The 111436-nt window shown below is 71.4% G+C and carries 116 protein-coding genes, 4 tRNA genes and 1 pseudogene (2 of these 121 cut by a window edge); 58 read left to right on the top strand and 63 right to left on the bottom strand.

Features of this window, described 5'->3' with window-relative positions:
* On the bottom strand, positions 1–512 hold the beginning of the coding sequence (locus OQ02_RS03065; protein ID WP_197043200.1) for an amidase. 889 nt of this gene lie to the left of the window's left edge; the window shows 512 of its 1401 coding nt (coding positions 1–512); its start codon is at positions 510–512; its stop codon lies off the left edge, out of view.
* A gap of 16 nt (positions 513–528) precedes the next feature.
* Between OQ02_RS03065 and OQ02_RS03060 the strand changes: the two genes are divergently transcribed.
* Positions 529–1044 carry a TetR/AcrR family transcriptional regulator gene (locus OQ02_RS03060; protein WP_033436585.1) on the top strand — a complete coding sequence of 172 codons (516 nt, stop codon included), beginning with the start codon at positions 529–531 and terminating at the stop codon, positions 1042–1044.
* Between the two features lie 3 nt (positions 1045–1047).
* On the opposite strand, the gene OQ02_RS03055 is transcribed toward OQ02_RS03060, so the two are convergent.
* Complete coding sequence (locus OQ02_RS03055) at positions 1048–1596, bottom strand: YbaK/EbsC family protein (RefSeq protein ID WP_033436584.1); 549 nt, start codon at positions 1594–1596, stop codon at positions 1048–1050.
* A 71-nt stretch (positions 1597–1667) separates the two neighbouring features.
* Here OQ02_RS03055 and OQ02_RS03050 point away from each other — a divergent pair, with 71 nt between their 5' ends.
* Positions 1668–2426: a MerR family transcriptional regulator gene (locus tag OQ02_RS03050; RefSeq protein ID WP_033436583.1), complete on the top strand. Its 759-nt coding sequence runs from the start codon at positions 1668–1670 to the stop codon at positions 2424–2426.
* Between the two features lie 60 nt (positions 2427–2486).
* Here the strand turns inward: OQ02_RS03050 and OQ02_RS03045 are convergent, their stop codons facing one another.
* The 5 genes from OQ02_RS03045 to OQ02_RS03025 all read right to left on the bottom strand — a co-directional run bounded on the left by OQ02_RS03045 (position 2487) and on the right by OQ02_RS03025 (position 5201).
* Positions 2487–3041, bottom strand: coding sequence for a type 1 glutamine amidotransferase domain-containing protein (locus OQ02_RS03045; RefSeq protein WP_033436972.1), 555 nt, complete (start codon positions 3039–3041; stop codon positions 2487–2489).
* A 9-nt stretch (positions 3042–3050) separates the two neighbouring features.
* Positions 3051–3713, bottom strand: a complete 663-nt coding sequence (locus OQ02_RS03040) for an alpha/beta fold hydrolase (protein ID WP_033436582.1) — start codon at positions 3711–3713, stop codon at positions 3051–3053.
* Positions 3707–3991, bottom strand: a complete 285-nt coding sequence (locus OQ02_RS03035) for a DUF2516 family protein (protein WP_442973573.1) — start codon at positions 3989–3991, stop codon at positions 3707–3709. Before OQ02_RS03035 ends, OQ02_RS03040 begins: the two co-directional genes overlap by 7 nt.
* Positions 3992–4107: 116 nt before the next feature.
* Positions 4108–4809, bottom strand: coding sequence for a hypothetical protein (locus tag OQ02_RS03030; RefSeq protein WP_033436581.1), 702 nt, complete (start codon positions 4807–4809; stop codon positions 4108–4110).
* A 5-nt stretch (positions 4810–4814) separates the two neighbouring features.
* Complete coding sequence (locus OQ02_RS03025) at positions 4815–5201, bottom strand: helix-turn-helix domain-containing protein (protein WP_033436580.1); 387 nt, start codon at positions 5199–5201, stop codon at positions 4815–4817.
* A 112-nt stretch (positions 5202–5313) separates the two neighbouring features.
* On the opposite strand from OQ02_RS03025, the gene OQ02_RS03020 reads away from it, so the two are divergent.
* Positions 5314–6450: a methyltransferase domain-containing protein gene (locus OQ02_RS03020; protein ID WP_033436970.1), complete on the top strand. Its 1137-nt coding sequence runs from the start codon at positions 5314–5316 to the stop codon at positions 6448–6450.
* 10 nt (positions 6451–6460) lie between these two features.
* On the opposite strand, the gene OQ02_RS44690 is transcribed toward OQ02_RS03020, so the two are convergent.
* A complete protein-coding gene (locus OQ02_RS44690; protein WP_081915341.1) occupies positions 6461–7066 on the bottom strand; it encodes a TFIIB-type zinc ribbon-containing protein in 606 nt (201 codons plus the stop codon).
* A gap of 73 nt (positions 7067–7139) precedes the next feature.
* On the opposite strand from OQ02_RS44690, the gene OQ02_RS03010 reads away from it, so the two are divergent.
* Positions 7140–9086, top strand: a complete 1947-nt coding sequence (locus OQ02_RS03010) for an NACHT domain-containing protein (protein ID WP_231499846.1) — start codon at positions 7140–7142, stop codon at positions 9084–9086.
* Here OQ02_RS03010 and OQ02_RS03005 read toward each other — a convergent pair.
* A complete protein-coding gene (locus tag OQ02_RS03005; protein ID WP_033436578.1) occupies positions 9075–10247 on the bottom strand; it encodes a pyridoxal phosphate-dependent aminotransferase in 1173 nt (390 codons plus the stop codon). The genes OQ02_RS03010 and OQ02_RS03005 overlap by 12 nt on opposite strands.
* A gap of 29 nt (positions 10248–10276) precedes the next feature.
* Here OQ02_RS03005 and OQ02_RS03000 point away from each other — a divergent pair, with 29 nt between their 5' ends.
* Complete coding sequence (locus OQ02_RS03000; protein ID WP_051771584.1) at positions 10277–11533, top strand: DUF445 domain-containing protein; 1257 nt, start codon at positions 10277–10279, stop codon at positions 11531–11533.
* Positions 11534–11597: 64 nt separating this feature from the next.
* Here the strand turns inward: OQ02_RS03000 and OQ02_RS02995 are convergent, their stop codons facing one another.
* On the bottom strand, positions 11598–12134 hold the full coding sequence (locus OQ02_RS02995; protein WP_081915340.1) for a CGNR zinc finger domain-containing protein: 537 nt from the start codon (positions 12132–12134) through the stop codon (positions 11598–11600).
* A gap of 152 nt (positions 12135–12286) precedes the next feature.
* On the opposite strand from OQ02_RS02995, the gene OQ02_RS02990 reads away from it, so the two are divergent.
* From OQ02_RS02990 to OQ02_RS02955, 8 genes are all read left to right on the top strand, one after another.
* Positions 12287–12811 carry a PadR family transcriptional regulator gene (locus OQ02_RS02990; protein WP_033436575.1) on the top strand — a complete coding sequence of 175 codons (525 nt, stop codon included), beginning with the start codon at positions 12287–12289 and terminating at the stop codon, positions 12809–12811.
* Positions 12808–13614 (top strand): ABC transporter ATP-binding protein, encoded by an 807-nt coding sequence (locus OQ02_RS02985; protein WP_231499845.1) that lies wholly within the window; start codon positions 12808–12810, stop codon positions 13612–13614. The genes OQ02_RS02990 and OQ02_RS02985 overlap by 4 nt, the downstream gene beginning before the upstream one ends.
* On the top strand, positions 13611–15929 hold the full coding sequence (locus OQ02_RS02980; RefSeq protein ID WP_033436574.1) for an FtsX-like permease family protein: 2319 nt from the start codon (positions 13611–13613) through the stop codon (positions 15927–15929). The genes OQ02_RS02985 and OQ02_RS02980 overlap by 4 nt, the downstream gene beginning before the upstream one ends.
* Positions 15930–16053: 124 nt before the next feature.
* Positions 16054–18234, top strand: a complete 2181-nt coding sequence (locus OQ02_RS02975) for an FtsX-like permease family protein (protein WP_033436573.1) — start codon at positions 16054–16056, stop codon at positions 18232–18234.
* A gap of 88 nt (positions 18235–18322) precedes the next feature.
* Positions 18323–18868, top strand: coding sequence for an RNA polymerase sigma factor (locus tag OQ02_RS02970; RefSeq protein ID WP_033436572.1), 546 nt, complete (start codon positions 18323–18325; stop codon positions 18866–18868).
* The gene (locus tag OQ02_RS02965) at positions 18865–19287 is read left to right on the top strand and encodes a hypothetical protein (RefSeq protein ID WP_033436571.1); all 423 of its coding nucleotides are present in this window, start codon (positions 18865–18867) and stop codon (positions 19285–19287) included. Before OQ02_RS02970 ends, OQ02_RS02965 begins: the two co-directional genes overlap by 4 nt.
* Positions 19284–20840: a CHAT domain-containing protein gene (locus OQ02_RS02960; protein WP_033436570.1), complete on the top strand. Its 1557-nt coding sequence runs from the start codon at positions 19284–19286 to the stop codon at positions 20838–20840. Before OQ02_RS02965 ends, OQ02_RS02960 begins: the two co-directional genes overlap by 4 nt.
* Before the next feature lie 313 nt (positions 20841–21153).
* Positions 21154–22092, top strand: coding sequence for a hypothetical protein (locus tag OQ02_RS02955; protein WP_033436569.1), 939 nt, complete (start codon positions 21154–21156; stop codon positions 22090–22092).
* A gap of 808 nt (positions 22093–22900) precedes the next feature.
* On the opposite strand, the gene yczR is transcribed toward OQ02_RS02955, so the two are convergent.
* Positions 22901–24361, bottom strand: a complete 1461-nt coding sequence (yczR, locus tag OQ02_RS02950) for a MocR-like transcription factor YczR (RefSeq protein WP_033436568.1) — start codon at positions 24359–24361, stop codon at positions 22901–22903.
* Positions 24362–24422: 61 nt separating this feature from the next.
* Between yczR and yczE the strand changes: the two genes are divergently transcribed.
* On the top strand, positions 24423–25052 hold the full coding sequence (yczE, locus tag OQ02_RS02945; protein WP_033436567.1) for a membrane protein YczE: 630 nt from the start codon (positions 24423–24425) through the stop codon (positions 25050–25052).
* On the opposite strand, the gene OQ02_RS02940 is transcribed toward yczE, so the two are convergent.
* Together OQ02_RS02940 and OQ02_RS02935 are read right to left on the bottom strand one after the other, a co-directional pair.
* Complete coding sequence (locus OQ02_RS02940) at positions 25021–25554, bottom strand: Clp protease N-terminal domain-containing protein (protein ID WP_051771583.1); 534 nt, start codon at positions 25552–25554, stop codon at positions 25021–25023. The genes yczE and OQ02_RS02940 overlap by 32 nt on opposite strands.
* Positions 25551–25763, bottom strand: a complete 213-nt coding sequence (locus tag OQ02_RS02935) for a hypothetical protein (RefSeq protein ID WP_033436566.1) — start codon at positions 25761–25763, stop codon at positions 25551–25553. The genes OQ02_RS02940 and OQ02_RS02935 overlap by 4 nt, the downstream gene beginning before the upstream one ends.
* Positions 25764–25828: 65 nt before the next feature.
* Between OQ02_RS02935 and OQ02_RS02930 the strand changes: the two genes are divergently transcribed.
* Positions 25829–26632 (top strand): protein phosphatase 2C domain-containing protein, encoded by an 804-nt coding sequence (locus OQ02_RS02930; RefSeq protein ID WP_033436565.1) that lies wholly within the window; start codon positions 25829–25831, stop codon positions 26630–26632.
* A 42-nt stretch (positions 26633–26674) separates the two neighbouring features.
* On the opposite strand, the gene OQ02_RS02925 is transcribed toward OQ02_RS02930, so the two are convergent.
* The 4 genes from OQ02_RS02925 to OQ02_RS02910 all read right to left on the bottom strand — a co-directional run bounded on the left by OQ02_RS02925 (position 26675) and on the right by OQ02_RS02910 (position 27418).
* Positions 26675–26751 (bottom strand) — tRNA-Phe (locus OQ02_RS02925).
* A gap of 35 nt (positions 26752–26786) precedes the next feature.
* Positions 26787–26860: transfer RNA gene (locus OQ02_RS02920), tRNA-Asp, on the bottom strand.
* A gap of 41 nt (positions 26861–26901) precedes the next feature.
* Positions 26902–26974, bottom strand: a tRNA-Glu gene (locus OQ02_RS02915).
* 198 nt (positions 26975–27172) lie between these two features.
* Positions 27173–27418, bottom strand: coding sequence for a hypothetical protein (locus OQ02_RS02910; protein ID WP_033436564.1), 246 nt, complete (start codon positions 27416–27418; stop codon positions 27173–27175).
* A gap of 164 nt (positions 27419–27582) precedes the next feature.
* On the opposite strand from OQ02_RS02910, the gene OQ02_RS44685 reads away from it, so the two are divergent.
* A complete protein-coding gene (locus OQ02_RS44685) occupies positions 27583–28137 on the top strand; it encodes a hypothetical protein (protein ID WP_033436563.1) in 555 nt (184 codons plus the stop codon).
* A gap of 340 nt (positions 28138–28477) precedes the next feature.
* Positions 28478–28717: a hypothetical protein gene (locus tag OQ02_RS02900; RefSeq protein WP_231499844.1), complete on the top strand. Its 240-nt coding sequence runs from the start codon at positions 28478–28480 to the stop codon at positions 28715–28717.
* 183 nt (positions 28718–28900) lie between these two features.
* Here the strand turns inward: OQ02_RS02900 and OQ02_RS02895 are convergent, their stop codons facing one another.
* From OQ02_RS02895 to OQ02_RS02885, 3 genes are all read right to left on the bottom strand, one after another.
* Positions 28901–29104 carry a cold-shock protein gene (locus tag OQ02_RS02895; protein ID WP_015105489.1) on the bottom strand — a complete coding sequence of 68 codons (204 nt, stop codon included), beginning with the start codon at positions 29102–29104 and terminating at the stop codon, positions 28901–28903.
* A 214-nt stretch (positions 29105–29318) separates the two neighbouring features.
* Positions 29319–30131: a glutamate ABC transporter substrate-binding protein gene (locus OQ02_RS02890; protein WP_231499872.1), complete on the bottom strand. Its 813-nt coding sequence runs from the start codon at positions 30129–30131 to the stop codon at positions 29319–29321.
* Between the two features lie 196 nt (positions 30132–30327).
* Positions 30328–31164 carry an oxygenase MpaB family protein gene (locus OQ02_RS02885; protein ID WP_033436560.1) on the bottom strand — a complete coding sequence of 279 codons (837 nt, stop codon included), beginning with the start codon at positions 31162–31164 and terminating at the stop codon, positions 30328–30330.
* Positions 31165–31293: 129 nt separating this feature from the next.
* On the opposite strand from OQ02_RS02885, the gene OQ02_RS46605 reads away from it, so the two are divergent.
* Positions 31294–31827, top strand: a complete 534-nt coding sequence (locus OQ02_RS46605; protein WP_033436559.1) for a hypothetical protein — start codon at positions 31294–31296, stop codon at positions 31825–31827.
* A 137-nt stretch (positions 31828–31964) separates the two neighbouring features.
* On the opposite strand, the gene OQ02_RS02875 is transcribed toward OQ02_RS46605, so the two are convergent.
* The 5 genes from OQ02_RS02875 to OQ02_RS02855 all read right to left on the bottom strand — a co-directional run bounded on the left by OQ02_RS02875 (position 31965) and on the right by OQ02_RS02855 (position 41380).
* Positions 31965–36821 carry a DNA repair ATPase gene (locus tag OQ02_RS02875; RefSeq protein ID WP_231499843.1) on the bottom strand — a complete coding sequence of 1619 codons (4857 nt, stop codon included), beginning with the start codon at positions 36819–36821 and terminating at the stop codon, positions 31965–31967.
* Positions 36818–38815 (bottom strand): SPFH domain-containing protein, encoded by a 1998-nt coding sequence (locus OQ02_RS02870; RefSeq protein ID WP_033436557.1) that lies wholly within the window; start codon positions 38813–38815, stop codon positions 36818–36820. Before OQ02_RS02870 ends, OQ02_RS02875 begins: the two co-directional genes overlap by 4 nt.
* Positions 38816–39394, bottom strand: coding sequence for a hypothetical protein (locus OQ02_RS02865; RefSeq protein WP_033436556.1), 579 nt, complete (start codon positions 39392–39394; stop codon positions 38816–38818). It abuts the gene before it with no gap.
* A gap of 80 nt (positions 39395–39474) precedes the next feature.
* Entirely contained in the window at positions 39475–40695 is a 1221-nt protein-coding gene (locus OQ02_RS02860; RefSeq protein WP_033436555.1) for a hypothetical protein, read from the bottom strand.
* 55 nt (positions 40696–40750) lie between these two features.
* Positions 40751–41380, bottom strand: a complete 630-nt coding sequence (locus OQ02_RS02855) for a TetR/AcrR family transcriptional regulator (protein WP_033436966.1) — start codon at positions 41378–41380, stop codon at positions 40751–40753.
* A gap of 56 nt (positions 41381–41436) precedes the next feature.
* On the opposite strand from OQ02_RS02855, the gene OQ02_RS02850 reads away from it, so the two are divergent.
* Positions 41437–42465, top strand: a complete 1029-nt coding sequence (locus OQ02_RS02850; RefSeq protein WP_033436554.1) for an FAD-dependent monooxygenase — start codon at positions 41437–41439, stop codon at positions 42463–42465.
* On the opposite strand, the gene OQ02_RS02845 is transcribed toward OQ02_RS02850, so the two are convergent.
* Positions 42462–43328: an exodeoxyribonuclease III gene (locus OQ02_RS02845; protein ID WP_081915339.1), complete on the bottom strand. Its 867-nt coding sequence runs from the start codon at positions 43326–43328 to the stop codon at positions 42462–42464. The two genes, OQ02_RS02850 and OQ02_RS02845, sit on opposite strands and share 4 nt — an antisense overlap.
* Before the next feature lie 184 nt (positions 43329–43512).
* On the opposite strand from OQ02_RS02845, the gene OQ02_RS02840 reads away from it, so the two are divergent.
* Together OQ02_RS02840 and OQ02_RS02835 are read left to right on the top strand one after the other, a co-directional pair.
* A tRNA-Lys gene (locus OQ02_RS02840) sits at positions 43513–43588 on the top strand.
* 271 nt (positions 43589–43859) lie between these two features.
* Complete coding sequence (locus tag OQ02_RS02835) at positions 43860–44141, top strand: hypothetical protein (RefSeq protein WP_156076846.1); 282 nt, start codon at positions 43860–43862, stop codon at positions 44139–44141.
* 22 nt (positions 44142–44163) lie between these two features.
* On the opposite strand, the gene OQ02_RS02830 is transcribed toward OQ02_RS02835, so the two are convergent.
* Positions 44164–44811 (bottom strand): HAD family hydrolase, encoded by a 648-nt coding sequence (locus tag OQ02_RS02830; protein WP_033436551.1) that lies wholly within the window; start codon positions 44809–44811, stop codon positions 44164–44166.
* Between the two features lie 572 nt (positions 44812–45383).
* Between OQ02_RS02830 and OQ02_RS02825 the strand changes: the two genes are divergently transcribed.
* From OQ02_RS02825 to phoU, 8 genes are all read left to right on the top strand, one after another.
* The gene (locus tag OQ02_RS02825; protein ID WP_156076845.1) at positions 45384–45905 is read left to right on the top strand and encodes a DUF6232 family protein; all 522 of its coding nucleotides are present in this window, start codon (positions 45384–45386) and stop codon (positions 45903–45905) included.
* A gap of 17 nt (positions 45906–45922) precedes the next feature.
* Positions 45923–46270: a hypothetical protein gene (locus tag OQ02_RS02820; RefSeq protein ID WP_033436549.1), complete on the top strand. Its 348-nt coding sequence runs from the start codon at positions 45923–45925 to the stop codon at positions 46268–46270.
* Positions 46271–46861: 591 nt separating this feature from the next.
* Complete coding sequence (locus tag OQ02_RS02815; RefSeq protein WP_051771580.1) at positions 46862–47320, top strand: hypothetical protein; 459 nt, start codon at positions 46862–46864, stop codon at positions 47318–47320.
* A 187-nt stretch (positions 47321–47507) separates the two neighbouring features.
* Complete coding sequence (dusB, locus tag OQ02_RS02810; protein ID WP_033436547.1) at positions 47508–48656, top strand: tRNA dihydrouridine synthase DusB; 1149 nt, start codon at positions 47508–47510, stop codon at positions 48654–48656.
* A 1-nt stretch (position 48657) separates the two neighbouring features.
* Positions 48658–49107 carry a hypothetical protein gene (locus OQ02_RS02805; protein ID WP_033436965.1) on the top strand — a complete coding sequence of 150 codons (450 nt, stop codon included), beginning with the start codon at positions 48658–48660 and terminating at the stop codon, positions 49105–49107.
* A 188-nt stretch (positions 49108–49295) separates the two neighbouring features.
* A complete protein-coding gene (locus tag OQ02_RS02800; RefSeq protein ID WP_033436964.1) occupies positions 49296–50159 on the top strand; it encodes a GGDEF domain-containing protein in 864 nt (287 codons plus the stop codon).
* A gap of 405 nt (positions 50160–50564) precedes the next feature.
* Positions 50565–53846 carry an LCP family glycopolymer transferase gene (locus OQ02_RS43530; protein WP_156076844.1) on the top strand — a complete coding sequence of 1094 codons (3282 nt, stop codon included), beginning with the start codon at positions 50565–50567 and terminating at the stop codon, positions 53844–53846.
* A gap of 80 nt (positions 53847–53926) precedes the next feature.
* On the top strand, positions 53927–54598 hold the full coding sequence (gene phoU, locus OQ02_RS02785; RefSeq protein WP_033436545.1) for a phosphate signaling complex protein PhoU: 672 nt from the start codon (positions 53927–53929) through the stop codon (positions 54596–54598).
* Between the two features lie 6 nt (positions 54599–54604).
* On the opposite strand, the gene OQ02_RS02780 is transcribed toward phoU, so the two are convergent.
* The 10 genes from OQ02_RS02780 to OQ02_RS02735 form a co-directional block, all read right to left on the bottom strand.
* On the bottom strand, positions 54605–55402 hold the full coding sequence (locus tag OQ02_RS02780; protein ID WP_033436544.1) for an ESX secretion-associated protein EspG: 798 nt from the start codon (positions 55400–55402) through the stop codon (positions 54605–54607).
* Positions 55399–56952 carry a PPE domain-containing protein gene (locus OQ02_RS46600; protein ID WP_051771575.1) on the bottom strand — a complete coding sequence of 518 codons (1554 nt, stop codon included), beginning with the start codon at positions 56950–56952 and terminating at the stop codon, positions 55399–55401. The genes OQ02_RS02780 and OQ02_RS46600 overlap by 4 nt, the downstream gene beginning before the upstream one ends.
* A 19-nt stretch (positions 56953–56971) precedes the next feature.
* Positions 56972–57472: a DUF3558 family protein gene (locus OQ02_RS02770; protein ID WP_231499871.1), complete on the bottom strand. Its 501-nt coding sequence runs from the start codon at positions 57470–57472 to the stop codon at positions 56972–56974.
* A 54-nt stretch (positions 57473–57526) separates the two neighbouring features.
* Positions 57527–57922, bottom strand: coding sequence for a hypothetical protein (locus tag OQ02_RS02765; RefSeq protein WP_231499870.1), 396 nt, complete (start codon positions 57920–57922; stop codon positions 57527–57529).
* Between the two features lie 170 nt (positions 57923–58092).
* On the bottom strand, positions 58093–58869 hold the full coding sequence (gene pstB, locus OQ02_RS02760; RefSeq protein ID WP_033436541.1) for a phosphate ABC transporter ATP-binding protein PstB: 777 nt from the start codon (positions 58867–58869) through the stop codon (positions 58093–58095).
* Positions 58870–58879: 10 nt separating this feature from the next.
* Positions 58880–59794, bottom strand: coding sequence for a phosphate ABC transporter permease PstA (gene pstA, locus OQ02_RS02755; RefSeq protein WP_033436540.1), 915 nt, complete (start codon positions 59792–59794; stop codon positions 58880–58882).
* Complete coding sequence (gene pstC, locus OQ02_RS02750) at positions 59791–60846, bottom strand: phosphate ABC transporter permease subunit PstC (RefSeq protein WP_033436539.1); 1056 nt, start codon at positions 60844–60846, stop codon at positions 59791–59793. Before pstC ends, pstA begins: the two co-directional genes overlap by 4 nt.
* A 34-nt stretch (positions 60847–60880) precedes the next feature.
* Positions 60881–61999 carry a phosphate ABC transporter substrate-binding protein PstS gene (pstS, locus tag OQ02_RS02745; RefSeq protein WP_033436538.1) on the bottom strand — a complete coding sequence of 373 codons (1119 nt, stop codon included), beginning with the start codon at positions 61997–61999 and terminating at the stop codon, positions 60881–60883.
* 192 nt (positions 62000–62191) lie between these two features.
* On the bottom strand, positions 62192–63070 hold the full coding sequence (mshD, locus tag OQ02_RS02740; protein WP_081915337.1) for a mycothiol synthase: 879 nt from the start codon (positions 63068–63070) through the stop codon (positions 62192–62194).
* Positions 63071–63139: 69 nt separating this feature from the next.
* Positions 63140–63895: a response regulator transcription factor gene (locus tag OQ02_RS02735; protein WP_033436537.1), complete on the bottom strand. Its 756-nt coding sequence runs from the start codon at positions 63893–63895 to the stop codon at positions 63140–63142.
* 229 nt (positions 63896–64124) lie between these two features.
* Between OQ02_RS02735 and OQ02_RS02730 the strand changes: the two genes are divergently transcribed.
* From OQ02_RS02730 to OQ02_RS02690, 10 genes are all read left to right on the top strand, one after another.
* A complete protein-coding gene (locus OQ02_RS02730; protein ID WP_231499842.1) occupies positions 64125–64934 on the top strand; it encodes an alpha/beta hydrolase family protein in 810 nt (269 codons plus the stop codon).
* Positions 64931–65728 (top strand): LmeA family phospholipid-binding protein, encoded by a 798-nt coding sequence (locus tag OQ02_RS02725; protein WP_033436536.1) that lies wholly within the window; start codon positions 64931–64933, stop codon positions 65726–65728. The genes OQ02_RS02730 and OQ02_RS02725 overlap by 4 nt, the downstream gene beginning before the upstream one ends.
* 1 nt (position 65729) lies before the next feature.
* Positions 65730–66155, top strand: coding sequence for a TlpA family protein disulfide reductase (locus OQ02_RS02720; RefSeq protein ID WP_033436535.1), 426 nt, complete (start codon positions 65730–65732; stop codon positions 66153–66155).
* Positions 66156–66221: 66 nt separating this feature from the next.
* Entirely contained in the window at positions 66222–66299 is a 78-nt protein-coding gene (locus OQ02_RS47090) for a putative leader peptide (RefSeq protein WP_360462167.1), read from the top strand.
* Positions 66300–66404: 105 nt separating this feature from the next.
* The gene (locus OQ02_RS02715; RefSeq protein WP_033436534.1) at positions 66405–66857 is read left to right on the top strand and encodes a DUF4395 domain-containing protein; all 453 of its coding nucleotides are present in this window, start codon (positions 66405–66407) and stop codon (positions 66855–66857) included.
* Between the two features lie 26 nt (positions 66858–66883).
* Complete coding sequence (locus OQ02_RS02710; RefSeq protein WP_033436533.1) at positions 66884–67729, top strand: sulfurtransferase; 846 nt, start codon at positions 66884–66886, stop codon at positions 67727–67729.
* Between the two features lie 2 nt (positions 67730–67731).
* Positions 67732–68031 carry a DUF1416 domain-containing protein gene (locus OQ02_RS02705; protein WP_033436532.1) on the top strand — a complete coding sequence of 100 codons (300 nt, stop codon included), beginning with the start codon at positions 67732–67734 and terminating at the stop codon, positions 68029–68031.
* Positions 68032–68247: 216 nt separating this feature from the next.
* A complete protein-coding gene (locus tag OQ02_RS02700) occupies positions 68248–68883 on the top strand; it encodes an FABP family protein (RefSeq protein WP_033436531.1) in 636 nt (211 codons plus the stop codon).
* Positions 68884–68972: 89 nt separating this feature from the next.
* Complete coding sequence (locus tag OQ02_RS02695; RefSeq protein ID WP_033436530.1) at positions 68973–69578, top strand: 5-oxoprolinase subunit B family protein; 606 nt, start codon at positions 68973–68975, stop codon at positions 69576–69578.
* Positions 69579–69661: 83 nt separating this feature from the next.
* Positions 69662–70504, top strand: a complete 843-nt coding sequence (locus tag OQ02_RS02690; RefSeq protein ID WP_033436529.1) for a biotin-dependent carboxyltransferase family protein — start codon at positions 69662–69664, stop codon at positions 70502–70504.
* Between the two features lie 291 nt (positions 70505–70795).
* On the opposite strand, the gene OQ02_RS02685 is transcribed toward OQ02_RS02690, so the two are convergent.
* Complete coding sequence (locus OQ02_RS02685; protein ID WP_033436528.1) at positions 70796–71638, bottom strand: aminodeoxychorismate lyase; 843 nt, start codon at positions 71636–71638, stop codon at positions 70796–70798.
* 34 nt (positions 71639–71672) lie between these two features.
* Between OQ02_RS02685 and OQ02_RS02680 the strand changes: the two genes are divergently transcribed.
* The 5 genes from OQ02_RS02680 (at position 71673) to OQ02_RS02660 (ending at position 76045) form a co-directional block, all read left to right on the top strand.
* Positions 71673–72122 carry a Fur family transcriptional regulator gene (locus OQ02_RS02680; RefSeq protein WP_033436527.1) on the top strand — a complete coding sequence of 150 codons (450 nt, stop codon included), beginning with the start codon at positions 71673–71675 and terminating at the stop codon, positions 72120–72122.
* Positions 72119–73210 (top strand): CAF17-like 4Fe-4S cluster assembly/insertion protein YgfZ, encoded by a 1092-nt coding sequence (ygfZ, locus tag OQ02_RS02675; RefSeq protein WP_033436526.1) that lies wholly within the window; start codon positions 72119–72121, stop codon positions 73208–73210. The genes OQ02_RS02680 and ygfZ overlap by 4 nt, the downstream gene beginning before the upstream one ends.
* 102 nt (positions 73211–73312) lie before the next feature.
* Entirely contained in the window at positions 73313–74161 is an 849-nt protein-coding gene (locus OQ02_RS02670; protein ID WP_033436525.1) for a 3-keto-5-aminohexanoate cleavage protein, read from the top strand.
* Positions 74162–74221: 60 nt separating this feature from the next.
* Entirely contained in the window at positions 74222–74803 is a 582-nt protein-coding gene (locus OQ02_RS02665; protein ID WP_033436524.1) for an RsiG family protein, read from the top strand.
* A gap of 45 nt (positions 74804–74848) precedes the next feature.
* Positions 74849–76045: an MFS transporter gene (locus tag OQ02_RS02660; protein ID WP_231499841.1), complete on the top strand. Its 1197-nt coding sequence runs from the start codon at positions 74849–74851 to the stop codon at positions 76043–76045.
* Here the strand turns inward: OQ02_RS02660 and OQ02_RS02655 are convergent.
* Positions 75998–76879, bottom strand: coding sequence for a hypothetical protein (locus tag OQ02_RS02655; protein ID WP_033436523.1), 882 nt, complete (start codon positions 76877–76879; stop codon positions 75998–76000). The two genes, OQ02_RS02660 and OQ02_RS02655, sit on opposite strands and share 48 nt — an antisense overlap.
* A 162-nt stretch (positions 76880–77041) precedes the next feature.
* On the opposite strand from OQ02_RS02655, the gene OQ02_RS02650 reads away from it, so the two are divergent.
* Positions 77042–77227 carry a DUF3073 domain-containing protein gene (locus OQ02_RS02650; RefSeq protein ID WP_033436522.1) on the top strand — a complete coding sequence of 62 codons (186 nt, stop codon included), beginning with the start codon at positions 77042–77044 and terminating at the stop codon, positions 77225–77227.
* A 71-nt stretch (positions 77228–77298) separates the two neighbouring features.
* Here the strand turns inward: OQ02_RS02650 and OQ02_RS02645 are convergent, their stop codons facing one another.
* Positions 77299–78363: an NADH:flavin oxidoreductase/NADH oxidase gene (locus OQ02_RS02645; RefSeq protein ID WP_033436521.1), complete on the bottom strand. Its 1065-nt coding sequence runs from the start codon at positions 78361–78363 to the stop codon at positions 77299–77301.
* 345 nt (positions 78364–78708) lie between these two features.
* Here OQ02_RS02645 and OQ02_RS02640 point away from each other — a divergent pair, with 345 nt between their 5' ends.
* Positions 78709–79395 (top strand): Crp/Fnr family transcriptional regulator, encoded by a 687-nt coding sequence (locus OQ02_RS02640; RefSeq protein WP_231499840.1) that lies wholly within the window; start codon positions 78709–78711, stop codon positions 79393–79395.
* A gap of 74 nt (positions 79396–79469) precedes the next feature.
* Positions 79470–79844, top strand: coding sequence for a hypothetical protein (locus OQ02_RS02635; protein WP_051771563.1), 375 nt, complete (start codon positions 79470–79472; stop codon positions 79842–79844).
* A 29-nt stretch (positions 79845–79873) separates the two neighbouring features.
* Here OQ02_RS02635 and iolD read toward each other — a convergent pair whose 3' ends face one another.
* From iolD to OQ02_RS47085, 9 genes and pseudogenes are all read right to left on the bottom strand, one after another.
* Positions 79874–81757, bottom strand: coding sequence for a 3D-(3,5/4)-trihydroxycyclohexane-1,2-dione acylhydrolase (decyclizing) (iolD, locus tag OQ02_RS02630; RefSeq protein ID WP_033436519.1), 1884 nt, complete (start codon positions 81755–81757; stop codon positions 79874–79876).
* Positions 81754–82635 carry a 5-deoxy-glucuronate isomerase gene (gene iolB / locus OQ02_RS02625; RefSeq protein ID WP_033436518.1) on the bottom strand — a complete coding sequence of 294 codons (882 nt, stop codon included), beginning with the start codon at positions 82633–82635 and terminating at the stop codon, positions 81754–81756. The genes iolD and iolB overlap by 4 nt, the downstream gene beginning before the upstream one ends.
* Before the next feature lie 26 nt (positions 82636–82661).
* The gene (locus tag OQ02_RS02620; RefSeq protein WP_051771560.1) at positions 82662–83594 is read right to left on the bottom strand and encodes a Cgl0159 family (beta/alpha)8-fold protein; all 933 of its coding nucleotides are present in this window, start codon (positions 83592–83594) and stop codon (positions 82662–82664) included.
* Positions 83595–83676: 82 nt separating this feature from the next.
* A complete protein-coding gene (gene iolC / locus OQ02_RS02615) occupies positions 83677–84606 on the bottom strand; it encodes a 5-dehydro-2-deoxygluconokinase (protein ID WP_033436517.1) in 930 nt (309 codons plus the stop codon).
* Positions 84603–85403: an ATP-binding cassette domain-containing protein gene (locus OQ02_RS02610; protein ID WP_033436516.1), complete on the bottom strand. Its 801-nt coding sequence runs from the start codon at positions 85401–85403 to the stop codon at positions 84603–84605. The genes iolC and OQ02_RS02610 overlap by 4 nt, the downstream gene beginning before the upstream one ends.
* Positions 85400–86446, bottom strand: a complete 1047-nt coding sequence (locus OQ02_RS02605; protein ID WP_033436515.1) for an ABC transporter permease — start codon at positions 86444–86446, stop codon at positions 85400–85402. The genes OQ02_RS02610 and OQ02_RS02605 overlap by 4 nt, the downstream gene beginning before the upstream one ends.
* 2 nt (positions 86447–86448) lie before the next feature.
* Entirely contained in the window at positions 86449–87453 is a 1005-nt protein-coding gene (locus OQ02_RS02600) for a sugar ABC transporter substrate-binding protein (protein ID WP_033436514.1), read from the bottom strand.
* Between the two features lie 22 nt (positions 87454–87475).
* Complete coding sequence (locus OQ02_RS02595) at positions 87476–88339, bottom strand: TIM barrel protein (protein ID WP_033436513.1); 864 nt, start codon at positions 88337–88339, stop codon at positions 87476–87478.
* Positions 88336–89355, bottom strand: a pseudogene (locus tag OQ02_RS47085) (Gfo/Idh/MocA family protein); the annotation flags it as partial. The pseudogene OQ02_RS47085 and the gene OQ02_RS02595, both read right to left, overlap by 4 nt.
* Before the next feature lie 134 nt (positions 89356–89489).
* Here OQ02_RS47085 and OQ02_RS02585 point away from each other — a divergent pair.
* A complete protein-coding gene (locus OQ02_RS02585) occupies positions 89490–90485 on the top strand; it encodes a LacI family DNA-binding transcriptional regulator (RefSeq protein WP_033436511.1) in 996 nt (331 codons plus the stop codon).
* On the opposite strand, the gene OQ02_RS02580 is transcribed toward OQ02_RS02585, so the two are convergent.
* Complete coding sequence (locus OQ02_RS02580) at positions 90472–90780, bottom strand: DMT family transporter (protein WP_033436510.1); 309 nt, start codon at positions 90778–90780, stop codon at positions 90472–90474. The genes OQ02_RS02585 and OQ02_RS02580 overlap by 14 nt on opposite strands.
* Before the next feature lie 2 nt (positions 90781–90782).
* Entirely contained in the window at positions 90783–91523 is a 741-nt protein-coding gene (locus OQ02_RS02575) for an SDR family NAD(P)-dependent oxidoreductase (RefSeq protein ID WP_033436509.1), read from the bottom strand.
* Between the two features lie 83 nt (positions 91524–91606).
* Here OQ02_RS02575 and OQ02_RS02570 point away from each other — a divergent pair, with 83 nt between their 5' ends.
* Positions 91607–92167: a TetR/AcrR family transcriptional regulator gene (locus OQ02_RS02570; protein ID WP_033436508.1), complete on the top strand. Its 561-nt coding sequence runs from the start codon at positions 91607–91609 to the stop codon at positions 92165–92167.
* A 132-nt stretch (positions 92168–92299) separates the two neighbouring features.
* On the opposite strand, the gene OQ02_RS02565 is transcribed toward OQ02_RS02570, so the two are convergent.
* Genes OQ02_RS02565 through OQ02_RS02555 form a run of 3 tightly spaced genes read right to left on the bottom strand, consistent with a single transcriptional unit; the run spans position 92300 to position 95371 of the window.
* Positions 92300–93829: a tripartite tricarboxylate transporter permease gene (locus OQ02_RS02565; RefSeq protein WP_033436507.1), complete on the bottom strand. Its 1530-nt coding sequence runs from the start codon at positions 93827–93829 to the stop codon at positions 92300–92302.
* Position 93830: 1 nt separating this feature from the next.
* The gene (locus OQ02_RS02560) at positions 93831–94382 is read right to left on the bottom strand and encodes a tripartite tricarboxylate transporter TctB family protein (protein ID WP_081915335.1); all 552 of its coding nucleotides are present in this window, start codon (positions 94380–94382) and stop codon (positions 93831–93833) included.
* Positions 94379–95371, bottom strand: a complete 993-nt coding sequence (locus OQ02_RS02555) for a Bug family tripartite tricarboxylate transporter substrate binding protein (protein ID WP_231499839.1) — start codon at positions 95369–95371, stop codon at positions 94379–94381. Before OQ02_RS02555 ends, OQ02_RS02560 begins: the two co-directional genes overlap by 4 nt.
* A 139-nt stretch (positions 95372–95510) precedes the next feature.
* Here OQ02_RS02555 and OQ02_RS02550 point away from each other — a divergent pair, with 139 nt between their 5' ends.
* Both OQ02_RS02550 and OQ02_RS02545 read left to right on the top strand, forming a co-directional pair.
* Positions 95511–97058, top strand: coding sequence for a sensor histidine kinase (locus OQ02_RS02550; protein WP_033436506.1), 1548 nt, complete (start codon positions 95511–95513; stop codon positions 97056–97058).
* Entirely contained in the window at positions 97055–97717 is a 663-nt protein-coding gene (locus tag OQ02_RS02545) for a response regulator (protein ID WP_033436505.1), read from the top strand. The genes OQ02_RS02550 and OQ02_RS02545 overlap by 4 nt, the downstream gene beginning before the upstream one ends.
* 261 nt (positions 97718–97978) lie before the next feature.
* Here OQ02_RS02545 and OQ02_RS02540 read toward each other — a convergent pair whose 3' ends face one another.
* The 5 genes from OQ02_RS02540 to pdxR all read right to left on the bottom strand — a co-directional run bounded on the left by OQ02_RS02540 (position 97979) and on the right by pdxR (position 101905).
* Positions 97979–98635, bottom strand: coding sequence for a class I SAM-dependent DNA methyltransferase (locus OQ02_RS02540; RefSeq protein WP_033436504.1), 657 nt, complete (start codon positions 98633–98635; stop codon positions 97979–97981).
* An 11-nt stretch (positions 98636–98646) separates the two neighbouring features.
* Positions 98647–99075, bottom strand: coding sequence for an alternative ribosome rescue aminoacyl-tRNA hydrolase ArfB (arfB, locus tag OQ02_RS02535; protein ID WP_033436503.1), 429 nt, complete (start codon positions 99073–99075; stop codon positions 98647–98649).
* 9 nt (positions 99076–99084) lie between these two features.
* Entirely contained in the window at positions 99085–99915 is an 831-nt protein-coding gene (locus tag OQ02_RS02530; protein ID WP_033436502.1) for a hypothetical protein, read from the bottom strand.
* A complete protein-coding gene (locus OQ02_RS02525) occupies positions 99912–100403 on the bottom strand; it encodes a SigE family RNA polymerase sigma factor (RefSeq protein ID WP_033436501.1) in 492 nt (163 codons plus the stop codon). Before OQ02_RS02525 ends, OQ02_RS02530 begins: the two co-directional genes overlap by 4 nt.
* An 83-nt stretch (positions 100404–100486) precedes the next feature.
* On the bottom strand, positions 100487–101905 hold the full coding sequence (gene pdxR, locus OQ02_RS02520) for a MocR-like pyridoxine biosynthesis transcription factor PdxR (protein ID WP_231499838.1): 1419 nt from the start codon (positions 101903–101905) through the stop codon (positions 100487–100489).
* Positions 101906–101951: 46 nt separating this feature from the next.
* On the opposite strand from pdxR, the gene OQ02_RS02515 reads away from it, so the two are divergent.
* Positions 101952–102893, top strand: a complete 942-nt coding sequence (locus OQ02_RS02515; RefSeq protein WP_033436953.1) for an aldo/keto reductase — start codon at positions 101952–101954, stop codon at positions 102891–102893.
* A 100-nt stretch (positions 102894–102993) separates the two neighbouring features.
* Here OQ02_RS02515 and purM read toward each other — a convergent pair whose 3' ends face one another.
* The 3 genes from purM to OQ02_RS02500 all read right to left on the bottom strand — a co-directional run bounded on the left by purM (position 102994) and on the right by OQ02_RS02500 (position 106502).
* On the bottom strand, positions 102994–104055 hold the full coding sequence (purM, locus tag OQ02_RS02510) for a phosphoribosylformylglycinamidine cyclo-ligase (RefSeq protein WP_033436500.1): 1062 nt from the start codon (positions 104053–104055) through the stop codon (positions 102994–102996).
* Positions 104056–104133: 78 nt separating this feature from the next.
* Positions 104134–105666 carry an amidophosphoribosyltransferase gene (gene purF / locus OQ02_RS02505; RefSeq protein ID WP_033436499.1) on the bottom strand — a complete coding sequence of 511 codons (1533 nt, stop codon included), beginning with the start codon at positions 105664–105666 and terminating at the stop codon, positions 104134–104136.
* A 104-nt stretch (positions 105667–105770) separates the two neighbouring features.
* On the bottom strand, positions 105771–106502 hold the full coding sequence (locus OQ02_RS02500) for a maleylpyruvate isomerase N-terminal domain-containing protein (RefSeq protein ID WP_033436498.1): 732 nt from the start codon (positions 106500–106502) through the stop codon (positions 105771–105773).
* Between the two features lie 462 nt (positions 106503–106964).
* On the opposite strand from OQ02_RS02500, the gene OQ02_RS02495 reads away from it, so the two are divergent.
* From OQ02_RS02495 to OQ02_RS02475, 5 genes are all read left to right on the top strand, one after another.
* Positions 106965–107660 carry a hypothetical protein gene (locus OQ02_RS02495; RefSeq protein WP_033436952.1) on the top strand — a complete coding sequence of 232 codons (696 nt, stop codon included), beginning with the start codon at positions 106965–106967 and terminating at the stop codon, positions 107658–107660.
* Complete coding sequence (locus OQ02_RS02490) at positions 107657–108436, top strand: SDR family NAD(P)-dependent oxidoreductase (RefSeq protein ID WP_033436497.1); 780 nt, start codon at positions 107657–107659, stop codon at positions 108434–108436. The genes OQ02_RS02495 and OQ02_RS02490 overlap by 4 nt, the downstream gene beginning before the upstream one ends.
* Before the next feature lie 67 nt (positions 108437–108503).
* Positions 108504–108857, top strand: coding sequence for a hypothetical protein (locus OQ02_RS02485; protein WP_033436496.1), 354 nt, complete (start codon positions 108504–108506; stop codon positions 108855–108857).
* Positions 108854–109753: a WXG100 family type VII secretion target gene (locus OQ02_RS02480; RefSeq protein WP_033436495.1), complete on the top strand. Its 900-nt coding sequence runs from the start codon at positions 108854–108856 to the stop codon at positions 109751–109753. The genes OQ02_RS02485 and OQ02_RS02480 overlap by 4 nt, the downstream gene beginning before the upstream one ends.
* A complete protein-coding gene (locus OQ02_RS02475) occupies positions 109750–110181 on the top strand; it encodes a hypothetical protein (RefSeq protein ID WP_033436494.1) in 432 nt (143 codons plus the stop codon). Before OQ02_RS02480 ends, OQ02_RS02475 begins: the two co-directional genes overlap by 4 nt.
* 115 nt (positions 110182–110296) lie before the next feature.
* Here the strand turns inward: OQ02_RS02475 and OQ02_RS02470 are convergent, their stop codons facing one another.
* Positions 110297–110866 (bottom strand): hypothetical protein, encoded by a 570-nt coding sequence (locus tag OQ02_RS02470; RefSeq protein WP_033436493.1) that lies wholly within the window; start codon positions 110864–110866, stop codon positions 110297–110299.
* Between the two features lie 53 nt (positions 110867–110919).
* Here OQ02_RS02470 and pyrE point away from each other — a divergent pair, with 53 nt between their 5' ends.
* On the top strand, positions 110920–111436 hold the 5' portion of the coding sequence (gene pyrE, locus OQ02_RS02465; protein WP_033436492.1) for an orotate phosphoribosyltransferase. 38 nt of this gene lie beyond the right edge of the window; 517 of the gene's 555 nt are visible here — the first part of the coding sequence; it begins with the start codon at positions 110920–110922; its stop codon lies beyond the right edge, outside the window.

Genomic DNA, 111436 nt, shown 5'->3' with positions numbered 1-111436 from the left:
GCCATACCAGTCGCCACCGCCACCCCGTCACCCCCGCTGGACCCGCCGGGCGTGACGGCCGGGTCCCACGGGTTGACCGTGTCGCCGAACAGCTCGCTGCGCGTGTGCATGCCGGCCAACGTGAGGGTCGGCATGTTCGAGTGGCCGATCGGAATGGCGCCCGCCGCGCGCAGCCGCGCCACCGGCGGCGCGTCCAGCGGTGTCACGAAGTCCTTGAACCGCACCGCTCCGTGCGTCGTCGGCACGCCGCCGATGGCGATGCTCTCCTTCACCGTGAAGGGCACCCCGGCCAACGGCCCGCGCGCGCCGTCGCGGTCGACGTCCGCCGCCTCGGCGATCGCCTGCTCGGCCAACGACCGCGTGATCGCGTTGACCACCGGGTTCACCGCGGCGATCCGCTCCAGGTGGCTCTCCACCAGTTCGACCGCCGTGACCCGGCCCGATCGCACCGCGGCGGCCTGCTCCGCCGCCGTCCAGTCCCACATGACGCCCCCGTTTCGATGCAACTGCATCGGATACTATCCACGGGTGCCCAAGAAGGTCGAATACGAATCCCGACGCAGGCAGATCACCGACGCGGTGTTCCTGCTGGCCGACGAACGCGGCCTCGAAGGCGTGACCCTCAGGGACGTCGCGGCGCGCGCCGACGTGTCGATGGGCGCGGTGCAGCGCTGTTTCCGCACCAGGGACGAGATGCTGCGGTTCGCCCTCGAAGAAGTGGGCAAGCGCGTCCTGGGTCGGGCGGGCGACAGCGCCACCCAGGCCGCACGGGCGATCGCGCTGCCCGAACGCGCCGAAGCCAGGGTGTGGCTCGCGTTCGTCGCGCAGGCCGCCGTCAGCCCGGCGCTCGCGCCCGTCCTGCGCGCGAGCTACGCCGACCTCGAAGCCATGTTCACCCGGCTCCTGGGCGACCGGACCCGGGCACGCACGCTGCTGGCACTGGCCGACGGGCTCACCGCGCACGTGCTCATCGGGCACCTCACGCACGACCAGGCGCGCGAGGTGCTCGACGGTCACCTGACGAGCCGACACCCCACGAGCTGACGCCTAGCGGGCGAGACCTTCGACGACCTCGGCGCCGGGGAGCTTCGCCAGCACCTCGCCGGGCACCAGCAGCTTGCTGCCCCGGACGCCGCTGCCGATCACCAGCTCCGGCGCCGCCGCCACCTCGGGCGACACCAGCACCGGCCAGTCCGCGGGCAGGCCGACGGGCGTGATGCCGCCGTACTCTATGCCGCTGAGCGACACCGCGTCGTCCATCGGCGCGAACGACGCCTTGCGCGCGTCCAACCGACGCCGGACGACACCGTTCACGTCCGCCCGCGTGGTCGCGAGCACGACGCACGCCGCGTACCGGACGGTGTCCCCGCGCCGGCCCGCGACGACGACGCAGTTCGCCGACGCCGCCAGCGGCGAGCCGTAGTGCGCGCAGAACTCGGCCGTGTCCGCCAGCGCGGGATCGATCTCCGCGACCGCGAACCGCGCGCCGTCCGCCATCGCCCGGAGCGCGGCGGCGACCGGAGCGGCCACCAGGTCCGGCCGGTCGAGGGCGGGCACGGGGGTCAGGGTTCCTGCGATCGTCCACACGCCGACCATCCTGCCGGCTCGCCTTGACGTTGACGCTGCGTCAACCTCTAGCGTAATCGGCACAGGGAGGGAGCACGGGAATGGCCTGGTCCATCGCACAGGTGGCGCGGATGTCGAAGGTGACTTCGCGGACGCTGCGGCACTACGACGCGATCGGCCTGCTCGAACCGGCGTGGATCGGCGGCAACGGCTACCGGTACTACGAGCGCGAGCAGCTGCTCAAGCTCCAGCAGATCCTGCTGCTGCGCGACCTGGGTCTCGGCCTCGACACCGTCGGCGAGGTCCTGGACGGGCGGCACCCGGCGGTCGCCGTGCTGCGCAACCACGCGCGGCGGCTGGCCGAGGAGCAGGAGCGGCTGGCGCGGCTGGCCAGGACCGTGTCCCGGACGATCGAGGAACTGGAAGGGGGTTATCGCATGAAGATGGAAGAGTTGTTCGACGGTTTCGACGCCGACCGCCAGGCCCGCTACGAGGCGGAACTGGTGGAGCGCTACGGCGACCAGGCGCAGGAGCACATCGACGAGGGCAAGCGCCGGATGCAGGGCTGGAGCAAGTCCGACGCCGACGGGTTCATGGCGGAGTGGCGGGCGATCTACCAGGCCTACACCGAGCTGTTCGACGCCGGTGTCGCGGTGGACTCGCCGCAGGCGCTGGACGTGACCGACCGGCACTTCCGGTGGCTGAGCCTGAGCTGGACGCCGAACCGGGAGTCGTACACCGGACTGGGGCGGTTGTACGTCGACTCCCCCGAGTTCAAGGCGCAGTTCGACGCGCACGCCGAGGGTTTCGGCGAGTACGTCCGCGACGCCATCGCGGCCTACGCGCAGGCCAGGCTCTAGCGCGGTGTCCACGGGGAGGTGCACATCCCCGTGGACCGGGCGTCGGAACCTTCCAGGCCGTCAGAGACCCTGCAGTCCGAACGCCTTCAACGCCTCGCGGTTGAACGCCGGCAGGTCGTCCGGTTTGCGGCTGGTCACCAGCTTCCAACCGCCGGCGCCGGACACGCACACCTCGCTGTCCTCCCACTCGCCGCCGGCGTTGCGGATGTCCGTGGCGAGGCTCGGGAACGACGTGAGCTTCTTGCCCCGCACCACGTCCGCCTCCACCAGCAGCCACGGCCCGTGGCAGATCGAGGCGACCGGCTTGCCCGCGGCCACGTGCCGCTTCACGAACTGCACCGCGTCGCGGTCCATCCGCAGGAAGTCGGCGTTCGCCACCCCGCCGGGGATCACCACGCCGTCGTAGTCCATCGGGTCCGCGTGCGCGAACGGCACGTCCACGGTGAACGTGTCGGCGGGCGTCAGGTGGTCGAACGCCTGCACCTGCCCCAGTTTGGGCGCGAGCAGCCTCGGCAGCGCACCGGCCTTCTCCACGTGCTGCCAGGGATCGGTCAGCTCGACCTGCTCGATGCCCTCCGTGTCGACCAGGAATGCGATCTTCTTCTGTTCGGCCATGCGCATCGGCTACCCGCGCAGGAAGTCCAGCAACCACCCGCGGACCTCGGCCCGGTGGGTCGTCCAGGACGGCACCAGCTCCAGCCGGCCGTTCGGGAACGCCGCCGCCACCTGCTTGGCCACGTCCTCCGGGTGCAGCGGGTCACGGGTCGCTCCGACGACCAGCACCGGGGCCGTGACCTGGGCCAACGCCGCGCGGTCGGTGAGCGCCACCTGGCCGGGCAGCTCCGCCAGCGCACCGTCCAGGCGGTCGAACGCGAGACGCCGCTCGGCCTGGTAACCGGGCGGGCCGCCGACGGCGGTGATGGCGTCCTCGCGGTCGAGCACCGGCCTCGGCTCGTCCAGCACGGCGGGCAGCAGCAACGCCACCCGGTCGAACGCGGCGGGTTCACCGGCCAGCACGGCGAGCAGCGCGCCGGCGGTCAGCGACACGCCGATCGCTTGCGTCGCACCGGTTTCCCGGGCGACCCCGCGCAGGTCGGCGGCGATCCGCCGGTAGCTCCAGTACCCCTCGGGCGCGTCGGGGGCGTCGCCGTGCGAGGGGAGGGTGACCACGACTTTCGTGCCCGGCAGCCCGGACGTGGGCAGCCGGGCCTCACCGGGTGTCGCGCCGAGGCCGTGTCCGACGAGCGTGACCGGCGTTCCGGAGCCGAAGCTCCGGAACGTCACCACCGGGGGCCGCGCTGGACCTCGATCAGCCGCGGCCGGACGTCGACCACGTACACCGTGACCGCGACCAGCCCGGCCAGCCAGAACATGCCGCCGGCGGAGAACGGGTGGAACAGCAGCAGGGCGAACGTGCCACCGCCGGTGATGCCCAGCCAGGCGGGCTTCGTCATGCGCTCGGCCGCCGTGTACGCGTCTGCCCGCTGCGAGAGGGCGTGCGCGAACGCGAAGACGCCCAGGACCAAGGCGGCGTAGTACGCCACGAACATGACCCAGGCGTCCAGGTAGAGCGGGCTGAAGTCCGGGAATGAGGGCAGCACGAGTTCAGCCTACGTGCGTTCGAGGTCCCCGGTACAGCGGAACGGGGCGCCCCTGGTGGGACGCCCCGAGCCGGTACCGGTCACTTGGTGGTGTCGGTGGGCTTCTTCGCCGCGGCCGGGCGGGTGCCGGTGGCCTTGGGCGTCGTGGCCTTGGTGGTGACGGGCTTGGTCACCGCGGCCGGCTTGCGCGGCGTCGGCGCGGTGCGGTCGGCCGCCTTGCGGGTGGTGTCGCGCACCTCCGCGGCGACGTCACCGCCGACCTCGACGACCGCCTCGGCCAGCTTCTCGCTCGCGTCGTCCAGGTCGCCGGCGACCTTCTCGCCGACCTCGCGGGTGCGGCGGGTGACCTTGCCGAGCACGTCGTCGGCCAGCACGCGGGCGTCGGCGGCGGCGGCCTCGGTGCGCTTCTGCGCGTTCTCGACGGCTTCCTCGACCTGGTGCAGCGCCTTCTGGAACTGCGGCTGGGTGCGCAGCTTCTCCAGCGCCTCCTCGCCGTGCTGGGCGAGGTACTGGTAGAGGTTCAGGGCCGACTGCGTGTACGCGTCGACGACCTTGCGCAGCTCCGCCGGGTCCAGCTTCTCCAGCAGGTCCTTCTTCAGGTCGGCCGACTCGGCGGCGTTGCGCGCCTCCTCGGCGCGCTCGCGGGCCTTGGTCAGCGCCTCGATGACGGCCTTCGCGGCCAGGTCACCGGCGCCGAGGGCGGCGAGCAACGGGGTGCGGGCGGCGGCGACGGCCTGCTCGCCGGCCTTCCGCAGCTCCTCGGTGGTGGGCATGTTCGGCATGGGGATCACTCCTCCGGCTTGGTCTGGTTGGCGGCGGTGTTCTCCCGCCGGAACGACTCGTAGACGTCGAGCAGCACCTGCTTCTGCCGCTCGGTCAGGTCGGGGGCGGTGACGATGGCGTCCGTGAGAGCGCCGCCCTCGCGCTGCTCCAGGATCCCGGCCTCGACGTACAGCGCCTCCGCCGAGATCCGCAGCCCCTTGGCGATCTGCTGCAGGATCTCCGCGCTCGGCTTGCGCAGCCCGCGCTCGATCTGGCTCAGGTACGGGTTGGAGACCCCGGCGAGCTTGGCCAGCTGCCGCAACGAGATCTTCGCGGTGTTGCGCTGCTCGCGGATGTACTCGCCGATGTCGCGGCCGAGATCGGCCACCGCCTTGTCGATGGACTTGTCCAAATTTGCGGCACCTCCTCGATCCGTATTCGACGGTACGCGGGGGTGCTAGCAGTTGCAAGCGTCCTGCTAGCGATCCGGCCGTGTGCTCGACCACAGCGCTACGGTGGTGGGCGTGGACCTCGCGGCAAACCTGCGCGACCAGCTCGTCGACTCGATGGTGGCCGCCGCTGTCATCCGCGATCCGCGCTGGGTGGAGGCGTTTCGGCAGGTCCCGCGGCACGTGTTCCTGCCGGGGTTCTTCGTCCAGCGGCCGGACGGCGCGTGGGAGGCGGTGACGTCCGCGCGCCCGGACCACCTCGCCCTCGTGTACCGGAACGACGTCTGCGTGACCCAGCTCGACGGCGACGACCGGGCGTGGCAGCAAGCACTCGTGAACGACGCCGCCACCGGGGTACCCACCAGCTCGTCGAGCATGCCGACGATCATGGCGATCATGCTGGAGGCCCTGGCCGTCACGCCGGGCGCCCGCGTGCTGGAGATCGGCACCGGCACCGGCTACAACGCGGCACTGCTCTGCCACGTGCTCGGCGACGCCCTGGTGACGTCGATCGACGTGGACGCCGGCGTGCTGGCGCGGGCCGAGGCGAGGCTCGCCGCCGCCGGCTACCACCCGACCTGCGTGGCGGGCGACGGCGAGCAGGGGTACGCGCCCCGTGCGCCTTACGACCGCGTCCTCGGTACGTGCGCCGTGTCCCGGATCCCTCCGGCGTGGCTCGCGCAGACCGCGCCGGGCGGCTTGATCGTCACCACGTTGAACCGCGCCATCGGCGCCGGGCTGGTCCGGCTCACCGTCCACGACGGCCGGGCCACCGGCCGCGTGCTGCTGGAGGACGGCCGGTTCATGCCGCTCCGCGCCCACCGCCAGTCGTGGGCCGACGACGCCCTCCTGGACGCCCTGACCGCGCCGGCGGCCGAATCCCGCACGACCTTGCTGCCGTCACGTGCCGTCGTGGACCCCGCCAGCGGCTTCGAGTTCTTCGCGGGCCTGGCGCTGTCCGAGGTCGCGATCGCGGCCGACCCGATCCGCCTGGTGCACCCCGACGGCTCGTGGGTCCGGCACCGGGGCGCGGTCGTGGACCAGGGCGGACCGCGTGCGCTGTGGGACGAGGCCGAAGCCGCCTACCGCCAGTGGCGGGCCCTCGGCAAACCCCGCCGCCACCAGTTCACCTTCACCGCCACGCCCACCGAGCAGTACTTCGCCCTCGACAAGACCCCGCACACCTGGCCCCTGCCCAGCTCCGACGGGTGAGGCGGGCGGTTCAGTCGAGCAGTTCCTCCAGGAAGCTGCGTCGACGGCGCTGGGGGTGCTGGTAGTCGTAGTACCCGGGCGGGTACGCGGGCGGCGGGGCGGGCGCGGTGCCGGGTGGCGGTTGGTACGGGGGTGGCGCACCGCCGGGCAGGCCGCCGGGCAGCGGGGTGCCGGGCGGCGGCTGGTAGGGCGGCGGCGGACCGGCCGGCTCGACCATCGGCACGGGCATCGCCGGCGGGGGTGCTGGTGCGGCCGGCGCGGGTGTCGCCGGTGCGGGTGCGGCCGGAACGGCGGGCGGCTGCTCGCCGTCCACGGGCTCGGCGGCCTCGACCGGCACCTGACCCTCGACCGGCGCGTGCACGGTCTGGTCCTGCGCCACCGGGACCGCGACCGGAACGGCGGGCACCGGCACAAGGGGCACGGGAACGGGTGCGGGGAGCGGCAGGGGGACGCCTTCCGGCCGGTACGGCTGCGCGTAGTGCGCGCGCTCGGCGGCGATGATCTGTTCCAACTCGCCACCGTCCAAAAAAACGCCCTTGCAGTTCTCGCACTGCTCGATGTGCACGGAACCGCGGCTGATGGTCTGCATCAGGTCCTGGCATTTCGGACAGATCACATCTCCGAGGGTACGCACGACACAGGGGTGACCGTGTCACCACCATCAGTCACAGGTCAGTCATGATGCGTTGGTGTCCAGATTCCGCCAGCGGGCCGTGCTCACCGGGTGCGTGCTGGCCGCCGTGCTCGCCGCGGCCGGCCTGTTCGTCACCGACTACGGCATCGCACCCGAACTGTGGCTGACCGGCCTGGCCCTCGGTTTCCTGGTGCTGCTCGCCGCGCTGGACCCGTGGTTGCACCGCAAGCGCGCCGCGGGTCTGGCCACCGACGACAACCTCGACGCCGCCACGAACGCCCTCGCCAACGCCCTGCACGCGCAGTGGAACGAGGAGTGCCGCGCCCGCGGCCTGCACGACAACCTCCTCGACGTGCACTGGAGCGCCCTGCAAGGCGGTCACGGCGACGGCGGCCCCGGCCACAGCGACGCGGTCGTCCGCGCGTTCCAGCGCAGCCCCCGCCTGGTGTTCCTGGGCGAACCCGGCGCGGGCAAGAGCACCACGGCCATGCTCCTCACCATGGGCCTGCTGGACCGCCGGGCGGACGGGCCGGTGCCGTTCCTGCTCCCCCTGTCCACCTGGGACCCGAACGCGGAGGACGTCCGCACCTGGATGACCCGGCGGCTCTACGAGGACCACCCGGCCCTGCGCAACACCGAGCTGTACGGCAGCTACGCCGGTGACCTGCTGGTCGAGCAGCGCCGCGTGTTCCCGGTGCTGGACGGCCTCGACCAGATCCCGGCCGAGCGCCGCGCCGACGCGCTGGACCGCATCAACCGCGCGTTCCCCGGCGCGCACCCGCTGGTGCTCACCAGCCGCACGGACGAGTTCGCCGAGGCGGGCGTCCCGGTGCAGGGCGCGCAGGTCGTGCAGCTCCAGCCGCTGGACCACGAGGAGGTCGCGGGCTACCTGCGGGCGGTGTCGGACCCGGTGACCGCGGCCCGCTGGGAGCCGATCTTCCTGCACCTGCGCGACGAGCCGGACGGCCGGCTGGCCGAGGCGCTGTCCACGCCGCTCTCGCTGTGGCTGGCGGGCATCGTCTACGGCTACGGCGAGCCGAGCGAACTGCTGGACCGCGGCCGGTTCCCGGATCGCCGCGCGGTCGAGGACCACCTGGTGGACCGGCTGGTCAGCAGCGCGTTCGGCGACCGCGGCATCGCGCACCAGGCCCGTGCGAGCCAGGTCTGGCCGCGCGACAAGGCCACCCGCTGGCTCGCGTTCCTGGCGGTCGCGATGCGCCGGCGCGGTGTGCTCGAACTGGGCTGGTGGGAGCTGCGCCGGTCGGTCGGCGCGGTGTGGCTGGCACTGCTCGGCGCGGTCGTGCTCGGCGCCATCGGCGGGCTCGGCGTCGCCTGGCTGATGGCGTACGCGAGCACGCCGAAGCTGGCCCCGGTCACCGGTCTGGCCGCCGGGCTCGCGGTGGCCGTGGCCGCGCTGCACGCGTCGGGCAACAACCGCGTGCCGAAGCCCCGGCTGGGCGTGTGGCGCAGCCTCCTCGTGGTCAGCGGCGTGCTGGGCACGGCGGCAGGCCTGGTGTTCGGCGCGCTGTACGGGCTGTCCGCGGGCCTGGTCGTCGGGCTGGGCATCGCGGTGGCGGTGGCGCTGCGGTTCACGCTGGCCAGCACCGCCGAGCTGAGCCACCCGTCCAGTCCTCAGTGGACGATGACGCAGGACCGGATCGCGGTGTGGACCGGGTCGCTGGTGCTGGCCGTGGTGTTCGGCGCCGCCGCCGGACTGGTGTTCGGGCCGACCCAGTCGGGCATGGTCGGTCTCGGCCTGGCGTCCGGGCTGATGCTCGGCTTCACCCTGTCCGTGCTGCACCTGCGCTGGTGGTGGTTCACCGTGGCGCGGATCTGGCTGGCGCTGCGCGGCAAGCTGCCGTGGGAGCTGATGGTGTTCCTGGAGGACGCGCGCAAGCTCGGCGTGCTGCGCCAGGCGGGCGCCGCCTACCAGTTCCGGCACGCCTTGGTGCAGGACCGGCTCGCGGGCGCCCGCCCGTCGGAGGTCAAGTCAGACGCTTAGCTTCCGCAGCCTGCTGATCGCCTCGTCCAGCACCTCGTCCCGCTTGCAGAACGCGAACCGCACCAGGTGCCGCCACTCGTCGGGGTGATCGGTGAACACCTGCACCGGCACGCCCGCGACGCCGATCCGCTCGGGCAGCTCCCGGCACAGCTGCGCGCCGTCGGTGAAGCCGAGCGGGCGGACGTCCGCGGTGATGAAGTACGTGCCCTCGCTCGGCCGCACCGAGAACCCGGCCCGGGTCAGCCCGTCGGACAGCCGCGACCGCTTGTCCTGCAACGACGTGCGCAGGTCGTCCACCCAGTCCAGCTCGTTGCGCAACGCGTGCGCGACGGCGGGCTGGAACGGCGCCCCGCCCACGAAGGTCAGGAACTGCTTGGCCGCGCGCACCGCGCCGACCAGCTCCGCCGGGCCGCACACCCAGCCGATCTTCCAGCCCGTGCAGTTGAACGACTTGCCCGCGCCGGAGATGGTGACGGTCCGCTCCGCCATGCCCGGGAACGTCGCCAGCGGCACGTGCGTGAGGCCGTCGAACACCAGGTGCTCGTACACCTCGTCGGTGATCGCCACGATGTCGTGCTCGACGCACAGCGCGGCGACGGCGGCCAGTTCCACGTAGTTGAGCACGGTCCCGGTCGGGTTGTGCGGCGAGTTGAGCAGCAACGCCCTGGTCCGCGGCCCGATGGCGGCGCGCAGCGCGTCGACGTCCAGCCCGAGCCGCCCGGTGCCCGGCTCCTCGACCAGGCCGACGGTCCGCCGCGTCGCACCGGCGAGCGCCACGGACGCCGCGTACGAGTCGTAGTAGGGCTCGATGAGCACGACCTCGTCACCGGGCTCCACCAACGCGAGCAACGAGGCCGCGATGGCTTCGGTGGCGCCGACCGTGACGAGGATCTCGGTGTCCGGGTCGTAGTGCGTGCCGTAGCGCGCCCGGTGCTCGGAGATCGCGTGGCGCAGCTCCGGCATGCCCGGACCGGGCGGGTACTGGTTGAGCCCGGCGTCGATCGAAGCCTTGGCCACCTCCAGCATTCCCACCGGGCCGTCGGTGTCCGGGAAGCCCTGCCCGAGGTTCACCGCCCCGGTCCGGTTCGCCAACGCGGTCATCTCCGCGAAGATCGTCGAGGTGAACGGCCGCATCCTGGGGACTAGCGCTGGTACCCGCACAAGCCCGAATCTTCACGGACAATGGCGGCGTGGAGCAACTGACCGCCGCTGACCAGCTCAAGCGCCAGGGCTTGCGCCGGATGAAACTCGTGGCCACCGGCTTCTTCCTGGCCGCGACGGTGATCTTCGTCGTGGCACTGCTGTTCGAGGACGACGGCCCGGCGTGGGTCGGGTACGTCCGCGCCGCGGCCGAGGCGGGCATGGTCGGCGCACTGGCCGACTGGTTCGCCGTGACCGCCCTCTTCCGCAGGCCACTGGGCTTGCCGATCCCGCACACGGCGATCATCCCGACCCGCAAGGACACCTTCGGCGACGCGCTCGGGTCGTTCGTCGGGACGAACTTCCTGTCGGAGGCGGTGGTGCGGGACAAGCTCCGGCGGGTCGGCATCGGCCGGCGCCTCGGCGAGTGGGTCGCCGACCCTGATCACGCCGAACGGGTGACGTCCGAGCTGGCCAACGTCGTGCGGGGCGCGGTCACCGTCCTCCGGGACGACGACGTGCAGGCCGTGGTCGAGCACGCGCTCGTGCGGCGGTTGGTCGACCAGCCGTGGGGTCCGCCGCTGGGCAAGCTGCTCGGGCAGGTCCTCACCGACGGCGCGCACCACAAGCTGGTGGACCTGATCTGCGACCGGGCGTACGACTGGGTCCGGGACAACTACGACAAGGTCATGGGCGTGGTGTCGGACCGGGCGCCGTCGTGGTCGCCGAAGTTCGTGGACTCGCTGCTCGGCGACAAGGTGTACGGCGAGCTGATGGACTTCGCGTGGGCGGTGAAGACCGACCCCAACCACCCGATGCGACTGGCGGTGGACCAGTTCCTGATCGAGTTCGCGGGCGACCTGCGGACCGACCCGGCGACGATGCAGCGGGCCGAGCAGGTCAAGCAGCAGCTCGTGGAGCACCCGGACGTGCAGCGGCTCATCGGGTCGGCCTGGGGCACGGCGAAGAAGATGCTGCTCGACGCGGCCGAGGACCCGTCGTCGGAGCTGCGCAAGCGGGTCCGCGAGGGGCTGATGTCGTTCGGCCGCCGGATGGTGGAGGACGAGTCGATGCGCGCGAAGGTCGACGGGTGGCTCGAGGGCGCGGCGGGGTACGTGGTGACCAACTACCGGGACGAGATCACCACGCTGATCACCGACACGGTCGAGCGCTGGGACGCCGAGGAGACGTCGCGCAAGATCGAGCTCCAGGTGGGCCGCGACCTCCAGTTCATCCGCATCAACGGCACGGTCGTCGGCGCGCTCGCGGGCCTGGTGATCTACACCGTCGCCCAACTGGTCACCTGACCCCCGCGCGAGTCCTACGTCCAGAACACCCGTGTCCTACGTTCAGGACACCCGAATTCAACGCTCAGGACACGCTGAGGGCGCGCCGCTCCCGCCAGTTGCGCGCCTTCTCCCGGTTGCCGCACGTCTGCATCGAGCACCAGGTGCGCGAGCGGTTGCGCGAACGGTCGAAGAACGCCCACCGGCAGTCGTCCGCCTGACAGATCTTGAACCGCTCCCACGACCCGAGGACCGCCAGCCGCGCCGCCGCGCCGAGCACCGCGCCGAGGGCGTCGGTGCTGGACATCGTCGGCACGCCGTGGCTGAGGTCGACGCGGACGAGGCCCGCGGCGGGAGTGGGATCGGGTCCGTCGTGGCGTTCACCCAGCGAGGCTCGCAGCGACGCGCGGGCGGCTCGGACTTCGACCGGATCACCCGCGCGGCCGAGGCCGCGTTCGGTGACCCAGGCGCGCCAGGCGGCGGCGCTGTCCAGGACGTCCGTGCCGAGTTCGAGATCCCGGGTGTTCAGGAAAGCGAGCAGCAGCTCCACATCGTGTTCCGCATCGCCGGCTCGACCCTGCGTGAAAGCCGCGTGGTCCCAGCCGGCCGCCAGACCAGTCACCCCTCCACTGTAGGCGTCGAAAGGTCGCGATGTGGCGAAGTAACCGTCGAACGATTATCACCGGTTAGCCCAATTGTCGGACCGGACGACCACCCGCACTGCGCCGTTCGAGCTATGAATGCTGTGTATACCCGGTGTGTATAGTCCCCCGCATGTCGATCGGACACACCCTGCTGGGCCTGCTCGAAAAGGGCCCGAGCCACGGTTACGACCTGAAGAGGGCCTACGACGAGCGCTTCGGCCATGACCGGCCGCTGCACTACGGGCAGGTCTACACCACGCTCTCGCGCCTGCTCCGCAACGGCCTCGTCGAGGAGGCGGGAGTCGAGTCGGGCGACGGTCCGGAACGCAAGCGGTACGCGATCACGGACGCCGGCGTGACGGACGTGGAGCACTGGCTGGGCACGCCGGAGAAACCGGAGCCCTACCTCCAGAACACGCTCTACGCGAAGGTCGTGCTGGCCCTGCTGTCCGGCCGCAGCGCGGACGAGGTGCTCGACGTCCAGCGCGCCGCCCACCTGGTCTCGATGCGCGAGCTGACCAAGCGCAAGGCCAACGGCGACCTCGCCGACCAGCTGATCTGCGACCACGCCCTGTTCCACCTCGAGGCGGACCTGCGCTGGCTGGAACTCACCGCCGCACGCCTCGGCCGGTTGAAGCGGGCGGTGACCCGATGAGCGACACGGCACCCGACACGACTCCCGACTCGGCACCCGACGTGGCGGCCGACATCACACCGACGGAACCGCACACGACACCCGTCTTGACACCTCACCCCGCACCCGCACCCGCACCCGCACCCGCGAGAACGCTGCTGGAGGCCGTAGGCCTGCACAAGTCGTTCGGCCCGACGCCCGCGCTGGACGGCGCCGGCCTGAGCGTGCGACCGGGCGAAGTGGTGGCCGTGATGGGCCCGTCCGGCTCGGGCAAGTCGACCCTGCTGCACTGCCTGGCCGGCATCCTCACCCCCGACAAGGGCACGGTCCGCTACCGCGACGTCGAGCTGAGCGCGATGGGCGACGGCCCGCGCAGCGAGTTGCGGCGCACCGACTTCGGCTTCGTGTTCCAGTTCGGCCAGCTGGTGCCCGAGCTGACCTGCCTGGAGAACGTCGCCCTCCCGCTCCGGCTCGGTTCGGTGAAGCGCAAGGAGGCCGAGTCGCGGGCCCGCGAGTGGCTGGAACGGCTGGAGGTCGCCGATGTCGCGGACAAGCGCCCCGGCGAGACGTCCGGCGGCCAGGGCCAGCGGGTCGCGGTCGCACGCGCCCTCGTGACCGGACCGCGCGTGGTGTTCGCCGACGAGCCGACGGGCGCGCTGGACTCGCTCAACGGCGAGCGCGTGATGCAGCTGCTGGTGACCGCCGCGCGGGAGACGAACGCCGCGGTCGTCCTCGTGACGCACGAACCGCGCGTGGCCGCGTACTCCGACCGCGAGGTCGTCGTGCGCGACGGCCGTTCCCGCGAGATGGAGCCGATCACGTGAGGCAGTGGGTTTCCGACCTCGCGCTCGGCGTCCGGCTGGCCCTCGGCGGCGGTCGCACGTCGTGGGTCCGGCTCGCGCTGACGGGCGCGGGCATCGGCATCGGGGTCGCCGTGCTGCTGACCGCGGCGTCGGTGCCGACGGTGCTGTCCGAACGCGCCGAGCGGGAGGCCTTGGGCGCGCAGGTCACCGGCGGCACGGCCGACGCGGAGAAGGCGTCCGGCGACGTCCTGTACTCGACGATGTGGTTCACCGCGTACCGCGGCGAGTCGGTCACCGGCTACTTCGTGAAGGGCAGCGGCCCGGACGCACCCGTGCCGCCGGGCATGTCGAGGGTGCCCGGCGACGGCGAGTTGTTCGCGTCGCCCGCGCTGCGCGCGCTGCTGGAGTCGCCGGAAGGCGGGCTGCTGCGCGAGCGGTTCCCGCAGCGGGTGGTCGGCACGATCGGGCAGATCGGCCTCAACGCGCCGAACGACCTGCTGTTCTACGCCGGTGACGCGACCGTCAAGGAGGACGCCGAGACCGCCGTCGTGAGGTTCGGCGGGCAGGTGCACGAACGCACGCTCGACCCGCTGCTGACCTTGCTGATCATGGTGGGCGTGGTCGCGCTGCTGTTCCCGGTGCTGGTGTTCGTCGGGATCAGCACCCGGTTGGCCGGCGCCGAGCGGGACCGCAGGCTGGCGGCGTTGCGGCTGGTCGGCGCGGGGGCGTTGCGGGTGCGGCGGATCGCCGCGGGCGAGTCGCTGCTCGGCGCGTTCGTCGGGCTGGCGGTGGGCACGGTGCTGTTCTTCGTGGCACGGCAGTTCGTGGAGGACGTGCGGTTGCTGGGGCTCAGCGTGTTCATGAGCGACCTGACCCCGTCGCTGCCGTTCGCGGTCGTGATCGCCGTGCTGGTGCCGGTCATGGCGGTGGTGACGTCGGTGGTGGCGATGCGCCACACCGTGATCGAGCCGCTGGGCGTGGTGCGGCGGGCGAAGCCGGTGCGGCGGGTGCTGTGGTGGCGGTTGGTGCCGCCCGTCGTCGGCGTGGTGGCGTTGATCAGCCAGTCCGGCACGCTCGGCGGCCCGCAGAACAACGCGTCCGAGACGGTCGTGATCGGCGGCATCCTGATGCTGCTGCTGAGCATCCCCGTCCTGCTGCCGTGGGTGGTGGAGCACGCGGTGGGCCGGCTGCGCGGCGGCGCGCCGTCGTGGCAGCTGGCGATCCGCAGGCTCCAGCTGGAAAGCGGCACGGCGGCCCGCGTGGTCGGTGGCGTCGCGGTGGTCCTGGCGGGCGGCATCGCCCTCCAGTCGATCATGGCCAGCGCGGCGAGCCAGGTCGAGGACCGGCCGCAGCGCCCGGCGGACCACAGCCGGATCGTGATCGACATGAGGGAGGCGACGACCGAGGTGGCCGCTCGGACGGTGGACCTGCTGGAGCGGTCGACGGGCGTCGAGCAGGTGCACACCATGCGCGACCTCGTGTTCACGGGCGCGTCGGAGCAGTTCGACCTGGCGAGGGTCGGCACCTGCGAAGCCCTGAGGGCGCAGGCGGTCCTGCCGAGCTGCCAGGACGGCGACTCGTTCTACGTCGAGCACCGCTCCGCCTACGCCGGCGGACCCGCGCCGTTCAAACCGGGGCAGAAGGTCACGGTGAACCCGAAGCAGGACGCGGACGGCGGGCAGAGCGGTCCACAGTGGACGATCCCGCAGTACACCGTGGTCACCGCGCCCGACGACTCGCTCGGCTACCGGCCGGGTCTGCTCCTCACCCCGTCCTTGGCGCGGGACCTGCCCCTCGCCGCCGGTCGCGCCACCTTCCACGTGATGGTCGACCCGGACGTCCCGGACGTCGCCGAGCACGTCCGCAACGCGGTGGCGTCGATGACCTGGCGCACCTACACCTCCTACTTCGGGGAGGCCGAGGTCGCCCAGCGGGTGAAGGAGTTCCAGGGCATCCGCCGCGGCCTGCTCGCGGGTTCGCTGATCACGCTGCTGTTCGCGGGCGCCAGCCTGCTGGTGCTGGCCCTGGAGCAGGTCCGGGAACGCCGGCGGCCACTGGCCGTGCTGGCCGCGAGCGGCGTGCCGAGAGGAGCGCTGAGCAGGTCCCTGCTGTGGCAGAACGCGGTGCCGCTGCTGCTCGCGCTCGTCGTCGCCGTGGGAGTGGGCGGAAGTCTGACGGTCCTGCTGCTGAAGGTCATCTCCCAACCCGTCGTCCTCGACTGGCCGGGGATCGCCCTGCTCAGCGGTGCCGCGGCACTGTTGGTCGTGGCGGTGACGGTGCTCTCCCTGCCGTCCCTGCGGCGGGCCACCGGCGCCCTCGGCCTGCGTTCCGAGTAACTCGCTCGGTACGCCGAAGCCACGTCGACGCCCCCTGCCGCGTCTCTTCAGTTGTGATCGCACAACAGCACCATCCCCACCACGTCGCCCGCAGGGGCGACCGGAGCACTCAGGACGCGCTCCGATGAGGTGGACCGCCGACCTGGTCCTCGGCATCCGGCTGGCCGTCGGGGGCAGCCGGACGTCCTGGGCCAGGTTGGCGCTCACCGCCGCCGGCGTGGGCCTCGGCGTCACCGTCCTGCTCCTCGCCGCGTCCATCGGCCCGGCCCGCGAGGCCAAGTCCGAACGCGTCCAAGCGGCGACCGTCACGTCCGCCAACGCGGCACCCACCCTCAGAGCGCGCCACGTCAGCGTCTCCTGGCAAGGCCGCCTGATCACCGGCGTCGAACTGGCCGCCACCACACCCAGCGCGCCCGCACCACCCGGCGTCGGCCGCATCCCCGGACCGGGCGAACTGGTCGTCTCCCCCGAACTGCTCCACCTGATGCGCACCGACGACTCGGTGCGCGCCCGCTTCCCGGAGAGCGTCGTCGGCGTCATCGCGGACGCCGGCCTGCCCCGGCCGAAATCCCTGATCTTCTACGCGGGCCTGCCCGACGCCCACCTCGACAGCGCCCACCCGGCCACCGGCTTCGGCGGCGACCGGCCCCGGTCGACGCTCCTGCCGATCTACCGGCTGCTGATGGTCGCCGCGATCGGGGCGCTCCTCGTGCCGCTGGGCATCTTCGTCCTGGTCGCCACCCGCCTGGGTGCCACCGGCCGGGCCCAGCGCCTGGCCGCGATCCGGCTGGTCGGCGCGTCCCGCAACCAGATCCGCTGGATCGCGAGCGGCGAGACGTTGACGGGCGCCGTGCTCGGGCTGCTCGTCGGCGTGGCGCTGTTCTTCGCGGCCCGGCCGCTGGCCAGGTTCATCGAAGTCGAAGGGGTCGGGTTCTTCCCGACCGACCTGCTGCCGGACCCCGCGCTCGGCGCGCTGATCGCGTTGGGCGTGCCGGTGGTCGCCGTGGTGTCGGCCCTGCTCGCCCTGCGCACCGAGGACGTCGGGCCGCTCGGCCTGTCCCGCGCCGTCGAACTCCCCAAGCACCGGGTGTGGTGGCGGTTCGGGCTGATCGGCGCCGGCGCCCTGCTGATCGTGGTGATCACCGCGGTCGGCAGCTACTGGCAGGTGATGGCCGACGCGAGCCTGGCGGTCGGCCTCGGCATCGGAGTCGCGCTGGTCCTCGCCGGCACGGGCGCGGTGCTGCCGTGGCTGGTCGGCAAGGTCGCGCACGGCGTGGAACCGGACGGCATCGCCCCGCTGCTCGCCCTGCGCACCCTCCGCTTCGACGCCGGCACCCCGCGCGTGCTGGCCGGTGTCGTCGTCGTGCTCACCGGGTCGTTGACGCTCCAGGTCCTGCTCGGCGTGGCGGCCCAGTTCACCGCCGCGCCGCCGTCCGACACCCCCGGCCGCTGGGTGCTCGACCTGTCCGACCGCACCCCGGTCCGGTCGCTGGAGGAGGCGATCGCCCTGGTCGGTGGCGTGCGGCAGGTCAGCGAAGTGCGGGTGGTCCCCGACGAGGACGTCGAGATCGTCAGCACCGACTGCACGGAGATCGCCGAACGGCTGGACGTCGAGGACTGCAAGACCGGCTCCGCCTACCTGGTGGGCCCCGGCCCCGCACCCGGCACCGCGCTGACCGTCAACGGGCAGCAGTGGACCGTGCCGAAGTGGACCGTGGCGGAGCACAAGTCGGTGTACGAGGGCGTGCAAGCGCTCTTCGTCGCGGGCGGTGCCGATCCGGTGCTCGCCGCCGTCCCACCGGTCGAACTCGTCGTCCGAGGTGATCCGGACGCGTCGTTCGGCGACCGCCTGCTGGCCGCCACCGGCCGCGCGGACCGGGGCGTCACCCTGCGCCGCCCGGCCGGGCAGGTCGAGCTGTTCGAGTCCCTGCGCAGCGGCGTCATCGGCGGGTCGGTGCTGCTCACGCTGCTGGCCGTGATCGGGCTCGCGGCGGCGGCCGTCGACCAGGTCTTCGAACGCCGCCGGCCCACCGCGGTGCTGGCCGCGAACGGCGTGCCGCCGAAGGTCCTCGCGGTGTCCGCGCTGTGGCAGTCGGCGATACCGACCGCGCTCGGCATCGGACTGGCCATCCCGATCGGCCTCGGCACGGCGTGGCTCGTGGTGCCCGTGGAGCGGTTCCGCGTCGACTGGACCGAGATCGCCACCACGGTCGGCGCGGCGGCGGTCGTCGTCCTCGTGGTGACGCTGTGCACGCTGCCGGCGTTGCGCACGGCGATCCACCCGACCAGCCTGCGAACCGAATAGCGACGCGCGGAAACGATCACCGGTTCCCCCGACCACACCATCGGATGGCCCCGGTATCCCCAGGTCAGCACCGGTGCTCTCAACGAGCATGCAAGATCGGACCAACACTGAACTGCTCGCCCTCGCCCACACCGGTGACGAAGCCGCGTGGCACGAGATCGTCCGCCGGTACGTGCGCCTGGTCTGGGCGGTGCCGCGCTCGCACCGGCTGAACCCCGACGACGCGGCGGACGTCTGCCAGGCCACGTGGCTGGCGCTCGCCGAGAACCTGACCCGCATCCGCCGTCCCGAACGGCTCGGCGCGTGGCTGGTCACGACGGCGCGGCGGGAAGCGCTGACCGTGTTCCGCCTGCGCGGTCGGGAGGAGCCGCTCGACCTGTGGGAACCACCCGACGACCGGCCGACACCCGAGGACGCGGCGGTGGCCGGTGACACCGGGCCGAGGTTGTGGCGCGCGTACGCGACGCTGACCGACCGGTGCCGGGAAATCCTGCGGTTGGCGGCGTTCGCGCCGGAACTGTCGTTCACGCAGGTCGCCGAAGCGGTCGGCATCCCGGTCAACAGCCTCGGCGCGACCCGGGGCCGCTGCCTGGCCGTGCTGCGCCGGCGCATCGGCGTCGAGGTGGCCCGATGACCAGCGACCGCGAACTCCTCGACGCCCTCGCCCACCTCGTCGACAACCTCGACCCGACACCGCGAACCCTTGCCGCGCAGGCACGATCGGCGCTTCGGGAGCGCACCGGCGGTAGCGCGATGCGGCTCCTGTCCGACTCGGCGCGGGTCGATCCGCCCGGGATGCGGGGCAGGGGCAGCACCCGCACGCTGACCTTCACCGACCTCGACCTGCGGCTCGACCGCGTGCCGGCCGGCCTCCACGCCACCGGACTCGCCCGCTTCGGAACCCTCGCCGTGGCGCACTGGCTCGGCGGACGGGCGGCGACCGCGATCGACGCGGCCGGCTGGTTCCACGTCGACCGCGTGCCGTTCGGACCGGTCAGGTTCGTGCTGCGCGGTGACGGCCGTGAGCACGCCACACCGTGGTTCGTCGCATGACGCCCGACCGTTCGCTCGCCCTCGTCGGCCGGGCGGAAGCGCTGCTCAACACCGGTCTGGTGCGTGAGGCGAACGTCGTGCTGCGGCAGGCCGTCAACTTCTCCCGACTGCCCGAAGCACTCCTGCTCGCCGCACGGTGTGCGTTGCGGGACAACGACTTCATCGCCGCTCGTGCGCTGGCCATCGAAGCCGAAACCGTGTTCCGCGCGGAGAACCGCACCTCCTGGGTACCGGCCGCGCAGGCCGTGGCGTTGCGCGCGGGTGCGCCTGGATCACCGCTCGCGGTGGCCGAGGCGTGCGACCGGCACGGCCACCACGACGACGCGGCCGAACTGCGACTCGCCCACGCGCCCGCGGAAGCGGCGGCGCACCGGCACCGGGGCACCGCCCGGTCCCGGGCCATCGGCTGGCTGGCCCGCGCACGGCTCGCGGGCACCCGACGCGACGCGGTGGCCGCGTGCCGGGCCGGGTTGGCGCTGCACGACCCCGACACACACGGAGACCTGGTGGACATCGCCCTCGACCACGCCCTGACCAGCGGAGACGCCCGATCCGCGTGGCGGTGGGGCGAACGCCGCACGGTGCGCCCACCGGACGCCCCGCCCGACCTCGCCAAGGTGCGGGCCGAACTGCGCCTGGCGAGGGTGCGGCGCGACCGGGACCGGATCGCGCGGTTGGAACGCGAGATCCGCGTGCTGTCCCACGTGCCGCGCACGGCCCGGCGACCGGCCGTTCCGCTGGCCGACGTCGTGGATTCGCTGGGGGACAAGGCTTTGCTGCACTTCATCAGCCACCGCGGCCGGTTGCTGGCGGTGTCCGTGGCAGCGGGCCGGGTCAGGCTGCACGACTTCGGCGACGCCCGGACCGCGGGCAGGCACGTCCGGTCGCTGTCGCTCGCCGAGGCGCCGCACGCGGTCGCCGACCTCGACCGCCTCCTGCGGCCGGCGGGTGATCGGCCACTGGTGATCGTGCCGAGCCCCGAGCTGGAACGCATGCCGTGGGCCGCCCTGCCGTCCGCCGCCGGGAGGGCGCTGTCGGTGGCGCCGTCGGCGAGCTGCTGGCACCGGGCGAGCACCCGACCGCTGGCCCTCGCGAGTCGCCTCTGGGTCGCCGGGCCGAGCCTGCTGCACGCGCACCGGGAGGTGGAGGCGCTGAGGAGGACGCACGGCGGCCGGTCCTGTTCCACAGTGGACGAGGCGTTGCGCGAGATGGCCCACGTGGACGTCGCGCACTTCGCCGCGCACGGCGTGCGGCAGGACGACCCGTTCTCGTACCTCCAGCTGGACGACGGGCCGTTGGACGGGAACGACCTCGACGGCTTGACGCGCGTGCCGTCGGTCGTGGTGCTCTCGGCGTGCGAGTCCGGGTTGGCCCGAGTGCTGCTGAGGCGCGGCGCGCGGGTGGTCGTCGAGAGCGTCCGCGCCGTGCCGGACGACCGGGTGGTGGACCTGATGGTCGACTTGCACGCCAACCTGGCGAACCCGGCGCAAGCGCTTGCGGACGCGCAGGCCCGGCATGGGGATCTCGGCTTCGTGTGCGTGGGCGCGGGATGAGCCGTGGCACTCGACCGGACGACACCCCAATGGACTAGTGCCACCGCCGATGCCGAAACCGCTGCTCAGACGTCCACTGCGGACAGGAGGTCCGCGTCCACAAGGGACTTTGGCGGACGTCGTCCGGTGCGGTGGCACGACGGACGGTGTTCACCGGCGGGGGTGGCAACCCGGACAGCCGCACCGCACCGCCCTTCCGAGTGGGTTCCGGCGCAGAACGTTCGAAAATTCGGTTACCAGTGCTAGACATAGCAGAACGTCGACCTCGAACGGTCCGTCCCGTTCGCCGTACCCGGAACGGTGGTGATCCGCAGTGGCTGTCTCCGACGCGGTGCGCCGCAGTGGGTCGGCGCTGCTCCGGGCGCTCGCCGTCGGCGGGTTGGCCACGGCGGCCTGGCTCGCTTGCGCCGGGCTCGCGTCGGCCGGCGAGGACCACCCGGACGAGATCGCGGCGAAGCTCGACGCGGTGAACGTGGCGCTCGGCGAGCAGCAGGCGGCCACCGCCGACGTGCCGCTCGCCGACGTGCTCCCGCTCGGCGTCCCCGCCTTGGACGTGCTGCTCGAACGCCCGTTAGAACGACCGCTGGTCGTGGACGAGCGCCCGTTCGAAGTCCGGGTCACGTCCTTGCTGGGCGAGGTTCCGACTGACAACCCGGGCGCTGTGTACCTGGGTTCGCCGTACTCGTCCCCGTACGCGTCGCCGTACGCGGACCCACCGTCCGACGATCCGTACGAGGACGAGTACACCCACCCCGGCTACACGTCCGGGAGCAGCAACTACAGCCACTCGGGTTCGGTGTCGAACACCATGCCCGCCCCGCTGTACGAGGCGAAGGTGGCGACGAAGGCGGCGGCTCGGGCAGCAGCTGCCGCGCCGCCACCCGCAGTCGCACCACAGCCGGCACCTCCGGCCCCGACGGCCGTGCGCGTAACCGCACTGGCCGGCTCGGACGTGCCGACCACATCGGCATCACAGGCTTCCCGGACCGCGTCGAACGCGGACGTGGTCTGGGAGTCGCCGAACCCCGGTGCCCCCGCACCCACCCCGAACCAGGCGCCGGCGCCCAGCGCGCCGACGGCGTCGTCGTCATCGAGCGGTGCGGACAGCGGTGGTGGTCACCGCGGTGGCCTCATCGCGTCGTTCAGCAGCCAGTCCGACCTGAAGCCGTTGGCAGCGTGGTCGACCGAGCGGCGGGACGGTGGGCGGTCTCCAGGCAGTGTCCCCGGGCTGCCCAGCACGTCACCCGACTGAGCACGACAGGACCCGTGTGCCCTGAGCACGCGTGAAAACGGTCGTTGCCGGTCGTATCTCGCATTCGCCTTGTCGCGCAGCCGCACAGTCGCCCAACGGCACTCGTCGCGCTGAAAGCACACCCCAGACGTCCCGTCCTGCCGACCGCGCCCTGGCAGGAACGGGCACAGGTCCCATCGCAGCGCTGCCCCCGCAGCGAAGGGACCGCACGGGAACCTGCGGCAGGGGACGCCAATCCCTGGAGCGTCCCCGCCGCAGGTCCACGTTCCACCGTCGGGTTCCGGCTCATCGAGGGGCTGCGCCGGAACCCGACGGGAATCGGAAACACAATCGGGTGCTCATCGCCGAAATATGTACGAAAACACCGTTACCGCACCTCGGTTAAACCATGAGGAGCCCCGCCAACCACCCACACACCCCCAGCCACCGTCCCCACCCACCCCACTCCCCACACCGCGCCACCCGGCCACCGCCACCACTACCGCCACTGAGCCGGCCACTTCACCCCGCATCGCAGCGGCTGACCACCTCCCCGCCAGCCATCTCCCTGCCAGCACCTCCGCCGGCCACTCCCTGCCAGCCATCTCCGCTGGCCACCTCCCCGCCAGTCACCTCCGCTGGCCACCTCCCCGCTCGCGACTCCCGCCGGACACTCCCGCCGGACACTCCTGCCGGACACTTCCGCCGGTCACCGCCCTGCCGGACACCGCCCCGCCAGTCAGCGGAAAGCTGTGCCGGACAAGGGAAAGCTGTGCCGGAGACGGGATGCGGGGCGGGGTGTAGTGGGGTGGGGTTGCAGATGAGGTGGTCAGGCGACAGGGACGGTGGCGTCGGCCTCGCCCGCCAGTCCGGTTCCCGCCACCGACGCCGCCACCAGGCCGAGCCGGCGGGCGGCGTCGCGGAGGACGTCCGGGGGTTGGACGAACGGCAAGCGCAGCCAGCGTTCGAAGCCGCCGTGCGCGCCGAAGCGCGAGCCGGGCGCCAAGCGGATGCCGTGGTTCTGGGCGACGACCGCGATGCGGGTGCTCACCGGCGCGTCCAGTTCGCACCACACGCTGAGCCCACCGGCGGGGGTGCGGAAGCGCCAAGCGGGGCAGTGTTCGCGCAAGCCCTCGATCAGCACGTCGCGTTGGGCCGCGAGTTGGGTGCGGCGTTCGCGTAGCGCCGGTTCGGGGTCCGCCAGCATCTCCGCCAGCACCAGTTGCTCCACCACCGCCGAGCCCAAGTCCAGCGCCGTGCGCGTGGAGATCAGGCGGTGGACTACTTCGGGGGTGGCGCGGATCCAGCCGATCCTCAGGCCACCCCAATGGGATTTGCTGGCCGAGCCCAACGTCACGACCAGGTCTTCGGCGAACGACGCCATCGGGGGCGGGCCGTCCAGCGGGTCGCCGTCCAAGTCCAGTTCGACGACGGTCTCGTCCACCACCAGCGGGGTGCGGGCGCGGCGGGCGATGTCGGCCAGTTCGGCTCGCCCCTCGGTGTCCAGGCGGTGGGCGGTGGGGTTGTGGAAGTCGACCACGACGTACGCCATGCGCGGTGCGGCTTGGCGGAGGGCCGCCGCGATGCCGGGCAGGTCCCAACCGGTGTCCGTCATCGCCACGGGAACGGGGATGGCCGACACGGCCTTGATCGCGTCCAGGGCGTTGGGGTAGCTGGGCTGCTCGACGAGCACCCGATCGCCCGGACCGGTCAGCAGGCGCAGTGCCAGCGCGAGGGCGTGCTGCGCGCCGCTGGTGATCACGATCTGGTTCGGTGACGTCGGCAGCCCACGCGCCACATACCGGTCCGCGATACGTTTCCGCAGCTCAGGAAGCCCGTGCTCGTAGTAGCCGTGATCCGCCAAGTGTTCCGGCAGGGACAGTCGCACCTGGTCGAACGCCGCCAGCAGACCCGGCAGCGCGGGCGGCGCGGCGCGGGCGAAGTCGACCATGCTCTGCCCCACCAACGGGGTGTCCGGGATCATCCCCAACGCCCCGGTCGGCAGGCTGATCCACGACCCCGCCCCGCGCCGACTCGCGACCAGCCCCTCCTCCCGCAGCTGGTCCAGCGCGGCCGTGATCATGGTGCGGCTCACCGGCAGCACCTCTGCCAGCTCACGTTCCGCCGGCAACCGCGTGCCCGCGGGCAGGCGGCCGTCCAGCACGAGCATCCGGACCGCGGCGGCCAAGTCGGCCGAGCCGTGACGCGTGCCACGACGACGCCACTCGCCGAGCAATCGGGCCAGGCGGAAACCGGATATACGTCCACCTGGTGGGACGTTGGGATTCATAAGGCCAATTATTGCCGATTGGCTCTGGAATACAAGGCCAATCGCGACGAAGGATGGCCACATGCTCGCCGCACTCACCCAGGTCCCGGTCACCGTCTCGCCGCTTCGCCGCGTCCCCCAGCTGCTCGCCGGGCTCTGGCTCTACGGCGCGAGCATGGCGCTCCAGATCCGCGCCACCCTCGGCCTCGACCCGTGGGACGTGCTGCACGAGGGCCTGACCAAGATCACCGGCCTGTCCTTCGGCACGATCACCGCCCTCGTCGGCGTCGTGGTCCTGCTCTGCTGGATCCCGCTCAGGCAGAGACCCGGCGTCGGCACGGTCAGCAACGTGATCGTCATCGGCGTCGCGGTGGACGTCAGCCTGGCCATCCTGCCGAACCCGGCCGAACTCCTGCCGCGCATCCTCTTCCTCACCGCCGGCATCGTGCTGAACGGCCTGGCTGCCGCCGTCTACATCGGAGCCCGCCTCGGCCCCGGCCCGCGCGACGGCCTGACGACCGGGTTCTGCGCGCGGACCGGGACCTCGTTGCGCCTGGTCAGGACCGTCGTGGAACTGACGGTGCTGGTGATCGGCTGGCTCCTCGGCGGCACGATCGGCGTGGGCACCGTCCTCTACGCCGTCACGATCGGCCCGCTGACCCAGGCGTTCCTCCCCCTGGTCACCTGGGTGAGCGGGCGACCCGCTTCCTGACCTCCGCGTAACTCACCCCGCGCGCCTCCAACACCTCGGCCACCAACCCGCGCGCGGCCAGCAGCGCCAGCAACAGGTGCTCCTGGCCGAGCGTGCCGTGGCCGAGGTCGCGCGCCTCGACCAGGCTGCGCTCCAACGTCTTCTTCGCCGCCGACGTGAACGGCAGGTGGTTGCCGAAGAACCGCCGCCGACGCCGGGGCGCACCGGCCAGCGCACCTTCCCCGTACGACCGTTCGACCGAGGCCACGATCTGGTCCACGTCGATGCCGAGCCGGCGCAACGCCTCGGTGTCGGCTTCGCTGAGCCCGCCCTTGCGCCGGGCCGCCGCGAACGCTTCGACGACCTCGTCGCGCGGCAGCGAGAAGTCCGCCAGCACGGGCGCGTCGAGCAGCGCCAACGCCAGGTGCTCGGGCCCGATCTCGGGCGCGTCGAGCTGTTCGGCCTGCACCACCGCCTCGTGGACGGTCTGCCGCGCGGCCCTGGTGAACCGTTCCCCGATCATCGGTCTCCCCCGTGCTTCTTGTGGACGGCCTGCCGGGTGACCCCGAGCTCGGCCGCGATCTCCTGCCAGGACCAACCGCGTGCGCGGGCGTTGCGCACCTGCACGGCTTCGAGCGTTTCCAGCAGTCGGCGCAGCGCGCTCACCGCTCGCAGCCCGACCCTGGGGTCTTGGTCGCCCGCCGCCGAGGCGAGCTGGGTTGCCTCCGTCATGTCGTCAACCTTGGTTGACAGGAGCGACTTTGTCAACCCAGGTTGACGCACTACGCTCGACGTCGATGCCGGAGATCACCACCGCCGAACGGCCCGGAGTGGGCCGGGACGGCCTGCCGCGCCCCACCGAGGACCGCATCGTCCGACTGCCGAACGCCGTGGTCCTGCTGGACGGCGCCACCTCACCGACCCCGCGCGAACGGGACGGCGGCTGGCATTCGCGGCACCTGGCCCTGGAACTCGCCGGGGAACCGGCCGGGAAAGTGGCCGACGACGCGGCCGGAGAAGTGGTCGGCGTTCGGGGCCGCCTGGACGGTGACCTCTCCGACCACCTCGCCCGAGCCATCGAACGCCTCGCCCGTCACCACGGCCTGACCCCCGGAGATTCCCCGTCGAGCACGGTCGCGATCACGCGCTGGACCGACACCGCGGTGGACGTCCTGGTGCTCGCCGACAGCCCGGTGGTGGTGTTCACCGACGCCGGCCCGGAGGTCGTCGCGGACAACCGCCTGCGTGACCTGCGCGGCAAGGTCGACCGGATCACCGACTGGCGCAACCGCGAGCACGGCTGGTGGGTGGCCGAAGCGGATCCCGCCGCCGCGCACCGGGCCGTCCGGGCGAGTTGGCCGCGTGACCGGGTGCGCGCGGTCCTCATGGCGACCGACGGCGTGTCCTGCGGCGTGGACGACTACGACTTGTTCGAGAACTGGAAAATCGTGCTGGACATCACATCCGAGAATGGTCCGGAAGCGGTCTTGGACCGGATTCGCGCGGCGGAAGTGGAAGACGTCGATCGGCAGAAGTGGCCGCGGCCGAAAGTCCACGACGACCAGGCGCTGGCCGTCATCCGATTTTCTGTGGAGAAATGAGAAAAGCCCCCCGCTGGTGCGAGGGGCTTTCTCGAACAGGTCTGGTGGCCAGGGGCGGGGTCGAACCGCCGACCTACCGCTTTTCAGGCGGTCGCTCGTACCAACTGAGCTACCTGGCCAGGTAGCGGCTCGACCAACCGGCCGAACTGCCTTGCGACCCAGACGGGACTCGAACCCGCGACCTTCGCCGTGACAGGGCGACGCGCTAACCAACTGCGCCACTGGGCCTTGCTTACTGCTTCTCACCGTACTCGACTAACTGTACTACGTGCCCCCAACGGGATTCGAACCCGCGCTACCGCCTTGAAAGGGCGGGGTCCTAGGCCGCTAGACGATGGGGACCTAGTTCCTCCGGCAGCCCTTGGGCCACCATCTTCCCAGGCCCTCCACGCTGTCCGGTGGAAGCATCGTAAGCATAGGGCACGAGTGTCCACACCTCCAAAACGGGGGTGGAACAAGTTGTTGACCTGCGATTCCACCGCGCTCGCGGCTGCGTCGGCCCCTCCCGGACGCGCGGGGAGGGGCCGACGGCCGCACGTCCTACCGCTGCACGGGCGGCGCGCCCCCGTCCTCGCCCGGTGACAACCCGAGCATGTCGAGCAGCAACCGGCAGTCCTCGGCACTGGTAGCACCGCGAGCCACCGAGAGCCTGGCCCGGTGCACCTGCTCGTCCGAGATCCGCGATGGCTCACCTGTCCGCTGGGTCGGCACCCCACCGCCGCCCGGCCTGGACATCGTGTCGTCCTGGTTCCACAGGAACTGACGCATTTCTAGGGACCCGCTCATGACGCCTCCCCGACTTGAGGTTGGCGCGAGGCTAAGCGAGCCTGTCGGATCGCCGCAGCCCCCCGCAGAGTGATTCAGGGGCGACGGAGCGTCACTTTCCGTGTAGGCCAGTCGGTGTCAAGCGTCCCGTGATGTGCTTGACGCGAACGAGGAGGGTGCAACCCATGACCGAACCGGTACCGGGGCAGACGCCGGAACCCGCGGTGACGGATGCCGTGACCGCCACCCCGCCCGCGGCTGAGCAGCAGCCAACCGAGACGCCCGAGACGTCCGAGAGGCCCGAGGCGCGCCGGACGGACGCGACGGGCGAGACGGACGCGATGGACGAGACGGGCGCTGCGGCCACCGGACCCGACTCTGCGAACTCCGCGACTGCGGGGGTCGAGCCGACGGAGTCGACGTCAACAGAGTCAACGCCGGCTGCGCCCGGAGGGGTGGCACCCGAAGCAGTAGGACCCGAAGCGGCGGTGTCCGAAGCGGCGCAGTCCGAAGCGGCTGGAGCCGAAGCGGGAGCGGGCGCCGGGGCTGTGCCGCCGAACCCGCAGGAGTTGTTCGGCAGCCTCTCGTTGTCCGCGATCGAGGCGGACATCGACCGGCTGATGAACGACAAGATGAGCCAGCTCGACGGGATGCTCGCGGGCTTGGAGGACCTGGTGCAGCGGCTCGAGGGCGAGATCACGAACCTGGAGCCCCCGCCCGACGCTCCCACTACCCCCTAGGGGTATCACCGCCGGCGCGGCCCGAAGGCCCACATCGGGGCCGGGTACGGGTTTCCGCCATCTGCTACCTGAAGATTTCGGCCCAACCCACTCCCCAGTCCCACCTGCGCGTGCAACAATCCGAATTGCTGACACACCCCCGGTCAGCGCCTGTGGAGATCCCCTCCGGCCCCCGCGTTCCTCCCCCTGGCGCGGGGGCCTCTCCATGCACACATCTGTGACCCAAGCCACAGTTTGGGTGACTCCGCAATCCAACCGTTATCGTGGCGCGGTGCCTCTTGGATCCCTTGGGCGGTCGAAGTCCGGCCGCCACCGCCCGTCCGATCGTGAAGACGAAGTCGTGCCCGCCGACGACGAGCTGGAGTCGTACCTCGCGGCCCTCGCGCCGGAGTCGACCGACGCGGAGACGACCGCCGGCACCAGCTTCGGCAACGCGCAGGTCTACCAGCTCCGCCTCCAGTTGATGGCGAACGAGCAGCTGAAGGAACTGGCCGCCGAGCGGCAGACGTCCCCGCAGGCGCTGGCCACCGAGTGGGTCATGCAGCGACTGGAGTGGGAAGCCCGCCAGCGCGGCTTCTGAGCCGACCACGCAGACAGGCCCCCGACCATCCCGGTCGGGGGCCTGCGTCGTGCTGGAACGTTGTGCTTGGAGCGTTGTGCTTGGAGCGTTGTGCTTGGAGCGTCGTGCTGAACGGCCATGCGGAACGGCCGTGCCGAACGTCGTCAGTGCGCGGACGTGGTGGAGCTGGAACGATCGCCGCGATCAGACCTTGCGCACGTTCTGGGCCTGCGGACCCTTGGTGCCCTGACCGATCTCGAACTCGACCCGCTGGTTCTCCTCCAGGGTGCGGAATCCCTGGCCCTGGATCTCCGAGTAGTGCACGAAGACGTCCGGCCCGCCGTTCTCCTGCGCGATGAAGCCGAAGCCCTTTTCGGAGTTGAACCACTTGACAGTGCCCAGTGCCATGTACCTGCCTCCATCGCAGGGAAGCTTGGGGCTGCACCGTGCAGCCCCGGCCGTCCCGGGGCGTTTTCCCCCACCAACCGAAGCGGAGGCGGCACGCCCGCGTGTCGTTCCGCGAGCGTGAGACACGAACACAGAAACCACGGCCTGCGTGGCTGAGCGTATCGGTTGACCACGCTCAGCACTACTGCTCCGAAGCCTTTGGTCAACCGGGAATCTACTTCTCGGTCACCTTGGGCGGTTCGGGCAGCCGCACGTCCGCTTGGCCGATGTTCCGCTCCAGCGCGGACCGCCATTCGCCGGAGCCGACCATCTTCTCGATGGCCGCGCTGACGTCCGCCCGGCCCTTCGCGTCGCTCTTGGCGAGGCCGATGCCGTACCGCTCGGTGGTGAACGGGTCGCCGACGAGCTTCAGCAGCTCGGGGTTCTCCGCCACGTACCCGGCGAGGATCACCTCGTCGGTGGTCACCGCGTCCACGTTCTCCGCGAGCAGGGCGACGACGCAGTCGGAGTACTGGCCGTACTCGACCAGCTGCACGTCCTGCGCGAACTGGTCCTTGACCTTCTGCGCGGACGTCGAGCCGGTGACCGAGCAGAGCTTCTTGCCGTTCAACGTCTCCGGGCCGGTGATCTGGGCTTCGGTGAAGCGCACCAGCACGCCCTGACCGGTCTGGAAGTAGGGGCCGGCGAACGACACCTGCTCCTTGCGCTTGTCGGTGATCGAGTAGGTCGCGACGACGAAGTCCACGTCGCCGGCGGCGATCAGCTTCTCCCGGTCGGCCGAGCGGGCTTCCTTCCACGTGATGCCGGATTCGTCGACGCCGAGCTGGGCCGCGACGTACTTGGCGACGTCCACGTCGAAGCCGACGTACTTGCCGTCCAGCCTGCGCTGCCCGAGGCCCGGTTGGTCGAACCGGATGCCGATGGTCAGCTCGCCGTCGTCGGCCTTGCCGGCCAGGGTGTCGCCGCTCTCGCCACTGCACGCGGTGGTCAGCGCGAGGGCGGTGACCACCGCGGTCACGGGCAGCATTCTTCGCAACAGCATGAGCTGGGGCCTCTCGGGGTGCTCGGACTCGGGGCTCTCGGCGCAGGCGCGGATCGACGCACCGGACGTTGCCCATGCTAAGCAAAGTGACTGCGAACGCCGGTGCGATGAAGGTCGCAGTGGCCCAATTCACTACACCGTTCGGCCTAATCCGCGCTGTGAGACCGGTGACGGGCAGGAGCTACCGGGGCAGGAGGGAGCGCCTGGGCGCCACGTGGCAGCCGAGCCGGCGGATGGCCTTGTTGACGTGCCCTTCCGGCATGCTCCAGCGGATCGGCGCGGGCACCAGCAGTGCGGCGGTCCGCAGTCCGCGCAGGAGTGCCGTCGCAGCCGGTTCCGGGTAGGGGCGGTGGCCGTGCAGGGCGATGGCCCACGGGGGCAGCACCGAGTAGGCGAGGTGGCCGAGCAGCGGTTCGTAGGCGTCCAGGCCGAGGCGCAGCACGCCGGCGACGGGTGGGCGGTGCAGGAACCGGTACACGATCTCGGAGTCCTCGGTGCGCCTCAGCTCGGGGACCACGGCGGCGAAGTAGTCGTCCATCTCGCGGGCGCTGCCGGGCACTTCGTCCTCGTGCAGGCCGACGAGGGCGGCGGTGCGGCGCTGTTCGTCGTAGTAGCGGTCGACCTGGGCGTCGGTGAGCCGGTAGCCGGCGCGGCGCAGGACGGTGACGAAGCTGTGGACCTCGGCGCAGTGCACCCAGAGCAGCAGGTGGGGGTCGTCGATGCGGAACGTCCGGCCGGCGGCGTCCTTCGCGCGGAGGGTGCGGTGCAGGTCGCGGACGCGGGCGGCGGCCCGTTCGGCCTCGTCGGTGGAGCCGTAGCTGACCGTGCCGACGAAGCTCGCGGTGCGCTTGAGGCGGCCGAGCGGGTCCTGCTGGAAGTTCGAGTTCTGGACCACGGCGGCGACGGCGCGCGGGTGCAGGGCCTGGAGGTAGAGGCTCGCGATGCCGGCGACCCACATGGCCGGGTCGGCGTGCAACTGCCAGGTCACGGTTCCGGGTCCGAGCAGCCCTGCGTCCACTTGGCCGATGGTGTCATGTGCGGCGGTTCACGTCACCCCGTCGAGCGGCCCGAACGGTCTGGGACGTAACGCCTTTAGCCTGGTGAACGATTTCACGTGACACCGTGGAGCGTCGGAGCGGGTGCTGGGATGAGCAGTGGCAAGAGCGTCGCCTTCGCCGGGGTCGCGCTGTTACTCGCGACCGGTGGACTCGTGTCCGTGGCACTCTCGGTCAACGAGCCGCGGCCGGTGGACGTGCGCCGGGTGGACGCGAGCCCGCTGGTGCCGGGGGTGCTCAGCGCGAGCTACACCACCGCGATCCAGGCGACTCGTCCCACGACCGCGGTGGTGATCGTCCCACCGCCCCAGCCTCCGCGACCGCTTCCGGCTCCGCCGACGACCACCGTCGCGCCGACGACGACCGAGCCCTCGCCGACGTCACCGCCGTCGTCCAGCGTTCCGGAGGAGACCACCACGTCGTCCTCCGCTCCGGCTTCGGACGAGAACTGCTCACCGGAGTACGTGACCGACGGCCCGTGCGTGCCGCGGCGCTTCCCGCGTGGCGTGTGGCGCAAGTGCGAGTGGCTGTACGACCAGGGCACCACGCGGATCGAGGTCGTCGGCTGGGACCACCACGGCCTCGACCGCGACCACGACGACATCGCTTGCGAACAAGCCGACTGACCCGCGTGCCCCGTCCTGAGCGTTGAATTCAGGTGTTCTGAACGTAGGACACGCGTGTCCTGAACGTAGGACTCACGCGGGCCTCGCGTGAGTCCTACGTTCGCGTCGGGTGAGTCCTACGTTCGGAACGGGTGAGTTCAACGCTCGGGAGGGGCCAGTCGGTCCAGGGCGGTGCCCACGCGGTCGGACAGGAGGGCCACCGCGCCCACCGCGCGGCTCATCGGGTCCTCGTCGGAGCCGCCCAAGGCTTGGGCGCGGACGTAGGCCGACTTCACCTCCTGCCAGCGGGCGGACTGGGCCGGGGTGAGGGTGCCGCGCAGTTCGGCCAGCTTGAGCAGGTTCGCCTCGGCGCCGGACGTCAGGGTCTGCGCCTCGCCCACGTAGTGGTCGTCGATCACGGCGGCGAGTTCGGCGTCGTTCATGACCGGCACGACCTTCTCGGCCAGCTTGTTCATGTTCCGGTACGAGCCCTGCAGCTGGAACGGCGGCTCGACCCGCGACGCGTCGGACTGGGCGGCCGAGGCGATGTACGCCTGGTTGTTCGCCAGCACGACCTCCTGCACCCGCAGCAGCTTCCGCAGCACGGACAGCACCTGTTCCAGCTCCACCGACGTGTACGGGTGCACCAGCCGGTCCGCCCGCACGTCCTCGCCCCGGGCCATCCGCACCAGCAGTTCGACGTCGCCCCGGTCACGCGTGGACAGAGGCGCGAGCACGGGGTTGGACGTGAGCGCGTTCTCGACGTAGCTCAGCGCGAACAGGTCTTCGCGCCCCGACAGCACGTCACCCAGGTTCCACACGTCCGCGCGGTTGGCGAGCATGTCCGGGATGCGGAACCGCTGCCCCGACTCGGTGTACGGATTGCCGGCCATGCACACCGCGAACCGCTTGCCGCGCATGTCGTACGTGCGCGTGCCGCCGTCCCACACGCCTTCCATCCGCCGTTGCGCGTCGCACAGCGAGATGAACTTCTGCAGCAGCTCGGGTGACGTGTGCTGGATGTCGTCCAGGTACAGCAGGACGTTGTTGCCGGCCTCCAGGGCGAACGAGATCTTCTCGACCTCCTGCCGCGCGGTGGCGTTCGGCGCGTCGGCCGGGTCGACCGAGGTCACGTCGTGGCCCAGCGACGGGCCGTTGACCTTGACGAACACCAGCCCGAGCCGGTTGGCGACGTACTCCATGAGCGTCGTCTTGCCGTAGCCGGGCGGTGAGATGAGCAGCAGCAGGCCCATCTGGTCGGTGCGCTTCGAGTCGCCCGCCGCGCCGAGCTGCTTGGCCAGGTTGTCGCCGATCAGCGGCAGGTACACCTCGTCCAGCAGCCGGTTGCGGACGAACGCGCTCATCACCTTGGGCTGGAACTCGTCCAGCCGGAGGCGGGCCCGTTCCCGCGCCACGACCTCGTTGCGCCGACGCTGGTAGACCCGGTAGGCGGGCACGCGTTCGTCCCGGAACACCCTGGTCCGCGTCAGCAGCTCGTCCAGCCTGATCTCCATCGCCCGGTCGGTGATCCGCGGGTGCGTGCCGAGCAGACCATCCACAGTGGACTGCAACTGGGCGGACGACTCGTAGCGGGGCAGGTCGCGGCACACCTCCAGGGCCACCGCCTCGGGCAGGTCCGGCAGGTGGCCGCTCCTGTCGGCGTCGCCCGCGAGGAACGCCTCGTACCAGCCCTCCACCAGCCGACGTCGCACGGCGGTGTCGGCGAACGCCCGCAAGTCCTCGTCGAACTCCTTGCGCCCGCCCAACGCCCGGTGGAACGCGTCCACCAGAGCGCGCGCTCCGGCGCTGGTGGCGAACCCCAACGGCGAACTGCACAGCTCCTCGAACAGGTATTCGCCGGCCAACGGGTCACCGGCCGCCGACGACAGCTCCGCGCACAGCTCGTCGATCGCCGCCGTGTGCCCGAACGCCGCCCGCGCCCGCCCCAACGACGCCGCCCGCCGCGACCACGCGGTCCTCGACTCCTCGGAGGCCTCGGCCCAGAACAACTGCGCCGCCGCACGAGCGCCGGGCGGGTACCGCAGCACACCCGCGCCCGCGTGCAACCGGAGCAGCACGTCCAAAATCCGGGCCGCGTCGTGGTCGTGCACGCCGCGCTCGTAGCCCTCGTCGAGACGCGACTCGGCGACCTGCCGCACCAGGCTCGGCAACCGCTCCTCGGTGACGGCGGCGTGCAGGTCGGCCAACGGGTGGGTGGCCAGGATCGACGCGGCCAGGTGCTCCGCCCGGTACACCTCGGCGGTCTCCGACACGACCAGCTGGTCCCAGAACGGCCGGGTGTCGGCGAACTCCGGATCGCGCACCGGCGCGCGGAAGTCGGTGCCGGTGATGGCGAACGACAGCGCGCCGTCCTTCGGCACCAGGGTCAGGTCCATCGGCTGCGTGTTCACCGCGAACCGGTGCTTGCCGAGCCGGATCGTCTCGCCGTCGAACAGGTCGAGCCGGTCGCGCAGCGAGCGCCCGGCCTCCTGCCGCGCGGCCAGCACCCGCCCGTCCAGCTCCTCGGCCCGCACCTGGTCGCCCAACGCGCGCAGCTCGTCCGCGACCGAGCGGATCTTGGTCACCATCGGGTCGGACGCGAAGTAGGTGTTGACCTCGTCCGACGACGCCAGCGACGCCACCCGCCGGGTGACGCTGACCAGGATCCGGTCGGCGGACGAGGCGAGCCGGTCGGCGCGGCGCGCCCGGTCGTCCAGCAGCGCCTGCTTGCGTGACGAGAACGCCTCGTAGACGTCGGTCCGCTTGTCGCCGAGCCGGGTCAGGAAGTCGTCGAACTCGCCGAACCGGGACTCCAGGTTCTCCAGCTGCAGCAGCAGCCGGCCCAGCTGCTCGTCGCACCGCTGGGGGGTGTCCGCGACCGCCAGCGCGCCCGTGACGGCCTGTCCGAGCAGCGCGAACTCGGCGGCGAACTCGGCCCGGCCCTCGGTGGCCAGCAGGGTGCGCCGGCGGCCGTCCACCGTGGCCCGCGCCCGGTTCAGGCCGCCCAGCACCTCGCCGATGCGTTCCAGGATCGACGTGCGCACGGTGGCGTCGGTGATGTCGAGCGAGCCGACGACCTCGGTCAGCACCTCGAGGCCGCGTTGCTGCTCGCCCAGCTCCTCGACGATCGGCGCGGCCTCGGCGACCGTGCGGATGTCGTCCGCCTTGCCGACCAGCGCCTCGACCTGGCCGTGGTAGCCGGTGAACGCGTCGTCGCGGCGCAGGTGCTCGACCGCACGCCGCGCCGTCTCCCCGAGTTCGCCGTCCAGCGACGACACCAGGGAGTCGATGCGCGCCACGTCGACGTACCGCATCTCCTTCAGCGTGACCAGGTGGCCCTGCGCCTGCCGCAGGTCGGCCAGCTGCCGCACCCACGCGTCGGCGGACGTCGGCACCTCACCGCGCACGCGGCGGACCATGGACGCGATCCGGTCGGCGGCCTCGGTCAGCGCCGTCGAAGCCTGGCCGGTGAGCGCCTGCACGGTCTCGAACTCGTCCAGCACCTGCTCGGCGGTGGCGCGCACCTCCGTCAACGGGGTGCGCAGGTCTTCCAGCGCCGCTTCGCCGAGCCAGTGGTAGGCGTCGAACACCCTGGTGCACGAGGCGATCAGGTCCTCGAACACGGGCACGGACGGCGCCATCTCGCCGACCATCCGGCTCACCGACAGGCAGTCGGAGATGCCGCGCACCAGGTCGGCGTTCCCGACCCGTTCCAGCGGGCCGGTGCCGACGGGTTGCGCCGCGGTGTACGTGTCGGACAGGTACGGCGTCTGCCACACCTGCATCGGGTGCACGCGGGTCGGCTCGTCGCTCGACGCGCGGAACACGACCAGCGTGCCGTCGTCGAACAGGGAGAACCCGTGGCACGACAACGGGTTCGCCACTTCCTTGCGGATCACGTTGTACGGCAGCAGCAGCGACCGGCCGTCACGGCGGGCGTGGAAGACGTACAGCGCGTCCTCGCCGTTGGTGGACCGGATGACCCGCTCGAACTCCAGCTCGTCCACCGGGGTGTCGAACGTCTTGCTGATGCCCGTGGTCAGGTAGTAGCCGCCGGGGAAGATCAGGCCCTGGTCCTCGGGCAGCCGCTGGCACGCCTGGCCGATGCCGTCCAGCCTCACCACGGACCTGGTGCGGGTGTTGAACACCAGGTGCCGCCACGCGGTCTCGTTGTACGGGCGGACGCGCAGCAGGATCAGCGCGCCGACCCGCGCGTAGTGCACCTCGCCGTCGGCCAACGACTGCAACGGCTCGTCCACCGGTTCCCGGTAGATGCCCTCGCCGGTCTCGGTGTTGTTCTCCACCTTGATGGTGAGGTCGCCGTTGATGGTCTCGACGAAGACCTCGTCGTCGATGGAGATGTGCGGGTGGCGGCCCAGCACGTGGTGCTCGCGGCCCGTCGGTGTCCACTCGAAGTCGTGCGACGGCGGGAACACGTGGTCGCGTTCGCCCCGGTTGTCCAGGTACTTGACGGTGCCGTCGACGCCGACCTGCCAGCGCAGCACCCGGGTGTCCTCGATCCGGGCGCCGGTCTGGAACACGGCCAGCAGCCTGCCCTCGATCCGGCGCAGCTGGATCAGCCGGGTGTCCCGGTAGTACCGGTACAGCTCGGCGAAGTCGCGTTCGAACTGCGGGTCGCGGAGCAGGCCGGGCAGCTCGTCGTCCGCCGCGTCCTCGAACCGGAACGCGTCACCGTCGCGGGTGAAGCGGTGCAGCGAGAACACGTCGTCGACCGTCGTCTCCGGCTTGAGGCCGATGAAGACGTTGTAGCCGAACAGCATCAGGCCGGCGACCTGGACGACATCGCGCGGCACGCAGTTGTGCTCGGTGCGGATGCGTTCGGTGCCGAGCAACGTCAGCTCGGCGCTGCCGAACACCTCCAGCCGGCGCGCGTTGAGGGTTTCCGCCCGGCGGGCGAGCCCGGCGGCCTGGTCGGCCAGCCGGGCCCGCAGCACCTCGTAGGTGCCCGCCTCCAACGTCGCTCCCGCCGGCGCCGCTTCCACTGGAGCCGTCACGACAGCGAGGCGACCGGCCGCTCGGCCACACCCAGGCGCTGGGCGGCGTCCAGCAGCTCGCGCAGCTTGCCCTCGTCCGGGCCACCGGAGTTGATCAGCTTGAGCAGCAGGGCGGACACGGTCAGGTTCTTCACGTCGCCGGTGTTCAGCGAGCCGAGCAGCCGGCCGATGTCGTCGGTGAAGCTCGCCGACCCGTTCAGCCACGGCCCGGCCAGCGACTTCGCCACGTCCGAGTGCTCGACGAACCCGTCGACCTGCTTGCCGACCGTCATGGCGCCGACGATCCGGTCGAAGAACATGCTGTCGCCGCCGATGATGTCGATGTCGGCGTGCTCCAGGCCCGCGGCGAGCACCAGCGCCTGGGACTCGGCGACCTGGCGCTGCACGTCGATGCCGGCGAGCCGGATCTCCTTCTCCGTCTCCAACCGCAGCCGGTACTCCTCGTGCTCGCGGGTGGCGTCGTCCAACGCGGCCATCGCGCCCGCCTTGTCGGCCAGGCCCTCGGCCTCGCCCTTCAGCTTCTCGCGGATCGCCAGCGCCTCGACCAGCGCCTTCTCCTTGCCCACCACGGCTTCGGCGCGGCCGACCTTCTCGATCGCCTCGGCGTCCCGCTCGCGCACCTGCACGTCGGCCAGCCCGGCCGCCGCCGCCTCGGCCTGCTTGCCCTCGGCGAGGCGGATCATGGCGCGGGTGTCCAGCTCGGCGGCCTGCTGCCGGGCCTCGGCGAGCACCAGTTCCTCGCGGGCCTTGAACTTCGCGGCCTGCTCGGCGGCCTCGGCGGCCTTGATGTCCTTGACGAGGCCTTCCTGCGCCTGCGCCTCGGCGTGGATCACCATCGTCTGGCGGGTCCGCTCGGCCTCCTCGACCGCGCGCAGCCGCTTGATGATCTCCTCCTGCTCGGCCACGGTCTTCTCCACCGCGATCCGCTCGCGCACCACCTCGGCGATGGCCCGCTTCTCGCCCTCGACCTCCTTGTCCGCGGAGATCCGGGACAGCTCGGTCTCGCGCTCGCGGCCGATGACCTCGAGCATCCGGTCCTTCTCGATGCGCTCGGTCTCGATCGCGATCACCCGCTCGCGGTTCTTCTCCGCGACGGCGATCTCGCGCGCCTTGTTCTCGGTCTGGATGCCCAGCTGCTCGTCGGTGCGGATGTGCGCGGTGTTGGCCTTGAGGCGTTCCTCGGCCTGCACCTTCGCGATCTCCGCCTCCTCGCGGGCGCGCATCGTCTCGACCTCGCGCTTCTGCTTGATCTCCGCGTCCGCCTGGCGGCGCTCCAGCTCCAGGATCGCCTCGCGCGCCTCGACGTTCTGGCGGGTGATCTCCTTCTCCTCGTGCCGGGTGAACTCGTTCGTGCGGACGTGCTCGATCGCGGTCAGCTCGGTGATCTTCCGGATGCCCTGCGCGTCCAGGATGTTCGACGGGTTGAGCTGCGCCATCGGCGTCTGCTCCAGGTAGTCGATGGCCGCGTCCTCGAGGCTGTAGCCGTTGAGGTCGGTGCCGATGACCTGGATGATCCGGTCGCGGAACTCGTCGCGCTTGGTGTAGAGGTCGATGAAGTCGAGCTGCTTGCCGACCGTCTTCAACGCCTCGGAGAACTTGGCGTTGAACAGCTCCTGGAGCGTCGTCTCGTCGCTGGCCCGCGCGGTGCCGATGGCCTGGGCCACCTTGATGACGTCCTCGACGGTCTTGTTGACCCGCACGAAGAACGTGATGCGGATGTCGGCCCGGATGTTGTCCTGGCAGATCAGGCCCTCTTGGCCGGCGCGGCGGATCTCGATGGTCTTCACCGAGATGTCCATGACCTCCGCGCGGTGCAGCACGGGCAGCACCACGGCGCCGGTGAACGTGACGTCCACCTTGCGCACCTTGGAGATGATCAGCGCCTTGCCCTGGTCGATCTTGCGGAACAGGCGGCTGACGAGGAGCAGGAGCCCGATCACGACGACCAGGACGACGGCGACGAGAATGCCGAACCCGGTGGTGATGACATCCATCTAGTGGTCCCCCAGTGTGGTCGTAGGGCTTTCGTTCCAGAGGGCGGCGACCCAGAAGAACTCGCCGTCCTCGTCGTAGTCGAAGATCACCGCGGCGCTGCCCGCGGTCAGCGCGTCCCGGCCCGGCTGCCGCACCTGCACGACGGCCGACGAGCCGTCCTCGGCGGTGACCTCGGCCTGGCCGAACGTCTGCGTCACGCTGCCGGTCCGGATGACGCACCGGCGGCCGACGAAGTCGAGGCGGGACGCGGGCGGATCGGCCGGGAACAGTCGTTTCAACGGCGTCATCAGCAGCCGCGTCGGCACGAACCCGACGACGAGCGACCCGCCGAGCACGGCCGCGCCCACCGCCGTCGACGGTGGTCGCAACAGGACGGTGCCGGCCAGGCACGCGAACCAGGAGAACGCGATCATCAGCGAGATGCCGATGGTCGCCGGCACGCCGCCGATGTCCAGCTCGACCCAGTCCGTGTCCGCCACCCCGAAGGCGGCCAGCAGCCAGAAGACGAGGACGACGGCCAGCAGGATGGTCAGCAGAACGACGGGAAATTCCAGTGCCGCCGTGAAGAACTGCCCCATGTGGCCCCCTTTCACGGGACTTTAACCCGTTGCTGAGGGGAATCTGAGCGGAATGACGCAACGCGGTCGCGGCAACCCGTTCAGTGCACGAGCAGGCCCGACACCCTGGTCAGCCCGTTGCCCGCGTAGCTGATCACCGCGCCGTCCTCGGACGGCATCGACCGGATGCTCATGCCCGCGAACCCGGTGTCTGTCACGAACCAGCCCCACACGGTCACCCACGAGCGGTCGTCACCGGGGATGACGTCCACCGTGGGGCGCACGCGTTCCTGCACGACGTACGGCTCCTTGTCCACTGCGTCGAGGAGTTCGGCCCACTCCTTGTCGGTCATCAGCCAGCCGGGGTGGATGCCGGTGCCCGCGAACTCGCCCGCCGCCTTGACGATCAGGTTCTCCCGGTTGCCGCGGACCTCGTCGCGCGGCACGTCCCGGAGGTAGCGGGTCCACGGCAGGAGCCGGTCCACCAACGCGCGCTCGTCGTCGGTCAGCTTCTCGCGGTGCTCCGACAGCAGCGCGAGGGTGGACTTGTTGCCGTACAGGTAACTGGAGAACGGCGTGTACAGCTCGGTCTTGTGGCCCTTCGCCAGGAGGTCCGCGTGGGCGACGGCCTGCTTCGCCGAGAAGTACCGGACGACCACGTCGAGCTTCGTGCCGCGCAGGTACAGGTGGCCGTTGCGCTCGATCAGCTCGTCCAGCTCGCCGAGCAGCACGTCGACGCCCAGGCGTGCGCAGGCTTCCCTGATGGACGCGAAGCCCTTGGCGAACTTCGTCAGCATGCCGCCCTCTTCGAGGAACGCGATGGTGCGGTCGCGGCCGACGGCGTCGAGCAGCTTCTCGACCGGGTTGAAGAAGCGCAGGTCGTGCTCCTGGACGAACGGCTGGAAGCCCGGGTTCTCGTGGATGGCGCGGGCCAGCTCGCCGAGGTCCGGGCCGCCGAGCGAGGAGCCCGCGTTGATCTCCAGCAGGCGGAAGTCGTCACCGACGCGGTAGATGTCCGCGCGGCCGTGCATCGGCGGGCGGTCGGAGCCCATCAGCGCGGCTTCGGCCGGCGGGATGCCGAGGGCGTCGGCGAAACGGGTGAAGCTGCCGTCGAACATCTTCTTCGGCAGGGCGAAGAGGAGCTCGAAGAAGTCCAGCACGTCGGCCGCGACGCTGTGCGCGGTGTACTCGTCCAGGAAGAACGGCCGGCCCACTAACCGGTGGCCGTAGGCGGCTTCGAGGTGCGGTGGCAGGTCGAGCCGGCCCATCACCCCGTGCAGGCTCTCGTCGTCCAGGTACGCCTGCGTCACGTGGTCGGTCACGTCTTGCTCCTCGGTGCCGGTGCCGGTCGCGGCACATGATGTCGGAGCGGACCGGTCAGCCGGCGAGGATTCCCCGAAGCACCCTGCGGACGGCCGCGGTCGGGTCGAAGTCCCGGCGCGGGTTGGCCAGGTGGTTCGCCAGCAGGCCGTCGATCAGGCCGAGCAGCACGGCGAGGTCGGCGGGCGGGTCGGACGAGCCCAGGGCGGCGATCAGCGGCACGGCCCAGCCGGCGATCTCGCGGTGCGCCCGCTCCACTTCGGGGCGCAACTCCGGCCGTTGGGCGACTTCGACGAGCAGCGCGTGGCGGGCGAGGGTGACGGCGGGGTCGGCGGCCAGCCGTTCGATCAGGGCGCCGACGGTCCGGGCGAAGGCGTCCGGGGTGCCGTCCGGGGTGACGTTTGGGGTGGTGCCGTCCGGGGTGGTGCCGTCCGGGGTGGTGCCGTCCGGGGTGGTGACGCCCGGAGTGGTGCCGTCACCGGCGAGGCCGGCCCAGAGCGCGGTCTCCCGTTCGAGGATGCGGCCGAGGACGCCGGTGATCAACGCGTCGCGGGTGCGGAAGTGGTTCGACGTCGAACCCTGCGGTAGACCCGCTTCGGTGTCGACCGCGCGGTGCGTGAGCTGGCGCATGCCACCCGTGCCCAGCACGCGGATCGCGGCGTCGAGCACCTGCTGCTGCTTGGTCATCGCGCGCCACACTACACCCGTAGTGATGTCACTACAGCTGTAGTACGTTGGGGCGCATGGGACTTCGACGTGCGGCGGTCATCGGTGGCGGGGTCGGCGGCCTGGCCGCCGCGGTCGGGTTGCGCCGGAACGGGTGGGAGGTGACCGTCTTCGAGCGCTCCGGCGCGTTGCCCGAAGTCGGCACCGGGCTGGGGATCTGGCCCGACGCGATGGCGGCGCTGGACCGGCTCGGGGTGGGCGGTGCCGCGCGGCGCGTCGGTCGACGGCAGCCCGACGGCGCCTTGCGCAGGCCCGACGGAACCCTGATCGCACCTCTCGGCGCGGACTCCGTCCACCTCCTCACCCGGCCCGCGTTGCTCGGGGTGCTGGCGGACGCGTTGCCGGCGGGGGTGGTGCGGTTCGGGACGTCGGCGGGGTTGGCCGAGTGCGCCGGGTACGACCTCGTCGTGGGGGCGGACGGCATCCACAGCGCGGTGCGGGGCGAGCTGTTCGACGCGGAGGTCCGCACCTCCGGCGCGGTCGGCTGGCGCGGCACGGTGGACTTCCCGGTCGCGGCGGGCGGCGAGACGTGGGGCAGGGGCGTCAAGTTCGGCCTCACCCCGCAGGCAGGCGGGCGCACCAACTGGTACGCGATGGCCGACGACCTCTCGCGCTTCGCCGACTGGCACGACCCGATCCCGCGGATCATCGCGTCGGCATCGGACGTGCTGCGGCACGAGCTGCTGTACCTGGCCCCGTTGCGCCGTTACGTGTCCGGGAACGTGGCGTTGATCGGCGACGCCGCGCACGCCATGACACCGGACCTCGGGCAGGGCGCGTGCCAGGCGATCATCGACGGGGTGGTGCTGGCCGAGTGCCTGACCGGTGGCGTCGAGGCGGGTCTGCGCGAGTACGAGCGGGCGCGGCGGCCGGTGACGCAGCGGCTCGCCGCGCGGTCGCTCCAGCTCAACCGGCTGGCCCGGGTGCGTCGGCTGACCCGCGTCCGTGACGCCTGCCTGCGGTTGGCCCTGGCGGCGGCAGCGCGCCGCCGGGCGCGCACGGAGTCGTGGACCGCCGACCTCGAACCCGACGAGCTCGCCGGCTAGGACTGGGGCAGCTTCACGGACTTGCGGGAGCGGGGAGCGGACGGCGGCGGCACGACCGGGCCGATGTCGCCGTCCGGGGCCTCGTCCAGGTCGACGATCACCGGTGCGTGGTCGCTCGGCCCGGTGCCCTTGCGCGCGTGCCGGTCGACCCAGGCGGCCTCCACCCGTGCCGCCACCGGGTCGGACGCGAGGACCAGGTCGATGCGCATGCCCAGGTCCTGGTGGAACATGCCGGCGCGGTAGTCCCAGTAGGTGAAGACGCGTTCGGTCGGCCACCGGTCGCGGACCACGTCGTGCAGGCCGGTCGCCTGGAGTGCGGCGAGCGCCTCGCGTTCAGGGGCGGTCACGTGCGTGTGGCCGACGTAGGCCGCCGGGTCGAACACGTCGGCGTCGGCGGGCGCGATGTTGACGTCACCGCAGACGACGACCGCCTCGGGGCCCGCGGCGACGACGTCGCGCAAGGCGGCGAGCCAGGCCAGCTTGTAGTGGTAGTGGTCGGAATCGGGCACCCGGCCGTTGGGGACGTACACCGAGTGCACCCGCACCCCGCCGCACGTGGCGGCGACCACCCGTGCCTCCGGGTGCGGGAAACCGGGGCCGTCCGGCAGGCCGGTGACGACGTCGTCCAGGCCGACGCGGGAGAGGATCGCCACCCCGTTCCAGCGGCCCTCACCGTGGACCGCCACCTGGTAGCCGCGGGAGGCCAGCTCGTCGCCGAGGAGCGCGGTGAAGGCGTCGTCGGCGAGTTTGGTCTCCTGGAGGCAGACGACGTCGGGTTGCCGCTGGTCGAGCCACGGCAGGAACCGCGGCACGCGCTGCTTGACCGAGTTCACGTTCCACGTAACCACCCGCACCCGTCCCACCGTAGCCCGCCCCACCGGACCGCGCGCCCGACGCGCGCAGATCACCCGCACCCCCGCGAGCCCCTGACCAGCCACAACCCCTCACCGCGCCACTCGTCCACACCAACGCCCCCACCGCGTCCACACCGCCGACCCGACTACCCCCGCCGTCGATGGGTCGGCCTCTCGGTAAGCTGTCGCCCGAGGGCTGCTAGCTCAATTGGCAGAGCAGGAGACTTTTAATCTTCGGGTTCAGGGTTCGAGTCCCTGGCGGCCCACCAAAGATGCTGGTCAAAGCGGCACGCCCTGTCGACGGCCGCGGGGCCGATGAGGTCCGCGATCTGACGAGTCGTCATGCCCGCCTCATCGAGCAGCGTCGCGCCCCGCCCTCCGAGACGGCCGGACGGTCACCCACTCGTACTCGTAAGGGTGATGAACGGTTTCCGGTGTCGAGGTTGGGCTGTTCGACCGCACTTCAGACGATCCTCGATCCGGGTCAACCGGTCGCTGAGATCTCCCATGCGGGCAAGCAGCAACTCGGCCACGGTCCGCATGTTCCGCCAGTCGTCATCGGTCCACATGCCTTCACCGGCCACCGTACGCCACCTACCCGGCCTGATCGGCGAACTGTCCCGCGCCCGCCAACTCCTCACCACAGCAGACCGGCGTCACGTCTCCTCCCTGCTGACACTGGCCCTACGTGCCGCCGACGGCGCGGCCTACAAGTACCGCAACCATCCGCAGGTCCGCCAAGCCCTATCGGTCTTGCTGCGCACCAACCCGTCACTCAGCTCCGGCCTACTCGACCTGGCCGCGTGGGCCGGCGCGCGCTGAACCAACACACCGGGCTACCGGCTTACGCCTTCCCCAACAGTTCCGGCAGGTCGTGCAGCGAGTCGATCACCCAATCAGCATCACGACGCACCAACGGATCATCCGCCCACAGGTGCCCCCACGGCCCACGCCGAATCAACGCGGTACGCAGCCCAGCCGCCTTCGCCGCAACGACGTCGTTGTCACGGTGATCACCGACGTACAGCACATCGGCCGCAGCCGCCCCAGGCGTCATGTCCACAACCCGCTCAAAGAACTCCGCCGCAGGCTTGGCCACACCCCACTCACCGGACGTGGCGATCCCGTCCACCGGCAACTCCAACCCCCGCAGCAGCTCACCCGCCCGAGCAGTCTGATTCCCCGCCACCCCGACCCACAACCCAACCTGCCGCAACCCCGCCAACCCGGTCCGCACATCCGGGTACAGATCCCCGCTCTCGATCTGCTCGCCCACCCCAGCCCGCTCCCGCAACTCCCGCTGGTGAGCAACATCGAACCCAGGCCGGAAGTACTGGAACGTCTCAGCGTTGTCCCGACCAGCCGCCGTCACCGCGCCCAACACCGTCGAGAAGGTGTGCCGGGACACCCCGATCCAGTCGGCCCACGCCCCCCACTCCCGAGAGTCGTCCAGCAAGGTCTCGCCAACGTCGAACACCACCGCAGACACCATGCCCCACACCTACGCCATCAATGCCCGACGCGCGACGACCCGCACTGGTCCATCCCCCGCTCGGAGGGGCTGACCGCGGTGTTCAGGGTTTTCCTTCATCAAGGCGGTCCCCTCCGGGTGCCGCTGGCCGTTGATGCCTAACCCACGTCGAAGGACCGACGCCCGTGTAGTGCGGCACGCCCAGCGGGCCTGGCGTTCCGCGGGCGCGCCACGCGAGGAAGGGCGCCATCCGCCGATGGCGGTGACCTTGTCGCGCCAGTCCCGGCAGTCGGCTCGTTGGACCCGGTCGGAAATGTGATCTTGCAGCGTGAGGACCAAGAGGATTATTCCCTTTCGGATGCGGTGAACGGCGCAGGCGGGGCTGGGCCGTTCGTTCCGGTCGGACTCCGTCGGCTTGGGTGTTCCTTGACCGGGTTAGTCCATACGGCGGGCCGCGTGTAACGACCAGGCCGGGATAGGGCGACCGAACGGGTGGTCGTTCGTTCACTGTCATCGACAGTGAACGAACGACCTTGAACCGTCCCGGCCGATCGACCAGAGTTGTATCCGCCGCACTGACGAGGAGGTGGCGGATGTTAAGAAAGCCGGTCGACAAAATTCGGATCAGCAAAAGATTGATCCGACTTGGCGATCAGATCTACCCCCTGGCCAATATCTCGAGAATTCAGACGCACAAGGTCGTACCCCGCCTTACCTATACGCGCATCACCGTCGAACTCGCAGCCATCTTGACCGCGCTCGCAATGATGAATGGCGCGGGATCCGCATCCGGCCTGCTCCGCGGACTGGTGACCATCGCAGTTGTCGGAACCCTCATGATCCGCGCCGCCTACGTGCTCAGCGTGTTAATCCATCGAGTGGGGACAAGGCAGCGATACGCCCTGCTGCTCGAAGCAGCGGGCGCGCAATACACTGCATTATCTGGCGTCGATCAACAGGAGATCGACCGCATCAGAGAGGAGATCGCCAACGCGATCGAAGATCCCCCCATTGGGGAGCGAGTACTTCATGTCGCCGGCGACGTGGTGTTCGGCGACAAGATCGGCAGGGATAAGTTCGGCCAGTACGGCGCAGGTAACAGCATTAATCGCTAGAAGAGAGGAGTGGTCGCATGTCGGACGTAGTCGGTGGAGACAAAATCGGCGGGGACAGCTACAAGATCAAGGGCCGTGACAATTCAATCACCATCCACAAATCCACTGCGCAGTCGCGCGAAGAGTTAGACGAAGCGGTTGCGGAGTTACGCGCGTTCATCACCCAGCTGAAAAATGACGGTATAGTCAACGAGAACGGCACCATCATCGAACCCGGCGCACTGGTGACTGCGGTGGAATCTCACCCCGGAAAGCTCAGGACGCTGAGGACGGCGGTTGCAAGCGGGGCGAAAGATGCAATCCTTACAGCGGTGAAAGACGGCGTGGCCACGGTGATAGTAGGGCTTACCGACAGGATGATGTGACGGGTCGACGGGATGTGACGAGGTCCGCAGGACTCGGTCGGGCGATGCGGTCTTGCAGGATGAGAACCAAGGATCGCTCCCTTTCGATAGTGGGTGGTGACCAGACAACGGGGGCATGACCGGGGCGTTCTCGGCCATGCCCCCGTGAAGTGGTGGACGGTCAGGCGGCGACCGCGAGCCCGGTGGTGGTGGCCGTGGCGTTGAGTTGGTCGGCGAGCGTGGCCGCGTACGCATCGGGAACGTTCACTGCGGCTTGCACGTCGGCCAGGGTGACGGCACAGCCCTGGCATCAGGAACGGCCGGAGATGACCTTGCTGTTTGTCGTGCGGGACGAAGAGGTACAGGTCGTATCTGCGGAACCTGTGCGGACAAGATGGTCGTTCTGGGTGTGGGAACAGATGAACCGCAGTAAGGAGAGGGAGGTAGATCCACAACCTGCGGGTTCAGGGTTGAGCCCCTGGCGGCCCACGATTGTCGGTGGTTCCGAGTGTGCGGTCGGTTCGAGTTCACGTAGGTGTAAATCGGCCGGATGGGTGATGTCGCTGGCACGGTCGGCGCACGGCCCGATAGAGAGATCACATGCACCTAGCTGTGGCACTCACCCTCGCCGCCTCGTTCACCGCCGTGTCCGGTGACCTGACCAGCTACGACCCGCGCGTGCCCGCCGGAGCGCAAGCTGCGGTGGTGTCGGCGCCCGTCGGCGGCGGCACTGTCGTGCTGCTCCACACCAAGGGCCTGCTGCCCAACCGCGAGTACGGCGCCCACGCGCACGTCAACCCGTGCGGTGCGCTGCCGGCCGATTCCGGGCCGCACTTCCAGCACGTCCAGGGCGGTGCCACCGACCCGGCCTTCGCCAATCCCCGCAACGAGATCTGGCTCGACTTCACCACCGACTCCACCGGCCGCGGCACGTCGTACACGCGGGTCGACTGGCAGTTCGGCGAACGTCGGCCCCGTTCCGTCGTCCTGCACGAGGAGCACACCCACACCGACCCCGGCCACGCGGGAACCGCAGGCGCCCGCCTCGCCTGCATCAACGTCCCGTTCTGACGATCGTGCGGCACCGGCACCGGCACCGGCACCCGCACCGGCTCCGCGCCCGGTAAGGGCAGCCGGTCGGATCACGGCGAACGGCACCCGGACTCCCACCGCGACCACGATGCCCGTGGGCGGGGGTTCGGGTGCCCCGGCCAGTGTGGCGACGAGCACTGACCGGGTTGGGTGACAATGGACGGCGATGTCCACCGCACCGCTCGCCACCCAGCCACTGAAGATCGGCCGCTTCCCGGTCGATCCCGCCGTCGTGCTCGCACCCATGGCGGGCATCACGAACGTGGCCTTCCGGCAGCTGTGCCGCGAGTTCGGCAGCCCCACCTCGCTCTACGTCTGCGAGATGATCACCGCCCGCGCGATCGTCGAACGCGACGCCAAGACCATGCAGATGATCACCTTCGGCGAGGGCGAACGGCCCCGCTCGATGCAGCTCTACGGCGTGGACCCGAAGTCCATGTCCGAAGCCGCCCGGATCATCGTCGCCGAGGACCGGGCCGACCACATCGACATGAACTTCGGCTGCCCGGTGCCCAAGGTGACGCGCAAGGGCGGCGGGGCGGCCCTGCCGTACAAGCGGCAGCTGTTCCGGCAGATCGTGCGGGCCGCCGTGCGCGCCGGTGAGCCCGCCGGGGTGCCCGTGACGGTCAAGTTCCGCATCGGCATCGACGACGACCACCTCACCTACCTGGACGCCGGGCGCATCGCCGAGGACGAGGGTGCGCAAGCGGTTGCGCTGCACGCGCGCACCGCGGCCCAGCGGTACTCCGGCCAGGCCGACTGGTCCGCCATCGCCCGCCTGAAAGAGGCCGTGACCAGCATCCCGGTGCTCGGCAACGGCGACATCTTCAGCGCCCAGGACGCGCTCGACATGGTCGCCAAGACCGGCTGCGACGGCGTCGTCGTCGGACGCGGCTGCCTCGGCCGCCCCTGGCTGTTCGGCGAGCTGCAGGCGGCGTTCCGGGGCGAACCCCTCCCCACCGGCCCCCGGCTGGGCCAGGTCGCCGCCATCCTGCGGCGCCACGGCGCGCTCCTCGCCGACTTCCTCGGCGAGGACAAGGGCATCCGCGACCTGCGCAAGCACATGGCCTGGTACCTGAAGGGCTTCCCGGTCGGCGCGGACCTGCGGCGCAGCCTCGCCATGGTGTCCACGCTCGCCGAGCTGGACGACCTGGTCGGCAGGCTCGACCCGGCGCTGGAGTTCCCGGACAACGCCGACGAGCCGCGCGGCCGGCAGGGCTCACCCGGCAAGGTCGTGCTGCCCGAGGGCTGGCTGGACGACCCCGAGGACGCCACGGTGCCCGTCGGCGCCGACGAGATGCACTCGGGTGGGTGACATGGCCGTACGCGCCGTCACGGCGATGGCGTGTGCCCTCACCCTGGTCGGCTGCACGTCGGCCGTCACCGGCACCGCGCGCCCGCTGAAGGTCACCGACGTCGAGCGGGAACTGGTGACCGGCTACTTCGCCGACCTCAACGAGGCGGGTGGGCAGGGCTCGTCCGAGCAGCGCGACCTGCTCAAGGACACCCAGCACCCGGACTTCCGCGACGAGAGCTGCGAGCTGCCCACCGGCACCATCAAAGTGCAGCCGACGATGTCCACGCTCAGACTGGACCCACAGTGGGCGCCGCCCGGCGAGGACGAGCACCCGCGAGGGGTCGTGCTGGTCGTCGCGGTCACGCTGACGGTGGTGCAGGAAGGCACCGAGATCGGCAGCCAGATCGGGTCGCAGCACGTCGTCCTGCTCAACGGCAAGGCCTACGGCTTCGCCCCCTGCGTCAACTGAGACAACGCTCGGCTCGGCTGCTTCTCGGACACGCTCGGCGCACGCTGAGGCGAGTTGATCACCGAATGTCACCGGTTCGGAGCAGTGCACGGTCAACCAGTAGAGGGAAATCCTCCGGTGACGTGTCCCGCCGGCTCAAGCGCCGCCTCGTACTAGACGACACCTTGGCAAGTAGGGAGGTGAGCGTGATGACCGCACTGCGACCCGAGGTCGCCGAGTCCGACCGCGACGGCCGGCGCGGAGCGACCCTGCCCGTGTCCGACAGCGAGGGCACCGGGCTGGTCCAGCTGCACGAGTCGATCGCCGCGCTGCTCGCCTCCCGCGGTCAGTGGCGGCAGGCCTACCAGCACTTGCGCTCCGCGTTCGACCTGGTCTACGCCGATCAGGACGACCAGCCGCAGGTGCCCGAGCAGCTGCGGCGCGAGGTCGACCGGCTGCGCCGCGAGCACGCCGAGGCGCGCGAGCAGAGCCTCCGGGACAGCCTCACCGACAGCTACAACCGCAGATACCTGGACGAGCGGCTGCTCGACCTGGTCGCCCACCGCGGCACCGCGACGGCCGGGCTCGCCATCGCGCTGATCGACCTCGACTGGTTCAAACAGGTGAATGACACGTTCGGTCACCTGTTGGGTGACCGTGTGTTGCAGCGCGTGGTCGAACTGCTCCAGGAAGAGCTGCCGGAGGACGGTTTCTGCGCGCGCTACGGCGGCGAGGAGTTCGTCCTGGTGCTCCCCGGCCTCGACGCGTCGCCGGCGGTGGAGATCGCCGAGTCGGCACGGCTGCGTGTCGAGCGTCACGCTTGGGCTTCCCTCGCGCCCGGTTTGCGAGTGACCGTCAGCATCGGGCTGGCCTACGAGCCGGCCGCCGGGGAGTCGCCGGCCCGGCCGGCGGTCGCGCCCGAGCAACAACTGCTGCGCGCCGACAGCCTGCTCTACACGGCCAAGCAGTCAGGACGCAACGCCGTCGCCTATCGCGAGAACGGCCGCGTCCGTCTGGCGGGTGCCGCTTCCGGGCGACGCGGAATCGCCGAATCTCGGGTAGTCGGTTACTGACACCTCACGACCGCTCACCCTTTCGGGCGTAGCCTGCTGCGCGCAACCGAGTACTGCCGACCCCTGTATCACCGGGAGTGGTCGTCAGGACTGGCGGTCATCCGTAGTATCGCCAAGGCAAGTGACACGCCGTTGGTGCAACCAATGTGTCCTTGCTGTCGTCAACTCGTGATGACGACCTACTCATGACCGAAGCTGAAGGGAGACCGGGTGCCCGACGAGCCCCGCCGTGGCGGCCCCGGACCCGGAGGTGACCAGGCCTCCCAGGATGATCCGCCGACCGGCCGTCGACGCAGGTCCCTGGATGCCGGCGGGCTGAGCGTGTCCGACCTGCTGGAGCAGCACAGCCGCTCGAATATCCCACGTCCGGTCCCTCCCGGCCCGTCGGACACCGGGCGGCGCGCCGTGCCCGAGCCCGAGCCGCCCCGCAGACCCGCGGCGCCGCCCCAGAACGGGCGCCGCGCCGACGAGGGCACCGGCCGCCGGGCCGCCCCCGAGCCGCCGCCGAGGCCGGCTCCACCGCAGAACTACGCGCCACCCGTGCCGGAGGACACCGGCACCCGGCCGAGGCCGACCAACGGCCCGCCTGCCAACGGGGCACCGCCCGCAGGTCGCCGCGCCGCCGCGCCGCCGTCGAACGACTTCTTCGCGCCGACCGGCGAGGGCACCGGAAACCGGACGCCCCGGCCGATCCCGGAGGACGGCCGCCGTCGGGCCGACGGCCCCGGTGCCGGACCGCGACGTCCGGAAGACGGTGGACGACGCGGCGGCCCCCGTCCCGCGAACGGCGCGCCCAACGGCTATGCGGGCCGACCGGACGACGCGGAACCCCGACGTCCCGCGCCCACGGCGCACCCTGACGCGGCGGGCGACCCGAGCAGGCGCATCCCGGCCAACGGCCGGCCCCGCCCCGAAGCGGGGCCGCACGGCCCGCAGGACCCGACCGCTGCGCCGCGACGGCTCGCGGACGGCGGGGGCCGGCGCCCCGAGGTTCCTGGCGCCGAGCCGGGTCGACGGCTCCCGGACGGCAGCGGTCCGCGACGACGTCCCGAGAACCTCGCCCCTGACACACCCGGTCGCTCTCCGGACGGCAGCGGCCCGCGCCGGCACCCCGAAGGCCTGGCCCCGGACGCACCCTCCCGCCAGGCCGACGGCAGCGGCCCGCGACGACGTCCTGAGAACCCGGCCCCGGACGCACCCGGTCGCCGGTCGGACGCGCCGGACCGCCGGGCCGAAATCGCGCCCGATGGCATCGGACAGCGCCTCGGCGACGCCCCGAGGCCCGGCGAGAACACCGGCCGGCGCCTGCACCCCGGCCCCCCGCCGGCCGACAGCCCCCGTCGCCCCGAGAACGCCCGTCGCCCGGAGGCCGGTGACGCCCCTAGGCGACCCGCGAACGGCAGCGGACCGCACGACCTGACCGGCGGGCCCCAAACCGGCCGACGTCCGCGCCCCGAAGACCCGGCCGCCGACCCGCGCCGCCCGGCCGACGGGCCGAGGCCCGGTGCGCCGGTCGAAGACCCCACCGGTCGCCGCCCCGACGGCAGCGGACCGCGACGCCTCGCCGAAGGCGGCGCACCGGTCGACGACGGAGGCCGGCCCCCAGCGGGCGGTCCCCGGCGCCTCGCCGAAGGCCCTTCCGGTCTGCCGGAAGACCCGGCCGCCCGTCCGCGCCGGCTCGCCGAAGGTCCTCCCGCCGACGACCTCACCGGCCGCCACCCGGACGGCAGCGGACCCCGACGGCTCGCCGAGACCGGCGAACCGGTCGACAGCACCGGCCGCCGTCCCGACGGCAGCGGTCCGCGTCCCGCCGGTGACGTGGCCGGCCGGAGGTTCGCCGCGGACGGCGCCGCTGCCGCGCCTCCCGCTGCCCCGCCCGTCCCGGCTCCCATCGCCGACCGCCTCACCAGCGGACGCCCGGAGCCGCGCGAAGCCATCGACCCGTCCAGCCTCACCACGGAGATGGAGGCCATCAGCGACGACGTCAAGAAGCGTCGCGAGGTCGACCACACGCTGGCCCGCTTCTCCGCCGTCCACGACGAACTGGCCGAGCAGGAGCGCATCCGCAAGGAGCGCCGCCAGAAGCTCATGCCGTGGAAGGCGCAGGAAGAGGACGAGGACGCCACCGAGTACGCCTCACCGGTCGACGTCCCCGACGAGGGCGGCCCACGTCGCCGCGGTCGCACGGCCAAGCACAGCAAGATCGTCCGCTTGATCAAGGTCGTCTCGCTGACCGCCGCCATCCTGGTGTTCATGTCGACCGGCCTCACCTGGGGCACGCTGCTCTACATCGACAGCAAGTTCACCGAGATCGAAGCGCTGAACACCGACTCCGCCGCGGTGCACCAAGCGGAGAAGCAGCTCGGCGACGAGAACTTCCTCATCATCGGCTCGGACACCCGTGCGGGCGCCAAACCGGAAGACGGCGTCGGCGACCCGAACTCCGAGAACACCCAGGGCGCGCGCTCGGACGTGCTGATGCTCGCGCACATCCCGGCCGACCGTAAGCGCATGGTCGTCGTCTCCGTGCCGCGAGACCTGCTGATCACCCGCCCCGAGTGCGAGTCGTGGGACCCGAGCACCGGCGAGTACACCGGCACCCAGCTGGAGCGGACCGAGGGCGTGAAGGCGAACGAGCCGTACGCGGTCGGCGGGCCGAAGTGCGTCAGCAAGTTCATGACCGAGCTGACCGGGTTGGACATCAACCACTTCATCAGCGTGGACTTCAACGGCTTCAAGGGCATGGTCGACGCCATCGGCACCGTCGAGGTGTGCGTGCAGAAGCAGATGGACGACGAAGAGCTCGGCATGATCTTCGACAAGCCGGGCAAGTACGAGATCAACGGGACCAAGGCGCTCGACTACGTGCGGGCGCGCAAGGTCGAGGGCGAGAGCAAGACCGACTTCGACCGCGTCACGCGGCAGCAGCAGTTCCTGTCCGCGTTGCTGCGCAAGGCCTTGTCGTCGGAGATCCTGCTGAACCCGGGCAAGCTCAACGGTTTCCTCAACGCGTTCGCCGCCTCCACCGTCGGCCAGAACGTCGGCGTGAACGACATGCTCACGCTGGCGCAGTCGATGCAGAGCCTGGAAGCGGGCCGGGTCAGCTTCGTCACGGTCCCGCGCAGGACGGACGAAGGCGAGACGCTGGCGACCGACGACAACCTGGAGTTGTTGCGGGAACCCGAGACCAAGGCGTTGTTCCAGGCCATCATCGACGGCACGCCGCTGCCGGACGAGACGCCCGACACCACGGTGCCGGACCCGAACAAGGCGAAGGAGCCGGCGCCGGCACCCGGCCCGAAGCAGGGCAAGATCGTCGACCACAAGGGCCTGAAGGTCCAGGTGCGCAACGGTGATCCGGACAACGGCGGCGCGGCGCGCGAGACCACCGAAGCCCTGCGGGAGCTCGGCTACGACGTGGTCATCAGCGACAACGCGCCACCCACCGACAAGACCGTCATCAAGTACGGGATCGGCGGTGAGGACGCCGCCGCGACGCTCCAGTCCTCGGTGCCCGGCGCGACGCTGGTGTTCGACGCGGGCATGGGCGGCGCGGTCCTGCTCCTCATCGGACCCGGCTGGGACGAGGAAGTCCGGGCACCGCAGCCCGCGGGAGCCGAGCCGAACAAGCCCTCGCCGCCGCCGAACCTGGACATCGTGAACGCGGCGAAGGACCCGTGCGCCTGAGCCCGACTGGACGTCTTGGGTTCACCACGGGTTCACCGGGGTGGGTCGCTACCGCGATGACGTCACCGTAGTCTGACGTCATGCGTGAGGCCTACCACGACCAGCTCGGACACCTCGCCGACCAGCTCGCCGACATGTGCGGGATGGCCGGCGACGCGATGGAGCGAGCGACCACCTCGCTGCTCGGGGCGGACCTCGCCCTCGCCGAGCAGGTGATCGGTGACGACACCAAGATCGACGACGTGCGCGCCGACATCGAGGAACAGGCGTACGCGCTCCTGGCGTTGCAGGCGCCGGTCGCGACCGACCTGCGCATCGTGCTCGCGGTGATCCACGCGGCGGAGAGCGTGGAGCGGATGGGCGACTTGGCGCTGCACGTGGCCAAGGCCGCGCGGCGCAGGCACCCGAACCCGGTGCTGCCGGACACGGTGCGGCCGTACTTCTCCGAGATGGGCCGCATCGCGGTCGAGCTGGCGCGCGAGGCGACCGACATCATCCGCACCCAGGACGTGGCGCGGGCGCGGTCGCTCGAGGACGCCGACGACGCGATGGACGACCTGCACCGGCACCTGTTCACGGTGATCATGGACAAGGACTGGGCGCACGGCGTGCCGGCCGCGGTCGACACCACGCTGCTCGGCCGGTTCTACGAGCGGTTCGCCGACCACGCCGTGTCGGTGGCCAAGCGCACCGTTTTCGTGGTCACCGGCCGGATGCCCGGCTACCACGGCACCGGCACCGAGTCGCCCTGAGCGTCGTCAGTTGAGCAGGCCGTTCAGCTCCTGCGCGAGCTGGCCGGCGATGCGCGCGTTGTCGGCGGGGGCGTGGGTGAGCCACTTCTGGCCGTCCTGCCCCTGCCGGGTCTGCGACATGTAGCGGCCCAGGTCGTTGTCGAACCACGCGACCTGGGGAGCCCGCTGCTCCCGACCGTGCCTGCCGCGGACCGTGACGCCGAACTGGCCGGCGCGCAGGCGGGGGCGTTCGAACACCGATTCCAGCGCGCGGACCTGCGTCGACGCGGTGGAGCGCGGTGCCATGGCCTGGGTGAACGTGGCCTGGCCGAAATCGTCGTCCCGGCGCGGCGGTGGCGGCGGTGCGGACGTCGGCATCGGCACCGTGATCGACTGGCCGGGGCCGGGGCGTGACGGTGGGACGAGGTCCACGACCGAGCGCAGCACCGCGGCCGAGCGCATCAGGTCGACCTTGATCTGCCGGTCGTCCATCACCGCGAGGGCCGCGTTCTCACCGGACGCGCCGGCGCGTGCGAGGAGCTGGCGTTCGACGTTGCGGGCGTCGAGCGACGCCACCGCGTTGAGGGAGAAGTCGAAGCGCACCAACAGGGTGAGCGCTTCCTCCACCTCGGGCGCGACCCGGCCGCGATGGGCCAGGCCGCGCTGTTCGAGGTCGCGGTACACGGCGTTGCGGATGCCGCGCCGCTCGTCCATCGTGTGCCCGAGGTACGGGAATTCGAACGGGTAGGGCCGGCTGCCGAGCTTCAGGTCTTCCCAGAGCATGTCGGCCGCCGCGAACGACAGGGCGAACGAGAACACGCTCACCCGCCGATGACGGGCGGGGCGACCATGGTGCCGTCGCCGAAGACGTCCTCGGTCTCGACCAGGTAGGACGCGGCCTTGTGCTCCTTGTCCTCGTCACCCTGCCCACGACCGCCCGCGCCGCCCATGCCGCCGGCCGCACCCATGCCGGCCGCGCCACCGCGACCGGCCGCACCGGCGCCACCAGGACCGCCGCTGCCGCCAGGGCCGAAGCCGCCCGCGCCGGACCGGTGGGAGTCACCGAGCGCGCCGGCGCTGCCGCCGGGACCGAAGCCGCCCATGCCACCGCGACCCGCCGCCGTCTGGCCGCCGGGACCGCCCATACCCGGGCCACGTCCACCGCCGCTGCCGCCAGGGCCGGTGGGGAAGCGTCCGCCGCCGGGGCCGTTCGGTCCGGTGGGACGTCCGGTGGGCGGCATGTTCGGCCGTCCGTTGGGGCCGTTGGGCGGGTAGGTGCCGATGTTGGGCGGGTAGGGACCGGGGGTGTTGGGCGGGAGGTTCGGGCCGCCGCCGGGGCCGGACGGGTAGGTCTGGCCGCCACCGCCGGGGCCGGGGCCGTTCAAGCCGGACTGGTTCGTGTTGCCGCCGGGGGCGGGGATCGCGCCGAAGTCACCCGTGCCGGTACCCGTGCCCGTGCCGGTACCCGTCCCGGTGCCGGTGCCCGTGCCGACGCCGCTCGGCATGGTCGGCCGTCCGCCGACCTCACCCGTGCCCGTCCGGCTCGGATCACCGGTGCCGCCACCACCCTCCATCGGCGGCGGCGGGGCGAAGGCGGGCATCGTCGAGCCCGACTCCTGGAAGCTCGTGGACATGGTCGTCATGACCTCAGCCGCCCGTTCGTGGGCCTGCTGCTTCTCCTCGAACTTCTGCTCGATCTGGTCGATCGTCTCGGCCCACTTGAAGGGGTTGGGCTCGGAGAAGAACATCTTGTAGGCGTCGGCCGTGCTGAATTCGACCGGTTCCGGCATCGAGTTCTTGGCCTGCTCGGCGGCCGTGCTCTGGGCGTAGAGCTTGTTGCCGGTGAGCTGCGCGCCCTGTGCCGCGTTGCCGGACCAGGTGGCGACGCTGGTGAAGTACCCCTGGGCCGACTCCGCCGCCGCGCCCTGCCAGGCGCCCTTGCTGGCCGTGGTGGCGCTCGTGAGGTTGGACTGGAGCTCGGCCAGCGTGTTGCCGATCTTGGTCCAGGCCTCGCCCTGCTCGTTCGCGGTGCTGGGGGCCATGTTGTCGGTGACCATGGCCTTCAGCTCTTTGTGGTCACGGGCGAGGTAGTGCGAGCCGGTGGGCGTGAGCGGCGGGCGGTAGCTCTCCACCGCCTGCTCGAGCTGCCGCTCCTGCTCGGCCTGGTACTGCGCGGACTGCGCCTTGTAGCGGGCGTAGTCGGCGACGGTCTCGAACATGCCGAACAGGCCCGGGTTGTCCTGTTGCCCCCGCTCGAACTCGGCGCGCAACGCGGCCTCGTTCTCACCGGCGTAGGTGACCTGGGTCGCCTGGCTGTTGCCTTGCGGCTGCGGCGGCGGCGAGTAAGACGGCGGCTGCGAGTTCGGCGGCGTCACGACGTTCTCCCCCCTGGGGTTACTTCGGCAGCTTCGGTTCGATGGCGGTGGCGACCTTGGTCGCAGCGTCGCAAGCCGCTTGCAGCGAGTTGTCCGAGGAGGAGATCACGTCGACCCTCGACGTCGGACTAACCTCCACAGCCACGAGGCACGAGGTCTTGGTCCCAGGTGCTTCGACAAGCCTGGCCTTGCGCGAGCCAATGGAGGTGTCGGTCTTCTTTCCGTCACCCACAGCGTCAGCGATCGCCAATTCGGGCTGAGCCTTGATCGACACGCTCACGGTCGCCGAGAACTCGGCGCCGCACGCGCTGCGGCTCTCCTCCTCGATCTCGGTCAGGTTCAACTGTGCCGCGATGGAGTTCAGGACCTCACACGAGTCGAAGTCCACGAGCGAATCCCCACCACCGGGAGGCTTCGTCGTGGTGCTCTTCGCCGTCTGCTCCGCCGTCGGCGACGACGTGCTGGTTCCCGGCGTGGCCGTTCCCCCGGTGGTGCAGCCGGTGACAACAGCGCCCAGCACTGTCAGCGCCAAGACGACGCGGGCCGAAGATCCCTTGATCAACTGACTCCACCCTCAGTAGCGTTTGTAGGTGCTTGCGTTCGAGCTGTCGACCTCACGATAGTTCTCGATCGCCTTCTGCATCGCCCCACGCGCCTCGTCCAACGCTGTCCGCAACTGCTCGATCGCCGGGACGATGCCGGTCGTGCCGGCGCCACCTTCGGCGCTCTCCTTGTTGTAGCGCGCCATGGCCGTGCCGTCCGGGCTGGTTCCGAGCTTGACGTCCTGACGCAACAAGCCGAGCTCTTGGTCGATTTTGCGCAGGTCCTGCATAGCGGCGTCGATCGCCTTCAGGTAGGCCTGGGCACCGTCTTCGCTGATCGCGAACGAGCCCGACTCGGCGGCCTGCTTGAGACCGACCATGTTGGCCGTCATCGCCTGCATGGACTGTGCGCTCCACGCACCTTCCATCGCCACGGTTACCCCCTGCAAGTCTGCCGATCCCAGCCGTCACGGTACCCCCGAAAGGAGGACCATGTCTCGATTTTGACGCTAGGGGCGGGTCGCTGGTTCCACCGTCACCCGAACGCGCAAGAGCCCTCCCACCAGCGGCGGGAGGGCTCTGACGGGGGGAACCGGGATCAGCCGAAGCGGCCGGAGATGTAGTCTTCCGTGGCTTTCTGGCTGGGGTTCGAGAAGATCTTCTCGGTGTCGTCCACCTCGATCAGCCGACCCGGCTGGCCGACGCCCAGCAGGTTGAAGAACGCCGTCTGGTCGCTGACCCGCGCAGCCTGCTGCATGTTGTGGGTCACGATGACGATCGTGTACTCCTTCTTCAACTCCGTGATCAGGTCCTCGATCGCCAGGGTCGAGATGGGGTCGAGCGCGGAGCACGGCTCGTCCATCAACAGCACGTCCGGCTGCACGGCGATCGCCCGCGCGATGCACAACCGCTGCTGCTGACCACCCGACAACCCACCACCGGGCCGGTCGAGGCGGTCCTTGACCTCGTTCCACAGGTTCGCCCCGCGCAACGACCGCTCGGCCACCTCGTCGAGCTTCTTCTTGTTCCGCTCACCCGCCAGCTTCAGCCCGGCCACCACGTTGTCCCGGATGGACATCGTCGGGAACGGGTTGGGGCGCTGGAACACCATGCCGATGGTCCGGCGCACCTGCACCGGGTCCACGGAGGACGCGTAGATGTCCTCCCCGTCCAGCAGCACGGTGCCCTCCACCCGCGCTCCGGGCGCCACCTCGTGCATGCGGTTCAACGACCGCAGCACGGTGGACTTGCCGCAACCGGACGGGCCGATGAACGCCGTCACGTTCTTCGGCGGCACGGCGAGCGAAACACCGTCCACGGCGTGGAACTTGCCGTAGAACAGGTTGAGGTCTTTCACGTCGATGCGCTTGGCCATGACCGCCCGCTCACTTCGTCTTCGGAGCCAGCCACCGCGAGATCACGGTAGCCAGCAGGTTGAACAGCGTGATGATGATGACCAGGGTGATCGCCGCACCCCAGATCCGCTCGAAACCGGCCTGCGTCGGGTTGTTCCGCTCCGACGTCATCAGCAGCGGCAGCGACGCCATCGGTCCTTCGAACAGGTTGTAGTTGATGTACGGCGCGTAAGCGGCGAGCACGAGCACCGGGGCGGTCTCGCCCATGACCCGGGCGAGGGCCAGCATGATGCCGGTGATGATCCCGGACAGCGCCGTGGGGATGACGACCTTCACGATCGTCTTCCACTTCGGGATGCCCAGCGCGTAGGACGCCTCGCGCAGCTCGTCCGGCACGATCTTCAGCATTTCCTCGGTGGTCCGCACGATCACCGGCACCATCAGCAGCACCAGCGCCAGCGACACCGCGAAACCGCTGCGACCGAAGCCGAAGTACGTGATCCACAGCGTGTAGATGAACAGCGCGGCCACGATGGACGGCACGCCGGTCAGGATGTCGACCATGAACGTGGTGGCGCGGGACAGCTTGGACCGGCCGCCGTACTCCACCAGGTACACACCGACGAACAGGCCGAGCGGCACCGACAGCACACCGCACACCAGGCCTTGCACGAGCGTGCCGTAGATCGCGTGGTAGACGCCGCCGCCCTGCTGGCGGGACAGCAGACCGGACAGCGACTTCTGCCACCAGTCGCCGTCCAGCACCACCGGGAACCCGCGTTCGACCACCACGAACAGCACCCAGATCAGCGGCACGATCGCGACGAGGAACGCCCCGTACACCAGCGCGGTGGCGACGGCGTTCTTGAACTTGCGCGCACCGGAGACGCTCTGGAACGTCGGCGGCGTGGCGAGGCGGTTCAGGTCCGCCGTGTCGGTCGTCATTCGTACTCCTTGTGACCGGCGACGATGGACCGGGCGATGGCGTTGACGCCGAAGGTGAGCACGAACAGCACCAGGCCGGCGGCGATGTAGGCGCCCGCGGTGCGCGGGTCGTTGAACTCGGGCGCGGCCAGCGCGATCTTCGACGCGAACGTCGCGCCGCCGTCGAACAGGCTCCACGCGAACGCCGCGCCGGTGCCGCTGAGGATGATCGTCAGCGCGATCGTCTCACCGAGCGCCCGGCCGAGGCCGAGCATGGAGGCGCTGACGTAACCGGCCTTGCCGAACGGCAGCACCGTGGTCCGCACGACCTCCCACTTCGTGGCGCCCAGCGCGATGGCGCCTTCGACGTGGGTGACCGGGGTGCGGTCGAACACCTCGCGGCTGACCGCGGTGATGATCGGCAGGATCATCACGGCCAGCACGATGCCGGCGGTGAAGATGGTGCCGCCCAGCTCGATGCTGACGTTGCCCTCGGCGAACAGCGGCAGCCAGCCGAGGTTCGAGGTCAGCCACTCGCCGATCGGGGTGAGCACCGGGCCGAGCACGAGCAGGCCCCACAGGCCGAAGATGATCGACGGCACGGCGGCCAGCAGGTCGATGACGTACGCGAACGGCCGGGCCAGCCGGCGTGGCGCGTACTGGGTGAGGAACAGGGCGATGCCGAGGGCGATCGGCATCGCGATGACCAGGGCGAACGCGGACGACACCACGGTCACCAGGAACAGGTCCAGGATGCCGTACCGCATGTTGTCGACGTCGCCGGTCGACCACTCGCGGCTGGTCAGGAAGTTGACCTGGTCCAGCGCGAGCGACGGGATGGCCTGGAGCAGCAGGAAGACGCCGATCGCCGCGATCAGGACCACGATGAAGATGCCCGACCCGGTGGCCAGGCCTGCGAAGATCCGGTCACCCGGCCGGACGATGGTCTTCTGGTCGGCTTCCGTGGTCGGGGGAATCGGAGCCTCCGAGTCGGGTCGGGCAGCCGGAACGCCCGCGCGGGCACCGGTCGAACCGGTGCCCGCGGGGCGTGGGGCCACTGTGCGGTCGTTCATCGCAATGGCGTTCCCGAGAAGTGTGCCGGCCCGGTCAGGCGATCGCCTTGATGGCGGTCAGCAGCTTCTCCTGGAAGGCCTGGGGCACGGGGGCGTAGCCCGCGTCCGCGAGGCCGGCCTGGCCGTCGGTCGCGGCCACCGTGAGGAACGCCTTGACGGCCTTCGCGGTGTCGGCGTCGTAGCCCTTCGAGCAGACGATCTCGTAGGTGGCGAGCAGCAGCGGGTAGGTGCCCGCCTCGGTGGAGCCGTAGATCGAGTCGAGGTCGAGCACCAGGTCGTTGCCGGTGCCCTTGATCTTCGCGCCGTCGATGGCCTTGCCGACCGACGCGTCGTTCAGCTCGACCGCGCCGGAGCCGTTGTCGATCTTGGCGATGGACAGCTTGTTGTCCTGGGCGAAGGACAGCTCGACGTAGGTGATGGCACCGTCGACCGAGCCGACGGCCTGCGCGACACCGGCGGACTTCTCCTTGGCCTCGCCGACACCGCCCTTGAACTGCTTGCCCGCGCCCTGCGTCCACGCGCCCTTCGAAGCGGCGTCGAGGTACAGCTGGAAGTTGTCCGTGGTGCCGGACTCGTCCGAGCGGTAGACGACCTTGATGTCCTTGTCGGGCAGCTTGGCGCTGCCGTTGAGGGCGGCGACGGCCGGGTCGTTCCACTTCTTCACGGTGCCGTTGAAGATCTTGGCGACGAGCTCGCCGGACAGCGTGAGGTCGGTGACGCCCTCCAGCTTGTAGCCGACCGCGACGGGGCCGAACACGAGCGGCAGGTTCCACGCCGGGTTGCCCTGGCAGCGCTCGGCCGCCTTGGCGACCTCGCCCTTGCTCTCGGACAGCGGCGAGTCGGAGCCGCCGAAGTCGACCTGACCACCGATGAACTGCTTGACGCCCGCACCGGAACCGGAGGCGTTGTACGCGAGGTCAGCGCCCTGGCACTTCTGCTGGTAGGCCTGCACGAACGTGTCCATCGCGTTCTTCTGCGCCGAAGAGCCCTCTGCGCTGAGCTTCGACTTGCCGCCGCAGTCGACCGGGGTCGACGACTCGCCGGTCGCCGGCGCCTGGCCCTGCGGGGTGTTCGCGTCGCTTCCACACGCGGTGAGCAGAAGCGCACCGGCCGCGATCAGGCCGAGAACGGCGCCGTGTCGCTTGGTCTTCACCTGGAGTCCTCCAGCTACGGAACGGATGTCGCGGCGCACATCCGCCGCTCGACACGGACGGTAGGTAGCGAGGGTGGACAGGCCCCCAGGAGAAGGTGAACGAGAGGTGAACTCCACACGGGAGGTGACCGAGTACACCGCCGAATGAGTGTCTCGTGACCTGCACGTTTGCATGGCGTGATGGGTTTGTCACTACCGGGCGTATTGGACGTCCGAGTCCCAGCGCGTGAAGCCCAACCGGTTGTACACGGACAGCGCCGCACCGTTGTCGGATTCGACGTACAGCATGACCTCACCGCGCCCCGAGTCGCGGAGGTGCGCCAGGCCCGCGAGGGTGATCGCCTTGCCGAGGCCGCCGCCCTGCGCGTCCGGGTCGACGCCCACCACGTACACCTCGCCGAGGTCCGCGGTGTGCGTCTTGGTCCAGTGGAAGCCGAGGAGCCGTTCGTCGCGGTCGACCGCCAGCAGGAAGCCGGCCGGGTCGAACCACGGCTGCTCCTCCTTCTGCCGCAGGTCCTCGATGCTCATCGCGCCCTGCTCGGGGTGCCAGGAGAACGCGCGGTGGTTGACGTAGACGACGGCCGCCTCGTCCCGGCGGGGCACGAACGGGCGCAGCGTGACGCCGTCGGGCAGCACGGGCTCGGGCAGGTCGGCGTCCAGCGGGCGGCGCAGGCGCAGGAGTTCGCGCACCTTGCGGTAGGAGAACTTGGCGGCGAGGGCTTCGGCGCCGGGGTGCCCGCCGTGCGACCAGGCGCGGAGCGGCTTGGGGCGGTCGGCGACCGCTTCGAGCAGCGCGGTGCCGACGCCACGACGGCGGTGCTCGGGGTGGACGGCCAGCTCGGCGACCTCGTTGCCGTCCGCGTCGCCGAAGACGTCCACGTGCAGGTAGCCGACCAGCGCGCCACCGTCGTGGACCAGCAGGTGGTTGCTGCCGGGTGCGCCGGGCCGCAGCCGCAGCACGACGGCCTCGCCCACGGGTGCGACACCGTCAGCGGCTTGGGCATCCCCGAGCAGACCGGTGACCTCGTCGGCCTGCTCGGGGGACAGCTCCTCGATCCACGTCGATTCCACCCCACAAACCTACTCAGCCACGCCCCTGCTCAGCCACGCCGCGAGGTCGCGTCCGCGAAGCGTCGGCCATCACGCCCGGAAGATCAGCTCGGCCTCGTCGATCGTCGTCTCCGGCGCCTCGATCGCGTGCTCGACGCGGCGGGCGCTGCCGGGGCGCGGCGGGCGGACGAACTTGTAGCCGACGTTGCGCACGGTGCCGATGAGCGACTCGTGCTCGGGGCCGAGCTTCGCGCGCAGCCGTCGGACGTGCACGTCCACGGTCCGCGTGCCACCGAAGAAGTCGTAGCCCCAGACCTCCTGGAGCAACTGCGCGCGGGTGAACACCCGGCCCGCGTGCTGCGCCAGGTACTTCAGCAGCTCGAACTCCTTGTAGGTCAGGTCGAGCGGACGGCCGCGCAGGCGGGCCGTGTAGGTCGCCTCGTCGATGACCAGCTCGCCGAGCTGGATCGAGCCGTCGCCACCGGGCTGCGTGGTGCCGCGCCGGGAGCGCACCAGGCGCAGCCGGGCGTCCACCTCGGCGGGGCCGGAGGTGGGGAGCAGGATCTCGTCCACGCTCCAGTCGGAGTTCACCGCGACCAGACCGCCCTCGGTGACGACCGCCACCACGGGCACGTCCACCCCGCTGGAGTCGAGCAGCCGGCACAGGCTGCGGGCGGCGACCAGGTCGGTCCGCGCGTCCACCAGCACGATGTCGTGGGGGCCGGCTTCCAGCAGCGCCGACACCTCCGGGCGCAGCGGGCGCACCTCGTGCGGGAGGAGCGACAGCGCGGGGAGGACCGCCTCGGGGTCGGAGTCGGTGGTCAACAGCAGCACGTCGATACTCATCGCGGCGCCCTCTCGTTCGGCCGGTGCGTGGTCACCGACCAGGCATCAGCGAAGTACGGTGACCGGGCCCCGTTGCCTGCGGATGACGGAGACGATACCGGTGCACACCACGAAAGACCCAGGTCAGCAGGACAGAGTCACAGTTGTTTCCACAAGCGTCACGCCTGTTACATCCATGTCACACGACGCTGTCCTCCTGCACGGCCTGCATGTGAGATCAACACCTTCTGTGACGGATCTCGCCTTCGTGGTGGGCCACGGCTTCACGAACCACGTCCGAAAACCTTTCGTCAGCCGGGTGTTGCGGCGGTTCGCGCACCATGGCGGCGTCGTCGCGCTGGACTTCCGCGGCCACGGCAGGTCCGCCGGGCGCTCCTCGGTCGGGGATGACGAAATCCACGACTTGGCGGCCGGCGTCGCCCTCGCCCGGAGGCTCGGCTACCGCCGCGTCGCGACGGTCGGCTTCTCCATGGGCGCGTCCATCGCCCTGCGCCACGCGGGGCTGCACGACGACAAACCGGACGCCGTGGCGGCCGTCAGCGCGCCGTCGCGCTGGTGGGTGCGCGACACGGTGGCCATGCGCCGCGTGCACTGGCTCCTGGAACAGCCGCACGGCAGGCTCGCCGCCCGCGCGCTGGGCGTCCGCCTCGGCCCGCCGTGGGCGACGCCGCCGGAGAGCCCGCTGGAGGTCGTGCACCGCATCACCCCGACCCCGCTGCTCATCGTGCACGGTGAAGAGGACCACTACTTCGGCCCTGCGCACGCCGTGGCGCTGCACAAGGCGGCGGGCGGCGGTGCGGTGCTGTGGCTGGAGCCCGGCATGAGGCACGCCGAGTCCTCGATGACGCCCGCTCTGGTAGACCGGGTGGCGATCTGGCTGGACGAGCACTCGCGGCCGGCCTGGAACGACCACCCCACCGACGACGAGCACACCGACAACGAGCACACCGACAACGACCGCACCGCACACGGCGACCACACGGGCTACACCGCACACGGCGACCACACGGCCGACCACCGGACAGAGGGCAGGCGATGACCGCGACCGAGACGAAGCGTCGTCCCACCAGGGGCCGCAAGCTGATCATCGCCGCGCTGGTGGTCGGCGGGCTGCTGGTCGCGGCCGACTTCGGGTTGGCCGCCGCGGGCGAGTACCAGGTCGCGCAGAAGATGCGGCAGAAGCTCGGGCTGAGCGAGGACCCGTCGGTGCGGATCAACGGCTTCCCGTTCGTCACGCAGGCCATCGCGGGCGACTACCGGGACATCGAGATCAGCGCCACCGGCGTGCCCGTGCGCGACCAGCTCCGGGACCTGGAGATCCACGCCAACCTCCGGCACGTCCGCATCGGTCTGTCGGATCTGCTGGCCGGCAACACCCGCGGCGCGAAGATCGACCAGGTGCAGGGCAGCGTCAAGATCAAGGCGAACGACCTGAACCGGGTGGTCAACCAGGTCACGCCGTTCACCGACATGGCCATCGAGCCGGACACCCGCACCGAGCTGACCGCCGGGCAGCAGGCGGACCCGGCGGTCGCGGCGGTGAAGCTGTCCGGCAACACCACGGTGGCCAGCCGCAAGATCCGGATCACCGCGTACGGCACCGTGGCGCTGGCCAACGGCGACGTGGTGATCTCGATGAACGACGTCGAGCTGGACGACACGTCGCTGGCCGGGCTCGACGCGGTGCTCGGCGTGGTGCGCGAGGCGCTGAGCGTGACCATCCACCCCGGCGAGCTGCCCTTCACGGTGACGCCGACCGCTGTCAAGGTGGAGAGCGGCGCGCTGACCGTGGAAGGCGCCATCAGCGACATCCCGTTGAACGAGGCAGGCTGAGATGACCGGGGTCTGGGCACTGCTCGGCGCGGTCGCGGTGGTGGCCGTGATCGGCGCGGTGCTGCGCACGCGGAACGGTCGGGTGCGGGCGGCCAGGCCCGGTGTCCGCCTGCCCGCGCCGGTGCGCGCCCTCCTCGACCCGAACACGCACGTCACGCTGCTGCAGGTGTCCACGACGTTCTGCGCCACGTGCCGGCAGACCAAGGCGCTGCTCGAAGAGCTCGCCCACCGCACCGAAGGGCTGCGGCACGTCGAGCTCGACGTGACCGACCTGCCGGACGTCGCCGCCGAGCTCGGGGTGCTGCGCGCGCCGACGACGCTGGCCCTCGACGGGACCGGCGCGGAACTGCTGCGCGTCGGCGGCGTGCCCAAGCGGGATTCGCTGATTGCGGCTTTGCGCCCACACCTACCTGGGCCGATCGGGTGAACCTGCCGACTCCCACCTGATGGACGCCCCTCCCGACAGCAGGGATGAGCGGCTAGTCTCGAACGCATGACCACGCTGCTGACCAAGCGACTCGCGGTGGACCTGTGCCGCGTGCGCAGCAGCCTGTGTCGCGCGGCGCGCTGACCGGGCGGTCCCCGGCAGTCCGCACGCCCTTGACGGGCGTGTGCGCCTGCCCTACCACCGCCTGAAGACGGACTGCCCAGTCTTGTCCACCGTCAGGAGGTCGCCGTGCCGAAAGATGCCCCAGTGGACCCGCGAGGTCCCCGTTTCAGCGCCTGGATCACCACCGCCGTGCTGGCGGTCGTCCTGCTGACCGGGTCGTGGCGGTTGCTCGCCGCACAAACCGTGCTGTTCGCGATGTGCGCGTTCATCTCGCTCAAGCTCAACCCGTGGGGCCACCTCTACCGGTACGCCGTCCAGCCGAGGATCACGCCGACCAGCGAGCGCGAGGAAGCCGGCCCGCTGCGGTTCGCGCAGGGCGTCGGGTTCGTGTTCGCGCTGATCGGCACGGTCGGCTACGCCTCCGGACTGACCGCGCTCGGGGTCGTCGCCACGTCCGCCGCGCTCGTCGCCGCGCTGCTCAACGCCGCGCTCGGCCTGTGCCTCGGCTGTGAGCTGTACCTGCTCCTGCGCCGCCACGCACCCGCACTAGCCCGACCCCAGTCGACACCGTCGCAGTAAGAACGAAGAAAATTGGAGCAGCTTCGATGAGCCGTGAAGACGTCCTGGTCTCGGCCGCTTGGGCCGAGGAGAACCTCGCCACGCCCGGCGTGGTGTTCGTTGAGGTGGACGAGGACACCTCCGCCTACGACGGTGGCCACATCCCGGGCGCGGTGAAGATCGACTGGAAGACCGAGTTGCAGGACCCGGTCCGCCGCGACTTCGTGGACCGCGCGGGCTTCGAGAAGCTGCTGTCCGCCAAGGGCATCTCCAACGACGACAACGTCATCCTGTACGGCGGCAACAACAACTGGTTCGCCGCGTACGCCTACTGGTACTTCAAGCTCTACGGCCACGACAGCGTGAAGCTGCTCGACGGCGGCCGGAAGAAGTGGGAGCTGGACGGCCGCCCGCTGGACAAGGAGCAGGTCGACCGCGAGGCGACCAGCTACACCGCCCAGGAGCAGAACCAGGCGATCCGCGCGTTCCGCGACGAGGTCGTCGACGCGATCGGCAACAAGAACCTGGTCGACGTGCGGTCGCCCGACGAGTTCTCCGGCAAGCTGCTCGCGCCCGCGCACCTCCCGCAGGAGCAGGCGCAGCGCGGCGGCCACATCCCGAGCGCGATCAACGTGCCGTGGAGCAAGGCGGCCAACGAGGACGGCACGTTCAAGTCGGACGAGGAGCTGGCCGAGATCTACGGCGCGGCCGGGTTCGACGGCTCGCGCAAGACGATCGCCTACTGCCGCATCGGCGAGCGCTCGTCGCACACGTGGTTCGCGCTGCACGAGCTGCTCGGTCACGAGGACGTGAAGAACTACGACGGTTCCTGGACCGAGTACGGCTCGCTCATCGGCGTGCCGATCGAGCTCGGCAGCGGCAAGGAGGCCTGATCATGAGCAGCAGCTGTGGCGCACCCGAGCAGGGTGCGGACATCCAGGTGGGCGCGAACGAGGTCGTGCTGACCGGCAAGGTCCGCGCCGACGGCGCACCGGTCGGCGGCGCGTTCGTGCGGCTGCTGGACTCGTCCGGCGAGTTCACCGCCGAGGTCGTGTCCTCCGCCGACGGCGACTTCCGCTTCTTCGCCGCGCCGGGCACGTGGACCGTCCGGGCGCTGCACCGGTCCGGCAACGGGCAGGCGTCGGTCAACGCGGAGGGGCCGGGCGTGCACCCGGTCGAGGTCGCGGTGGCCTGACCGGTCCACACCCCCAGCGGGGAGGAGTGCACGGGTCCGCCCGGCGCTACCTCTCGCCGACCCCGGTGGCGTTCGCCACCGGGGTCGCCGCCGTTCGGGGGTGGGTGCCTAAACTGGGCTGGTGGAACACATCTTCACAGCGCTGCTGGTCGTGGTGTCCTTGATGGTCGTGTGGTTCGCCGGGTACGTCGTGTACCGGCTGTTCTCCGACCAGCGATGAGCGGCGACGCGCCGGTCCCCGGCAGTGGTGACGAGGCCGTCCGGGCCGCCGCTTCGCGTGCGGCGGTGACGGGCGCGCGGAACCTGCCGCAGTTCGACGACCTGCCGATCCCGGCGGACACCGCGAACCTGCGCAGCGGGCCTTCGCTGCACGACGCGTGCCTGGCGCTGCTGCCGCTGGTCGGCGTGTGGCGCGGCGAGGGCGAGGTCGTGTACCCGACGATCGACGGCCCGTACCGGTTCGGGCAGCAGATCACCTTCGCGCACGACGGCCGGCCGTTCCTCTACTACGAGGCCAGGGCGTGGCTGCTCGACGAGGACGGCGCGGTGATCCGCCAGGCCGCCCGCGAGACCGGCTTCTGGCGTCCGCAGGCGGACGACACCATCGAGGTGTTGATCACGCACAACACCGGGGTCGTGGAGCTGTACTACGGCAAGCCGCGCAACCAGACGTCCTGGGAGCTGGCCACCGACGCGGTGATCCGCACGGCGACCGCCAAGGAGGTCACCGGCGGGCAGCGCCTGTACGGCATCGTCAACAACGGCGACCTGGCGTACGTCGAGGAGCGGGCCATGGTCGGCCAACCGCTCCAGCCCCACACCTCGGCCCACCTGAAGCGCATCGTCGGCTGACGAGGTCCCAGCCGACGAGGTCCCCGGTCGGCCGGGCCCTCGGTCGACGCGGGTTGGATTGTTGAACAATCCCACCCTACGCTGTGCCCATGGAGCTGCGGCGGTGCGGCACGGACGCGGTGCTCGTCGAGGTGGACTCGCTCGACGAGGTGGAGGCCGTGCGCGCGGCGGTCGCGGCGGCCGGGTCGCCGGACGTGGTCGAACTCGTGCCCGCCGCCCGAACGGTCCTGATCGTCGCGAAACCCGGCGCGTTGCCGTCGATCCGCAAGATCCTGGCCACCGCTTCCCTGGTCCACCAGCCGGAGGCGGTCTCGGCCGAGGTGGTCATCCCGGTCCGCTACGACGGCCCCGACCTGGACCTGGTCGCCGACACCGCCGGCCTGACCCCCGCCGAAGTGGTCGAGCTGCACACCGGCGCCGCCTACCGGGTCGCGTTCTGCGGCTTCGCCCCCGGCTTCGCGTACCTGACCGGCCTGCCCGAGCCGCTGCGCCAGCCCCGCCTCCCGTCACCGCGCACGAGGGTGCCCGCCGGTTCGGTGGCCGTGGCCGGCGAGTTCACCGCCGCCTACCCCCGCGCCACCCCCGGCGGCTGGCGCCTGATCGGCCGCACCGACGCGCCGCTCTTCGACCCGCGACGCCCCACCCCGGCCCTGCTCGCCCCCGGCCACCGCGTCCGCTTCGAGGCCACCCCATGACCCACCACCCCGTGAGTCCTACGTTCAGAACGCGTGAGTCCTACGTTCAGAACCCCCGAATTCAACGCTCACGCACCCTCACCGTGCTGAGCACCGGCCCCCAGACCCTGATCCAGGACCTCGGCCGGCCTGGCAACGCCCACCTCGGCGTCCCGCCTTCCGGCGCGGTGGACCGGCCGTCGCTCAAGCTCGCCAACCGCCTGGTCGGCAACCCCGAGGACGCCGCCGGCCTCGAAGTCCTCCTCGGCGGGCTGTCGCTGCGCGCCAACGCCTCCTGCACGATCGCGGTGACCGGACCGGCAACGCCCACGTCCGTCGACGGCGTCCTGCGCGACTCGCCGACGCACCTCGCCCCCGGCGAGACCCTGACCCTCGGCACGCCCAGCGGCGGCCTCCGCTCGTACGTCGCGGTCTCGGGCGGCATCACCGTTCCCGCCGAGCTGGGCAGCCGGTCCACCGACCTGCTCTCCGGCCTCGGCCCGGCACCACTGCGGCCCGACGACGAACTACCCCTCGGCGACCCGACCGGCGTGCCGGTGGGTGTCGACGTGCTCGTGCCCGTCCAGGCGCCGGACGAGCTGGTCGTGCCCGTGTTCCTCGGCCCCCGAGACGACTGGTTCCACGACCCGGCACGGCAGCTCCGCGCCGGCCGGTGGACGGTGTCCGACCGCAGCAACCGGGTCGGCATCCGCCTCACCGGCACGTCCCTCGACCGGGTCGCGCGCCGGGTCGCGGCGGAGCTGCCGAGCGAAGGCCTGGTCACCGGCGCGGTGCAGGTCCCGGCGGACGGCCGGCCCGTCGTCTTCCTCGCCGACCACCCGACGACCGGCGGCTACCCGGTGATCGGCGTGGTCCCGGAGCACCACCTCCCGCTGCTCGGGCAGGCCGCGCCGGGCACACCGCTCCGCTTCGCGCCACAGGCCTGAACGAACCCACAGGGCTGAACGGACCCACCGAGCAGGGCGAACCACCCCGGCACGGCGGACGGGCAGGACGAACGGCGATCAGCACTCCGCGACCGGGCACAAGGCTGTGGCCCGAACGCCCGGATCCACGACGGAGCAGACGCAGCGGGCCGGATGTCGAGATCCACGACGGAGCAGACGCTGTGGTCCGGGAACGCCCAGCCCGCCGCGGAGCAGACGCTGCGGGCCAGGAACGCCCAGCCCGCCACGGAGCAAGAGGCTGTGGCCCCGCAAGCCCGGGGCCACGACGTCCTAGTACTCCGACTCGTACAGGTCCGCGACCTCGGCGTGCAGCGCAGCCGAGTCGGTCAGCGTCTTGCCGTCCAACGTGTGCACGCGGGTGATCTTGCGGACGCTCGACGCGAGGAAAACACCGTCCGCCGAGTACAGCTCCTCCACCGCGATCGGCCGCACCTCGACCGTCCAGCCCTCGCGCGCGGCGGCGCGGAACAGCGCGGCCTGCGTGGTGCCGGGCAGGATGCCCAGCTCGGACGGCGGCGTGGTCAGGGTGCGCCCGCGGACCATGACCAGCGTGGACGTCGGGCCTTCCAGCACCGACCCGGACGACGTGGTGAACACGACCTCCGCCGCACCCCGCCGTTCCGCCTCGCGGATCGCGGCCATGTTCATCGCGTACGACAGCGACTTCGCGCCCAGCAGCAGCCACGGCGCGCGGTCCATCAGACCCGGCTCGATCCCCCGGTCCAGGGTGACCGCGGCGATGCCCTCGGCCCGCTGGTCCATCACCTTGGGCGCGATGTCCATCCCCAGCGCGAAACCGGTGGGTGTCCCGTCACCGCCTTCGACGCCACGGGTGTAGACGAGCTTCAACGCGATCTCCGCGCCGCCCGTCCAGTTCGCCAGCACGAGGTCGACGGCGTGCTCGAACGCGGCACGGTCGGGCTCGGGCAGGTCGAGCATCGCCGCCGAGCGGGCGAGTCGATCCAGGTGGGGATCGAGTTCTCGGGGCTTGCCGTCGACGACGAGGATCGTCTCGAAGACCCCGTCGCCGCGCATGAGGCCGAAGTCGTCGACCCGGATCAGCGGGGCGTCGGGATCGGCCAGGGTTCCGTTCAACAGTGCGAGCACGCGCATACCGTGAGACTACTCACGGCCTACCATCGGATTCGTGGACACCGCCAGCGCCCCGAAAGCCCTGCGCAAAACGCTGCACGACCGCGGCATGCGGATGACACCCCAGCGCCAGCTCGTGCTGGACGCGGTGCGCGAACTGGGTCACGCCACACCGGAGCAGATCTGCCAGCGCGTCCAGGTCATCGCGCCCACCGTCAACATCACCACCGTCTACCGCACGCTCGACCTGCTGGAACGGCTCGGCCTGATCCGGCACACGCACCTCGGGCACGGCGCGCCGAACTACTCGGCCGACGAGCACGAGCACGTGCACCTGGTCTGCCACCGGTGCGGGCGGATGGACGAGGTGCCGTGCGAACTCCTCACCCCGCTGGGGGGAACACTCAGGGCGGAGTTCGGGTTCGAACTGGATGCGAGCCACCTCGCGCTGTCCGGCACCTGCCGTGAGTGCGTGTCCCAGAGCGTGCCGAAGGAGTCCGAGTGAATTCACCGCTGTTGACCGCTCCGGGTGCGGTCGCCCCGTTCGAGGGCGTCCCCGACCAGGGCGTGCCGTGGCACTTCGGCGACCCGTTCGCCGAACAGCGCTCGGCCGCGCGGTCGGTCGCGGTGTTCGACCGGTCGAACCGGGCCGTCATCGCGGTGCCGGGTGACGACCGGCTGCCGTGGCTGCACTCGCTGACCAGCCAGCACTTCACCGCGCTCGGCGAGGACCGGGGCACCGAGGCGCTGATCCTGGACGTGCAGGGCCGGGTCGAGCACCACGCCGTGGTGGCGAACGTCGGCGGTGTCGTCTACCTCGACACGGAGCCGTCGCGGTCGGCCGAGCTGCTGGCGTACCTGACCAAGATGGTGTTCTGGTCGAAGGTCGAGCCGCGGGACGCGACGGCCGAGCTGGCGGTGCTGACCGTGGTCGGCCCGGAGATCGCCGGGTTGTTCACCAAGCTGGACCTGCCGCTGCCGGACGGCCCGCACGGCGTCGTCGCGCTGGGTGCGGGGTTCGCCCGCCGCATGGCGTGGCCCGGCCAGGACGCGGTCGACCTGGTGGTGCCGCGGCCCGACCTCGCCGACTGGTGGCAGAAGCTCACCGACGCGGGCGCGCGGCCGGCCGGCAGCTGGGCGTTCGAGGCGCTGCGGGTCGAGTCGCTGCACCCGCGCCTGGGCGTGGACACGGACGAGAAGACCATCCCGCACGAGGTGAACTGGATCGGCGACGCCGTGCACCTGGACAAGGGGTGCTACCGGGGCCAGGAGACCGTCTCCAAGGTGCACAACGTCGGCCGCCCGCCGCGCCGGATGCTGCTCCTGCACTTGGACGGCTCGCTCGAGGTGCAGCCGGAGACGGGCGACCCGGTGCTGGCCGGCGACCGCGTGGTCGGCCGGGTCGGCAGCGTGGCGCTGCACCACGAGCTGGGCACGATCGTGTTGGCGCTGGTCAAGCGGTCCATCTCGCCGGAGACGGAGTTGCTGGTCGGTGCCGAGGAACGCCGGGTGCAGGCGTCCGTCGACCCGGATTCGGTGCCACCGGACACCCCCGGACTCGGCCGTGAGGCGGCCCGCAACCTGGGCCGCTGAATTCCGGTCCGGAAAACCGGCGACTTCGCCTGCCTGCGGTTCCGGGCCGAACGGGTGTCGCCGGCTCGGTGGTCCGGGCGGGTTGTGTGCCAGGATCACGACATGTCCCGACCCGGATCCCACGGCACGCTGCTGACCGTCGCCCCCACCGGGGCCGAGCACGCGAAGGCCGACGTCCCGCAGCTGCCGGTCACGCTGGAGGAGCTGGTCGGCACGGCGGAGTCGTGCGAGCAGGTCGGCGCCACGATGATCCACGTGCACATCCGGGGCGCGGACACCAAGCCGACGTTGGACCTGGGGCTGCTCAAGGCGACGGTCGCGGCGCTGAGGGAGCGCACGAACCTGATCGTGCAGCTGTCCACCGGCGGCTCGGTGACCGACCCGGAGGCGGACCGGCTGCGGGTGCTCGACGCCCTGCCCGACTCGGCGTCCTGCACCATGGGCACGGTGAACTTCGGCGACGACGTCTTCCTGAACCGCTGGGAGTTCGTGGTCGCGCTGCACAAGGGGATGCAGGAGCGGGGCATCGTCCCCGAGTACGAGATCTTCGACATCGGCCAGCTGGCGTCGCTGCGGCGGCTGCTGGACCAGCACGGGCTGCCGGCGGGCGGCAAGGTGCACGTCGACCTGGTGATGGGCGTGCCGGGCGGCATGCCGGGTGACGCGGAGACGCTGGTGGCGGCGTTGCGGCTGCTGCCGGAGGGCGCGTCGTTCTCGGCGACGGGCATCGGGCGGACCACCCTGCCGGTGATGCTGACCGCGCTGGCCGCGGGCGGTCACCTGCGGGTGGGCATGGAGGACACCATCTCGTACGCGAAGGGCCAGCCGGTGCGGGACAACGCGCAACTGGTGGCCCGCGCCGCCGGGTTGGCGAAGATCGCCCAACGTCCGCCGCTGTCGCCCGCGGAGGCACGCGCACTGCTCGGCGTGCGCAGTCCGGTACAGGTTTGAGACAACTTTGGAAGCAGGTTTGTGTTGGCGGGTGGACACGAACTACCGCAGGATGAGTACGTGATCGAGGTGCGCCCCGGCGGGCGCCGCCGTATCGACCGGGTGCTCGCCCCCGACTACGCGGAGGGGGTCGAGCGACTTCCGCTCGCCGAGGTGCGCGCGTTGCGCGACGAGGCGGCGCAGGAGGAGACCGACCTGTCGTACCTGCGGCGGCTGCTGCACGTGCGGATCGACATCGTGCGGGCCGAGCAGGAGCGGCGGACGTCGGGCGGTTCGGCGGTGGTGGACCAGCTGGCGACCATCCTCGCGTCGAACGCGGTCGGGCCGGCCACCGGTCTGGGCCGGTACCAGACGCAGGAGCCGTCCCGGGCGGAAGCGCACCGGCGGCACGTCGAGGCGCTGGTGTCGGACGTCGACCTGTCGGACGTGAGCGCGCTCTCGGACGACAAGTTGGACCTGGCGCTGCGCGTGTTCATCGGCGAGGAGGCCTCGGTGTCGTCACGGCGGCGCGAGGTGCAGGCCGTGGTCGACTTCCTGAACGCCGAGATCGCCGGCCGGTACCAGAACGGCAGCGCCTCGGTGGACGAGCTGCTGGCCGCGGAGCGCGGTTGGCCGACCAACCCCGGTCGTTCCAAGAAGTAGGATCACAGTCCCAAAATCTGAACCGGCCGCCTAACGTGGCCGGTGATGGCACTACGACGATCCGCCGCGCCGAGGTACCGCTGGGTGGTGCTCGCGGTCGGCGCGGTGGCGCAGGGCACCAACGCCGCGGTGTTCCTGGGCCTGCCGGCGATCACCCCGCAGCTGCGGGAGCACTTCGGGCTGTCCCTGCCGCAGGTCGGCCTGCTGCTGGGCGCGGTCAACCTGGGCACGATGCTGACCCTCGTGCCCTGGGGCGCGGCGGCCGACCGGCGCGGTGAGCGGCTGGTCATGGCCATCGGCGGGTTCGGCGCCGCCTCCTGCCTCGCGTTGGCGGCTTTCGACGGGCCCGTCGTGGCCGGGTTGGCGCTGGTCGGCGTCGGGATGTTCGGTGCGAGCGTGAACGCGGCCAGCGGCCGTGCGGTGCTGACCTGGTTCCCCGCCGAGCGCCGCGGGTTCGCCATGGGCCTCCGGCAGACCGCCACCCCGCTCGGTGCGGCGCTGGCCGCCGCGGCGCTGCCGGTGATCGCGCTCCAGGCCGGTGTGCCGGTGGTGTTCCTGGCGCTGGCGGGCTTCACCGGGTTCGTGGCGGTCGCCGTCGCCCTGCTGGTCCGGGAGCCGCCGTGGGCCGTGCGCTCCGGTCCGGGTCGGCACGGGATCGTGCTCAAGGACCCGGCCTTGATGCGACTCAGCGCGGCCAGCGGACTACTGGTCGTGCCGCAGTTCACCGCCGCCGCCCTGATGGTGGAGCTCCTGCACGACCACCGGGGCGTCGCCGTCGGGCTCGCGGCCGGGTTGTTCGCCGCCGCCCAGGTCGCGGGCGGAGCGGGTCGGCTGGTGGTCGGCTGGTGGTCGGACCGGTCGACCACCAGGGTCGGACCGCTGAAGGTGCTGAGCGTGCTGGTCGCGGTCGGGTTCGCGCTGTGCGCCGCCCTCGACCAGGCGCCGGTGTGGCTGCTGGCGGCGGTCCTCGTGCCGACCGCCGCCCTGGCGCTGTGCTGGAACGGGGTCGCGATCACCGCCGCCGGTGAGCTGGCGCCGCCCGGCCGGGTCGGGATCGCGCTCGGCATGCAGAACACGGCCAACTACCTGAGCGCGACCGTCACGCCCCCGCTGGCCGGGTGGGTCGCGGTCGGCATCGGCTGGCCCGCCGCCCTGCTGATGGCCGCTGCGGCGGCCGTGGGCGCCCGCGTGCTGCTAGCCGTGCCGCTCGCGGCTCGCCAGCTCGCTCCAGAACTCCCGTAGCCGCTCGTAGCGGAGGGCGACTTCTTCGGCGTCGCCGGCCTCCAGCGCGTCCACGATCGCGTTCACGTCCGTGGCCGAGCTGTCCTCCAGCAGGTCCTCGTCGTCGATCAGCTGCACCAGGCCGCCGTAGTCGAGCTCCACCGCCGAATCGGGCGAGAAGTGGTCGAGCCAGCGCTTGGTGTCCGCGAGCACCTTGGCCGGACCCGCCTCGCCCAGGGACCGGGACACCACGCCGTGCGCCCGCGCCACCCGTTCCCGGGCGTCCGCCATGGACACCCGCCACGACACCTGGCGCTCCGGGTCGTCCTTCGGCGCCTGCACCACCCGCCGCGCGGCCGGGTCGACCAGGGCGAACCAGGGCAGCGGCACGGTCCAGGTGGTGGAGATGACGTGCACCGCCCCACCGGTCAGCTCGGCCATCACCGAGGACGCCCGCGCGCGGATCGCCTCGGGCTCGACCGACACGGCCTCGTCCTGGAGCGGACCGGTTGACGTGGCGAGGAACCCGACCAGCGCGGCGGCCGAGCGGGCCCGGAGGTCGAGGGGGCAGACCAGGGGGCCCGGACCGACTTCGCCCGGTACCTCGGCTGGACTGATGGTCATCACGTCGAACGGCGCGTCGGGGGAGACGCGTCCGTCCGACCGCTCACCGGGCAGGAGGCGACGCGGCCGGGCCAACTGTGATCGCAACCACAGCTCCCGTTCGCGGTCACCGACGTCCGCACGGCTCAACGCCCCGTTTTCCAGGGCTTTTCGCACCTGATCGGCCAACGGTGCGTCAAGAGCCGACAGCGGTTCGTACACCCTGAGGTAGGCGACGAACGGTCGAGGCACCCGCGCATCCTCCCATGTCGGGATTTGGCGGTGCGTGTCACGCCTACCGCGTCGCGGGGAACCCCTTCGACACGGTACGGTAGTTACCAGGAACTAGTTGTCGAGACGAGTGGGGCCGCCGTTCCCCCGGCCGCCCCCGTCCCTGTGCGAGGGGGTCGAGCCATGGGGCGCGGCCGAGCGAAGGCCAAGCAGACCAAGGTGGCGCGGGAGCTCAAATACAGCTCTCACAACATCGACGTCGACGCCTTGCAACGCGAGCTGTCCAGCGGCGAGTCCGCCGCAGGTCGCCGAAGCGATGAACGCTTCGACGAACCGTCGGACGATGATTACGACGACTACCGTCGCTGACGTATCCACTACCCGCTGCTGAGGTTGGGCTGCCGGTTCTCCTACCGGCAGCCCAACCTTTGCAGCGGGCCCTAGAACGCCCTGGCGTACTGCACGGGCGGGTCGAACTGCACCCCCAGCTGCCGTGCCGCGTGCAACGGCCAGTACGGGTCGCGCAGGAACTCCCGCCCGAGCAGCACCAGGTCGGCCGAGCCATCGGCGAGGACCTGCTCAGCCTGCCGGGCGTCGGTGATCATGCCGACGGCCCCGGTGGGCACGTCGGCCTTCCGCCGTACCGCCTCGGCGAACGGCACCTGGTAGCCGGGCCCGGTCGGGATGTCCGCCGCGGGCACGTTGCCGCCGGTGGACACGTCGATCAGGTCGGCGCCCAGGGCCGCGAGCTCGCGGGCGAGCTCGACGCTGTCCTCCGCGGTCCACCCGCCCTCGACCCAGTCGGTGGCGGACACGCGCACGAACACCGGCACGTCCTCGCCCACCGCGTCCCGGACGGCGGCGGTGACCTCTCGCGTCAGCCGGGTGCGGTTCTCCGGCGAGCCGCCGTAGGCGTCGGTGCGGTGGTTGCTGAGGGGCGACAGGAACTCGTGCAGGAGGTAGCCGTGGGCGGCGTGCACCTCGATCACCCGGAAGCCGGCCGCCAGCGCGCGCCGGGCCGCCGCGGCGAAGTCGGCGACGACCTCCGCGATGCCGGCGGCGTCCAGCTCGGCGGGAGTCCGGTAGGTCCCGTCGAACGGCTCGGCACTGGGCGCGACGGGCTCCCAGCCGCCGTCGGCGTCCGCGACACCGCCGTCCCGCTCCGCGAACGGCGAGTAGGTGGAGCCCTTGCGGCCGGCGTGGGCGAGCTGCACGCCGGCGACGGAGCCCTGCGCGTGGATGAAGTCGACGATCGGCCGCCACGACGCGATGTGCGCGTCGTCCCACAGGCCGGCGTCCTCGGGGGAGATGCGGCCGACGGCCTGCACCGCGGCGGCCTCGGTGAAGACCAGGCCCGCGCCGCCGGCCGCGCGCGAGCCGAGGTGCACCAGGTGCCACTCGTCCGGGTGGCCGTCGACGGACGAGTACTGGCACATCGGACTGACCGCGATGCGGTTCGGCAGGGTGACGCCACGGAGGGTCAACGGGGTGAACAGCAGGCTCACGTGAAGCTCCTCGGAACGGTCCGGTACCGGGACGGGGCCATCGGCCCGTCAACGGGTTCCAAGCCCTTGATCGGGCGGCTTGTTCCCCGGTGTGGTGTCCGTCCCACCTGACAGGAGCTGCGGAATTCCATTCGATTCGGTATTGCGCGTGCATTCGCACGTGATCTTGACTGAGAGGTCGGCGGGCAAAACGCCGAACAAGAGGCCACCAGTTACGCCCATTCGGGTGTACTGTCCGCACCACGTTCGGGGAGACCATCACTTGCGCCCGACGCAGGTCGGCCCATTCGAAGTCCCGCCGGTCACGACAGTAACAGGATCCACATGCTGCCCATGCCGACCACGATGACACCGGATCCAGGGTGGCCCAGCAACAGCCTCCTGGGCCGACTCCGAGACAACACCCGACAAGAGCTGTTGAACATCGGCACGGTCGTGCGGTACACGGCCGACCGCGAGGTCATCGAACAGGATGCGAAGGACACTCATGTCCTGCTCCTGCTCGAGGGCGTGGTCAAGGTGCAGACCACGGACGAGACGGGTGACACCGCGCTGCTCGCGATCAGGGTCGCGGGGGACCTCGTCGGCGAAATGGCCGCGCTGGACCAGAAACCCCGTTCCGCCACCGTCGTCACGTGCGGTGACGTGGTCGCGAAGCTGATCACCAGCGGTGAGCTGATGACGTTCCTGCACCGGCGCAACGACGTGTTCGTCGAATTGATCGGGATGATCAACGACCGGCTGCGCTGGGCGAACCAGCGCCGGCGCGATTTCCTGTCCCACCCCGCCTCCGAGCGGGTGGCCCGGGTGCTGGCCGAATTGGTGCAGACCTACGGACGGGAAGAGCCGCACGGGTGGACGTTGGGAATTCCGTTGACGAAGGTGGAACTCGCCTCCATCGCCGGGATGAAGCCCAGAACGGCCGAGAAGGCGTTCGCGGATCTGCGAAAGGCGGGGGTGGTGGTGAGTCACCTCAGGCGTGACGTGCTGGTGCCGGATCTCGCCGGACTGCGCAAATACGCCGGGTTCTGACACGAGGCCGCAATTCTGCGGAATTCGCGCCGGTGCGGTCCGCAGCGCATCGGCGGCACACGGACGAGAGGGACGTGAAGGTGCGCGAGGAACCGCTGAGACTGCTCGCCGGTGCCGCCGCGGGCGCACTCGCCGGCGCCGTGGACACCGAGCAGTGGCCCGAACTGCGGGCGCGGGTGGTCGCGGTGCTCGCGCCCGACCTGTTCGAGCTGGTCAGCGCCCGGTTGGACGAGGCGCGCCTGCGGCTCGTCGCGGTGCCCCGGGTGCGGCTGGAGCACGCGCGGGCCGAGTTCACCACCGAGTGGCGCGGTTCGATCCACGCCATGCTGTGGGAACGCCCCGAGGCCGCCGGACCGCTGCGCGCGGTGCTGCACGAGGTCAGCCCCGCCCTGCCCCGGCTGAGCGGGGCCCTCGGCGTTCCGGACGCCTTGGCGTCGGCCGTCCTGTGACCTGCCGGGCCGTTCGGAGGTAGCGGAGCTCAGAGGTAGCGGAGCTGCTTCGCCTTCCCGGCGGCCACCTCGTCGTGCGCGGCGGTGATCTCCGGGCGGTGGGCGACTTCCGGGACGCCGACCTCCCACCACGCGCCGGCGTCCGTCCACGCGTCCGGGCGCGTGCGGATCACGACCACGGCCGGGCGGTGCTCCGTCTTCGCCACGCGACGGGCCACGCGATAGGCCTCGCGGAGGTTCTCGAGATCGTCCACCGCGAACGTGGCGCAGCCCATCGAGGCGGCGTGCGCGGCGAAGTCGGTGCGCGGTGGTCGGGCGTGAGCCGTGCGCACGTCGTCGTAGAGGTTGTTGAAACCCGCGCCGCCCTGTCCGGTCTGGAGGCGCTGGATCACCGCGTAACCGTCGTTGTCGCACACCACGGCGACGAAACCGTGCCCGGCGAACGCCGCCGAGAACAGCTCCGAGTTGAGCATCAGGTACGAGCCGTCGCCGAGGAGCGTGGTGACGACGCCTTCCGGCCGGACGATCGCCGCACCCCACGCGCCGGCCAGTTCGTAGCCCATGCACGAGAAGCCGTACTCGACGTCCATGGTCGCCTCGCCCACCGCGCGCCAGCCGCCGATCAGCTCGCCGGGAAGGCCGCCGGACGCCGTCATCACGTAGTCCTCCGGCGCGGCCAGGTCGTTCACCACGCCCACCACCTGCGCGTACGTCGGCGCGCCGGTGGGTGCGCGCAGGTCGTCGACGTACGCGTCCCACTTCGCCCGCTCCTGCGCCGCCCGTGCGGCCCAGGTCCGTTCCGCTTGCCAGTCGTCCAGGACGTCGGTCAGCTCGCGCAGGCCCTCGTCGGCATCGGCGACCACGGACAGGGCACCGTGCTTCACCGCGTCGTACCGGGCGGCGTTGAGCGCGATGATCCGGACGTCCGGCGCGAACACCGTCCAGGAGGCGGTGGTGAAGTCCTGGAGGCGGGTGCCGACGGCGAGCACCACGTCGGCTTCGGCGGCCAGGGCGTTCGCGGAGGTCGAGCCGGTGATGCCGAGGGGGCCGGCGTGCAGCGGGTGGTCGTGCGGGACGAGGGTGCGGCCGGCGGTCGTCTCGGTGATCGGGATCGCGTGCTGCTCGGCGAAGCGGAGCGCGCGGCCGGCGGCGCGGGAGTACCGCACGCCGCCGCCCAGGACCAGCAGCGGTCGGCGGGCTCGGCGGAGGACTTCGGACGCCTCGACGAGGGCGCGCACGTCCGAACGCGGGCGGGGCGGGCGGTGGACGACCGTCGCGAACAGGGAGTCCGGGAAGTCGAACGACTCGGCTTGGACGTCCTGTGGCAGCGCGAGGACCACCGGTCCGCAGTCGGCCGGGTCGGTGAGGACGCGCGCGGCCTGCGGCAGGGCGTTGAGCAGCTGCTCCGGGCGGGTGATCCGGTCGAAGTACCGGCTGACCGCGCGGAACGCGTCGTTGACGGTGGTCGTCGGGTCGCCGAAGTGCTCCACCTGTTGGAGGACCGGGTCCGGCGCGCGGCTGGTGAACGTGTCGCCGGGGAGGAGGAGCAGCGGCAGGCGGTTGGCGTGGGCGACGCCGGCGGCGGTGACCATGTTCAGCGCGCCGGGACCGATGGAGGAGGTGGCGACGCCGACCTGGCGGCGGTGGGTGGCCTTGCCGATGCCGACCGCGGCCAGCGCCATGCCCTGCTCGTTGTGGCCGCGCCAGACGGGGAGTTCGTCGCGCGCTTCTTCGAGGGCGTTGCCGAGGCCCAGGACGTTGCCGTGGCCGAAGATCGCGAACACGCCGGGGAAGAGGGGGTGCCCGGTGCCGCCGGGCGGTTGGGTGCCGTTGGCCGATTCGGCGCCGCCGGGCAGTTCGGTTCGTTGCGCGAGCATCCAGCGGACCAGGGCTTGCGCGGTGGTGAGCCTCATTCCACCCGTCCTTCGGCTGTGGTGACGGGGCAGCGCGGGTCGAGTCGCTGCTTCGGCCAGGTGTCCCGGATCCAGGTGTGCGCGGGGTCGTCGCAGAACGCCATCGAGCGCTGGGGGCCGGGGCCGGCCAGGACGTTCAGGTAGTACATGGGGTAGCCGGGGGCTGCGACGCACGGACCGTGGTAGCCGCGGGGGATCAGGAAGACGTCGCCGTCGCGGACGGTGACGTTCTCGTCCACGTCGCCGTTGTCGGTGTAGGTGCGGTGGAAGCCGAAACCTTCACGCGACGGGGTGACCTTGTCGCGGCCGGCGATGCGGAAGTAGTAGATCTCCTCGTTGGCGACTTCGCAGGTGTGGTCGTGCTTGTGCGGTGGGTAGGACGACCAGTTGCCGTCCGGGGTGATCAGCTCGCAGGCCATGAGGCGGTCGGCGTGGTCCCAGACGCCGGGGACGCCGAAGTTGGTGACCTGCCGGGTGGCGCTGCCCGCGCCCCGGACTTCGACGGGGACGTTCTCGGCCGGGCCGTACTTCGGTGCGAGCCTGCGTTCGCAGCGCGCCGTGGGCAGTGCGACCTCGACACCGTCTTTTGTGGACAGTCGAACCCGTGCATCCCGTGGGACGTATGCGAAGTCCGAGACCCGGCTGAACACGGAATCCCGTCCTTCGAGCTCGAACCGCTCACCGTCGACCTCGACCACGCAGCCACCGGAGAGCGGGAGGACGAACGCTTCGTGGTCGCCGGTGTCGAACTCGACCGAACCTCCGGGGTGCAGCAGCAGTACCCGCAGGCCGGCTCGCTGCCAGCCGGCGGTGTCGGGCGTGAGCTCGACGGCGTTCTCACCGCGCGACAAGGTCCCCAACGGCCGATGCAGGCTCATCCGCCCACTCCCCTTCCCAGGCCTCATCACGCACCGGTCCGCTCGGGTGTCTCCCGGATCACGTTCGCCGACTCCCGCGCGCTGCGCAGCACCTGCGCCGCGGCTTCGACCGCAGCGCCGACATCACCGTCCGGCGGGTACAGCAACGCCCTCCCCACCACCAACCCGCGCACGGTCGGGTGACGGAGGGAGCGGCCCCAGGAGGCGAGGTCGTCCTCTGGCCGAGCTGACGGCACACCGCCGAGCACCAATGCGGGCAACGTGGTCGCGTCCAACACCTCATCCGCGGACGCCGGCAGCTTGAGCCACGTGTACGCCGACGTCGACCCGAGTCCTGCCGCAACGCTCGCCGCCCGCGCCAACGCCACCGCGCCCTTCTGCAACACCAAGCTCCCCGACGCGTTCCGCGCGTACGGCAACGGCTCGACCATCGCCATCAGCCCGCGTTCCGCCAACGCCGACACGGCCGCCGCGCAGCTCTCCAGCGTGGGCACGGTCCCGGGGTCGGAGTCGACCATCCTCAGCAGCATCTTGCCGCCGTCCAGCCCGTTGCCCGCGATGGCCGTGGGGTCGTAGGCGGTGAAGCGGTCGTCTATCTCCCAGTCCGCACCGGCCAGGCCGCCGCGGTTCATGGAGCCGATGACGACCCTGTCGTGCAGGCCGTCGAGGAGCAGCAGGTCCTCGATCACGTCCGGCGTGCCGAGCACCCCGTCCACCGCCGGGTTCGCCAGCGCGGTGAGCAGGCGGTCCAGCAGGGAGCGGCGGTCGGCCATCGCCAACGGGTCGGCGCCGACCCCCAGCGCACCGCGCGCGGGGTGGTCGGCGGCGACCAGGAACAGGGTGCCCTGGTCGGACAGCAGCCGTTGGCGTCGGCGGCGGGCTTGGTAGGCCAACCTGACGGCGGCCGGGTTCGTCGCCCTGGTGTCCAGCAGCTGCCGCCACCGCTCGTCCGTGATCACTGCGCACCGCCGTCCACTCGGGTTCGGGCGAACACCGCGGCCGACCGGGTCCTGACGGGTCGGCGGGCCTGGCGGGCGGTTCTCACAGGTGCGCCTCGATCTCGCTCGGGGTCGGCATGGCGTCCGCGCAGGCCAGGCGACCTGCCACCAGGGCACCGGCGACGTTCGCGTAGCGGGCGGTCCGGACCGGGTCCCAGCCCGACAGGAGACCGTGGGCCAGGGCACCGCCGAACGCGTCGCCGGCACCCAAGCCGCACACGACGTCCACCCGGTGCGGCGGGATGGTCCACGACTCCCCCTCGGTCGCGAAGAGGACGCCTTCCGCGCCCTTCTTCACCACCGCCAGTTCGACGCCCCGGGCCAGCAGGCGGGCGGCGGCCTCGTCCGGATCGGCCGTCCCCACCGCCACCTCCACCTCCGCTCGGTTCCCGACGGCCACCGTGACGTGGTCGAGCATCCAGCCGATCTCCCGACGGGCGGTCGGCACGTCCGGCCAGAACATCGGGCGGTGGTCGAGGTCCAGGACGGTGTGGGTGCGGCGGGCCCGGCGTTCCAAGATTCGGCGTTGCGTTTCACGGGCCGGCGACGCCGACACACCCGTTCCGGTCACCCACAGCACGGGCACGGACTCCACCACGTCCCACGGCACGTCGTCCGGCGTCAGGGACAGGTCGGGGGCGAGGGGCGAGCGGTAGAAGAGCAGCGGTGGGTCTTCCGGTGGGTCCAACGCGCAGAAGACGACGGGGGTCTGGAGGTCCGGGGCGGTTCCCACGAACGAGGACGAGACGCCGAACGACTCCAGCGCGGAACGGACGTAGGGGCCGAAGCCGTCCGGCCCGACCTTGGTCAGCACCGCGGCAGAACGGCCCAGCCGCGCCGCCGCCACGGCCACGTTCGTCGCCGTCCCGCCCAACGACCGGGCGAACGTCCGCACCTGCGCCAACGGCACGCCGCTCTGCTCCGGGTACAGGTCGACCCCGACCCGGCCGACGGTCAGGACCTCGACGGTCATCCCCCGACACCCCCGTCGCCCTCGACGCCGCGGAGTTCGTGGGCCAGGGCCTCCAGCTCCGCCCCGCCGGCCATCTGCCTGGTCAACTCCTCCAGGCTGATCTGCGACTTCTCGTACGTCCCCAGCGCACGGCCGCGCTTGAGCAGCAGGAACCGGTCGCCCACGGGGTAGGCGTGGTGCGGGTTGTGGGTGATCAGCACGACCCCCAGCCCGCGGTCCCGAGCCTGCGCCACGTACTTCAGCACCACCCCGGCCTGCTTGACGCCGAGCGCCGCCGTCGGCTCGTCCAGGATCAGCACCTTCGCCCCGAAGTGCACGGCCCGCGCGATCGCCACGCACTGCCGCTCACCACCGGACAGCGTGCCGACCGGCTGCTCGACGTCCCGCAGGTCGATGCCCATCCCGGCCAGCGCGGTCCGCGTCACCGACCGCCCCTTCCGCCGATCGATGAACCGGAACGGCCCGAACCCGACGGTCGGCTCCGACCCGAGGAAGAAGTTCCGCCACACGCTCATCAGCGGCACGACCGCCAAGTCCTGGTACACCGTGGCGATGCCCCGGTCGAGGGCCTCGCGCGGGGACGAGAACCGCACCGGCGAGCCGTCGACCAGGAACTCACCGGCGTCGTGCCGGTGCACCCCGGCCAACACCTTGATCAGCGTGGACTTGCCCGCGCCGTTGTCGCCGAGCACGCACGTCACCTCGCCGGCGTTGACCACGGTCGACACGTCCTTCAACGCGATCACGCTGCCGTAGGTCTTGCCGATCCCGCGCACTTCGAGGAGGGATGAACTCATCGTCGCGCCCTCTCCGCCCGCCGCCGCAGCGCGTTGTTGACCAGCACGGCGGCCAGCAGCATCACGCCGAGGAACAGCTGGAACCAGTCCGAGTTCCAGTTCGCGTAGACGATCCCCTGCCGGGCCATGCCGAAGATCAGCGCGCCGATCGCGGCGCCGACCGCCGAGCCGAAGCCACCGGTCAGCAGGCACCCGCCGATCACCGCGGCGATGATGAACTGGAACTCCAGCCCGATGCCCTGGTTCGCCTGCACGCTCGTGAACCGCAGGATGTTGATCGACCCGACGAGCCACGCCGCGCCCGCCGTGGTCATGAACAGCAGGATCTTGGTGCGCACCACGGGCACGCCGACGGCCCGCGACGACAGCGCCGACCCGCCGACCGCGAAGATCCAGTTCCCGAACCTCGTGCGCACCAGGACGGTCGCCGCGATCACCGTGAACAGGATCCACCACACGATCGACACGTAGAACGAGGTGCCGCCGAGGGTGAACGTCGACGCGAACAGGTACCCGGCCGAGGAGTAGCCCTCCGCGGATCGCATACCGGACACCTGGACGGTCCCGGTCACCAGGCGGGTGACGCCGAGGTTGAGGCCCTGCAACGCCAGGAACGTCCCCAGGGTCACGATGAAGCTGGGCAGCCCGGTGCGCATCACCAGCCACCCGTTCAGCGCGCCGACCGCCAGCGCGAACACCAGCGACGCGAGCAGCGCGAGCCACACGTTCCAGCCCAGCCTGGTCGCGAGGATCGCGGTGACCAACGCGCTGGACGCGGTCATCACGCCGGCGGACAGGTCGAACTCGCCGCCGATCATGAGCAGCGCCACCGCCACCGCCATGATCCCGAGCGTGGACGCGTCGTCCAGCCACGTCGCCACCCCGCCGGTGCTGAGGAACCGCTCGGTCACCGCGGAGAAGAACACGAAGACCAGCAGCGCGCCGAGCAGCGCGCCGATCTCGGGCCGCAGGACCAGCCGGTCGAGCAGCCTCGGCGAGCCGACTCGCTCGTCCACCGGTGGAGCCGGAGTCACGGGGGTCATCCTCAGCGGGTGCCGCGCTCGGCGTACTCGGCCACCTTGTCCACGTTGGACTTGTCGACGAAGCCCGGCCCGGTGAGCACCGGCTTGCCGCCGCCGACGGTGTTGGCGTTGTCGCGGTAGAGCTTGAGCATCACGATCGGCAGGTAGCCCTGCTCGTACTGCTGCTGGTCGACGGCGAACAGCACGTCACCGGCCTTGATCGCGGCGGTGACGTCGGCGTTGAGGTCGAACGTGGCGACCGCCGCCTTGGCCGACGCGCCCTTGACCGCGTTCACCGACGACACCGCGACCTGCGGGTTCAGCGCGAGCACGGCGTCGATGGACGGATCGGTCTGCAACGCGCCCTTGATCCGGGACTCCACGTCGGTGGGGTTGTTGATGTCGACCTGGAGGTTGGCGACGGCGCCGCCGAAGCCGGTGCGCGCGCCGTCGCAGCGCTGGTTGAGCCCGACGTTCCCGGCCTCGTGGATCACGCACAGCAGCTTGGTCTTGCCGGCTTCCTTGAGCTTGCGGCCCGCTTCCTCGCCGGCGACGCTCTCCTCCTGCCCGACGTGCGCGAGCGCGCCGAACGAAGAGCTCTTGTCCGAGCCCGAGTTGATGGTGATGACCGGGATGCCCGCCTTGACCGCGTTCTCGATCGAGGTCTTCAGCGCGTCCGGGTTGGCCATCGACACGACGATGCCGCCGACCTTCTGCGACGCCGCGTTGTCGATCAAAGTGGACTGCCGGCCGGGGTCGCCGTCGGAGTTGTAGTCGACCGTGACGCCGAGCTGCTTGCCCGCGTCGGTGGCGCCGTTCTTCACCACGTTCCAGAACGCGTCGCCCGCGCTGCCGTGGGTGATCACGGCGACGCGGAGGTCGCCGGTCGGCGCCTGGGCGGCGGCGGTCCCGGTGTTCGCGCTGTTGTCCGCGCCGGGACCGCTGCACGCGGCCAGCAGCACGAGTCCGGACAGCGCGAGTCCGAGTTGCAGGGAGCCCGCACGCAGGCCCTTCCGAGTGGACGTCATCGTCTCTCCTCGCTGGGAATGATCAGGCGGTGGTGATCTGGGTGAGGTGCGCGAGGCTGCGCCCGGTGTCCCGCAGGGGTGTGTCGAGCGGGCTGTCGGCACCGAGCGCGGTGTCCTGCTCGAGGACGTACCAGCCGGTGTAGCCGGCGTCCCCGAGGAACGCCACCAGGGCTGCCACGTCCACGTCGCCGTCGCCGAGCGGCACGTACATCCGCTGCTGGACGGCGGCCGTGTAACCGGTGTCCCCGGCACGCACGGTGGCCGCGACGTCGGCGCGGACGTCCTTGAGGTGCACGTGCCCGATCCGCTCGGGGAACCGGCGGGCCAGGTCGACCGGGTCCGTGCCGCCGATGAGGAGGTGGCCGGTGTCCAGGCAGAGCGGCAGGTCGGAGTCGGCGAGGAACCGCTCGACCTCGGCCTTGCGCTCGACGTGCGTGCCCACGTGCGGGTGCAGCACGGTGCGCAGGCCGTGGCGCGCGGCGTCGTCGCGGATGGCGGCGGCGGTGTCGATCAGGGTGCGCCACTGGTCGTCGGTGAGCGCGGGGCGTTCGTCGTAGCCGTCGAGGCCGGTCGCGGCGGCCAGCACCAGCACTTCCGCACCCGCCGCGGCCAGCAGCGCGGCGACGCGGCCCGCTTCGTCCACTGTGGACTGATCGCCGGTGTGCAGCGGGACGGCCAGGAACCCGCCGACCAACGACAGGCCGTGTCCGTCCAGCACGGCCTTCAGGGCCTGTGGTTCGGCGGGCAGGTAGTCCGGCGGACCGAGTTCGGTGGCTCGCAACCCGAGCGAGGCCATTTCGGCCAGGACGGTCGCGGGGTCGAGCACGCGACCCCACCCGGGCACCTCGCAGACACCCCAGGAGATGGGCGCTCCGGCGATCTTCACGCGACGACCTCCGTGTGGACGCGCACCGGAGCACCGGTGCGCCGGGACTGCTCGCACGCCTCGGCCAGCCGGAGGCTGATCAAACTCTCCCTCGCGGGCGACGGGTTCGCCACCGTGCCCGCCACCACCTGCGTGAACACGGCCACCTCGTTCAGGTAGGCGCGGTGGAAGCGCTCCGGGAAGCCGGGGTAGGCGTCGGCCGCGACCTTCGGGCCCTCGGGTTCCAGCGACGTCAGCGGCGTGCGCGGGTCGAGGCCGACGGTCAGCGAATCACGGCTGCCCAGGACCTCGATGCGGTGGTCGTAGCCGAGCGGGTCGTGCCGGCCGCCGGCCAGCATCGCGTGCGCGCCGCCCGCGAACTTCAGCAGCACCACGGCGTTGTCCACGTCGTCGGCGTCGGCGAACGCCTGGTCCACCAGCACCGATCCGGACGCGTACACCTCCACAACCGGCTCCCCGACCAGCCACGGCACCGCGTCCAGGTCGTGGATCAGCAGGTCGCGGAAGATGCCGCCGGACTGCGGCAGGTAGGAGAAGTCGGGCGGCTGCGCGTCGTTGCCGAGCGCCCGGACCAGGTAGACGTCACCGACGTCGCCGGCCCGGATGCGCTGGTGCAGTTCGGACACCGCCGGGTCGAACCGGCGCTGGAAGCCGACCAGGACGTCCACACCGGACGCCTCCACGTCGTCGACCAACGCCCGCATCTCGTCCACGTCGCCCGCGATGGGCTTCTCGCACAGCGTCGGGACGCGCGCCGCGATGGCTTCGCGCAGCAGCGCCGGGTGCGTGGTGGTGGGCGTGGCCAGCAGGACTCCGTCACTGGCGGTGAGCAGCGCGTCGAGGTCGTCCACGCTCCTGGTGCCGGGCAGCGCGGCGGACGCCTGCGCCGCGCGGCCGGGCACGGGGTCGAACAGCAGCACTTCGTCGACCTCGTCGAGGGTGGCCAGGTTGGTGGCGTGCATGGTGCCGATCCGACCGACGCCGGCAACTCCGATGCGCATCCCGCTGGTCTCCGTCCTGGTAGAGGCGGTCTGACGTTAGAGCGCTCTATTTGTTGGAGCGCTCTAAGGCTGTAGCGTCCGTCACACGGGTGTCAAGGGTGCGTTTCCCGCTCGTGACGTCCGACGGTGGCCGTGGAGGGGAGGGGCCGGTGGTCAGACCGACGATGGAGGACGTCGCGGCGCGCGCCGGCGTGTCCCGCGCGCTGGTGTCGCTGGTGATGCGGGGATCACCGAAAGTGAGCGATCAGCGACGGGCGGCCGTGCTGAAGGCGGCCGAGGAGCTGGGGTACTCGCCGCACGCCATGGCGCGGTCGCTGGCCAGCCGCACGTCGCACGTGCTCGGCGTGATGGTGTCCGACCTGCACAACGCGTTCTTCGCGGAAGTCGTGGACGGGCTCGACGCGGTGGCGGCCGAGCAGGGCTTCGAGCTGATCATCAACACCGGCGGGCGCAGTCCGACGCGGGAACGGCGGGCGTTGCGGAGCCTGCTGTCGTTCCGGCCGGCGGGGTTGGTCCTGCTGTCGCCGGTGGTGCCGGCCGCGGACATCGCGCAGGCGGCGGACCACACTCCCGTGGTCCTGGTGGCGCGATCGTCCCGACTGTCCACTGTAGACACCGTGAACGACGACGGCGAGCGCGGCATCGGGTTGGCCGTGGACCACCTGGTGTCGTTGGGGCACAAGAGGATCGCGCACCTCGACGGCGGCGGGGGCACGCAGGCCGCGCCCCGGCGACGCGGGTACCTCACCGCGATGGCGTCCCACGGCCTCCCGCCGCGCGTGGTGGGCAGCGAGTACACCGACGCGGGCGGCGCGCGTGCCGTCCAGGGCCTGCTGGACGACCTGCCCACCGCGATCATCTCGTGCAACGACTTCAACGCGATCGGCGCGATCTCCGCGTTGGAGGAAGCCGGTTTCCGCGTTCCGCACGACGTCTCGGTGGTGGGCTACGACAACACCTCGCTGGCCGCGTTGCGGCACGTCTCCCTGACCACGGTCGACCAGCCGCGCAACGAGTTCGGCCGCCTCGCCGCCGGAGCCCTGCTGCAACGCGTGCGGGGTGAGCGCGACGAGCCCGTGCGCCACCTGCTGCACCCGTCCCTGGTCGTCCGCACCACCACCGCACCGCCGGTCAGGCCAGCTTGAGCCCCACCACCCCGAGGACGATCAGCGCCAGGCACGCCAGCCGCAGCGGTGACGCGCTCTCACCTGCGGAGATGCCCACCAGGACCACGCCGACGGCACCGAGCCCGACCCACACGGCGTAGGCCGTCCCGACGGGCAGGGCGCGCATGGCGATCGCGAGCATCACGAAGCTCGTCACCGCCGCCGCGATGCCCACGACCGTCGGCCACAGCCGGGTGAAACCGTCCGACCGGCCCACCGCCGTGGCCCACACGACCTCCAGCAGCGCCGCGCCGAGCAGCAGCAACCAGGCCATGGCTACGCCACCGCTCCCGCGTCCACGACGAGCGCCGCGCCGGTGATGTTGCGCCCGCCGTCACCGACCAGGTGCGCCACCGCCGCCGCCACGTCCTCCGGGTCGCAGTACCGGCCGAGCGCGGTGTGGCGGCGCTCGCCGTCGGCGTCGGGGCCGTCGGCCGGGTTCATCTCGGTGTCGGTCGAGCCGGGGTGGACCAGGTTGACGGTGATGCCGCGCGGGCCGAGGTCGCGGGCCAGGCCCTTGGTCAGCCCGATCAGCGCGGACTTGCTCATCGCGTAGAGCGCCCAGCCGGGGTCCGGCACCCGTTCGACCAGGCTGCTGCCGATCCCGACGATCCGACCGCCGGCTCTCATGTGCGGCACGACCGCCTGGACCAGCACGAACGCCGCACGGGCGTGGATGACAAGGGTTCGGTCGACGTCCTCGACGGTGAAGTCCTCGAACGGCCCGTAGGGGGCGATGCCCGCGTTGTTCACGAGGATGTCGAGCCCGCCGAACGCGGTCGCGGCGCGGTCCGCGGCGGCGCGCAGGGCGGCGACGTCGGTCGCTTCGGCCGCGACCGCGAACGCCTGCACGCCCGTGGCCGTCATCTCCTCGACCACCGCACGGGCGCGGTCGCCGGACTGCGCGTACGTGATCGCCACGTTCGCGCCCTCGCGCGCCAACCGCTGGGCGACGGCCGCCCCGATTCCCCGGCTGCCACCCGTGACCAGCGCGGACTTGCCTGCCAGCTGCCTCATCGCTTCCCCCATTAACCGGAACTCGTTCCGCTTCAGCTTAAGCGGAACCAGTTCCGGTTGTCGAGGGCCGTTAAGCTGCCGGCGTGACGCGCGAGCGGGCCGACGCCGCCAAGAACCGGGCGAAGATCCTCGCCGCCGCCGCCGACATCGTGGCCGAGCGCGGCATCGAGGGCCTCGCCATGGCCGAGGTCGCCGCCGCGTCCGGGGTGGGCGTCGGCACCCTCTACCGCCGCTTCGGCGACCGGTCCGGCCTGGCCCACGCGATGATCGACGCCTCCGAGCGCGAGTTCCAGGCCGCGTTCCTCACCGGTCCGCCGCCGGTCGGCCCCGGCGCGCCACCGGCCGAGCGGATCAGGGCGTTCCTGCACGCGTTGGTGGACCGCACGTTCGCCCAGCTCGACCTGCTCCTGATGGCGGAGACCGCCGGACCGTTCGCCCGCTTCGGCGGCGCCTACGACGCGCACCACCGCCACCTGACCCTGCTGATCGCCCGTGCCCGACCGGACGTGGACGCCGCGTTCACCGCGGACGCCCTGCTGGCGCCGCTGGCGGCGAACCTGGTCGCCCACCGCGGCGCCCGGCCCGAGGTGGTCAAACCCGGGCTGGACGCCGTGCTGGACGGGCTGCTCACCCCGCCGGACTAGGCCGAGGCCACCCCGCGTTAGGCAGCCACCCCGTAAGGCGTCCACCGCGCCAGGCCGACACCGCGCCAGGCAGCCATCCCGCCAGACGTCCACCCAAGTCAGGCAGCTACCCGCGCCAGGCAGCCACCCGCGTCAGGCGTCCACCTTCGGCCGCTCCACCTGCGCGGGAGGTGCGGGCGGCGCGGGCTTGCGGAACAGGCGGCTGATCAGCGGCCACGCGAGCAGGACCGCCACGACCGCGTAGACGACCAGCGAGAACGGGGTGTTGACCAGGCCGGTCAGCGAGCCGTCCGACAGCTGCAACGCCCGGCGCATCTGCTGCTCGGCGGCCGGCCCGAGGATGACGGCGATGATCGCGGGCAGCACGGGCAGGCCGTACCGGCGCATCACGAAGCCCAGCACCCCGATCACGAACATCACCAGCAGGTCGAACACGTCGGCCTTCACCGCGTACGCCCCGACGCTGGCGAAGAACAGGATTCCCGCGTACAAGTACGGCCGCGGGATGCGCAGCAGCTTCGCCCACACCGGTGCCAGCGGCAGGTTCAGCACCAGCAGCAGGCACAGGCCGACGAACAGGGACGCGATCAGGCCCCAGACCAGCGCGGACTCCCGTTCGAACAGCAGCGGCCCCGGCTGGATGCCGTACTGCTGGAACGCCGCCAGCATCACCGCGGCCACCGCCGTCGTCGGCAGCCCGAGCGTCAGCATCGACACCAGCGTGCCCGCCGCGGACGCGCTGGCCGTCGCCTCGGGACCGGCGACGCCCTCGATCGCGCCCTTGCCGAACTCCTCCCGGTTCTTGGAGAGCCGCTTCTCCGCCACGTACGACAGGAACGTCGGGATCTCCGCGCCACCGGCGGGCACCGCGCCGAACGGGAACCCGATCAGCGGACCGCGCAGCCACGGCTTCCACGACCGCCGGAAGTCCTCGCGGCCCAGGAACGCGCGGCCGACCGGGATCGCCGTCGCCGGCTTGCGCCGCAGGTGGGCGGCCACCCACAGGGACTCGCCGACCGCGAACAGCGCGACCGCGACGACCACCACGTCGATGCCGTCGGCCAGGTGCAGCGAGCCGAACGTCAGCCGCTGCTGGCCGGTCATCTCGTCCAGCCCGACCAGCCCGATCGTGAGGCCGATCAGCAGCGACGCGAACCCGCGCACCCTGGACGCGCCGAGCACGGACGTGACCGCGATGAACGCCAACACCATGATCGCGAAGAAGTCGGGCGCGCCGATGTCCACGGCGAGCTTCGCCACCGTCGGCGCGAGCAGCACGAGCAGGGTCGTGCCGATGATCCCGCCGACGAAGTGCCCGATGGCCGCCGCCGCGAGCGCTTGCGCGCCACGGCCCTTGCGCGCCATCGGGTTGCCGTCGATCGCCGCGACCACCGCCGCGCTCTCACCCGGCGTGTTGAGCAGGATCGACGTGGTCGAGCCGCCGAACATGCCGCCGTAGTAGATGCCGGCGAACATGATGAACGCGCCGGTCGGCTCCAGGCCGTAGGTGACGGGCAGCAGCAACGCCACCGCCATGGCCGGCCCGATGCCCGGCAGCACGCCGATCGCCGTGCCCAGCAGCACGCCCAGCGCGGCCAACGCGAGGTGCGTCGGCGTCAGGGCGGTCGCGAATCCTTCGAGGAGGTTGGTGAACGAGTCCACGTCAGAACATCCCCACCAGAGGCCCGCCGGGCAGCGGCACGCCCAGGAGGTTGTTGAACAGGACGAACGTGAGCACCGACAGCCCGGCCGCGATCAGCGGGTCGCGGACGAAGTTCCGGCTGCCCAGCGCGTAGGCCGCGCCCCAGAACAGGATCGCGCCGGAGAGCGGGAAGCCGACCACCCCGATCAGCGCCGCGTTGGCCAGGAACGCGCCGCACAGCAGCAGCACCGTCCGCCAGTCCGCGGGCGCGGTGAGGTCGACGTCCTCGCCGCCCTCCGCCTCGCCGCGCCCACCGCGCAGCACGTCCCGCGCGAGCAGCACGGCGACCACGATCAACCCGACGCCGACCACCACCGGCACCGCCTTCGGGCCGACCGGTCCGCGCTGCGCGAAGTCGGTGTGGATCCGGATCGCGTCGACCAGGACCACCACGCCCAACCCCACCAGCACCGCCGACACGCCCAGCTCCGACCGCTCCCGGAACCATGCCCGGCTCAGGGTCTTGCTCGGTGGCTCGTTCACGGCCTTGTGCACGTCCAACCCTCCACTCATGCCAGCCCCAGGTCCTTGAGCACGGTCGCCACCCGCTCGTTCTCCGCGCGCAGGAACGCGCCGAACTCGTCCCCCGGCGCGAACGCGTCCGTCCAGCCGTTGCGGGCCAACGCCTCCCGCCACTGCGGGGTGCCGTGCAGGTCGGTGAACAGGTCGACGAGCCGGGCCCGGTCGGTGTCACCGATCCCCGGCGGCGCGACCACACCGCGCCAGTTGTTGAACTCGACGTCCACGCCCGACTCGCGCAGCGTCGGCGCGTCCACACCGGACAGCCGCGAACCGCTGGTCACCGCCAGCACCCGGATCTGCCCGGCCTCGATCTGGTCCCGGTACTCGCCGACGCCGGACACGCCGAACGCGACCTTCCCGCCCAGCACCGACGCCAGCAGCTCGCCACCGCCGTCGAACGGGATGTAGTTGACCGACCGGGGGTCGAGGCCGACCGCCTTGGCCATCAGCATCGGCGCCAGGTGGTCCGGCCCGCCCGGTGACGAACCGCCACCGACCTGCACCGCCCCCGGGTTCGCCCGCCACGCGTCGACCAGCTCGGCCAGCGTCCGGTACGGCGAGTCCTTGCCGACCACGACGATGTCCGGCTCCTCGATGAGCTTCGCGATCGGCGTGGTGTCGAGCAGCGACGACGGCGCCTTGTTCGTGTAGACGCTGCCGACCACGCCCAGGCCCATCGACATCACCAGCTTGCCGTTGCCGCGCTCGCTGACGATCCGGCCGAGCCCGACCGTGCCGCCCGCGCCGGGCAGGTTGAAGACCTCGGTGTTGCGGATCAGGTCGGCGTCCTCCATGGCCTTCGCCGCCGTGCGCGCCGTGATGTCGTAGCCGCCGCCGGGCGCGTTCGGGACCAGCACGCGCAGGCTCCGCAACGACGCCGTGTCGCCCGTTCCGGACGTCAGCAGCGGCGGCACGAGGACGACGACCGCCAACGCGCCGACGACCGCGAGCCAGTTCGTGAACCGCCCGGTGATCCCCACTGTGATCCCCGCCTCTCTTCCGCGTGGTTCGACATGTTGCTCTCGTGTAAACAGAGAAGTCCCGCTTGCGCGCCTAAGGGTTCTTTTGTTCTTTGTGGTCACAGCCGGGCGCGCCGATCTGCCAGGAGGTCGTGTCGTCATGGGCAGTCGCGGATCCCTGGCGCGCCAGCTGCTCGTGTGGCAACTGGTGGTGGTCGTGGCGCTGTTGTGCGCGGTGGGTGTGCTGTCGGTCGTCCAGGCGGGGAACAACTTCCGCACGACCGAGGGACGCCGGATGCTGTCCGTGGCCGAGGACGTCGGCGCGACGGCGGGCGTGCGGGCGTCGTTGGCCGACCCGCTGCGGCACTACGCGCTGGCGCCGTTCGCGGAGAGCGCGCGCAGCCTGTCCGGCGCCAGCTACGTGATCATCACCGACCCCGGCCGCAAGGTGCTGACCTCGCCCGATCCGAGCCAGGTCGGCGGCGAGCTGGACGTCGGCGGCAGCACCGCGTTGCAGGGCCGGTCGTGGGTCGGCGAGCTGGGCGGCGCGACCGTGGCGCACGTGCCGGTGATCGGTGACGACGGCGCGGTGATCGGGCTGGTCGCGGCCGGGCAGCAGGCGCCGGGGTTCTGGGAGGGTGTGCTGGACTCGCCGGACAACGCGCTGCGGCTGCTCGGCGTGGCGCTGGTCATCGGCGTCGCCGGGTCGCTGCTGCTGGCGCGACGGGTGAAGAACCAGACGCTCGGCCTGGAACCGCACGAGATCACCGCGCTGGTCGAATACCGGGAAGCGCTGCTGCACGGCATCAAGGAGGGCGTCGTGGCACTCGATCCGCAGCACCGGATCACGCTGGTCAACGACCACGCCCGCGACCTGCTGGCGTTGCCGCCGGACGCGGTGGGGCGGTCGGTGTCGGAGCTGGACCTGGACGAACGGCTGCGCGACGTGCTCACCGGGCGGGCGACCGGCGTGGACCAGCTCGCGCTGACCGGCGGCCGGGTGCTGACCCTGAACTACATGCCGCTCGACGTGCACGGCGCGGTGGTGACCCTGCGGGACCGGACCGAGCTGACCACGTTGCGGGACGAGCTGGACGCGAACCGGCACGCCACCGACACCCTCCGGGCGCAGGCGCACGAGTTCAGCAACCGCCTGCACACCATCGCCGGCCTGGTGGAGCTGGGCGAGTACGACGAGGTGCGCGGGTTCATCAGCCGCATCAACACGGCGCAGGGCGCGTGGCGGACCGAGGTCGGCTCGAAGATCGCCGACCCGGCCGTGGCGGCGCTGCTGATCGCGAAGTCCAGCCTCGCCGCCGAACGCGGCATCGGGCTGCGGATGGCGCCGGACAGCTCGTTGGGCGCGGTGGACGAGGAGTTGTCGACGGACCTCGTCACGGTGCTCGGGAACCTGGTGGACAACGCGCTGGACGCGCTGTCCGGAGGCGGCTGGATCGAGGTGTCGGTGCGGTCCTCGCCGGACGAGGTCCTGGTCGTGGTGCGGGATTCCGGCCCCGGAGTCGCGGCCGGGCTGGCCGAGGAGGTGTTCCGGCACGGGTTCACCACGAAGGCCGCCGAGCAGGGTCAGCGCGGGCTCGGGTTGGCGCTCATCCGGCAGACCTGCCTGCGGCGCGGCGGGTCCGTGCGGGTGCGCAACGAGAACGGCGCGGTGTTCACCGCACGGCTGCCCGTGGAGGTGCCGGCGTGATCAGGGTCCTGGTGGTCGACGACGATTTCATGGTCGCGAAGGTCCACAGCGGGTACGTGGCGCGGACGCCCGGGTTCGAGGTGGTCGGCGTGGCGCACACCGGCGCGGACGCGGTGCGGCTGGTGCGCGGGCTGCGGCCGGACCTGGTGCTGCTGGACGTCTACCTGCCGGACGTGGACGGGTTGACGGTGCTGCGGGAGCTGCGCGGGGTGCGCGACGACGTGGACGTCATCGTGATCACGGCGGCGACGGACGTGGAGACGGTGCGCAGCGCCATGCGGGGCGGGGTGCTGCACTACCTGATCAAGCCGTTCGAGTACGCGGCGCTCCGCGACCAGCTCGCCCACTTCGCCGCGCTGGACCGGCGGCTGGACCAGCTGGCGTCGGCCGGCCAGGCGGACGTGGACCAGGTGTTCGGCGCACGGCCGCGCAGCGCGCCCGTGCTGCCCAAGGGGTTGACCGCGCAGACGGCCGCGCTGGTGGAGCGGGTGCTGCGGGCAGGTCCGGTGACGGCGAGCGAGTGCGCGGACGCGACCGAACTGGCCCGGGTGTCCGCGCGGCGGTACCTGGAGCACTTCGTGAGCACCGGCAAGGCGGAGGTGCGGCTGAAGTACGGCGGGACCGGGCGGCCCGAACGCCTCTACGTCTGGCTCGGCTGACCCTGGCTCGGCCGGCTGGCTGGGCCGGCTCTGGCTGGGCTGCCCCTGGCTGGGCCGGCTCTGGCTGGGCTGACCCTGGCTCTGCAGGCTCTGGCTCGGCAGGCTGGGCTCGCTCCGGCTCGGCTCACTCCGGCTCGGCTGACCCTGACCCGGCCGGCCCTGGCGGCTGGGCTCGCTCCGGCTCGGCTCACTCCGGCTCGGCTGACCCTGACCCGGCCGGCCCTGGCTGGGCTCACTCCGGCACGGCTAGCTCCAGCTCGGCTAGCTCCGGCTCGGGTCGCTCGGGCCGGGCTTGCGGACGATCAGGTAGCTCTGCGGCGTCTTCTCCGGGCCGACCGGCTGCCGGTCCAAGCGGGTGTGGGGCTCGAAGCCGGCCTCGGCGAGCTGGGCGAGAACCCGGTCGGGATCGAGGCGGAACACGTCCAGCGAGATGTCGTGCCCGTAGCCCTGCTCCAGCCGCCGGACGTCGTCGCCGACCTGGAACGCCATCAGCAGCAGCCCACCGGGCGCGAGGACGCGGTGGAACTCGGCGAACACCTCGGGGTGCAGCTCCCACGGCACGTGGATCACCGAGTACCAGCCCAGCGCGCCGCCCAGGGAACCATCCGGCAGGTCGAGGTCGAGCATCGAGCCGACCTCGAACCGCAGGTCGGGGTGGTCGCGGCGGGCGACGGCGACCATCTCGGGCGACAGGTCCAGGCCGAACACGTCCACGCCGAGGCCGTGCAGGTGACCGGCGATCCGGCCGGGACCGCAGCCGATGTCCGCGACCGGGCCGTCCACCAGTTCGGCGAACAGCCCGAGCACCGCCCGGTCCGCCGGGCTGGACGCGAGGTGGTCGCGCAAAACGTCCGCGTAGTCGTCGGCGACGGTGTCGTAGGCGGTGCGGGCCATGGTGAGGAATTCGGGCTCGGTCACGCCCCGGAACCCTAATCCCAGCCGCCGCCGCGACGACCGTTCTTCGTCTGGGCGCGGCGCTTCTTCTCGGCGATGCGGCGTTCCTGCGAACCCTTGGTGGGCTTGGTCTTGCGCCGGACCGGCGGTGGCGCGGCAGCCGCGTCGCGCAGGGTGTTCGTCATCCGCTCACGGGCTGCCTGGCGGTTCTGGAGCTGGGCGCGGTGCTCGCTCGCGGTGATCGTGAGCACCCCGTCCACCAGGCGCTTCTCCAGCCTGGACACCATGCGGACGCGCAGCCACTCGGGCACGGACGGCGAAGCAGCCAGGTCGAAGCTCAGCTCGACCCGGCTGTCCGCCGTGTTCACGCCCTGGCCGCCGGGGCCGGAGGACCTGGAGAACCGCTCGCTCAACTCGGCCGCCGGTATCACCAGCGTCCGCGTCACGGTCAAGTCCTCAGGCACCCCTACAGGCTAGAACGCGAACCCCGGGTGTGTCGCGATCTTTGCCAGCTGCTCCCAGGTGAGCGGCGGCGCGGTCCCGTTGCTCGTGGCCTTGTCGCTGCTGTTCGACGTCTGCGCCGACATCACCGCGCCGTCGGGCGTGGCGGTCCTCACCGTGACCAGCGTGATGCCGTTGTGCTCCTGCGTGGACACCGCGACGGCCTTGCCGCCGTACTCCAGCGACTGGCACGACGTGTCCGCGGCCTCGCACGCCGCCTCGCCCGGGTACAGGTGGAGCAGCACCGAACCCCGACCCACCGGGGTGGTGACGTCCGTGAGCGACAGGTACGCGTTCGCGTTGCTGATGCGGAACGTCCACGGGTCCATCGGGGACTGCGGCACCGGCGTGCCCTGCGCGTCGGCCGGGATCGCGCCCGACCCGGCGAGCAGCACGCCCAGCTCGGCGGCCCGCTCGGGCGTCACCGGCTTGGGCGGCTGCGGTTGCGCCATGGACGACGGGGCGTTGGACGAACCCGGCTTGGTGGTTTCCGTGGTCGCGGGCGCCGATTCGGTGGTGGCCGGCACGGCCTCGGTGGTCAGCGTCGGCTCGGACGGCACCGTCGTCGCCGAGGACTGCCCCGCCGCCACTTGGAGGTCGGCCCCTCCGCTCCCCCCTCCGGCTCCCGACCAGAGCAACGCCGGGACGGCCACCGCGGCGACGGTGGCGAGCACGGCGGCACCGGTGTAGCCGCGGCGGAAGGTGGCCTTGCGCCGGCCGACCTTCAGGATCGCCGCCCGGTCGATGCTCAGCGGCGGCTCGTCGTCGAACGCGGTCGCCAGGGTCTGCTTCATGTCGGTCATCGCTGCTCCTCGAGGATGTGGCCGCCGAGAAGGTCGCGCAGGGCGGCGAGGCCTTTCGCCGCCTGGCTCTTCACGGTGCCTTCGGTCCGACCGAGCAGTCGGGCGGTTTCGGTGACGCTCAGGTCCTCCCAGTAGCGGAGGACCACGACGGTGCGCTGCCCCATCGGCAGCAAGGCCAGCGCCCGGCGCACGTCCAGGTCGGCGGGCGCCGTACCGGACGTCGGTGTCTCCGGGACGGAGTCGACCACCGTCTCCCGCCTCCTGAACCCGCGCCGCGACTCGTCGATCGCCGCCCGCACCAGGATCTTGCGGGCGTACGCGTCGACGCTCTGCCGACGCACCCGCGGCCAGACGACGTACAACTTCGTCAGCGCCGTCTGCACCAGGTCCTCCGCGCGGTGCCAGTCGCCGCACAGCAGGTACGCGGTCCTCCGCAGCACCAACGCGCGGGCGTCGACGAACTCACCGAACTCGCGATCGCGTTCCACTCACCCTCCTCGGTCGCCGATTAGTACGGATCGGCGGCCACGGGAGGTTGTCGCGACCGGCGCACTCCGTCCACATCGGGCGGTCACGGCGGACAGGTCGGACGCAGCGCTTCGCGCAGGAGCGCGACGGCCGTGGGGATCTCCGTGTCGCTGATGTTGCCGTACCCGAGGACGAGCGCGCGCTCCGCCGACCCCTCCACCCGGTAGTCGTCCAGGTCCGTCAGGCGCAGACCGGCGGCAGCCGCGTCCCGGACCGCGCCGCCGGTGTCGGCGTCGTCCGGCAGGTGCAGCAGGACGTGCAGCCCGGCGGCGGTGCCGGAGACCCTGCCCTCCGGCACCAGGTCGGCGAGCGTCCGGACCAGCAGGTCACGGCGGGCGCGGAACCGTCGTCGCGCCGCACGCAGGTGGGCGTCGTACCACCCGCGGTCGATGAAGGTGGCCAGCGCCAGTTGGTCCAGCACCGGCGGCGCGGCGGCCACCGGGTTCGCGGCCCGGAGCGCGCGGGTCGTCGCGGCCGGTGCGACGAGCCAGCCCAGGCCGAGGGCGGGTGACAGCGTCTTGCTGACCGAGCCGAGGAGGAACACCCGGCCCGGGTCCATCCCCTGCACGACGGCCACCGGGTGGTGGTCGTAGCGGAACTCGGCGTCGTAGTCGTCCTCGACGACGAAGCCGTCCACCTCGCGCGCCCAGCGCACCAGCCGTGCCCGGCGGCCGGGGGACAGCACCGTGCCGGTGGGGAACTGGTGCGCCGCACCGATGACGACGGCCCTGGCCGGCGTGCGGGCGAGCTCGTCGACGCGGAGGCCGTCGTGGTCCACGGGCACCGGGTGCACGCGCATGCCGGCGCTCGTCGCCGCGTCCCTCAGCCGGCCCCAGCCGGGGTCCTCCACGGCCAGGTCGGCGATCCCCTCGGCGACCAGCGCCCGGCACGTGCGCACCAGACCGTCCGTGACGCCCGCGCACACCGTCACCGACGCGGCGTCCGCGTCCGCGCCGCGCGAGCGCCGCAGGTACTCCGCCACGGTCGTCCTCAGCACCGCGTGCCCGGAGCGGTCCGGCAGGCCGAGGTCGTAGTGGACGGCCGAGCCGGTGACCGCCCGGACGGCGTCCGCCCAGCGGCGGCGGGGGAACGCCCGCACGTCCGGCAGGCCGGGGGCGAGGTCGTACCGGACCGGTGCGGGCTCCGGTGCGCGCGGCGTGCGAGGCGGCGACGCCACGGCGTCCGGCGACCACGAGACCCGCGTCGCGGAACCCACCCGTGCGGCGAGGTAGCCCTCCGCGACGAGCTGCCCGTACGCCTCCGTCACCACCCACCGCGAGCAGCCGAACTCCTCGGCGAGCGCCCGGCTCGGCGGCACGGCGGCGCCTTCCACCAGCCGGCCGTCCCGGATCGCGGCGCGCAGCGCGTGGGCCAGGCGATCGTGGAGGCGACGCCCGCCGCGCCCCGGCGGGCCGACGTCCAGCAGCGTCGCCCACGCGAAATTGGTCTGGGAAACCACCACGGGATTGGAGCGTACTGCCGATCCGGATCGACCTACCGTGGCGGACATGACGGACAACCTGGCTCTGGGGGCCATGCTCTTCGGCACGGTTCAGGACGAGCGCCGATCGTTCGAGCTGCTGGACCGCTTCGTCGACGCCGGCGGCACCTGGATCGACACCGCGAACTGCTACTCGTTCTGGGAGGACCCGACCGGCTTCGGCGGGCAGAGCGAAACGGTGCTCGGGCGCTGGCTGGCGGCCCGCCCGGGTGTCCGCGACCGGGTCCGGATCAGCACCAAGGTGGGCTGCGAGCCGACCGTGGCGGGGAAGTTCCCGGAGTCGGCCGAGGGGCTGTCCGCCGCGGTGATCAAGAACGGCATCGAGGGCAGCCTCCGCCGGCTCGGCACGGACCACGTGGAGCTGTACTGGGCGCACAAGCCAGACCCGGTCACACCGCTGGAGGAGACGGTCGCCGCCTTCGGCGAGCTGGTGTCGGCGGGCACGGTCGGCCGCCTCGGCTGCTCCAACTACCCGGTGTGGCAGGTCGAACGGGCGCGGCGGATCGCGCGGGCCGACGGCTGCACCGGCTTCACGGCCGTGCAGCAGCACCACACCTACCTGCAACCACGCCCCGCCACCCAGCCCACCGTGGTGCACCGGTTCGGCGCGGTCACCGACGAGGTGCTGCACTACCTGGAGCACAACGCGGACATGGCGCTGTGGGCGTACACGCCCCTGCTGAGCGGCCGGTACACCCGCGCGGACAAGCCGCTGCCGGCGGAGTACGACCACCCGGGCACCACCCGCCGGCTCGCCGTGCTCGACGAGGTCGCCGCCGAGACCGGCACCAACCGCAACCGGGTCGTGCTGGCGTGGCTGACCGGGGGCCGCCCGGCCGTGACGCCGATCGTCGGCGTCAGCACGGTCGGGCAGCTGGACGAGGCGGTCGCGGCGATGTCGCTGGAGTTGACCGCCGACCAGCGCGAACGCCTCGACGCCGCCGTGTGAGGACACAGTGCGCCGACGCGCCGTAACGACGCGCTGTAACGACGGCTGCGGCCCCGGTGGATCACCGGGGCCGCAGCCGCGAACCGTGAGGAGCCGGGGGCTAGAAGCGGGGGTGGTCGCCGACCAGGGCGGCACCCGGCTCGTCCGAGCGGACCACCTCGCCCAGCACCCACGCGGGCACGTGGCGGGCGGTGAGCACGGCCAGGGAGCGGTCGACGTCCTCGGGCGCGACCACCGCGACCATGCCGACGCCCATGTTGAACGTCTTCTCCATCTCCTCGCGCTCCACCCGGCCGCGCTGGGCGATCAGGGCGAACACCGGGGCGGGCGTCCACGTGCCCCGGTTCAGCTCGGCGCGCAGGCCCTCGGGCAGCACGCGGGCCAGGTTGGCGGCCAGGCCACCACCCGTGACGTGCGCGAACGTGCGCACCTCCGCCTCGGCGGCCAGCGCGAGGCAGTCCTTGGCGTAGATCCGGGTCGGCTCCAGCATCTCCTCGCCGAGGGTGCGGCCGAACTCCTCGACGTGACCCTCCAGCGGCATCCGGGCGATCTCCAGCAGCACGTGCCGGGCCAGGGAGTACCCGTTCGAGTGGAGGCCGGACGAGCCCATGGCGATCACCACGTCACCCGCGCGCACCCGGTCCGGGCCGAGCATCGCGGACGCCTCGACCACGCCGACACCCGTGCCGGAGATGTCGTAGTCGTTCGCGCCCATCAGGCCGGGGTGCTCGGCGGTCTCGCCGCCCAGCAGCGCGCACCCCGCCAGCACGCAGCCCTCGGAGATGCCCTTGACCAGCGCCGCGATCTTGTCCGGCACGACCTGGCCGATCGCGATGTAGTCCTGCATGAACAGCGGCTCCGCACCGCACACCACGAGGTCGTCCACGACCATCGCGACCAGGTCGATGCCGATCGTGTCGTGCTTGTCCAACGCCTGCGCGACCGCGATCTTGGTGCCGACCCCGTCCGTGGAGGACGCGAGCACCGGCTCCTTCCAGCGGTCGAGCTTGAGCTGGAACAGCCCCGCGAAGCCGCCGATGCCGCCGAGCACTTCGGGACGCTGCGCCTTCGCCGCCCACGGCTTGAGCTTCTCCACCGCCTCGTCGCCGGCTTCGATGCTTACCCCAGCTGCGGCGTAGGTCGCCTTGGCGCTGTCCGTCACGTCTCTGTGCTCCACACTTTCAGGGCATCTGTTTCTTCATTGGGCACGCGTACGGGCGCGCACCCGCCTAACCGGCGCTCAGGGCCGTTGAAGAGCGTCTTCGGCACCGTACCCGTTCGTCAGGACGGGGGCGGCAGAGCCGGCGACGCCCCGGATCCCTTCGAGCAGGTGCTTGCCGATCAGCGCGTCGTCGGGCAGCTCGATCGGGTAGTCGCCGTCGAAGCAGGCGCAGCACAGCCGGGTCTTCGGCTGCTCGCTGGCCGCGATCAGCTCCTCCAGCGACACGTAGCCCAACGAGTCGGCGCCCACCGAGCGGCGGATGCCGTCGGTGTCCAGGCCGTTCGCGATGAGCTCGGCGCGGGAGGCGAAGTCGATGCCGTAGAAGCACGGCCACTTCACCGGCGGCGACGCGATCCGCACGTGCACTTCGAGCGCACCCGACTCGCGCAGCATCCGGACCAGCGCGCGCTGCGTGTTGCCGCGGACGATCGAGTCGTCCACCACGACCAGCCGCTTGCCGCGGATGACGTCGCGCAGCGGGTTCAGCTTCAGCCGGATGCCCAGCTGGCGGATCGTCTGCGACGGCTGGATGAACGTGCGGCCCACGTACGCGTTCTTGACCAGGCCCGAGCCGTACGGGATGCCGCTGGCCTGGGCGTACCCGATCGCGGCGGGCGTGCCGGACTCGGGCACCGGGATGACCAGGTCGGCCTCCACCGGGTGCTCCACCGCGAGGCGGCGGCCGATCTCCACGCGCGTGGCGTGCACCGAACGGCCGGCGATCGTGGTGTCCGGGCGGGCCAGGTAGACGTACTCGAAGATGCAGCCCTTGGGCTCGGGCGTGGCGAACCGGCTGGACCGGAGGCCGTTCTCGTCGATCGCGATCAGCTCGCCCGGCTCGACCTCGCGGACGAACGACGCGCCGACGATGTCCAGCGCCGCCGTCTCGCTCGCGACGACCCAGCCGCGCTCCAGCCGGCCCAGGACCAGCGGGCGCACGCCCTGCGGGTCGCGGGCCGCGTAGAGGGTCGACTCGTCGGAGAACGCGAGGCAGAACGCGCCGCGCAGCGTCGGCAGCAGCTGCAAGGCCGCCTGCTCGATGCCGATGTCGGCGGCCTGCGCGGCGAGCAGCCCGCAGATCAGGTCGGAGTCGGTGGTCGCGCCGTGGCTGGTGTCGACGCCCGCCTCGCGGGCGCGGGCCATCAGCTCGGCGGTGTTCACCAGGTTGCCGTTGTGGCCGAGGGACAGCCCGGAACCGGTGGCCGTGGTGCGGAACGTCGGCTGCGCGTTCTCCCACGTGGTTGAACCGGTGGTGGAGTAGCGGCAGTGCCCGACCGCGACGTGGCCGCGCAGCGACTGGAGCACCTGCTCGTCGAACACCTGGCTGACCAGGCCGAGGTCCTTGAAGACCACCACCTGGCTGCCGTCGCCGACCGAGATGCCGGCGGCTTCCTGGCCCCGGTGCTGGAGGGCGTACAGGCCGTAGTAGGTGAGCTTCGAGACGTCTTCGCCGGGTGCCCAGACGCCGAACACGCCGCATTCCTCGCGGGGTTCACGTTCTTCCTGGGTTTCGGGGTCAGTGCGGCCGGTTGCTGAATGGTCGGTGACCACCGGGTGCTCCCTAGCGACGAGGGTCTGGCTGCACCCACGAGTGTAAGGCTGATGGGGGTGGTACTACCCCCATCAGAACCCCTGCGACGTGACCAAACGCACCTTCAGTCGAGCTTGAGGGCGTACCGGACCCGCTCGTCACCGCTGTGCTTGAGCGGGAGGCGACCCCACAGGCCGTAGTGGACGAGCTGGGCCTCGCCGGTGATCCGGAGATCGGCCTCCTCGCCCGGCCACGCCGACCGCACCTCCGGCACGACGCCGGGCGCGAACGTCACCACCCACGCCTCGGGCACGTCCGTGAGCTGGACCAGGGCGGTGCCCTTGGCGGTCGGCGGCACGTCGGTCGAGTGCTTGGCGGCGAGCAGGGTGGTCAGCGCCTCGTCGATGCCGTCCACCGCGAAGTCCGCGTCGCCGGACACCAGCTCGCGCAGGGCCGCCTGCGCGTCCCAGCGGCGCAGGTCCAGCTCGTGCGCGATGCGGCGGTGCCAGACCCACGCGAGGTCCGGGGCGGCCGGGGAGAACGTCCAGGCGGTGCGGTTGCCGGGCACGGCGGGCAGCAGTTCGGCGGCCTTCGCCAGCTGGGCGTCCAGGTACTCCAGCGGTGGCACGTCGGCGGGCGGGCGTGGCAGGCGCAGCTGCACGGTGCTGCCGGTGCGGAGGTATTCGAGCGACGTCTCCAGGAACCGCCCGACGTGCAGGGTCAGCTCGGTGAACGTCCAGCCGGGGCAGCTCGGCACCTTGGCGGCGGGATCGGCCTTGCCGACCGCCGCCCGGAACATCGCGGCCTGCTCGGTGAAGACCCCGGTCCACCGCTGGGTGGTCCAACCTCCTGGCACGTCCAGCCTCCCGCGTCACGTCGATCGGTGCGGTCATCGTGCCGCACCGGGACGCGCCGCGACGCCGGAAGCCCAGATTCTCCCCACTCGGCGGCGACTCCGACCCGATCACCACGGCCGGTGGAGGGGAAGGGCCGCCGGGCGCGTCGAGCCGCGCGGCGGCGTCGCCCCCGCCGCGCGAGCTCACCCGGCGTGAACTCCCGCAGCGGTCTCCACCGCCGCGAAGGGCCACACCGCACCTAACTCTCCGGGGGACCCCTGTTTTCCACACTGCCAGAAGGGGCCGACACGCCCGAGCCGTCCGGGTGTGGGCTGTGGACGAGGGGTGGGCCTGTGGACAACCGGGGGACGCCCTGACGTCGCCGGCAGACCTCCGCGATCCGGGTAACAGCTTGATCCGTTTGCGCGAACCACGCCCCAAGTGATCTTCGTTTGTTCACCGCCGCCCGCTACTCTCGCACCGTGGGCATACCGGCGTGGGTCTGGTTCACCGTCGCCGCGGTAGCGGGCGTCGCGGGGTTCGCCCTGCTCGCCACCGACCGGGCGCAACGAACCGCGCGTAACCGCGAACGCCGCCGCTGGGCGGCGTTGCGCGGCTGGCAGTTCGAGGAGACCGACCACGTGCTGCCCACCCGCTGGGAGAGCGGCGCGATCGCCTACTACGGCACCGGCGTCGCCAAGGACGTGGTCGCCGGCTCCACGTTCACCGCGGACGGCCGCCGCCAGGTCTACGTGCTCGACCACGAAACCGGCGGCAAGGTCAACTCGGTGCTGGTCGGCGTGCGCTGCCGGCGGACGTTGTCCGTGGTCGTCGAGCTGTGGCTGCCCAGCGTCCCGTTCCAGCGCGACCAGATGCCCGACCTGCTCGGCCCGGTCGGCTCGCGGTACGCGTTCGTCAGCGAGCTGCCCGCCGCGCGCAAGCTCATCACCCCCGACCTGGTGGACGCCGCCGAGGAGATCGGCGGTGACGTCACCGTGGTCTGGCTCGAGGACGACTGGGTGCTGGCCGCCGCGCCGCCCAACTCCACGCCCGCCCGGCTGGAACGGCTGCTGCGCGACCTCGGCGAGCTGGCCGACGTGATCGACCCGTTCGAGGTGGACCCCGATTCGGACACCGGCGGCGAAGTGCACCGCCCGCAGTTCGGGCGCAAGCCGTGACGCCGCCGACCGCCCTGGTGACGGGCGCGACGTCCGGCATCGGCGCCGCGTTCGCCCGCCGCCTCGCCGCGGAGGGCCACGACCTGGTGCTCGTCGCCCGCACGGTGGAGCGGCTGGAGGAGACGGCGGCGAAGCTGCGCGCGGCGCACGGCATCAAGGCCGAGGTGTTGCCCGCCGACCTGGCGAGCGCGGACGGCCGGGCCGCGGTCGAGGCCTTCCTGGCCGAGCGCGAGGTCGACCTGCTGGTCAACAACGCGGGCTTCGCCCTCTCGGCCGAGTTCTTCACCGCCGCACCGCTCGCGCTCCAGTCCCAGCTCGACGTGAACGTGACGAGTGTGCTGCGGCTCACACGTGCCGCCCTGCCGGGCATGGTGGCGCGTGGCCGCGGCGCGGTGGTCAACGTGTCCAGCGTGGCCGGTTTCCTGCCGGGCCGCGGCACGACGTACAGCGCGGACAAGGCGTGGGTGACGGCGTTCTCCGAGGGCATGGCGATGGCCACGGCGGGCACCGGCGTGCGCGTGATGGCGCTGTGCCCGGGTTTCGTGCGCACCGAGTTCCACCAGCGCGCGCGGATCGACATGTCGAAGACGCCCGACGTGCTCTACCTCGACGCGGACCGCGTGGTGCACGACGCGCTCGCCGACCTGCGCGCGGGCAAGCCGCTGTCCATCCCGGGCGCCCAGTACAAGGCCATCACGCTGTTCGCGCGTTTCGTTCCGCGGGCCTTGCTGCGGCGGCTAGCCTCCCGCGCAGCGGGCGGCCGAGGTCGCACTTAGATCGTCGGGAACCTGAACCCGGTTCGGTCCGTCCCACTCCACTAGTTGGAACAGGGAGGAACCGTCCATGGGCGAACAGTTCAGAGTGGAGCCGCCGGAGCTCCGCGGGTACAGCGAGTTGCTCACCCGCAACGCGCAGCACTTCATGACTATCAAGGAGCACGCGGTCACGAAGGGCGGCGACACCTCCGGCTTCACCGGTCTGCTCTCCTTGTTGCAGCCCATCGTCACCGGCGTCGCCTCCCTCTACGGGGAGACGCTCGACTTCGCGAACCAGATGATGGTCAAGGAAGCCGAGTCCCTCAGCCAGGCCGCCGACATGTACGAGAAGGGCGAGGAGCAGGTGATGAACCTGATCGACCAGGTGCTCGCGCAGCTCCACTCGGTCGCCGAGGCGCCCTCGCTCGGAGGTGGCCGATGACCGCGTACGCGGACGTCGAAGACCCGTCGGCAGCGCTCGGCGCGGCGGCGGAGGACCGGCCCGGTCGGCAGTCGACCAAGGAGCTCATCGAGAAGGCCGGCTGGAAGATCCAGGGCGTCAACTGGATCTACGAGAAGGTCACCGGCGAGAACCTGCTGGACGCGCTGATCAAGCCGCTGCTCGGCGACTTCGAGAAGATCGACGAGAACGCCAACGCGTGGGACCGGGTGGCCAAGGCCCTCGACTCCGTGCGGCACAACGTGGACGCGGGCGCCGAGCAGCTGGCGCCGCACTGGGACGGCGACGCGGCCAAGGCGTTCGAGACGCGCATGGGCACGATGTGGGTCATCGCCATCGAGGCGGACTCGCAGATCGCGCGGATCATCGGCAACCAGTTCCGGTCGACCGCGAGCACCTGCCGCACCGCGTGCGGTCTCGCGCTGACGCTGCTGGACATGCTCGTCGGCAAGCTGATGGAAGCCGCGATGACGGCGTGGATCCCGGTCGTCGGCTGGGGCCGCGCGGTGTGGATGGTGTACGACGCGATCCAGATCGTGGACGCCATCCGCAAGATCATCATCTCCATCCAGACGCTGATCGAGGGCGTCCAGGGCATGATCGACGGCGTCGTGGCCATGGGCACCGCGCTGTCGAAGCTGAAGGACGTGCGCGACGTCGGCGACCTGCTGGACGTGGTCGACGGGTACCAGGACGGCAAGGAGAAGTACGACAACGGCGTGGCCGCGGCGAAGTCCGGCGCGATCGGTGTCGGGTTGGGCGCCTACAGCCTCGGCAAGGCCGGGAACGCGGCCAGTGGCCGTTACAGCACGCCGCCGCCCACAGCACCGCCGCCCGCACCCGCTCCGGCGGCCTCCGGTGGAGGTGGAGGACAGTGACGTTCCCGTACGACAAGGCCCGGTTGGACGCGCTGGTCGCCGACGTGGAACAGCGGATGGCGAACGTCGAGCAGACCGCCCGTGCGGCGAGCCAGGTGCAGATGCGGTCCCGTGGGCTGACGCAGGCCGACTTCGCAGAGATCTCGCGGTTCGCCAACAGCCCGGGTGCGCCGAAGGAGCTGAAGGACCTGGCCCGGCGGGTGGACGCGGGCGAGATGTCCTGGGAGGACATCGCGTCCGGGCGCGCGGTGGACGACGAGGGCGTGCAGAAGGCCCTGCAGACCGGTGTGCCGGACCTTCAGCGCGCGTACACGGCGATCCAGGCGGGCGACGACCCCGAGGACGTCATCTCGGCGGGCACGCCCCGGGCGAGCGGTCCCCGCGATGACGACGACGAGCCGAACAAGTTCACCGAGGACGCCTGGTAGCAGCTGTCGGGCGTCGGTGGCAGCGGACACCGGCGCCGGCCGGCGGGCGAGGACGGGGCGGATCACCGGACGGTGAGCCGCCTCGCCGCACCACGACCAGCCGCGAGACCGGGGGTCAGGTCAGGGTGGGGAAGTCGAAGCTGCCGCCGCTGGTGTGGTTCGTCCCGACCCCGCGCACCACGTCGTACGCCACCGCCGCCGCGATCGCCAGCGACCGGACGGGGTCCGGCGTGCCGGGGCGGAGGTTCAGCACGTCCCGCCGCACCCGCCGCCCGTCCCGCTTCGTGATCGCACCCAGGCTGAACGACGCCACCTCGTGCAGCAGGCACAGCCGCTGCCCGCCCGCGTCGAGCAGCCCGTACGCGCCGTGCCCCTCCTGCCGCACCGAACCGAGCACCGCGCCGTTCGGCAGCGCCACCTCCGTCGGCGGCTTCCCGGCGCCCTTGCGGATCAGCAGCAGCTGCTGACCGTGGCCGGACAGGACCAGGTCGAACCTGGTGCGGCCGGAGAACGCCGTGGCGCGCAACAGCTTCCGCAGAGGTCCAGTGAACCCGCGTTCGGAGACCGTCGCGATCGCACCGCCACGCCCGTCGTAGACGTCGTTCCGGTACTTGGTGCTCAGCACGTGCCGCAGCACGCCCCAGGGCTGCTCGATGACGAAGGTGTCGGTGCCGGGAAGGGTCACGGTGTGCCAGCGTACGGCCCGGTATGACACTCTTGGGACCCGTGCGAGCTGAAGTGGTTCTGGACGCCTCCGCGAAAGCCGAATTGGCGCGGTTGGTGAGCGAGTTGGCCGTGGTGCACGGCAAGGTCACGCTGTCCTCGGGCAAAGAGGCCGACTACTACATCGACCTGCGCCGGGCGACGCTCCACCACGCCGCCGCCCCGCTGATCGGCAGGCTGCTCCGGCAGCTCACCGCCGACTGGGACTACGTCGCGGCGGGTGGTCTGACGTTGGGCGCCGACCCGGTGGCCTGCGCGATGATGCACGCCGCGGCCGGTGCCGGTGAGGTGCTGGACGCGTTCGTGGTGCGCAAGGCGGCCAAGCAGCACGGCATGCAGCGGCGGATCGAGGGCATCGAGGTGGCCGGGCAGCGGGTGCTGGCGGTCGAGGACACGTCCACGACCGGTGGCAGCGTGCTGACCGCCGTGGAGGCCCTGCGGGAGGGCGGCGCCACGGTGATCGGCGTCGCGACCGTCGTGGACCGCGGCACCGGCGCGCGCGAGGTGATCGAGGACGCCGGGCTGCCGTACC

Origin of the sequence: Saccharothrix sp. NRRL B-16314 (genome assembly GCF_000716595.1) — a bacterium.
Lineage (GTDB): Bacteria > Actinomycetota > Actinomycetes > Mycobacteriales > Pseudonocardiaceae > Actinosynnema.
The sequence above is the reverse complement of the archived record's forward strand: the minus strand, read 5'-3'. Positions and strand labels throughout refer to the sequence as shown.

What these genes read in the sequence shown, in the direction of transcription:
- OQ02_RS03055 (WP_033436584.1), bottom strand. Translation starts at nt 1,596, where the DNA reads ATGGTCGGCGTGTGGACGATCGCAGGAACCCTGACCCCCGTGCCCGCC.
- OQ02_RS03050 (WP_033436583.1), top strand. Translation starts at nt 1,668, where the DNA reads ATGGCCTGGTCCATCGCACAGGTGGCGCGGATGTCGAAGGTGACTTCG.
- OQ02_RS03045 (WP_033436972.1), bottom strand. Translation starts at nt 3,041, where the DNA reads ATGGCCGAACAGAAGAAGATCGCATTCCTGGTCGACACGGAGGGCATC.
- OQ02_RS03030 (WP_033436581.1), bottom strand. Translation starts at nt 4,809, where the DNA reads ATGCCGAACATGCCCACCACCGAGGAGCTGCGGAAGGCCGGCGAGCAG.
- OQ02_RS02990 (WP_033436575.1), top strand. Translation starts at nt 12,287, where the DNA reads ATGTCGATCGGACACACCCTGCTGGGCCTGCTCGAAAAGGGCCCGAGC.
- OQ02_RS02985 (WP_231499845.1), top strand. Translation starts at nt 12,808, where the DNA reads ATGAGCGACACGGCACCCGACACGACTCCCGACTCGGCACCCGACGTG.
- OQ02_RS02975 (WP_033436573.1), top strand. Translation starts at nt 16,054, where the DNA reads ATGAGGTGGACCGCCGACCTGGTCCTCGGCATCCGGCTGGCCGTCGGG.
- OQ02_RS02970 (WP_033436572.1), top strand. Translation starts at nt 18,323, where the DNA reads ATGCAAGATCGGACCAACACTGAACTGCTCGCCCTCGCCCACACCGGT.
- OQ02_RS02965 (WP_033436571.1), top strand. Translation starts at nt 18,865, where the DNA reads ATGACCAGCGACCGCGAACTCCTCGACGCCCTCGCCCACCTCGTCGAC.
- OQ02_RS02960 (WP_033436570.1), top strand. Translation starts at nt 19,284, where the DNA reads ATGACGCCCGACCGTTCGCTCGCCCTCGTCGGCCGGGCGGAAGCGCTG.
- yczR (WP_033436568.1), bottom strand. Translation starts at nt 24,361, where the DNA reads ATGAATCCCAACGTCCCACCAGGTGGACGTATATCCGGTTTCCGCCTG.
- yczE (WP_033436567.1), top strand. Translation starts at nt 24,423, where the DNA reads ATGCTCGCCGCACTCACCCAGGTCCCGGTCACCGTCTCGCCGCTTCGC.
- OQ02_RS02940 (WP_051771583.1), bottom strand. Translation starts at nt 25,554, where the DNA reads ATGATCGGGGAACGGTTCACCAGGGCCGCGCGGCAGACCGTCCACGAG.
- OQ02_RS02935 (WP_033436566.1), bottom strand. Translation starts at nt 25,763, where the DNA reads ATGACGGAGGCAACCCAGCTCGCCTCGGCGGCGGGCGACCAAGACCCC.
- OQ02_RS02930 (WP_033436565.1), top strand. Translation starts at nt 25,829, where the DNA reads ATGCCGGAGATCACCACCGCCGAACGGCCCGGAGTGGGCCGGGACGGC.
- OQ02_RS02910 (WP_033436564.1), bottom strand. Translation starts at nt 27,418, where the DNA reads ATGAGCGGGTCCCTAGAAATGCGTCAGTTCCTGTGGAACCAGGACGAC.
- OQ02_RS44685 (WP_033436563.1), top strand. Translation starts at nt 27,583, where the DNA reads ATGACCGAACCGGTACCGGGGCAGACGCCGGAACCCGCGGTGACGGAT.
- OQ02_RS02895 (WP_015105489.1), bottom strand. Translation starts at nt 29,104, where the DNA reads ATGGCACTGGGCACTGTCAAGTGGTTCAACTCCGAAAAGGGCTTCGGC.
- OQ02_RS02890 (WP_231499872.1), bottom strand. Translation starts at nt 30,131, where the DNA reads ATGCTGCCCGTGACCGCGGTGGTCACCGCCCTCGCGCTGACCACCGCG.
- OQ02_RS46605 (WP_033436559.1), top strand. Translation starts at nt 31,294, where the DNA reads ATGAGCAGTGGCAAGAGCGTCGCCTTCGCCGGGGTCGCGCTGTTACTC.
- OQ02_RS02870 (WP_033436557.1), bottom strand. Translation starts at nt 38,815, where the DNA reads ATGGATGTCATCACCACCGGGTTCGGCATTCTCGTCGCCGTCGTCCTG.
- OQ02_RS02865 (WP_033436556.1), bottom strand. Translation starts at nt 39,394, where the DNA reads ATGGGGCAGTTCTTCACGGCGGCACTGGAATTTCCCGTCGTTCTGCTG.
- OQ02_RS02855 (WP_033436966.1), bottom strand. Translation starts at nt 41,380, where the DNA reads ATGACCAAGCAGCAGCAGGTGCTCGACGCCGCGATCCGCGTGCTGGGC.
- OQ02_RS02850 (WP_033436554.1), top strand. Translation starts at nt 41,437, where the DNA reads ATGGGACTTCGACGTGCGGCGGTCATCGGTGGCGGGGTCGGCGGCCTG.
- OQ02_RS02835 (WP_156076846.1), top strand. Translation starts at nt 43,860, where the DNA reads ATGTTCCGCCAGTCGTCATCGGTCCACATGCCTTCACCGGCCACCGTA.
- OQ02_RS02830 (WP_033436551.1), bottom strand. Translation starts at nt 44,811, where the DNA reads ATGGTGTCTGCGGTGGTGTTCGACGTTGGCGAGACCTTGCTGGACGAC.
- OQ02_RS02825 (WP_156076845.1), top strand. Translation starts at nt 45,384, where the DNA reads ATGTTAAGAAAGCCGGTCGACAAAATTCGGATCAGCAAAAGATTGATC.
- OQ02_RS02820 (WP_033436549.1), top strand. Translation starts at nt 45,923, where the DNA reads ATGTCGGACGTAGTCGGTGGAGACAAAATCGGCGGGGACAGCTACAAG.
- dusB (WP_033436547.1), top strand. Translation starts at nt 47,508, where the DNA reads ATGTCCACCGCACCGCTCGCCACCCAGCCACTGAAGATCGGCCGCTTC.
- OQ02_RS02805 (WP_033436965.1), top strand. Translation starts at nt 48,658, where the DNA reads ATGGCCGTACGCGCCGTCACGGCGATGGCGTGTGCCCTCACCCTGGTC.
- OQ02_RS02800 (WP_033436964.1), top strand. Translation starts at nt 49,296, where the DNA reads ATGACCGCACTGCGACCCGAGGTCGCCGAGTCCGACCGCGACGGCCGG.
- phoU (WP_033436545.1), top strand. Translation starts at nt 53,927, where the DNA reads ATGCGTGAGGCCTACCACGACCAGCTCGGACACCTCGCCGACCAGCTC.
- OQ02_RS02765 (WP_231499870.1), bottom strand. Translation starts at nt 57,922, where the DNA reads ATGGAAGGTGCGTGGAGCGCACAGTCCATGCAGGCGATGACGGCCAAC.
- pstB (WP_033436541.1), bottom strand. Translation starts at nt 58,869, where the DNA reads ATGGCCAAGCGCATCGACGTGAAAGACCTCAACCTGTTCTACGGCAAG.
- pstA (WP_033436540.1), bottom strand. Translation starts at nt 59,794, where the DNA reads ATGACGACCGACACGGCGGACCTGAACCGCCTCGCCACGCCGCCGACG.
- pstC (WP_033436539.1), bottom strand. Translation starts at nt 60,846, where the DNA reads ATGAACGACCGCACAGTGGCCCCACGCCCCGCGGGCACCGGTTCGACC.
- OQ02_RS02735 (WP_033436537.1), bottom strand. Translation starts at nt 63,895, where the DNA reads ATGAGTATCGACGTGCTGCTGTTGACCACCGACTCCGACCCCGAGGCG.
- OQ02_RS02725 (WP_033436536.1), top strand. Translation starts at nt 64,931, where the DNA reads ATGACCGCGACCGAGACGAAGCGTCGTCCCACCAGGGGCCGCAAGCTG.
- OQ02_RS02720 (WP_033436535.1), top strand. Translation starts at nt 65,730, where the DNA reads ATGACCGGGGTCTGGGCACTGCTCGGCGCGGTCGCGGTGGTGGCCGTG.
- OQ02_RS47090 (WP_360462167.1), top strand. Translation starts at nt 66,222, where the DNA reads ATGACCACGCTGCTGACCAAGCGACTCGCGGTGGACCTGTGCCGCGTG.
- OQ02_RS02710 (WP_033436533.1), top strand. Translation starts at nt 66,884, where the DNA reads ATGAGCCGTGAAGACGTCCTGGTCTCGGCCGCTTGGGCCGAGGAGAAC.
- OQ02_RS02705 (WP_033436532.1), top strand. Translation starts at nt 67,732, where the DNA reads ATGAGCAGCAGCTGTGGCGCACCCGAGCAGGGTGCGGACATCCAGGTG.
- OQ02_RS02700 (WP_033436531.1), top strand. Translation starts at nt 68,248, where the DNA reads ATGAGCGGCGACGCGCCGGTCCCCGGCAGTGGTGACGAGGCCGTCCGG.
- OQ02_RS02695 (WP_033436530.1), top strand. Translation starts at nt 68,973, where the DNA reads ATGGAGCTGCGGCGGTGCGGCACGGACGCGGTGCTCGTCGAGGTGGAC.
- OQ02_RS02685 (WP_033436528.1), bottom strand. Translation starts at nt 71,638, where the DNA reads ATGCGCGTGCTCGCACTGTTGAACGGAACCCTGGCCGATCCCGACGCC.
- OQ02_RS02670 (WP_033436525.1), top strand. Translation starts at nt 73,313, where the DNA reads ATGTCCCGACCCGGATCCCACGGCACGCTGCTGACCGTCGCCCCCACC.
- OQ02_RS02660 (WP_231499841.1), top strand. Translation starts at nt 74,849, where the DNA reads ATGGCACTACGACGATCCGCCGCGCCGAGGTACCGCTGGGTGGTGCTC.
- OQ02_RS02650 (WP_033436522.1), top strand. Translation starts at nt 77,042, where the DNA reads ATGGGGCGCGGCCGAGCGAAGGCCAAGCAGACCAAGGTGGCGCGGGAG.
- OQ02_RS02640 (WP_231499840.1), top strand. Translation starts at nt 78,709, where the DNA reads ATGACACCGGATCCAGGGTGGCCCAGCAACAGCCTCCTGGGCCGACTC.
- iolD (WP_033436519.1), bottom strand. Translation starts at nt 81,757, where the DNA reads ATGAGGCTCACCACCGCGCAAGCCCTGGTCCGCTGGATGCTCGCGCAA.
- iolB (WP_033436518.1), bottom strand. Translation starts at nt 82,635, where the DNA reads ATGAGCCTGCATCGGCCGTTGGGGACCTTGTCGCGCGGTGAGAACGCC.
- iolC (WP_033436517.1), bottom strand. Translation starts at nt 84,606, where the DNA reads ATGACCGTCGAGGTCCTGACCGTCGGCCGGGTCGGGGTCGACCTGTAC.
- OQ02_RS02610 (WP_033436516.1), bottom strand. Translation starts at nt 85,403, where the DNA reads ATGAGTTCATCCCTCCTCGAAGTGCGCGGGATCGGCAAGACCTACGGC.
- OQ02_RS02605 (WP_033436515.1), bottom strand. Translation starts at nt 86,446, where the DNA reads ATGACCCCCGTGACTCCGGCTCCACCGGTGGACGAGCGAGTCGGCTCG.
- OQ02_RS02600 (WP_033436514.1), bottom strand. Translation starts at nt 87,453, where the DNA reads ATGACGTCCACTCGGAAGGGCCTGCGTGCGGGCTCCCTGCAACTCGGA.
- OQ02_RS02580 (WP_033436510.1), bottom strand. Translation starts at nt 90,780, where the DNA reads ATGGCCTGGTTGCTGCTGCTCGGCGCGGCGCTGCTGGAGGTCGTGTGG.
- OQ02_RS02575 (WP_033436509.1), bottom strand. Translation starts at nt 91,523, where the DNA reads ATGAGGCAGCTGGCAGGCAAGTCCGCGCTGGTCACGGGTGGCAGCCGG.
- OQ02_RS02560 (WP_081915335.1), bottom strand. Translation starts at nt 94,382, where the DNA reads ATGAGTGGAGGGTTGGACGTGCACAAGGCCGTGAACGAGCCACCGAGC.
- OQ02_RS02550 (WP_033436506.1), top strand. Translation starts at nt 95,511, where the DNA reads ATGGGCAGTCGCGGATCCCTGGCGCGCCAGCTGCTCGTGTGGCAACTG.
- OQ02_RS02530 (WP_033436502.1), bottom strand. Translation starts at nt 99,915, where the DNA reads ATGACCGACATGAAGCAGACCCTGGCGACCGCGTTCGACGACGAGCCG.
- OQ02_RS02515 (WP_033436953.1), top strand. Translation starts at nt 101,952, where the DNA reads ATGACGGACAACCTGGCTCTGGGGGCCATGCTCTTCGGCACGGTTCAG.
- OQ02_RS02485 (WP_033436496.1), top strand. Translation starts at nt 108,504, where the DNA reads ATGGGCGAACAGTTCAGAGTGGAGCCGCCGGAGCTCCGCGGGTACAGC.
- OQ02_RS02480 (WP_033436495.1), top strand. Translation starts at nt 108,854, where the DNA reads ATGACCGCGTACGCGGACGTCGAAGACCCGTCGGCAGCGCTCGGCGCG.